A 110,386-nucleotide genomic window follows, 5' to 3' on the forward strand; every position below is an offset into this window, starting at 1 on the left:
TGCGGGCCATGCGCATCCGCGCCTGGTTCAGCTGCCCGGCCGCATAATGGTCGGTCAGGATGGCGACGGCGCGCGGATCATGGTCGATGGTGACGCCGAACGCCTTGGCCATCGAATCCGCCGTGATGTCGTCATGCGTCGGCCCGATGCCGCCGGTCGAGAAGACATGGTCATAGCGGGCGCGGAGCGCGTTCACTGCCGCGACGATCTCCGCTTCGACATCCGGCACGATCCGGACTTCGCGGATGTCGATGCCGATATTGGTGCAGTATTCGGCGATATAGCCGATGTTCTTGTCCTTGGTCCGTCCCGACAGGATCTCGTCGCCAATGACGAGGATCGCGGCGGTGACGACAGGCACGGCTTCCGGGGTAGGCTCAGCCATTCACAAACTCCATCGGTATCCGCCCGGTTTAGCGCTCCGGCGCCGGCCGCTCAAGGGAGCGCGGGCGCGGCGAAAGCATCGCGAGCAGCGAATGTCGCCCTTGGGAGACATCCTCGGCAGACGGCATTGGCAAATCTCAACCATCATCCTGAGGTGCCCGGCGCAGCCGGGCCTCAAAGGAGGGTCCAGGGAACTCGCCTGTCATGAGCGGCGGGGTCCACTGGATCCTCCTTCGAGGCTTCGCTCGCGCGAAGCACCTCAGGATGACGGCGGAGGGTGAACATGCTCTTGCTCTCGGCCGCGCTGGGGGTCCGGCTCACGGTCGTGCCGACCGACAATGAGGCGGCGTAGCGGCGTCGCAGCGTCGCGGCGCGGTCACTCCGGCGCGAAAACTCTTGTAACTCGCGGCCCGATACGCCAGATCGGGGACAAACCTTCATTATCAGACTTGTTCCCGAGGCCGCAGAATGGTGTGCTGACGGGGCACGGAGTTCCCAGATGGTCACCTATGTCGACGCCGACGCCACCCCGCTGAAGAACACGGGGCAGATCCGCCTCTATGGCAAGGAGGCCTTCGCCGCGATGCACCGCGCCGGCCAGCTGGCGGCGGCCTGCCTCGACGGCCTCGCCGAGATCGTCAAGCCGGGCGTGGCGACGGACGAGATCGACCGCTACGTCTACGAGTTCGGCGCCGCCCATGGCGCGCTGCCGGCGACGCTCGGCTATCGCGGCTACACCAAGTCGACCTGCACCTCGATCAACCACGTCGTCTGCCACGGCATTCCCGACGACAAGCCGCTCAAGGACGGCGACATCGTCAATGTCGACGTCACCTATATCCTCGACGGCTGGTATGGCGATTCGAGCCGCATGTACCTGGTCGGCGACGTCAAGCGCGCCGCCGTGCGCCTCGTCGAGGTGACCTATGAATCGCTGATGCGCGGCATCGCGGCGGTGAAGCCCGGCGCCACCACCGGCGACATCGGCTACGCCATCCAGTCCTTTGCCGAGGCCGAGCGCTGCAGCGTCGTGCGCGATTTCTGCGGCCATGGCGTCGGCAAGGTCTTCCACGACACGCCGAACATCCTGCACTACGGCAATCCCGGCGAGGGCGTCGAGCTGCGCCCCGGCATGATCTTCACGATCGAGCCGATGATCAATCTCGGCCGCCCGCATGTGAAGGTTCTGCGCGACGGCTGGACGGCCGTCACCCGCGATCGCTCGCTGTCGGCCCAGTTCGAGCACACGGTCGGCGTCACCGAGACCGGTTGCGAGGTGTTCACCCTGTCGCCGCGCGGCTACGGCTGCCCGCCCTACCCGACAGGGGCATGAGCGGGTTTTCCGAAAACCCCAACGATCCGCCCCATTTCCTGGGGCATCGCGAACGGCTGAAGTCGCGTTTTCGCGATGGCGGCGCGGAGGCGATCGCCGATTACGAGCTCCTGGAACTGATCCTGTTCCAGGCCCTGCCGCGCCGCGACACCAAGCCGATCGCCAAGGCGTTGCTCGCCCGCTTCGGCACGTTTTCCGACGTCCTGGCCGCGCCCGAGGCGCGGCTCACCGAAATTCCCGGCGTCGGGGCCTCGGTCGCGACGCATCTGAAGCTCGTGCACGCCGCCGCCACCCGCTACGCCCGCGGCGCGGTGCGCCAGCGGCCGCTGCTCGGCTCGTGGAGCGCGGTGGTCGATTACTGCCGCGCCGCCATGGCGTATGAGGAAAAGGAGCAGTTCCGCATCCTCTTCCTCGATCGCAAGAACGTGCTGATCGCCGACGAGGTGCAGCAGGTCGGCACCGTCGACCACACGCCCGTCTATCCGCGCGAGGTGGTGAAGCGGGCGCTGGAGCTCTCCGCCACCGCCTTGGTGCTCGCCCACAACCATCCTTCCGGCGACCCGACGCCGTCGCGCGCCGACATCGAGATGACCAAGACGATCGTCGAGATCGCCGGCCCGCTCGGCATCGCCGTGCATGATCACATCATCGTCGGCCGCCAGGGCCATGCGAGCTTTCGCGGGCTCAAGCTGATCTGAGCGCCGCCTTGCCGTCCGAAGCGGCGGGCGTAGCGTCCTGCCCGTGCCGCTGCTCGAGGCTCGCCGCGCCGCCCAGTTCCTCGACCAGCACCGCCGTCACCAGCGCGCCGAGAAGGCTGACGCCCGCCACCAGCAGCAGCACGGCCGAAAGCCCGTATTCCGCCTTGACGATCGGCAGCAGGAAGGCGCCGAGGGCTGCGCCCACCTTGGCCGAGGCCGAGGCAAAGCCGGAGCCGGCGCCGCGCAGCTGGGTCGGAAAGAGCTCCGCCGGCAGCGCGAAGGTGGTCGAATGCGGCCCGACATTCATGGCGAGGTTGAACAGGATGAAGCCGGCGAAGATGACGGCGACGGACGGATGGGCGGGACCACCGGCCCAGAGCGCCGCGACCAGGACCAGCATGCCGGCGGTCATGCCGAGGAAGCCGTAGACCTGCGGGCGGAGGTGGCCATAGCGCGGGATGACCCAGAACGCCGCCAGGAAGCCGACCAGCAGGAAGATGTCGATCAGCGAGGAGCCGCCGATCTCCGAGAAATCGGCAAGCACCGCCCCGCTGCGGGACGAGCCGAAATGCAGGTCCGCCAGCAACATGGGCGTGAAAAGGCCGATGCCGTAGGAGGCGATGTCCATCAGGAACCACGGTACGCAGGCGAGCCAGGTGCGGCGGCGATAGGCGCTGCCGAACAGCGCGGCGATGCCGTCCGACTTCACCGCCTCCGGCGTCTTGGCGACGAGATGCACGGCCTCGGCCGCCGCAGCCCCCATCTCCGCGAGCTTCGCCCGGTCGGCGGCGATCACCGCGCCGATCGACCGCGCCGCCTCGCGGTTGCGCCCCCGGCTCATCAGCCAGCGCGCGCTTTCCGGCGTGAAGAGGCGACCGAGGAGGAACAGCAGCGGCAGCGCCGCCAGCGTCGCCATGAAACCGCGCCATGCGTCGGTCGCGTCGACGACGGCGAGGATCGCGGCCGTCAGCGCCGCGGCCAGCATGAAGCCGACCGCCTGGAAGGTGATCGTCGCGACCATGATCCGGCTGCGCGCCGCCGCCGGCATCCACTCGGCGACATAGGTGCTCGATACCGGATAGTCGATGCCGACGCCGACGCCGAACACGAAGAGGCCGAGCATCAGGATGGTGGCGTCGCCGGCGAAGACAGCGATCAGCGCGCCTGCCATCATCACCAGCGTGTCGATGAGCATCAGCGGCTTGCGCCCGAAGCGGTCGGCGAGCGGGCCGCCGAGTGCGGCGCCCGGAACCGCGCCGGCGAGCAAAGCCGCGCCGAGCAGGCCCTGCATGGTCGCGTCTATGGCGAAGCTCTGGACCAGCAGCGGTAATGCGACGCCGAGGGTGAAGACGGAGACGCCGCCGAGCATGGTGCCGCCGGTCGACAGCAGGAAGAGCCAGTAATGCGCGATGCCCATCGGCGCGCGGTCCAGCATGGCCAGCATGGCCTGTTGCTGTGAGGTCTGCTGCATGTCCCCGGTCCCTGTCGTCTCAGCGGTAAGCCCGACCCACCTTTGTCGTCAGGGCCATGGATTCGCAAGGTCGGTTGTTCTCCTTTCCGCCCGCTCGCCTGACGCGCCCTTGCCTCTCGCTACGTGTCTGGCCCGCAATTTCCCCCGCCCGCTCGCCGTCATCCCGGACGCAGCGAAGCGGAGATCCGGGATCCATCTGTCAGCAGCGGGACAGTCGGCCGCCTGGCGCAGCGGAGCGGGGTCGGAAAGCGACAAACTCGGATTTGACGCCGAGCCACGGGCGTCGGCGCGAGCGGCACCAAGGCATGGATCCCTGCTTTCGCAGGGATGACGGCGGAGGGTGAACCAGCCTTCTGCGCCTCAATCAGGGCCGTCTCGCCTCAAGGATACCTCGCGCATCTCTGGCCAGGAGCCGGCGCCTTGAACCCTCCCCTTGAGGGAGGGTCAAGACCGCCATCAGGCGGTCTTGGGGAGGGGTTCTTCGTCAGGCTTGCCGCAGACTCCGCGAACTCCCCCCTCCCGAAAACGCGAAGGGCGTTTTCGACCTCCCCTCAAGGGGGAGGTTCAAGAAAGAAGGCCGGCTTCCAACCCAGCATTCCGGGCCGGACACTCCGGGAGGGGTGAGGGAAGGAGCATCTCCCTTCTCCGGCATTCCGGACCAGACACTCAGGCAGAGGCCCAGAACGGAGCGCCTCCCTTCGATCCCGCATTCCGGCCAGACACTCAACTCCCCCAACCCTCCTCGCCTCCCGCCATCCCGCCTCCCCCCACGTCATCACTGCGTCATTCTTTTTGCGAATGAGTTGCAATTGCGCCTCTGCCGTGCAAATGTGATTGCGAATAATTCTCAATTGCAATATCAGGAATGGAAACATGCTCGACCGCGCGCGTCGCCGCCTTCTCTTCGCCCTGTCCGGGCTGCTCGTGGCAACCGCCCTCTCCTCGGCGGCGCTGCCGGGCCACGCCTTCGCTGCCGAAGAGACCCGGGCAGCCGAAGGCCAAAAACCCTTCAAGGCGGTGACGACCTTCACCATCATCGCCGACATGGCCCAGAACGTCGCCGGCGACGCCGCGATCGTGGAGTCGATCACCAAGCCGGGCGCCGAGATCCATAACTACCAGCCGACGCCGGGCGACATCGTGAAGGCGCAGGACGCGCAGCTGATCCTCTGGAACGGGCTCGGTCTCGAACTCTGGTTCGAAAAATTCTTCGCCAATCTCGACGGCGTGCCGCAGGCGACGATCTCGGCCGGCGCCGAGCCGATGGGCATTTCGGAAGGGCCCTATTCCGGCAAGCCCAACCCGCACGCCTGGATGTCGCCCACCGCCGCGCGCCTCTATGTCGACAACATCCGCGACGCCTTCGTGAAATACGACCCGGCCAACGCCGAGACCTACAAGGCGAATGCCGAGGCCTATAAGGCGAAGATCGACGCCACCGTGGCGCCGATCCGCGACGCGCTCGCCGCCATTCCGGAAGAGAAGCGCTGGCTCGTTTCGAGCGAAGGCGCCTTCTCCTATCTCGCCCGTGATTTCGGCCTGAAGGAGCTCTATCTCTGGCCGATCAACGCCGACCAGCAAGGCACGCCGAAGCAGGTGCGCAAGGTCATCGACGCGGTGCGCGCCAACAAGATCCCCGTCGTCTTCAGCGAAAGCACGATCTCGGCCAATCCGGCCAAGCAGGTGGCGCGCGAGACGGGAGCTGCCTATGGCGGCGTGCTCTATGTCGACAGCCTCTCCGAGGCGGACGGCCCGGTGCCGACCTATCTCGACCTCTTGCGCGTTACCTCGCAGACGATCGCCAAGGGCATCGGCGAAAACCCGGTGCTCGGCGAATGAATGCGCCCCTTCCCTCCCGCGCGACGCTCGCCGCCGGCATCACGGTCACAGGCGCGACGGTCACCTATCGCAACGGCCACACGGCGCTGCGCGACGCCAGCTTCTCGATCCCGACTGGCACCATCACGGCGCTGGTCGGCGTCAACGGCAGCGGCAAGTCGACCCTGTTCAAGGCGATCATGGGCTTCGTCCGCGTCTCGCGCGGCTCGATCACCATTCTCGGCCAGCCGGTCGAGAAGGCGCTGCGGCAGAACCTCGTCGCCTATGTGCCGCAGAGCGAGGACGTCGACTGGAATTTTCCCGTCCTGGTCGAGGACGTCGTGATGATGGGGCGTTACGGCCATATGGGCATGATGCGCCTCGCCAAGGCGCGCGACCACGAGGCGGTCGCGGATGCACTGGAGCGGGTCGGCATGAGCGCGATGCGCAAGCGCCAGATCGGCGAGCTCTCGGGCGGGCAGCGGAAGCGCGTCTTCCTGGCCCGGGCGCTGGCGCAGGACGGCCGCGTCATCCTGCTCGACGAACCCTTCACCGGCGTCGACGTGCAGACCGAAGCGGCGATCATCGAGCTCCTGCGGGGCCTGCGCGACGAAGGCCGCGTCATGCTGGTCTCGACCCACAATCTCGGCAGCGTGCCGGAATTCTGCGATCGCGCCGTGCTCCTGAACCGCACCGTGCTCGCCCATGGCCCGACGCGCGAGACCTTCACCCGCGCCAATCTGGAAAAGACCTTCGGCGGTGTGCTGCGCCATGTCGTGCTCGACGCCGACCTCGCCGGCGGCTCGATCGACATCCTGACCGATGACGAGAGCCCGCTGCTGCTGCAGCCCGTCAGCGAGCGGCCGGGGGCGCAACCGTGATGGCGACCCTCCTCGAGCCGTTCGCCTATGGCTACATGCTGAACGCCATGTGGGTCAGCGCGCTGGTCGGCGGCGTCTGCGCCTTCCTCTCCGCCTATCTGATGCTGAAGGGCTGGTCGCTGATCGGCGACGCGCTTTCGCATTCGATCGTGCCGGGCGTCGCCGGCGCCTACATGCTGGGCCTGCCGTTCTCGATCGGCGCGTTCTTCTCCGGCGGCCTCGCCGCCGCCGCCATGCTGTTCCTGAACCAGCGCACCAAGCTGAAGGAAGACGCCATCATCGGGCTGATCTTCACCGGCTTTTTCGGCCTCGGCCTGTTCATGGTGTCGCTGTCGCCGACCGCCGTGAACATCCAGACCATCGTGCTCGGCAATATCCTCGCCATCACGCCGGAGGATACGCTGCAGCTCGCCATCATCGGCTTCGTCTCGCTCGCCATCCTGCTGGTGAAGTGGAAGGACCTGATGGTCACCTTCTTCGACGAGAGCCATGCCCGCTCGATCGGCCTCAACCCGACCTTCCTGAAGATCCTGTTCTTCACCCTGCTCTCGGCCTGCACCGTCGCGGCGTTGCAGACGGTCGGCGCCTTCCTCGTCATCGCCATGGTGGTGACGCCGGGAGCGACCGCCTATCTGCTCACCGACCGCTTCCCGCGCCTGCTCATGATCAGCGTCGCCGTCGGCGCCCTGACCAGCTTCGTCGGCGCCTATGCGAGCTATTTCCTCGACGGCGCCACCGGCGGCATCATCGTCGTGCTGCAGACGCTGATCTTCCTTCTGGCCTTCCTCCTCGCCCCCAAGCACGGCCTGCTCGCCGCCCGCCGCCGTGCGGCGGAAGCCCTGGAAACGGCATCATGATCGACACGCTGCTGCAACCCCTCCAGTTCGCGTTCATGCAGAACGCGCTCATCATCTCGGCCCTCGTCGCGGTGCCGACGGCGCTGCTCTCCTGCTATCTCGTGCTCAAGGGCTGGTCGCTGATGGGCGACGCCATCTCGCATGCGGTGCTGCCCGGCGTCGTCGTCGCCTATATCGTCGGGGCGCCGCTCGCCGTCGGCGCCTTCGTCGCCGGCATGGGCTGCGCGCTTGCCAGCGGCTATCTGAAGGCGAACAGCCGCATCAAGCAGGATACCGTGATGGGCATCGTCTTCTCCGGCATGTTCGGCCTCGGCATCGTGCTCTACACCAAGATCGAGACCGACGTTCACCTCGACCACATCCTGTTCGGCGACATGCTCGGCGTCGGCTGGCGCGACATTCTCGAGAGCGGGATCATCGCGCTTCTCATCACCGGCATCCTCGCGGTCAAATGGCGCGACCTGCTGCTGCACGCCTTCGATCCGATCCAGGCGCGCGTCGTCGGCCTCCGGGTCAACTGGCTGCATTACGGGCTGCTGGCGATCCTGTCGCTCGCCATCGTCGGCGCGCTGAAGGCGGTCGGCATCATCCTCGCCATCGCCATGCTGGTCTCGCCCGGCGCCATCGCCTTCCTGCTGACGAAGAAGTTCAGCGCCATGCTGCTCTTGGCAACCGCGATCGCCGTCGTCGCCTCGCTCGGCGGTGTCTATCTGAGCTTCTTCCTCGACAGCGCCCCGGCGCCGACCATCGTGCTGCTGCTGACGGCCGCCTTCGTCGCCGCCTTTATCGTCTCGACCCGCCGCGCCGCGCGCATCGAGATGGAGGCGACCCGCCCCTCCTGACCCCTCTACGTCCCCGCCCCTGCGGCATGCCTCTTGCAACGACAAATTGAAGCGTCTCACAACGGTGATCTTGGGACGCTAAGTTCACGTCGGGGAACGCTGTGCTCTTGGCAGTTTGCGTGTCTCTGATATTGGCAAGGGATGGGCGATCCGCCCGCGCACCGGGGGAACGGACATGCCATCAGCCATTTCGGACAGGCAGGCCTCGGAGCCGCGCCAGATCGACCTCGCCCTGCAGGGTGGCGGCGCGCACGGCGCCTTCACCTGGGGCGTCCTCGACCGGCTGCTCGAGGAGCCCTGGCTGAAGATCGAGGCGGTCTCGGGCACCTCGGCCGGCGCCATGAACGCCGTCGTCATGACCTCCGGCTGGACGCTTGGCGGCGCCGATGGCGCCCGCGCCGCGCTGCACGATTTCTGGGAGCGCGTCGCCAAGGCCGGCACGATGAGCCCGCTGCAGCGCAGCCCGCTCGACAAGATGATGGGCAACTGGTCGCTCGACGGTTCGCCCGCCTTCCTCACCATGGATCTGATGGCGCGGATGTTCTCGCCCTATGACCTGAACCCCATGGGCTACAATCCACTCACCGACATCCTGGCCGAGAGCGTCGATTTCGACCGCCTCGCCAAGGCGCCGATCAAGATCTTCGTCACGGCGACGAATGTCCGCACCGGGCGCGGCCGCATCTTCCGCAACAAGGAGATCACGCCGGACGTCCTGCTCGCCTCCGCCTGCCTGCCGACCATGTTCCAGGCGGTCGAGATCGACGGCGATCCCTATTGGGACGGCGGCTATGTCGGCAACCCGACGATCACGCCGCTGATCCGCGAGAGCGACGCGCTCGACACCATCCTCGTCCAGATCAACCCGCGCGAACGGCCGGGCACGCCGCGTACGGCGTCGGAAATCCTGAACCGGCTCAACGAGATATCCTTCAACGCTGCGCTGATGAAGGAACTGCGCATGATCGCGCTGATGCGCGAGTTGGCGACGCCGGCGACGCCCGAAGGCGCGCGCTGGGCCGGCATGCGCACCCACCGGATCATGACCGATCTGATGACCGATCTCGGCCATTCCTCCAAGCTCAACGCCGAATGGGCCTTCCTCACCATGCTGCGCGACGAAGGCCGGCGCGCGGCGGGAGAGTTCCTCGACGACCATGGCGATGATATCGGCGAGCGCTCCAGCGCCGATCTCGACGTCCTGCTGCAGGAGTGCTGAGCATGGGACTGCTTGGCATCGTCCTCGGCCTCGCCCTCCTCGTCGGCCTCGCCTTTCGCGGCTGGACCGTGCTGCTGCTCGCGCCGCTCGCCGCGCTCGTTGCGGCGCTGTTCTCGGGCGAACCGCTGCTCGCCCACTGGACGCAGACCTTCATGGGAAGCGCCGCGCAGTTCCTGGCGCAGTTCTTCCCGCTCTTCCTGCTCGGCGCGCTGTTCGGCAAGCTGATGGAGGACAGCGGCTCGGTGACGGTCATCGCCGATGCGATGATCAAGAGGCTCGGCGAGGGTCGCGCGGTGCTCGCGGTTGTGCTCGCCGGCGCCATCGTCACCTTCGGCGGCGTCAGCCTGTTCGTCGCCTTCTTCGTGCTGGCGCCGATGGCAGCACAGGTATTCCGCGCCGCCAACGTGCCGCGCCGGCTGATGCCGGCGGCGATCGCGCTCGGCACCTCGACCTTCACCATGTCGGCCTTCCCCGGCACGCCCTCGATCCAGAACGCCATCCCGATGCCGTTCTTCGGCACCACGCCCTTCGCCGCCCCCGGCCTCGGCATCATCGCCTCGATCATCATGCTGGTCTTCGGCATGGCCTGGCTCGGCCGCGTCGAGACGGCGGCGCGCAAGACCGGCGAGGGCTTTGGCGGCACGACGACGGTCGAAACCGCCAGCAAGGAGGACGGCCTGCGCGAGCGGGCGGCGACGGCGCACGAGTTCGACACCGCCGAACTCTCGCGCGGCGAACGGAGCGCCGCGGCGCCGTCGCTCTTCCTCGCGGCGCTGCCGCTCGTCGTCGTCATTCTCGTCAACATGACGATGTCGCTGGTGATCCTGCCCCGCCTCGACCTCGCCTTCCTGGCCGAGCCGCGCTTCGGCGAGACCTCGCTCGCCGGCGTCGGCGGCGTCTGGGCTGTCATCACCGCGCTCGCCAGCGCCATCGTCGTCGCGCTGGCGATCAATTTCCGCCGCCTGCCGGCGGTGCGCGCCACCATCGACGCCGGCGCCAACGCCTCCGTGCTGCCGGTGCTCAGCGTCGCGAGCCTCGTCGGCTTCGGCGCGGTGGTGGCGGCGATGCCGGCGTTCCAGGTCGTCAGCGACTGGGTGCTCGGCATCGGCGGCGGACCGCTCGTCTCGCTCGCCGCCGCGACCAACATCCTCGCCGCCCTGACCGGCTCGGCCTCGGGCGGCCTCACCATCGCGCTCGACGCGCTCGGCCCGACCTATCTGGAGCGCGCCGCCGCCATCGGCATGGACCCGGCCCTGCTCCACCGCGTCGCCGTGATGTCGTCCGGCACTCTCGACAGCCTGCCGCACAACGGCGCCGTGGTGACGCTGCTCGCCGTCTGCGGCGTCAGCCATCGCGAGGGCTATCGCGACATCGTCATGGTCGGCATCGTCGGCGCGATGATCGCGCTGGTCGCGGTCATCCTGCTCGGCGGCCTGTTCGGCTCGTTCTGAAGGGCGGCCGGCGCTAGATCATTTCCTCGTTTCGCGGAAACGAAGAAATGATCTAGCCCTTTTTCCAATCGCGTTTTCTTCACGCGAACCGGCATCCACTTCGCTCGAAAACGCTCTACTTGATGGCGCCGACCGTGATGCCGCGCATCAGGCTGCGCTGGAAGACGAGGAAGAACAGCACCGTCGGCACGATGCCGAGCAATGCCGCGGCGGCGCTGGTCGTCGGGTCGCTGGTGTATTGCCCGCGCAGCGTTCCCATCGCGACCGATACCGTCTGGTTGTCGTTCGAGATCAGAAGGACGAGCGGCAGCAGGAACTCGTTCCAGGTCCAGATGAAGAAGAAGGTGCCGAGCACCATCAGCGTCGGGCGCAGCACCGGCATGACGACATGCCAGAGCACCTGGAACTTGTTGGCGCCGTCCATCTGCGCCGCCTCGATGATCTCGCGCGGAAACGCCGTCATCACCGCCGACAAAAGATAGGTGCCGAAAGCGCTCTGCAGCACGGCGAAGACGATGATCACCGACGTCTTGGTGTCGTAGAGGCCGACCGACTTGAACAAATAGTAGATCGGATAGACGAGCGATTCCTGTGGCACCATCACGCCCATCAGGAACAGGACCAGGATCCAGTTGCGGCCGCGGATCTTGCCGATGCCGATGGCGTAGGCGTTGAGCAGGCTGAGCGCCACGGCGACGATGGCGACGACGCCGCTGATCAGCGCGCTGTTGAACAGCTTGCGGCCGAAATCAACGCCGGCCCAGAAGGTGAACAGCGCCGAGAGATCGAAGCTGCGCGGCAGGCCGAGCGGCCCGTTGGCGCCATAGTCGGTCGGCGATTTGACGGCGTTCATCGCCGCCAGCAGGAACGGGAACAGCGTCAGCGCCACGGCGGTGACGAGCAGCGCCAGGATCCACCAGCGCGTGGCGCCGCCGGCGTGGCGGGGGCCGAGATCGGTCTCTGAATTCTTGGCGCCGGAGCGGGTCGCCGCGATCGAGCTTTCGGCCATCTCAGCGCTCCCCTTCCGTCTGGCGCGCCTGGACGCGCAGGAAGACGAGGCCGAGCACCAGCGTGATCAGCATCTGCACCGACGAAATCGCGGCGCCGTAGCCGACGCGGTTGGTGGTGAAGAAGTGGTAGTAGGCGAAATAGGACGGCACGTTGGTGGCGTTGTCAGGCCCGCCCGAGGTCAGCACATAGACCGGCGCGAACACCTTGAGCGCCGCGATCGTCGTGGTCAGGCCGACGACGAAGATCTCCGGCTTCAGCATCGGAATGGTGATGTGGCGGAAGCGCGAGAGCCAAGGCGCGCCGTCGAGCTCGGCCGCCTCGTAGAGCGAGGGATCGACGCGGGCGAGACCCGACATGAAGACCACCAGCGCGTAGCCGACCTGCAGCCACACCATCACGGCCATGACGGAGAGGAGCGCGGTACTCGGATCGCCGAGCCAGTTATGGGCGAGCGCGCCGAGGCCGACCGCTTTAAGAACCTCGTTCAACACGCCGATCGGACTCAGGATCCAGCCCCAGAGCACGCCGGCGACGGCGATCGGCAGGATCTGCGGCAGGTAGAAGCCAGCGCGCAGCCAGCTCGAGATCTTTCCGCCGAAGCGCGGCGCGACATAGTCGTAGAGCACGGCGGCCAGGAACAGGCCGAGCGCGGTCGGGATCGCCGCCATGGCGATGACGGCGGCGATGCTGTGCTGGAAGGCGGCCCAGAACGTCCCGTCGCGGATCAGCCGGGCGTAGTTGTCGATGCCGATGAAGGTCGGCATGCCGATGCCCTTCCAGCGCGTGAAGCTGATGCCGAGATTCATCAGAAAGGGCAGCAGCACCACCAGCGCGAAGCCGATCAGGCCCGGGATCAGGAAGAGCGCGTAACCGCTCTCGCCGACATGCCGGTCCTTCGCCGCGTGAGACGTCGAGGCCATCCGCGATCATTTCCTATTGCAGGGATCCAATGCGCCACCCGGCGCGAGGCCGGGTGGCAAGGCAGGAAAGCGGCGTCAGTTCGCCTCTTCATAGGCCTCGTTGTACGGGCCGGCGATCGCCTCGATGAAGGCTTCCGGCGTCAGCGAGCCGCCGATGAGGGCCTGCGTCTTCTGCATCAGGAGGTTGTAGTAACCCGGCGCCGGCCAATCCGGATAGAAGCCGAGACCGTCGCGGTCCGACAGCGTCTTGAAGCCGGAGGTCAGCATGTTGCCGACGGGATCGGTGACGTCGGAGGGATCGGCCGCCACCGGCACGCCGCCGGAATTGCCGAGCAGCGCCTGGTTCGCCTTGGTCAGCGTCAGGTCGATGAACTCATAGGCGAGTTCCTTGTTCTTGCCGTTCTTCGGCACGACCCAGATATTGCCGGTGGAGCCGGCCGAGATGTTCTTGCCGGGGAACAGGAAGTGGCCCCACTCGAAGCCGTCGATCTTCGACTTGAACTCGCCCGCGAACCAGGTTCCCGAGATGATCATCGGCGCCTTGCCGGCCATGAATAGATTGGCCATGTCCTGCGCCTTGAGGCCGGTCGCGTCCTTCGAGACGTAGCCCTTCTGCACCCATTCCTGCAGCTTCTGCGCGCCGTAGAGATAGGGCGCGGTGTCGAGCGGCGCCTTCAGGCCCTGGTAGTTGGCGACCCATTCCGGATCGGCCTTGATCAGCGCCAGCTCGTAGAGCAGGTGCTGCGCCGGATAATCATTGGCGGCTTCCGCGATCGGCGTGATGCCCTTGGCGACGAAGGCGTCGAGCACCGTCTCGAATTCCTCGAACGTCGTCGGGACCTCGAGGTTGTTCGCCTTGAACAGGTCCTTGTTGTAGTAAACCGTGACGAACTCGCCGTAATCGGGCACGCCGATCAGCGGCCCGCCGCCGAAGATGCCGCGATCGTCATAGCGGCCGAGCGCCTGCTGGCCCTCGGTCAGGATCTTGTCCCAGCCGCGCTCCTTGGCGACGTCGGTCAGGTCGGTCAGGAGCCCCTGCGACGCGGCGAGGCCGGCGATCGCATTGCCCTTGTTGTATTCCATGAGGTCCGGCGCCTCGTTGGAATTCAGCATCAGACTGCCGGCCTTCTCGATCTGGTCCCAGCTCTTCTGCTCGAAGGCGATGGTCAGGTCCGGATGCTTGGCCTTGAACTCCTCGATGGCCTGGTTCCAGGCGATCGCCATCGCGCTTTCCGGCGCCTCGTACCACCAGATCTTGAAGACCTTGGAGTCCTGGGCGCTGGCCGCGCCCATTCCCATGCCCATGCCAAAGCCGGCCAGCGCCAGGCTGACGCCAAGCGCGGCCGAAAGCTTCTTCAATCCGTTCACGTGCGGTCTCCTCCCGTCACACCCGGTTGCCCCGGGTCATTCGCATCGAAGCGGCCGCCGTCGCCCGGTTTTCCTCCCACGGGCAACGACGGTCGTGATCTCCAGCGATCAGCTTAGGAAGGGCCCCGAACCCTGTCCATCGCGGAACTACGGTTCGTACGGGTTCCGAATTAGGCCATGCACAGTTATGCGCGCAGGGGCCCTCGCCGCTTCGTCAACGCCAGCGGTTTCGGGGGACTTGCCGGTGGCCCTCACCGGTCGGCGGCGGGATCACCGGCGCAGGCGGGCTGCCATCACCAGGCGAGCGCCTTGCCGTCGAGTGCTGCCAGCAGCTTGGCGTCCTGGTTGTAGATGTCCTTGCGGAAATTGACGCCGTCCTCGTCGACCCAGGCGGTCAGATAGGTGAGATGGATCGGCAGCGGCTGGTTCAGCTTGACGACGGTGTTCTTCTCCGTCGCCACCACGCTGTTGATCCGGTCCATGTTCCAGCCGGAGACACCGCCGGCGATAAGCACCTGCTGGGCCAGCTCCAGCGGCTTGCTGACGCGGATGCAGCCATGGCTGAAGGCCCGCTCGCTGCGCGCGAACAGGCTGCGCGACGGCGTATCGTGCAGATAGACGTTGTGCTCGTTCGGGAACATGAACTTGACGCGGCCGAGCGCGTTCTTCGGCCCCGGCTGCTGGCGCAGCTGGAACGGGAAGTTGCCGGGCCCGTAATTCGACCAGTTGATCGAGCGGAGGTCGAAGACGTCCTTGCCGCGCACGGCCTCGAAGCCCTGCGCCGACAGGCCGCCCGGATTGCTGCGCAGCTTGCCCAGCTCCTCCTTGACGGCGATGCCGGACGGCACGGTCCAATAGGGGTTCAGCTCGATATAGCGGACCTGGTCGCTGAACACCGGCGTTCGGCTGTAGGGCTTGCCGACGACGACCGACATGCGCTGCTCGGTTTCGCCGGCCTTGACCCGGCGCAGCTCGAAGCCGGCGATATTGACCATCAGATATTGCTCGCCGAGATCGCGCGGCATCCAGCGCCAGCGCTCCATCGCCAGCTCGATTTCCTGAATGCGATCCTCGATCGGCACGTTCATCGCGACCAGCGCCGCCGGCCCGACGACGCCGTCGACATCGAGCCCGTGGCGGGCCTGGAAGCGCTCGACCGCCGCCACCAGCTCGGTGTCGTAGGTCTCCGCCGCGCCGGCCGCCGGCGACGGATCGGCGCCATCGGTCGCCGACAGACGCTCACGGATCGCCACGACGCGCGGATCGGTCATGCCGGGCTTCAGCGTGGCCCCGAGGGGAACGAGATCCCAGCCCCCTTCCGCCTCCAGCTCGCGATATTGCGCGAGCGCGCCCCGAAGCGCGGCATAGTAGCTGCTGGCCGGCTGCCAGGCGTCGAAGAAATCGACGAGGTCGTCGGCCTTGGCGACGGCCTGCAGCGCCGCCGCCTGGTCGAAGGTTCGCGCCTTCAGGAAGAAGTTGGGATCGACCTTGCTCGGCAGGAAGCGCCCGACCGACAGGTCGGCCGAATATTCGAGGAAGGCGGCGGAGAAGAACAGCTCGGCCAGCGCCAGGCCGCGCACGTCCTCGGCGTCGGTGTTCTGCATCAGCGACATGAGCTGCCGCGTCGGATAGTCGTCCGGCCGCAGGCCGTCGGCGGCGGCGTCGTTCAGGATCGCCACCAGCGCCTCGGCGCGATCATCGCGGAGCCAGAGCAGCTCGCCGGCCTGTTCCTCGTAATAGGCGCGCAGGATGTCGCGGCGCTGCTGGATCGGCAGCGGCAGCCGCTTTTCGCGGGCCAGGAGGTCGATTGCGTTGATGCGGATGACGGCGAGGTTGCGCTGCGCCTCCTTGACGGTGGCGGCCTCCGCGCCGGGGCCAGAAGGCAACGCGGCGGCAAGCGCGAGGAAGAGACCGGCGCAGAGCCGGAGACCGAGCTGGCGCAGGAACGGGCTACTGCATGGGCGGCGCATAGAGAATTCCGCCTTGTGTCCAGAGGGCGTTGATACCGCGCGAAAGCTGCATCGGCGTCTCCTCGCCGAGATTGCGCTCGAAGATCTCGCCGGAATTGCCGACGCCGCCGATCACCTTGGCGAGCCAGTCGTCGGAAAGGCCGAGCGTCGGTCCGGTGAGCGCGCCGAGCCGGGCCGCTTCCTGCGCCTTGTCGCCGGCGACCGAGGCAGAGGTGAGCCCGGTCTCCTCGCCGTCGATCAGGCCGAACAGCACCCAGCGCACGAGATTGACCCATTTCGGATCGTCGTCGCGCACCACGGGACCGAGCGGCTCCTTCGAGATAACGTCCTTGAGGATGGTGTGGTCTTCCGGCTTCGGCAGGTCGGCGCGCTCGGCCGCCAGCGCCGAGCGATCGGCGGTGTAAGCGTCGCACTGGCCGTCGGCATAGGCCTTTCGCGCGTCCTGCCGCTCGGCGAAGGGAAGGAACGAGACCTTGAGCCCTGCCCGCGCGAAATAGGCGGCCGCGTTGTCCTGCGTCGTCGTTTCGTCCAGGACGCAGATCGTCGCCCCGTTCAGCTGCAGCGGGCTGGTGGCGCCATAGATCGACGGCACCATGAAACCCTGCCCGTCGAAATAGCTGACGCCGACGAATTCGAGATTCTGGCCGGCGTCGCGCGAAAACGTCCAGGTGCTGTTGCGCGACAGGAGGTCGATCTTGCCGTCGGCGAGCGCCTTGAAGCGATCGGTCGCCGAGAGCGGCACATAGTCGACCTTCGTCGCGTCGCCTGTGATCGCCAGCGCCACGGCCTTGCAGAAATCGACGTCGAAGCCGCGCCAGGCGCCGGTCTCGTCCTTCTCGGAGAACCCGCCGAGCCCCTCGCTGACGCCGCAGACGAGCTTGCCCCGCGCCTTGACGTCCTCGAGCGTGCCGGCCCGAGCGCCGGCCGTGGCGGCGAGGAGCATCAGCGAGCAGGCCGTGGCGCGCGCCAGCCGGCGCGCAGCGGAATTGGATGTCATGATGGCCCCGTCCGGGTCGTTTCGTATCGTCAGTCGCGCCATGATTGCATCGACGGCGGCCGCCAACAAGTCCGGCCGGGCCGGGGGCGAGCCGGCAAAGGAAAAGGCGCCGCCGCGACTGTGCCGTCGCGACGACGCCCTTCAACCGGCAGGGATCCCGCTCAGCCTCGCGTGATCACCATCTCCAGATATTCGGAGGGCACCACCAGCGTGCCGTCCTCCGCCTTGTTGAAGCGCCCGATCAGCGCGGCGATGTCATCGGCCAGCGCCTTCTGGCCCATGTCGTCGAGCGCGCCGAACGCCTTCAGCGTCGGGCCGTAGTAGCGGCGGAAGATATCGAGGAAATGCGCCGCCGAGCGGTAGCGGAAGGTGAACATCCGCGTCTCCATGGCGATGGCGCGCGCGCCTTCGCCGAACATCTCGTCGATCCGCGCCCGCATGCCCCAGAGCGCCGGGGACTTCGCGCCCGGCGGCGGCGCCACATGCGTGCCGATCACCTTGAACATCTGGCCGATGAAGCCATCCGGCGTCCAGTTGGCCATGCCGATCTTGCCGCCCGGGCGGCAGACGCGGAGCATCTCGGCAGCGGCGCGGTCGTGATCGGCGGTAAACATCACGCCGAAGGTCGACATCACCGCGTCGAACGCGCCGTCCTGGAACGGCAGGTCCTCGGCGTCGGCATGGCGGAAGGTCACGGCGAGGCCCTCCGCGTCCGCCCGCTTGCGGCCGAGCACCAGCAGCGCGTCGACATAATCGGTGGAAGTGACCTCGCACCAGCGCCGCGCCGCGGCGAGCGTCGCATTGCCGTTGCCGGCGGCGACGTCGAGCACGCTCTGGCCCGAGCGCAGGTCCATCGCCTCCGCCAGCCTTTCGCCGACGATCTGCAGCGTGGTGCCGACGACGGCATAGTCGCCGGCCGACCAGGTCGCCTGCTGGCGCGCCTTCAGGACGGCGAGATCGGGGGCGGCCGCCATGGCGGCGGTCATGGTGCTCATCTGGGTCGGATCGCTTCCGAGAGTGGTCATGGTCATGCTGGTCTCCTGGACAGTTGCGCGCCGCGAACGACGCAGGGGTCGAGAGCTCGCGCGGCCCCCATCGGCGGCCGCGGCATGCATTTCCGAAGCGTGGCAGTTCCCTTGGGGCTTTTCCCTCGGGGTCGCGTGAGCGCGACCGCGTCTGGCGCGTGTCGCGGGCATCGGGCGCCGGGCTCCACCTGGCGAAGGGTTCACGCGTTGCCGGTCGGGGATGATTGCGGCACGGCGCCTTCGATGCGGGCCATGACGTAACGGAATTCGACGCCTGGCAGAATGATCGAGCCGCCGGATTTATTGCCCGAGCGTCCAGACCTGCTATCTTTCAAGGGAAACGTCCGGAGCGCCGCCGCGCTCGCATGCGCCCTCGCCGCCCCGACGTTCCCATGCCCGCGACGGACAAGGCCCACCGGCGAAAACGGGTGCGGCCGAAGGAACGGCAACCATGGGTACGGATGTCTTGTCGGACGTATTGTCGGCCGTGCACCTGACCGGCGCGGTCTTCTTCGACGTCAGCGCCCGCTCGCCCTGGGTGGCCGAAGCGCCGCCGATGCAGAAGATCGCGCGGGACGTCGCGCCGGGATCGCAGCACACGATCGAATATCACGTGGTGACGCGCGGTTCGTGCTGGATCTCGATCGTCGATCGCGGCGATTTCGAGCCGGTCGAGCTCTGCGAGGGCGACATCGCCGTGATGCCGCATGGCGACCCGCATGCGCTGTCGAGCGGGCCCGGCATGCGCGCGGAGCCGGAATGGAGCGTCTTCAACCGGCCGCGGGACGACAATCTCCTGCCCTTCCGCCTGAATTCCGGCAGCGACGGGCCGGCCGACACGCGTTTGGTCTGCGGCTTCTTCAGCTGCGACGCGCGGCCGTTCAACCCGCTGCTCGCCTCGCTGCCACGCTTCATGCGGCTCGGCCGCGCCACCAACACGCCGGAAGGCCTGCTCGACCAGTTCATCCGCCTCGCCACCGCCGAGGCCGGCAACAAGCGCGCCGGCAGCCAGAGCATTTTGAACCGCCTGTCGGAGCTGATGTTCGTCGAGGTCATCCGCCAGCACATGGACCAGCTCGCCACCGACAATACCGGCTGGCTGGCGGGCTTGCGCGATCCGCTGGTCGGGCGGGCGCTGGCGCGTCTGCACGCGGAACCGGCGCGCGGCTGGACGCTGGAGGATCTCGCCGCCGAGGCCGGCGCCTCGCGCTCGGCGCTGGCCGAACGCTTCACCCAGCTCGTCGGCTATCCGCCGATCCAGTATCTGACGCAATGGCGCATGCAGATCGCTGCCCGCCGCCTCGCCGAGCGCGGCAGCAAGGTCGCCGCCGTCGCCCGCGAAGTCGGCTACGATTCCGAAGCCGCCTTCAGCCGCGCCTTCAAGAAATTCGTCGGCCAGTCGCCGAGTGAGTGGAGGTCGGCGGCGGGGTGAGGATCGGCGACGCGGCGCGAGACGTCGATCGATGGCCCTGGCGGGCGCGAACGAACAGAATCGAATATTCCTGGGTAGAGAAGAATGGAGCGCTGTATTGCACTCGACGGCCAGCCGCCGAGCCAGCAGATAGGCGCTGTCAATCAAATGGGGCGAGCCGTCAGCGATTTCCCCTGGGCAAGGAAGAGTGCAAGCGTTGAGGCCTCTAATACTGATTTCACCTTGGTTCGGGCCATGGCCGGCCTGGATCAACTTCTTCATTGAATCCTGCAAACTGAATCCCGAAATCGATTGGCTGATTCCAACGGATCAGCCAGCACCAGAAAACACGGCCGAAAACGTAAAATTCAAGACGTCGTCATTCGATGCGTTCAAGAAGAAGGCCGGGGCCGCGCTGGGACTCGATCTGAGCCAGATGAGCCCCTACAAGCTCTGCGACCTGAAGCCCTGCCTAGGGTTCATCCATCAAGATGAGCTGAAGGGGTACAGATCCTTCGGCTTCTGCGACATGGACGTCATTTTCGGCGACATTCGAGCCGTCTACAACGACCAGCTCCTGGCCAAGTTCGACGCGATTTCGGCTCTCGACGATCGAGTGGCCGGACATCTTTCCGTGTTTTGGAACACCCGCCGAATGCGGGAATACTTTACCCGGATAGAGTCCTGGCAAGACCACCTTCGCAACCGCGATTACGTCGGCATCGACGAGGACCACTTCGCCAGGGTCCTGCGAATGCCCAGGAAGTTCCGTTTCCTTCGACGACTGCTGGGTCCCAGATCCTTGTTCGTGAACCGCTATGCCACACCGGGCGGAAGCGAGTTTTGGCCCGATGGGCAATTGGGCCCCTCCAACTGGAGCTGGCAGCGAGGCAAGCTCTGCCATGAACGGGGCGGGGAAGACTCCGTGTACCTGCACGTCATGTTCTGGCACTCGAACCGCTGGCGACCGCCGGAGAGCGGCCCCGCTCCCTGGCCGACGCTGGACCACATTGTCCAATGCGACTGGCGCGAAGCCGCATCGAAGGGGTTCACAATATCGCCGCGAGGCATCCAGATTCTGCCAGCGCCGGACGATCGCGACGAACCGCGACCTCAATAACGGGCCTGCTGCAAGGAACAACGCAGGCCCTATCCTCCTTGGCCCAGGGCGATCCATCGCCCTGCCCTTATTCACAGCCTCAACGCTGGGCAAGTTTTCACGGACGTTGTGGCTCGCGCCCAGGATGAGTAGAACGCCCGTCTGAGGCGCGGTTGAAGTCCGCGTGTTGGGGAATTGAAAGTTGCATCTGCCGGTTATCAACGCGCTCTGGATCGGCCCCAGCCTGGGCCCAATGCATGCGGCCTGCCTTCACTCTTTCCAGCGCGCCGGGCACCGCGTTCGCCTGCACGTCTACGAAGACGTGGCCGGCGTTCCGAAGGGCATCGAACTGTCGGACGGCAACGATATCCTGCCCCGGTCGAGCCTTGTACGGCATACCGCGACGGGAAGTTACGCGATCGCGTCCGATCTGTTTCGATATGAATTGCTCGCAGCGGATCTTGGCGTTTACGCGGACTGCGACTGCTACTGCATCAGGCCGATCGAGGACGCCGAATACATTATGGGCTGGGAGGATGGCGCGCATATCTGCAGCGCGCTGCTCCGCATGCCGGCCGATTCCGAGTTGCTGCGCGAGCTTCGATCGATCGGCAAGGCAAAGGCATTCATTCCGCCTTGGTTCGACAAGCGCCGAAAGCGCCGGCTCAGGATGCGCGCGCTTCTCGGTGCGCCGGTGCAGATTGCCGACATGCCTTGGGGGACGGTCGGACCCGTGGCCCTCACCTACTATGCGCGGAAACACTCCGTCGACGTGCATGTTCTCGCGGCGGACATCCTCTATGGCCTGGCGCCGAGCCGCGCCAATCTGCTGCTCGACCCGGGACTGAAAATGGAAGACTTCCTGACCCCTCGGACGAAGGTCGTTCATCTCTGGAACGAACATCTGCGGCATCTCTGCAAGACGCCGCCGGCCGGCTCGCCCCTGGAGGCGTTGGTCAATGAAGGAAAGCAGCTGCAGGCTGATCAAGCGAGCTGAGCACACGGCCCGATATCCTCTGCAGAGACTTTCCATTGAAAGCACTGATGATCAATCTCGCGGAGTCGCGAGAGCGTCTCGACTGGATGAGCGGCCAATTCGCGCGCATCGGGGTACGCTTTGAACGGGTGGACGCCATCAACGGGCGAGCCCTTTCACGCAAAGAATTGCTTCAGCACACCCGAACGAGAACGGACGGCATTGAATGGGCCGCGTCGGAAGTGGGCTGCCTGCTCAGCCACCGACAATGCTGGAAGATGATCGCGGAAGGCGAAGACGCCTTTGGTGCCATCTTCGAAGATGACCTGCACCTGGACATGGAAGTCGGGCAATTGCTGTCGAGCTCCGAGTGGATCCCTCGGGGCGTGCATCTCGTCAAACTGGAAGCCCCTCACCTCCCCCGCTACCAGGGCAGCGCGGAGAATGCCGGCGTTCGCCACCGCCTCTTCAAGGTCGATGCCCCATGGAACGCCACCGGCGCGTACGTGATTTCCAGGGAACTCGCGGGGAGGATCGCGAACACTCCCGGCTTCGCCTCCCCGGTCGACCAGTTCCTGTTCGACAACGCCTTGGCCGGACGCCCCTCCGTTGCATATGAAGTTCGCCCCGGTATCTGCATCCAGGCGTCGGAGTTGCTGGAAGATGCAGGCGCCCTTCGGAGTATCATCGAGAGCGACCGGCTGCCGTTGAGGCCGGCGGCAGTCTCCGGCACCAAGCGCCGACGAAGCCAGCCTGTCAGGGTGGCGCTTGAGCTGCTCCGTCCCTTCAAGCGCCTGGCACGGCGGATCGAGAAGCAAAGGCGCCTGAGAAAAGCGCCGATCATCAAGATCCCAAAGCTTCCAACGAAGATCTAGTGGCCCGAACGAAGGCCGTCGCTTTGTGTTCCCGTCGCCCAGTCGGCGCGCAAGCGCGGGGCGGTACGGCACAGCGGGCGGCTCCGGCAGCCAATGGCCTCATGCCTCGCCTTTGACCGGGATCCAAATCTCGACCTCTCCCGAGCCGCTGACGGGGTCGAAACGCTCGTCGTAGAGCTCGAAATCCGGCGCGCATGCGGCCTCGTGCCCGGATTCCGGCAGGGCCTTGTTCCAGATCGTGTAGACCGTGCGCCCGATCGTGGAGATATGGCCCCGGTGGACGAACACCAGATAGCGCCGGGCCGGGATGCGGATAGAGGTCAATTCGGCCGGGATATCGGAGGACTCGGGCACCTCGACACCGCAGGTATAGTCGAAGTTGCCCGCGCCATCGCCGTTGCTGCAGACGCCGTAGCTGGTCCAGCCCACCTGGCCGGGAATACTGCCGATATAGGGTATGAAGCGCTGCCAGAGCGCGGGTATGCCCTGGTTCGTCTCGAAGCTGAAGCGATCGGAAAGTCCCGCGATCCGCAAATCGCCACGGTCCTCGACACGCGGAGGCTCGAGTTCAACGAACAGGGATTGGTCCATTCGGATGGGCTCCAGAAGTTCGAGGTTGCCGAGATGGCGTTGGGCGCGCACCTGCTCGGGCGTGAGGCCGAACTGATCGCGAAACGCCCGGGAGAACGCTTCGTGCGAGCCATAGGCCGCGTCGAGCGCCACCGTCAGGATATCGGGCGCCCCATCGGATAGCGCCCGCGCCGCCTCGGAGAGGCGACGCCGACGCAGATATCCCATGACGGTGTGTCCGGTTGCGGTTCCGAAGGCGCGCGACAGGTTGAAGCGGGAAACGCCGCTCGCTTCGGCGATCTCGCCCAGCGTGATCGTCTTCTCGAAGTGGCACTCCATGTACCAAAGAGCTTTCCCGACCGGATCCATGCGCCCTCCCTAACCCCGCCAATCCTATGGTCGATTCGGCGCGGCTCCACTTGATCGCCGTTGCGACTGCCGGGCCAGCCGGTCGGTTGGCGCGACCTTGCCGGTCGCGCCTTTCCGCTCGCGCCTGGAAGCCAGCCCTAGGCCGGGGTCTTGAGCGTCAGGACGGCTTTGCCTGCCAGCGCCCCCTGCTGAATCGCCTTGAGGATCTCGGCGGTCTGGCTCCAGTCCTCGATCCGGGAGACATGCGGGGTCAGCACCCCTGTCGCCACGAGTTCGAGGAGTTCATGAAGGTCGGCGGAGAGGTCGCCTTCGACCTCGTTGTAGACAAAGTGCTTGAGGGTGAAGCTCGACCGATCCGGGAAGAAGCTGAAGAAGTCGATCTGCGCCGGTTGACCGCTGGCGGCGCCGAACCACAGCACCAGCCCCTTGCGAACCAGTTTCGAGAGCGCCTGCGTCAGCACCGGTCCGCCGATCGATTCCAGGATGATGTCGAACGGCTCCAGCTCGCCGTCGAGCGTATGGATGACCTTGGCGCCACGCTGCTCGAGCAACTCGGTCTTTTCGCCCGAGCGGGCGAGCGCCGTGACGGAGGCGCCCGCGTTCAGAGCGAGTTCGACGGCGAAGTGACCGACGCCCCCGGTCGCGCCGGTGATCAGCACGCGTTGCCCCGCATTGATCCTGGCCTCGCGAACGAGGCGCAGCGCCACCAATCCGGCGAGAGGCAGCGCCGCCGCGACAGCGGAACCGACACCGGGCGGGACGACGACCGAGAGCTCGGGCTTGGCGATCGCAAACTCCGCGCCGCCGCCGCCCTGCGGGGCATGAACCATCACGCGGTCTCCGACGGCCGGGCCGGCCCCATCGCGAGCCGCTTCAACGACCTTGCCGACGAAATCGATGCCGACGCGCCACTGAGAATTGGGCGCGGCCAGCCACAAGAAGTCGGGCCGATTGAGAGAAAACGCCTCGACCTCGACAAGCATTTCGTCGAGCCTTGGAGAATGAACTGCAACCTCAGCCAATTCCACTAAGCTATCGGCATTTCCAGTTGCCACTAAAGCACGCATAACAACTTCCTTTGATTGCACAATTCGCCAGAGGATCGGATTTTTCCTGCGGCTCTATTGGCAAACATAGGAGAGCTGGTTTCTTCTGGAAAGAAGGCACCTCAAAGTGCTACTGTTTCCTCATGGAAACCAAGAGCAAAACCAACGAAACGGCGTCTTCGATCGACAGCAAGGACCGCGCTTTGGCGCGGGAAATGATCGACCGGATCGGGGACAAATGGACCCTGCTCATCATCGCCACGCTGGGCGAGCGGGAGCAGATGCGGTTCACGGAACTGCTGGATGGGATCGAGGGCATCAGCCAGAAGATGCTGACCAAGACCCTGCGGCAGCTGGAGCGCGATGGCCTGCTGAGCCGCAAGGTCTACCCTGTCATTCCCCCCAAGGTGGAGTACCGGCTGACGCCGCTCGGCCGCAGCCTGCTGGCGCTGGTTACCGGCATCTGCACCTGGGTAAGCAACCACCTGCCTGAAATCGAAAACGCCAGACGCGAGTTCGCCCTGAGCGAGTGAGCCGGCGAGCGGGATGGGTGCGTTTCACGCCGACGGCGGCCAGCGGCGGCGTGTCTCGCCAGCAGGAATGAACGCGGCGGCGCCGGGCTCTTGGAACGATTCGGTCGTCAGAAACAGGATCGCGAACCGAGGCCAGACGCCTGCCGGATGCTCTTCGTCGCGAGATTTGGGGGATCCTTCCCCGCCAGCCCATTCAGGACCCGCAACGGCTTCCTGCGCGATGAGCCTGCGCAGCGACCAGCAACAGACGCGACATCAGCCTCAGGAGAGGCCGTCCGACGCTGTCAAACCAATTGTGTTTTGTTCGGAGATGAGTGGCTGGGGAACCTGGATTCGAACCAAGACTAACGGAGTCAGAGTCCGTCGTTCTACCGTTAAACTATTCCCCAACTAAGCCGTTGAGATAACTCACACAAAAGGCCGGACTTCACTGTCCGGCGGGAGAGTTTCTTCAACTGGCCGCGCCGTGGGTGTGGAGATAGGCTGTTTCGGCATGGGGGTCAAGCGCCTCTTTCGGCAATTCACAGGCCTCGGCGCACTGCCGTTTGACACGCGGGAATTGCCCTTGCCGGGCGCCGCCCCGCGCAGGATGCCGGAACCGCGGCGCCCCGAGGCGGGACGCCGATCCCCGTCGGCGCGCGGGCATCCTTCGCCGCCGGTGTCGCCGATCCGGATCTCGGGCGGCGGGACGGCGGGTGCGCCGGCTCATCAACATCCCGTGAAAAGCGGTGTCGGGCGCGCAAAATCGGCCTTCGCCGACGGCGCTGGACCGACGGTCGAAAACGCAAAATCCTTCCCGCGCCGTGGCAACCGATCGCTGTAATCATTTCAAAATTCATTACAATTTACGGATATCAGCTCACCGACCTAAACGTCGGCCACCGTAGCAACCGCGCAAACCTTCGCAAAACCCTGACATATCCGTCCATTGACCCGATGCAACCATAACGACACCTTCCTGATCATCTTGGGGATTCTTCAGGTAAGGCGCACGAAAATGACCCTCAAATACATAGTTTTTGCGGCAGCCGCGGGTTTTGTTAGCGCCAATTACGTAGCCGATCCTGGTATGATTTCGGCGGCGAGCGCACAACCCCGCCTCGGATGCTCTCAGCCGATCCTTTTCGAGATGCTGAAGACATCGGCCTGCGCGTCATATTCATCGAGCGGCAGCGGCGGCGGATCCAGCCTGCCGTTCGGCCTGGCGCGAACCATCTCCGGCGGCACCAATCAGGGCCCCGGCACCAATGGCGGCGGCAATAATGGCGGCGGCAACAACGGCGGTGGCGGCAACACCGGCGGTGGTGGCAACAACGGCGGTGGCGGCAGCACCGGCGGTGGTGGCGACACCGGCCATCACTCGGGCGGCGGCGGCGACACCGGCAGTCACCCCGGCGGTGGTGGTGACACGGGCAGTCATCCCGGCAGCGGCGATGGGGGCAGCGGCTCCGGCGGCAGCGAAGGCGGCGGCAGCTCCGGCGGTGGTACCGAGGGCAGCAATAGCGGCGGCAGCAGCGGCGGTGACAGCGGCAGCCACACGGGCAGTGAAGGCGGCGGCAGCAGTGGCAGCAGCGGCGGCGAAGGTGGCGGCGGCCGGGGCGGCTGAGGCGCCCTCATCCGGCAAGGCCGGGCCGACGGCAAGAGCAGGAATGAGCCAAGGCGACCGAGATCGCCGGCAGAGTTCGCCTGCGCCCGGCGCAAGGGAACGGCGGCCTGAGAGCAGGCCGCCGTTTCCGCATGCCGCTGCCCCGCTTCTACCCAGCCCATCAAAGGCGCCCGTGGCGGTCGCGCAGCCCTCAGTTTTGACAGTCTTGAGGTATCCGACCCCATAGTGTTTGGGTACCGCCGATCCACACGTGCCCTCACCTGCGCAGAACTGGAAGGCTTGGAGAGATTGCAGCGGCATCCGCGGCGCCGTCTCGGCTTTTGCATGTCGACCCAAATGCACGATGCAGGCGGAGGCGATCGACGGGTCGCCGGGTCATACGAATTCTCCTTCGACGCATTGCGTTTCGTAGACAAAGTCTGGCGCAATCCGCCTCGGGGCGTTCCCTGGACCCTCCTTCGAGGCCCGGCTTCGCCGGGCACCTCAGGATGATGGTCGAGTTCTGGAATGCAGTCCGGGATCTGGCTGTTGCGTGTAGATCGCGCCATTCAGCCATTGCGGGCCAGACACTCAGGATGATGGCGGAGGTCGGCCGATCGGCCTGAAAGACACGGCCCAGCACGACCGCTTTGCGTGCTTCGAGACGGCCCTGCGGGCCTCCTCAGCATGTTGAAGGTGGTGTTGTGCTAGGGCCTCCTGGAGCGTCGGCGCTTCGGACGAACCGGATCCCCCCCTGCTCGCGAATATCACTTCCAGCCTCCCAACCGCATCTCCAGACCGGATCATCGCACCGCTCTTCTCTCCCCGGCGCGGTGCCTCTTGCCTTTCCGGACCCAGCGCCCTATTCATTTCAATACCTCTTGAATCATTGAGATGAAGATGAACGAAACCCAGGCCCTCGACGCCTTCGCCGCGCTGTCGCAAGCGACGCGCCTGCAGATGGTACGGATCCTCGTCCAGGCCGGCCCGGCCGGATTGCCGGCAGGCAGTGTCGGCGAGACGGTCGGCGTCTCCTCCTCCGGCGCCTCCTTCCACCTCGCCCATCTCGAGCGCGCGGGGCTGATCCAGTCCCGCCGCGAACACCGCTCGATCATCTACAGCGCCCGCTTCCAGACGCTCGCCGGACTGGTCGAGTTCCTGATGCGGGACTGCTGCCAGGGCCATCCGGAAGTCTGCGCGCCGGCGATCGGCGCCCTCTCCGCCTGCTGCGCCGAGGCGGATGCCGGCGTCCCCGCCGCTCCCGTCGAGGGCTGACCGATGTCCCGCTTCGAACGATACCTGACCCTATGGGTCGGGCTCTGCATTCTTGCCGGCATCGGGCTCGGGCATCTGGCGCCCGGGCTGTTCGCGACGCTCGGCGCGATGGAGGTGGCGAACGTCAACCTGCCCGTCGCCGTGCTGATCTGGCTGATGATCGTGCCGATGCTGCTCCGCATCGACTTCGCCGCGCTCGGCCAGGTCGGGCGGCACTGGCGCGGCATCGGCGTGACGCTCTTCGTCAACTGGGCGGTGAAACCGTTCTCGATGGCGCTGCTCGGCTGGCTGTTCGTCGGCCAGCTGTTCCGCCCCTATCTGCCGGCGGACCAGATCGACAGCTACATCGCCGGCCTGATCATCCTCGCCGCGGCGCCCTGCACGGCCATGGTCTTCGTCTGGTCGAACCTGATCCGGGGCGAGCCGCATTTCACGCTGAGCCAGGTGGCGTTGAACGACGTCATCATGGTGGTGGCCTTCGCGCCGGTCGTCGGGCTGCTGCTCGGCCTCTCGGCGATCACCGTGCCGTGGAACACGCTGCTGCTCTCGGTCGGGCTCTACATCGTCCTGCCGGTCATCGCGGCGCAATGGCTGCGCCGGCGCCTCCTCGCCTCCGGCGGCGAGCCGGCGCTCGCCCGCCTGCTGCGTATTCTCAGCCCGATCTCGCTGGTGGCGCTGCTTGCCACGCTGGTGCTGCTCTTCGGTTTCCAGGGCGAGCAGATCCTCGCCCAGCCGCTGGTGATCCTGCTGCTCGCGGTGCCGATCCTGATCCAGGTCTATTTCAACGCGGGGCTCGCCTATTGGCTGAACCGCGTCGCGGGCGAGGCGCATTGCGTCGCCGGCCCGTCGGCCCTGATCGGCGCCAGCAACTTCTTCGAGCTCGCGGTCGCCGCCGCCATCAGCCTGTTCGGCTTTCACTCCGGCGCGGCGCTCGCCACCGTCGTCGGCGTGCTGATCGAGGTGCCGGTGATGCTGTCGGTGGTCTGGATCGTCAATCGCAGCAAGGGCTGGTACGAGCGCGGAACCGCCGTGCCCTCCGCCCGAACCCAGGAAGAGCCGGCGCCATGACCGTCACCATCTATCACAACCCCGCCTGCGGCACCTCGCGCAACACGCTGGCGATGATCCGCCAGAGCGGCGAGGAGCCCGTCGTCATCGAATATCTGGTGACGCCGCCGAGCCGCGAGCGGCTCGTGGAGCTGATCCGCGCCATGGACATCCCGGTCAGGGCACTGCTGCGCGAGAAGGGCACGCCCTATGCCGAGCTCGGCCTCGCCGATCCCGCCTGGAGCGACGACGACCTCCTTGGCTTCATGCTCGCCCACCCGATCCTGATCAACCGCCCGATCGTCGAGACCCCGAAGGGCACGAGACTCTGCCGTCCGTCGGAACTCGTGCTCGACATCCTGCCGAACCCGCATTTCGGCCGCTTCGTCAAGGAAGACGGCGAAATCATCGAGACGGACGAGACCCCGTGAGATCCATGAATACCCCCGCCAAGAATACCTCCACCAAGAATACCGACAAGCACACCGCCATGAATACCCAGAGCCTGCCCAACCTCGTCGCGCCGCTATTCCACGCCCCGGACCCGAGCGCCCTGCAACCGCAAGCCAGCGCGCATGCGCCGCGCATTCTGCTGCTCTACGGCTCGGTGCGCGAGCGCTCCTACAGCCGCTTCGCGACGCTCGAGGCGGCGCGGATCCTCGAGGCGCTCGGCGCCGAGACGAGGATCTTCGATCCGAGCGGCCTGCCGCTGCCGGACGGCGCGCCGTCGAGCCACCCGAAGGTGCAGGAGCTCCGGGAGCTCTCGGCCTGGTCGGAGGGGCAGGTCTGGTGCAGCCCCGAGCGCCATGGCGCCATGACCGCGATCCTGAAGGCCCAGATCGATTGGCTGCCGCTTTCGATCGGCGCGGTGCGGCCGACCCAGGGCAAGACGCTGGCCGTCATGCAGGTCAGCGGCGGCTCGCAATCCTTCAACGCCGTCAACCAACTTCGCGTGCTCGGCCGCTGGATGCGGATGATCACCATCCCCAACCAGTCCTCCGTCGCCAAGGCGTTCGAGCAGTTCGACGAGGCGGGGCGGATGAAGCCCTCCTCCTATTATGACCGCATCGTCGACGTCATGGAGGAGCTGATGAAGTTCACGCTGCTGACCCGCGACGCGGCGCCCTACCTGACGGACCGCTACAGCGAGCGCAAGGAAGCCTCAGCCGCGCTGGAGCAGCGCGTCCAGTTGCAGGCGATCTAGCCAACGCCCTCGCCGGGCCGGTCGCCGCGCCAGCGCGGCCGCCCGGCATCTCCCCCGCACCTCCTCCTGCCCCCCGAATCAAAAGGCGGCTTACCGACCGTCCAAGCCTGGGGTAAGCTCGGCCGACCGGGCGCCTCGACGCGTCCGGCGCAAAGAGGGACGAACAACGATCGCCCGGACCCGGCCGGAACAACTGTGGATGGCAACATCCGCCGCGCCGCGCCTCGATCACGGGCGACATCGAAGCTTCAAACTTGCATGATAGCGTTTGAAATAGACGGCTTATCATCTGGCCGGCCAGGGGGCCGCGCCGGGGCAAATGGGCGGTGATACGCCGAGGGGAGAACAAGCATGACGACGAACTGGATGCGGATGTCGGTTTCCGCACTCGCGATCTGCGCAACGACGGGCGTTGCCTTCGGCCAGAACCTCGACGAGCTGGTCGCGGCGGCGAAGAAGGAAGGCCAGCTGACGACGATCGCGCTGCCGCATGACTGGTGCGGCTATGGCGAGATCATCGAAGGCTTCAAGGCCAAGTACGGCATCGCCGTCAACGAACTGAACCCCGACGCCGGCTCGGGCGACGAGATCGAGGCGATCAAGGCGAACAAGGGCAACACCGGCCCGCAGGCGCCCGACGTCATCGACGTCGGCCTCTCCTTCGGCCCGTCCGCGAAGGCCGAAGGCCTGCTGCAGCCCTACAAGGTCTCGACCTGGGACACGATCCCGGACAGCGCCAAGGACGCCGACGGCTACTGGTACGGCGACTATTACGGCGTGCTGTCGTTCCTGGTGAACACCGACATCGTCAAGAACGTGCCGCGCGACTGGTCCGACCTGCTCGCCGACGACCTCGCCAATTCGGTGGCGCTCGCCGGTGATCCGCGCGTCGCCAACCAGGCGATCCAGGGCGTGTTCGCCGCCGGCCTCTCCGGCGACAAGGGCGATATCGCCAAGGCGGGCGAGGAAGGCCTGAAGTTCTTCGCCGAGCTGAACAAGAAGGGCAATTTCGTCCCCGTCATCGGCAAGTCGGCCTCGCTGGCGCAGGGCTCCACCCCGGTGATCATCGCCTGGGACTACAACGCCCTTTCCTGGCGCGACATTCTCAAGGGCAACCCGGCCGCCGAGGTCGTGGTGCCGAAGACCGGCGTCGTCGCCGGCGTCTACGTCCAGGCGATCAGCGCCTTCGCGCCGCATCCGAACGCCGCCAAGCTGTGGATGGAATACCTCTACTCCGACGAAGGCCAGATCGGCTGGCTCAAGGGCTATTGCCATCCGATCCGCTTCGACGACCTCGCCAAGAACGGCAAGATCCCGGCCGACCTGCTGGCCAAGCTGCCGCCGGCCGAGGCCTATGCCAAGGCCGTGTTCCCGACCGTCGAACAGCAGAACGCTTCCAAGGAAGTGATCTCGAAGCAGTGGGACTCGGTCGTCGGCGCCGAAGTCGCCAAGTAAGCGCGAGGTTCGCGCAAGCGAACGGTTCGAGCCGGCGGCCACAGGCGGCCGGCTCGATACCCGCAGACCCACAGGGCGTCCGGCTCCGGCCGGGCTCCCCTTTCCTGCTGTGCCGGCTTCGGGCGTCTCGCCCTCGCCGCGCTTGCGGGACCCGACTAATTCGGCCATGCCCTTGCCTCCGGCCGGGCGGGCCCGCATCCTGCATTCCGCAACGTTCGGTCACCGAAGGTAGCCAATGGCGCAAACGACAGCCGACATCCCTCATGTGAAGCCGCGCGCCATGCCGCTGACCTGGCTCGGGGTCGTGCCGTTCCTGATCTTTGCGCTGATGTTCCTGATTCTGCCGGCGGGCTATCTGGTCATCGGCGCCTTCCAGACGCCGGACGGCAGCTTCACGCTGCAGAACATCGCCAATCTGAACCAGCCCACCATCATCAAGGCCTATCGGCTCAGTATCTCGATCAGCGCGACCTCGGCCTTCCTTGGCTCCCTGCTCGGTTTCGGGCTTGCGCTGGCCATCGTGCTCGGCAAGCTGCCGCGCTGGGTGCGGCCGATGCTGATGACCTTTTCCGGCGTCGCCTCGCAATTCGCCGGCGTGCCGCTCGCCTTCGCCTTCCTGGCCACGCTCGGCCGCACCGGCCTGGTCACGGCGCTGCTGTTCAACGTCTTCGGCATCAACATCTACCGCTACGGCTTCAACCTGCTGAGCTTCACCGGGCTGACGATCACCTATCTCTACTTCCAGATCCCGCTGATGGTCCTGATCCTGACGCCGGCGCTGGACGGGCTGAAGCGCGAATGGCGCGAGGCCTCGGCGATCCTCGGCGCCTCGACCTGGCAATACTGGCGCATGATCGCGCTGCCGGTGCTGTGGCCGAGCCTGCTCGGCGCCTTCATGCTGCTGTTCGCCAATTCGTTCGGCGCGATCGCGACGGCCTATGCGCTGACCGGTTCGTCGCTCAACATCATCACCATCCTGCTTTACGCACAGATCCGCGGCGACGTGCTGCATGACCCCAATCTCGGCTATGCGCTGGCGCTGGGCATGATCCTGATCACCGGCATCTCCAACGGCATCTATATCTGGCTGAGCTCGCGCACCGGGCGGTGGATCCGATGAAAGAGTCCCGTTTCTTCCCCTGGCTCGGCGTCATCTTCGGCGCGGTCTATTTTCTCGTTCCGCTGGTCGCGACGTTCGAGTTCTCGCTGCGCATGGAGCGCGGGCGCTATTCGTTCGAGGCCTATCGCATCGTTCTGGCGGATCCGTATTTCCAGCAGAGCTTCGGCTATTCGGCTGTCATCGCGGTCTGCACCATCTTTGTCGGCATCGCGCTCTGCGTGCCGACCGCCTATGTCGTGCAGTTGAAGCTGCCGCGCATCCGGCCGTTGATCGAGTTCCTGACCCTGCTGCCGCTGGTGATCCCGGCGATCGTCATCGTGTTCGGCTATCTTCGGATGTACAATTCCTCGTCCTGGCTGCCCCTAACCTCCAGTGCGCGCGGAACGGATCTCCTGTTGACCTTCAGCTATGTCACGCTCTCTTTGCCCTACATGTATCGCTCGGTCGATACCGGGCTTCGCGCGATCGACGTGCGCACGCTGACGGAAGCGGCCCAGAGCCTGGGAAGTTCGTGGCCGCGCATCCTGCTGACGGTGATCCTGCCCAATGTGCGCGTCGCGGTGCTGTCCGGCGCGTTCCTGACCTTTGCCATCGTCATCGGCGAATTCACCATGGCAAGCCTGCTGAACCGCCCGGCCTTTGGTCCGTATCTGCAGCGGATCGGCGCCAATCGCGCCTATGAGCCGGCGGCGCTCGCCATCATCGCCTTCGCCATCACCTGGGCCTGCATGGGCCTGATCAATCTATTCGCGGCCATGGGTCAGCAGACCACACGCCGTTGAACGAGTTTCCAAGGAAGCGACCATGGCATTCCTGACGATCGATAAACTGGTCAAGACATTCGGCGCCCAGACCACGGTCAAGGGCGTCGACCTGGCCGTTGAGCGGGGCGAGTTCCTGACCCTGCTGGGCCCGAGCGGCTGCGGCAAGACCACGATCCTGCGCATGATCGCGGGCTTCGAGAGCGTCACGAGCGGCTCGATCCGGATCGACGGCAAGGACGTCACCCATCTGCGTCCCAACCAGCGCCATATCGGCATGGTGTTCCAGGCCTATGCCCTGTTCCCAAACATGAGCGTCGCCGACAACATCGCCTTCGGCCTCAAGGTGGCGAAGAAGTCCTCGGCCGAGATCGCGGCGCGGGTGAAGGAGATGCTGGAGCTGATCAAGCTGCCGCAGCTTGGCGACCGCTACCCCTATCAGCTCTCCGGCGGCCAGCAGCAGCGCGTCGCGCTCGCCCGCGCCCTCGCCGTCAAGCCGCAGATCCTGCTGCTCGACGAGCCGCTCTCCGCGCTCGACGCCAAGATCCGCATTTCGCTGCGCGAGGAAATCCGCGCCGTGCAGCGCGCGCTCGGCATCACGACCATCTTCGTGACGCATGACCAGGAAGAAGCGCTTTCCATGTCGGATCGCATCTGCGTCATCAACGAGGGCAATATCGAGCAGCTCGGCACGCCCTTCGAGATCTACAACTATCCGAAGACGCGCTTCGTCGCCTCGTTCGTCGGCACGCTCAACATCCTCGCCGGCAAGGTGCTGGATTCGACCAGCGGCCGCGTCGCCATCGACGAGCAGGAGATCGTCACCTCGACCGGACTCGGCGGCGCCAGCGCCGGCGACGCGCTCGCCGTGGCGCTGCGCCCCGAGGCGCTCTCGATCGGCTACGCCAATGGCGGCAGCAACAACCTGACCGGCACCATCGACGAGGTGCATTTCCTCGGCTCGGTCGTCCGCATCCGCGTCCGCTTCGGCGACAATGTCGTCTCGCTCGACACCTTCAACCGCCCGCACAGCGCCCCGCCCGAGCGCGGCCAGCCGGTGACGGTGAATTTCACCCGCGAGGACATCCTGGTCCTCGACCGGCCGGCGATCTGATCGGGAGGTGGCGCGGTCGATCTGCATTGAGGCATGACGCCCTCTTCACCTCTCCCCGAGGGGTGAAACCCGCCCGCCGACCCACGCTCCCCGTCATCCCTGCGAAAGCAGGGATCCATCCATCCGCCGCACAAAGCCAGCTGGACGGAGCGCTTGACCGCGAGCCTTCTGGAAGGACGCATCGCCTCTCTCAGGAGTCCTCCGCAAAAACACCATCCTCATCATGCTGAGGAGGCCCGCAGGGCCGTCTCGAAGCACGCACAAAGGCCGTGCAATCGACAGATTGCCCCTCGTCCGTGCGTCCTTCGAGGCCCGAGCTGCGCTCGGGCACCTCAGGATGATGGAAATCGAGCGCCGCATGTCCGCTGGACCGAATGAGCAAAGGCCGCTCGTCCGCCCCCTACCCCGCCGGCATGCGATCGAACCGCCGCAACGCCGGGTCGAGCGTGTCCCAGGCGTAGCCGCGGATGCTGTAGGTGACGAATTGCGGGCGGAAGCGGGCCGGGTCGTCGAGGCTGGTGGCGTGGACGGCGATCAGCTCCGGCATCGCGGCGAAGGTCAGGTAGACCGGCGCGCCGCAGTTCGGGCAGAAGGCATGCGACTTCATGTTGCCGCTCTCGCCCGCGACCTGCCACTCCTTCACTTCGCCGGTGATGGTCATCTCGGACCGCAGCGCGAAGGTCAGATAGGAGCTGTGCCCCGTGCCGCTCCGTCTCTGGCATTCGCGACACTGGCAGTGGAGCTCGACGATGGGCTTGCTCGTCGTCTCGTAGCGGATGGCGCCGCAGGCGCACCCGCCGCTATAGGACTCGGTCATGCTGGTCCTCCCGGAGCAGGGTTGCCGGATCAGGCCGCTTTCGGCTTGGCGAAGACGTCGATGCCCCGGCCGGTCTCCAGCAACGATTTCAGGCTGGAGAGCACGATCGGCCAGCCATGCGTGATGCCCTTCTCCATGCCGCTGCCGGCCTCGAGATCGTCATGGGTGACGGTCAGCCGGACCATGTCGTCATAGGGGTCGATGGCGAAGGTCACCCGGCTGTAGCTCGCGGGATTCTCCGCCTCCGACGGGTCCGCCCAGGAGATCACCAGCCGGCTCGGCGGCGAGATCTCGAGCACCTTGCCGACGAGGTCGACCCGCCGCTCGTCATTGGTGCGGACATGCTGCCAGTCCGAACCGGGTTTCCAGTCGGAAACATTCTCGTGGCCCCAGTAGCGCCGCGCGACTTCCGGCTTGGTGATCGCCTCGAACACCTTCTCCGGCGTCGAGAGGACGTAGGTCACATAGACGAAGCTCGTCTTATCCTTGGCCATGGCTATTCTCCTTCGAGTTCCTGCTTCAGATCATGCAGCAGGCTGAGCCGCTGCCGTTCGAACTTGCGCACCCAGCGTTCGTAGACCTCGTGCAGCGGCACGGGATTGATGAAATGCAGCTTCTCCCGGCCGCGCCGGACCGTGCTCACCAGATTGGCGGTCTCGAGGATGCCGAGATGCTGGGTCGCGGACTGCCGGGTCATGTCCAGATGCTCGCAGAGCTGGCCGAGCGTCTGCCCGTTCTGCTCGTAGAGAAGATCGAGCAGCTTCCTGCGGGTCGGGTCGCCCAGCGCCTTGAAAACGTCGTCCGCGTGCATCGGTCTCTCTCGCTTCGGAGACAAATATGCAGGTAAATACCTGCATGTCAAATCACGGTTCCGCGCGCCCTGCTCCGCTCCGGGGAGCCGAAACGAAAACGGGCGCCCGAAGGCGCCCGTTCCGAACTCGATGACGACAGCCGATCAGGGTTGCGTGTAGGCCGTCTTGACGGTGGTGAAGAACTCGACCGCGTACTTGCCCTGCTCGCGCGGGCCGTAGCTCGAACCCTTCCGGCCGCCGAACGGCACGTGGTAGTCGACGCCTGCCGTCGGCAGGTTGACCATGACCATGCCGGCCTCGGCATGACGCTTGAAGTGCGAAGCGTGCTTGAGGCTGGTGGTGACGATGCCCGAGGCGAGGCCGAACGGCGTGTCGTTGGCGACCGCGAGAGCCTCTTCGTAGTCCTTGACCTTGATCACGCTGGCGACCGGGCCGAAGACCTCTTCCTTGTTGATGCGCATGTCCGCCGTGGTGTTGGTGAACAGCGCCGGCTGCAGGAAGAAGCCCGGGTTCTCGCGCTCGATCCGTTCGCCGCCATAGGCGAGCGTGCCGCCTTCGTCCTTGGCGATCTGGATGTAGCGCAGGTCCTGGTCGAGCTGCGACTGGTCGACGACCGGGCCGACATGCGTGCCCTGCTTGACGGCGTCGTCGACGACCAGGTCCTTCATGCGGGCGGCGAGCGCCTCGACATACTGGTCGTGGATCTTTTCGGTGACGATCAGGCGCGACGAGGCGGTGCAACGCTGGCCGGTCGAGAAGAAAGCGCTGTTGGCGGTCGTCTCGACGGCGACCTTGAGGTCGGCGTCATCGAGCACGATGGTCGGGTTCTTGCCGCCCATCTCGAGCTGGAACTTGCGCATCACGGCGATCGACGCCTCGGCGACCTTCTTGCCGGTGCCGACGGAGCCGGTGAACGAGACGGCGTTGACCTTCGACGATTCGAGGATCGCCTGGCCGACGACCGAACCACGGCCCATGACCAGGTTGATGACGCCCTTGGGCAGGCCGTTGCGGACGAGGATGTCGACGATCGTCCAGGCGCAGCCCGGAACGAGATCAGCCGGCTTCAGCACGACGGTGTTGCCGTAGGCGATGGCCGGGGCGATCTTCCAGGCCGGAATGGCGATCGGGAAGTTCCACGGCGTGATCAGGCCGACGACGCCGACCGGCTCGCGGGTGATCGAGACGTCGATGCCCGGGCGCACGCTTGGCACCAGCTCGCCCGAGAGACGCAGCGTCTCGCCGGCGAAGAAGTGGAAGATCTGCGCGGCGCGGATGGTCTCGCCGATACCCTCGGGAAGGGTCTTGCCTTCCTCGCGCGACAGCAGGCGGCCGATCTCTTCCTTGCGGGCGAGGATCTCGTCGCCGGTCGCCTTCAGGATGTCGTGGCGCTGCTGGATGCCCGAGACCGACCAGGTCTTGAACGCATCGGCGGCGGCGTCGATCGCGGCCTTGGCGTCTTCCGCCGTCGCCTGCGCGAATTCACCGACCACTTCGTTCGTGTTGGACGGATTGATGTTGGGACGCGCGGTGCCGCCGACCCATTCGCCGCCAATATAGTTCTTGTGCAGTGTGCTCATCAGATGATCCTTGAACGTCGTGGGACGGATATGGGCCGGCCGGAGCCGAGCCGAAAGGGGGCGGGAACCGAGGTTCGGAGAGTCCCGTCCTTTTATCCCGCCAGCCTCCTCTGGCCAACCCTCAAAGCTGGATGACAGAGACCTTCTCTTCCTCGGCAAAAGCGAGCGGGTTGGTGAGCGGCAGGCCGAAGGTGTCGGACTGGATGTCGAACACGTCGCCGGGCTCGGTCTTGACGCCGAACGCCACGGAGAGCGTCGCCGTGCCGTAGGTATGCACATGCACCTGGCCCGGGCGGCGGAAGAAGTCGTACTTGAAGTGGTGGTATTCCAGATTGGCGAGCGTGTGGGACATGTTCGCCTCGCCCGACAGGAACGGCTCGTCGAAGATCACCTTGCCGTCGCGATGGATCTTCGAGCGGCCTCGGACGTCGTCCGGCAGCGCGCCGACGAGGAGCTCCGGCCCGATCGAGCACGGCCGCAGCTTGGAATGGGCGAGATAGAGATAGTTCACGCGCTCCATGATGTGGTCGGAGAACTCGTTCGCCATGGTGAAGCCGATCCGGTAGGGCTGGCCGTCATCGCCGACGATGTAGATGCCGGCGACCTCCGGCTCCTCGCCGCCGTCCTGCGCGAAAGAGGGCGCCGTCAGCGGCTGGCCAGGGCCGACGAGCAGCGCGCCATCGCCCTTGTAGAACCACTCCGGCTGCACGCCCTTCTCTCCCTCGGCCGGCTTGCCGTTCTCGAGGCCCATGCGGAACATCTTCATCGAATCGGTGAGGACCTCGTCCTCGTCCGGCGTCTTGTGCATGGCGTCGCGCGCCGAAGCGGAACCGAGATGCGTCAGGCCCGTGCCGGTGATCAGGAGATGCGCCGGATCCTCATGATCGATCGGCGCGAGCACGCGGCCGGATGCCAGCAGGGCCGCGCGGTCGACTTCCTCGGTCTCGCCGACGGAAGCCGCCTCGACGATCGCCTCGATGCCAGACCTGGCGGCGATCGCGGCCTTGGCGATCTCGTAGACGGTGGCGTAGCCCGGCACGATATAGGACCGCTCGCCGGCGCCGTTCGGCACCGTGGCGATGACGGCGCGCGCGCCGGCTTCGGTCTGGATCTGCATCAGTCTCATCGTTTCTCTCCTGTCGTGCCGAAGGGCCGTCTGCGCTTTCGCCGCGGCCGATTTTTGAAGTCTGAATTGTTTTGAACTAGCGCAGGCTCGTCTCGCCCTCGGCGTCGGCGTTGCGGCCGACCCAGATAGAATCGAAGACATTGCCCTTGGCGTTGCGCAGCAGGCGGCGCATGGCGAGGAAGGCCTCGTCGGGGTTGCGGTCGCGGATCGCCTCGTAGACGTCGCGATGCTGCACCACCGCGTCGTCGCCCATCACCGTGCGCCAGCCCAGCGAGAAGCTGATGATCAGCCCGGATTCGATCAGGCCGCCGACCGAGCGGATCATCGGGTTGTGCGAGGCCTCGAGCACCGTCATGTGAAAGGCGAGATCGGCGCGGATCTGGTCGGCGCTGCCGCGGTCGCGGTTCTTGATGCCGTCGAGCGCCTTGGCGAGCTTCTCGATCTCTTCCGGCGTCGCCCGCTCGGCCGCGCGCGAGGCGGCGGCCGGCTCGATGATCTCGCGCATCTCGAACAGGGAATGGATGAATTCGTCGCTCGGCCGCTGGTCGATCTGCCAGCTGAGCACGTCGGGATCGAGCATGTTCCAGTCGACGCGCGGCCGCACCTTGGTGCCGATCTTCGGGCGCGAGACGGTCAGCCCCTTGGCCGACAGCAGGCGGACGGCCTCGCGGACGGCCGTGCGGGAAACGCCGAACTCCTCCTGCACCATCGGCTCCGTCGGCAGGGTATCGCCGGGATTGTAGACGCCGGAGACGATGCGCCGGCCGAGTTCGGCCGCCACATGGTCCGACAGGCTGCCGGTCCGGTCTCTTCCGGGTCCGCGCAGCGGCCGCGTCTTGTCCTGGGTACCTCGCATCGGGCCCCTTTCCGAATTCACAGGCATCAACGAAATGCGGCATGCCACGGCATGCCGGCGGATTTCGCTTATCATAGTATGTTTGAGCGTCCGGCGCTACCTGCCGGTTGCGGAAGCGGGCGGGAGAACGTCGCCCGGCATCGTCATCGCCCGCATCGGATCAAAACGAATGCGGCCCGCCAAGGGCGGGCCGCGACGCTTCAAAGCCGGAGAAACCGAGGGAACCCGCCGGTCAGCGGGCCCGCTGGTTGAACAGGATCTTCTGCGCTTCCTTGTCGTCGGCGAGGCTGACCGGGGCGACCGGCGCCTTGACCGCCATGCCGCGCTGGACGGCCGGACGGGCATTCATCCGATCGATCCATTTCTTGACGTTGGGGAATTCCGAGGTGTCGAAGCGCTGCGATTCCCAGCCGGCCGCCCAGCCGAAGATCGCGATGTCGGCGATCGAATACTCGCCGGCGACATAGTCGCGCCCGGCCAGGCGACGGTCGAGCACGCCATAGAGGCGATGCGTCTCGTCCTGGTAGCGCTTGGTGGCGTAGGGAATGCGCTCCGGCGCATATTCGGAGAAGTGGTTGCGCTGGCCGAGCATCGGGCCAAAGCCGGCCATCTGCCACATCAGCCATTCCTCGACCTCGACCCGGGCGCGCTCGTCGGCGGTCGGGTAGAGCTGGCCGAACTTGCGGCCGAGATAGAGCAGGATGGCGCCCGATTCGAACACCGAGATCGGCTTGCCGTCGGGACCCTCCGGATCGACGATCGCCGGCATCTTGTTGTTCGGGGAGATCTTCAGGAACTCCGGCTCGAACTGGTCGCCCTTGCCGATGTTGACGAACTTCAGCGTGTAGGGGAGGCCCAGCTCCTCCAGGAAGATCGTGATCTTCTTGCCGTTCGGGGTCGGCCAGTAGTGCAGCTCGATCGGCTGTGTCTGCTTCACGGACATGAGAAACCTTTGACTTTGGCTGGGGCTGAATCGATCACCGATCGGCGAGCGACAGGACGCGCCCCCATAATTGGGTTCAGCGCGCCGCCAAGGCAAGGCTTCCATACAAGACTTGCAAGCGACGTTGTAGCCGCCCAGCAGGAGCCCGGTCGATCAGCGCTCCCGATCGCGAACCTCGAGATGCTCGACCGTCAGACGTCCGACGGCCAGCCGGTCGATGCGGGCTTCCAGGATCCGCAGGCGGCCGATCGCCATGGCCCCGAAGGCGATCGCGCCGATCGCTGCCGCGCCGATCGCGAGCGCCCCCAGCGCGGTTGCCCCGGTAGCGCTCGCAGGTATCTTCCGAACCATCCTCGTCATGATCGCCCTCTCGAATTTCCCGGAAGGGCGACCATACCGCGGAATTCAATCGGTCAGCAGGCTATCCGGCCTACTCGATCCCGAGCTTCTTCTTGAGGATCTCGTTGACGACCTGCGGGTTGGCCTTGCCGCCCGAGGCCTTCATGATCTGGCCGACGAACCAGCCGGCGAGCGTCGGCTTGGCCTTCGCCTGCTCGACCTTCTCCGGGTTGGCGGCGATGATGTCGTCGACGACCTTCTCGATCGCGCCGGTGTCGGTGACCTGCTTCAGGCCGCGCGCCTCGACGACCTCGCGCGGATCGCCGCCCTCGTTCCAGACGATCTCGAACAGGTCCTTGGCGATCTTGCCGGAGATCGTGCCGTCGCCGATCAGATCGACGATCGCGCCGAGCTGCGCGGCCGAGACCGGGCTGGACGCGATGTCCTTGCCGTCCTTGTTCAGCCGGGCGGCGAGTTCCTGCGTTACCCAGTTGGCAGCCGTCTTGGCGTCGCGGCCCTTGGCGACGACTTCGAAATAGTCGGCCGTGTCGCGCTCGAGCACCAGCACGCCGGCGTCATAGGCCGAGAGGCCGAGCGCCTCGACGAAGCGCGCCTTCTTGGCGTCGGGAAGTTCCGGCAGCTCCGCCTTCAGCCCGTCGACCCAGGCCTGCTCCAGCTCCAGCGGCAGCAGGTCGGGATCGGGGAAATAGCGATAGTCATGCGCCTCTTCCTTCGAGCGCATCGACCGCGTCTCGCCCTTGTTGGCATCGAACAGGCGGGTTTCCTGGTGGATCGAGCCGCCGTCCTCGAGGATGCCGACCTGGCGGCGCGCTTCGTAGTCGACCGCCTGGCCGACGAAGCGGATCGAGTTGACGTTCTTGATCTCGCAGCGCGTGCCGAGCGGCTCGCCGGGACGGCGGACCGAGACGTTGACGTCGGCGCGCATCGAGCCTTCGTCCATGTTGCCGTCGCAGGTGCCGAGATAGCGCACGATGGTGCGGAGCTTGGTCAGATACGCCTTCGCCTCGTCGGCGGAGCGCAGGTCCGGCTTCGAGACGATCTCCATCAGCGCCACGCCCGAACGGTTCAGGTCGACGAAGCTCATGGTCGGGTGCTGGTCGTGCAGCGACTTGCCGGCGTCCTGCTCCAGATGCAGGCGCTCGATGCCGACCGTCACGCTCTCGCCGCCCTCCAGGTCGATAACGATCTCGCCCTCGCCCACGATCGGCTGCTTGAACTGCGAGATCTGGTAGCCCTGCGGCAGGTCCGGATAGAAATAGTTCTTCCGGTCGAACACGCTGTAATTGTTGATCTGCGCGTTGAGCCCGAGGCCGGTGCGCACCGCCTGCGCCACGCATTCCTCGTTGATCACGGGCAGCATGCCCGGCATGGCCGCGTCGACCAGGCTGACATGGGAGTTGGGCGCGCCGCCGAATTCGGTCGAAGCGCCGGAGAACAGCTTCGAATTCGACAGGACCTGGGCATGCACCTCCATGCCGATCACGATTTCCCAGTCCCCGGTCGCGCCTTTGATCAGCTTCTTGGGATCGGGCTGGCGGACGATGGCGTTCATGCGAAAAAGCTCCGAGTAGAATACTGAACACCCGGTTAGAGCCTCGCGCGGCTTCCGGCAAGGCTTGTCGGGCAGAACGACGCCGGAAACCGCCGGAAGCGGCTATAGCCTAGCGGAGGTAGTCACCGCATTTGACCGCCGGCTGGTCGCCCCAGGGCATGATCGGGACGCTGGAGATTGAGTTTTTCGGGCTGCCGTCGACCAGCTTGTCCGAATAGACGAGATAGACGAGGACGTTGCGCTTGGGATCGCAGCCGCGCGAGATGCGCATCTTCTTGAACCAGATCGAGCGGCGCTGGTTGAACATCTCGTCGCCCTGCTTGATCTTGTTCTTGAACTGGATCGGCCCGACCTGGCGACAGGCGAGCGAGACGTCCGACGTCTCCTCCGCCACGCCGAACATGCCGGCGACGCCGCCCCGTTCGGCCGCCGCGAAATAGCAGGCGACGCCATCGACCTCCGGATCATCGATGGCGTAGGTCGCGATCTTGTCGTTCGGCGTCACCCATTTGAAGGTCGTCGATTCCTTGAAGATCAGCTCGGGATCGTCGGCCATCGCCGGCGCCACTCCGGCAAGGGCGAAGACGACCGTCAGGGCGGCGAGTGCGAAGCGCATGGCATTCTCCGTTGGAAAGCTCTGCGCTCCATATAGGAACGCTCGGCCCCGCCGCGAGACCCGCGCCCTCCCCGCCCGATCAATGCACCGGGCTCGGCGCCACGATCGACGCCGCGCCGCCCCGCATCAGACCGAGCCGCTCGCGCCGCAACCACCGCGCCAGCAGCATGACCGATACGGCGGCCAGGCCCGTCGCGAGGCCGATCCAGATGCCGATGCCGCCCATCTTGGCCCAGAAGCCGAGCAGGACGGAAAGGCTGAGGCCGACGCCCCAGAAGCCGATCGCCGCGTAGATCATCGGCACACGCGTATCGTGCAGGCCGCGCAGCATGCCGCCGGCGATCGCCTGCGCGCCGTCGAAGACCTGGAACAGCGCCGCGATGCCGAGGAAGGAAACCGCGAGCGCGATCACCTCGGCGTTGCGTGGATCGGTGGCATCGAGGAAGACGCCGATCAGCGTCGTCGGCATCGCGAACATCATCAGCGCCGTACAGCCCATGAAGCCGACGCCGAGGATGAACGGCGTCCAGCCGGCGCGGCGGATCGCGGCGGCGTCGCCGGCGCCATAGGCGATGCCGACCCGGACGGTGACAGCCTGCGCAAAGCCGAGCGGCACCATGAAGCAGAGCGAGGCGATCTGGATGGCGATGGCGTGCGCCGCCACGGCGGAGGCGCTGATCAAGCCCATCAGGAACACGGCGGCGTTGAAGACGGTGACCTCCAGCGCGATCGCCACCGCCATCGGCAGGCCGAGCCGCCAAAGGGCGCGGAAGCGCGCCCAGTCGGCGCGCCAGAAGCGGCCGAAGACGTGATAGCGCCGGAATTGCCGGTCAAGCGTGCAGACCAGTGCCATGCCGAGGAACATCATGCTGGCCGACAGGGTGCTGCCGATTCCCGCGCCGAACATGTCGAGCGCCGGCAGGCCGAAATGGCCGAAAACCAGCGCCCAGACGATCAGCGCGTTGAAGACGACGCCGAACAGGCCGACGACCAGCGACAGGAACGGCCGCTCCAGCGCGGCGATGAACGAGCGCAGCACGTTGTACCAGAGGAACGGCAGCATCGCCCATTGCAGGCCGCGCATGTTGGCGGCGGCGAGCCTGGCGAGCTCCGGCTCCTGGCCGAGCCAAAGCAGTAGCTCCTCGGTGTGCCAGAGCACGATCCAGAACGGGATCGAAATGGCGACGGCCGCCCAGAGCCCCTGCCGCACGGTGCGGCGAACCTCGCGCACGGAATGGCGGTTGCGCCCGCGCTCGCGCGCCACGATCGGCGCCACCGCCGACACCAGGCCGATGCCGAAGATCAGGAAGGCGAAATAGAGATTGGTCGCGAGCGCCACCGCCGCGAGATGATCGGCGCCGACCCAGCCCAGGATGACGACATCGGTCGCGGTGATCACCGTCTGCGCCAGATTGGTCAGAATCAGCGGGACCGACAGGAGGATCGTGGCCCGGATCTCGGTCAGCCAGGGCCGATGCGTTTCCCCGGTCTGGTCCAATTCGCGCGCGGTCATGATGCAGGCTCTTTTCGTGCGACTCGACGGGCATTGCCCATATTTTCAGCGGGCCACCTAGTCACAAGATGCCGGCCATTGCCATTCAAACATCTTGATATCAGCCATCGTCCCGGCGGCGCGGGGGCCATTCCGGTTGCGATTCCGGCCCTTACAACAACCTGCGTGGATGACCCTGCCTGCCATTCGTGCTATCTCGGTCTGCCGTTTGGGCAGCGGACCAAATGGATTGATGGCAGCGCGGTAAGGGCCGCTTCAATGGGTATCGACACAGTGCTTTCGCGTATCGTGATGACGGCGATGATCCTCGCCGCTGGGGTTGGAATCGCGGAAGCCGCGTCGAGCGTCTGCACGCGGCTCGAAAGCCAGCTGGCGTCGCTCCAGCGCAGCCAGAACGCCGGCGCCAACCGCGCCGCCAGCCAGCAGGCGAATCTCGGCCGCGCCCGCGCCGAGCTGAACGCCGCCAACAGCGAAGCGCGCCGGGCCGGCTGCAAGGGCGGCTTCCTGCAGTTCAAGTCCGCCAATCCCGCCCCGCAATGCGCGTCTCTGCTGAAGCGCATCGATTCGATCCAGGCCCGCATCGACAGGGCCGAACAGGCGAGCCGTGGCGCCGATCCGGCCGCGTCCGGCCGCCAGCGCGCCGACATCCTGCGGCTGCTCGGCCAGAACGATTGCGGCCCGCAATACGCCAGTTACGTCAATGCCGGCCAGCGCCCGCGCAACTTCTTCGAACGGCTGTTCAATCCCGACAACCGCGTCTACGTGCAGCCGCAGCAGGGCGACATCGCGCGTGTCCCGGCGCGCGATCCCGGCCGCGGCACCGAGAGCGCGGGGAACGAGCGCGGCTTCGGCGGCGGCAACTATCGCACCCTCTGCGTGCGCACCTGCGACGGCTATTACTTCCCGATCAGCTTCGCGACGCGCCGCTCGAATTTCGCCACCGACGAGGCGACCTGCCGCCAGATGTGCCCGGGCACCGACGTCGCCCTCTATGCGCATCGCAACCCCGGCCAGAACAGCACCGACGCCCGCTCCGTCACCGACGAGACGCCCTATAGCGCGCTGTCGACGGCGTTCAGCTACCGGACCAGCTTCAACCCGAGCTGCACCTGCGGCAGCCCGACCTCGCTGCAGGCGCTGAACGGCGGCTACAGCCCGGCGAGCCTCGCCACCACCCCGGCCGAAGAGGCCATGCCGCCCGTCCCCGGCGCCGCGCCCTTCCTCGGGGAGGATCCGGAAACGCTCGCCAACCGCGCCGGCCAGCTCGCGCCGGACGACCTCGGCACGGCCAGCGTGGAGACGCCGGTCGCAGGGCTTTCGAGCCCGCCCCGCAGCGCCGGCGTGACCCGCCGCGTCGGCCCTTCCTACTTCTACGCACAGTAGCTTTCGCCGGGCCGTCGCACATGGTGGACGGCCCGATCGACTCAGTGTTCAACTAGCCGCCGCCGGTCCGACGCGATCGGCCGGGCCGCCGCCGATCGAGGATCGAAGGCGGCGGCAAGGCGCAATGAACACGTCCATCCGACCCGGCCGCCGGCATGGCGGGGATCGGCCTGGACCTACGGGAGCAGGAACACCATGACATCGACCGCCACACCGCCCTGGCTCGGGCTGCCGTCCCACTGCGACTGGCTGGACGATCAGTTCAACCGCCTGATCCGCTTCCTGAACGGCGCGAAGCTCGAGGCCGGCGGCTTCGGCTATCTGCTCGAGGACGGCACCAGCGACCTGACGCGCCCGCGCGAGCTCTATCTCACCTGCCGCAAGACCCATGTCGCGGCGCTGGCGCATCTGCGCGGCATCCCCGGCACCGGCCCGCTGGTCGACCACGGCATCGAGGCGCTGCTCGGCATCTTCCACGACAAGGTGAACGACGGCTGGTTCTCGGCGCTGAGCCCGGCCGGCGGTCCGCTTCCCGGCCGCAAGGAGGCCTATGGCCATGCCTTCGTGCTGCTCGCCGGCTCGTCGGCGACCGAGGCGGGACGCCCGCGCGGGCGCGAGCTGTTCGACAAGGCCGAGGCGGTGTTCCTGAAGTACTTCTGGGACGAGGAAGCCGGCATGTCGCGCGAATCCTTCGCGGACGACTTCTCCGATTCCGAGGATTATCGCGGCGCCAATTCCAACATGCACCTGGTCGAGGCCTGCCTCGCCGCCGGCGACACGTCGGGCGATCCGGCCTGGTACCAGCGGGCGCTGTCGATGGCCGACCGGCTGATCAACGGCGCGGCGCGCGAGCACAACTGGTTCCTGCCGGAGCATTTCGACACCAGCTGGAAGCCGGTGCCGGAGTACAACACCGACGACCGCGCCCATCCGTTCCGCCCCTATGGCTCGACGGTCGGCCATTGGCTGGAATGGTCGCGCCTGCTGCTGCATGTCGAGGCGTCGCTGGAAAATCCGCCGGCATGGCTGCGCGAGGCGTCGATCGCCCTCTTCAACCACGCGATCCAGTATGGCTGGGCCGTCGATGGCCATGACGGCTTCGTCTACACCACCGATTTCGACGGCAACGTCGTCACCGAAGTGCGCATGCACTGGGCGCTCTGCGAGGGCATCGCGGCGGCGGCGCTGCTCGGCACCGTCACCGAGGAGCCGCTCTACGAGTACTGGTACCGCAAGCTCTGGGACCATGCGGCCGAGCATTTCGTCGAGGCCGAACGCGGCACCTGGAAGCACCAGCTCGCCGCCGACCTGACCGAAGCCGGCACGGTCTGGCCGGGCCGTCCCGACGTGTACCACGTCGTCAACGCCCTGCTGCTGCCGCAGCTCCCGGCAAGCCCGAGCGCCGCTCCGGCCCTGGCGCGCGGCTTCCTGTAAGCTCAATCGCTCAGGCAGGTCCGGCCTCTTACCTCAAGAGAGAGGCCGGACCGACAGCTCTGGACCATGGGCAGGGCACCGTCGCCCCGGCGAAGACCGGGGCCCATGAACACCGCCCTAGAAAGCTTGGCCCAGCCTATATCGGCCACGGGCCGGTGTGTCTGGATCCCGGCCTTCGCCGGGATGACGGCGGAGGGTGGCAAATCCGATCAGCACGATGAAGGCGGTGCTGCGCGAAGGTCTCCCTCAGGGAGAGGTCAAAGGCAGCATCAGCCGGCGGGCGTCGCCACGGCTTCGAGGCGCGCCACCGCCTCGTCGCGGCCGATCAGCGGCAGCAGCGCCGCCAGCTCCGGGCCGTGATCGAGACCGGTCAGCACCTGGCGGAGCGGCATGAACAGCGCCCGGCCCTTGCGCCCGGTCGCCGCCTTGACCGCGTCGGTCCAGACCTTCCAGCTCTGGCCGTCGAAAATCCCGTCCGGCAGAACCTTGCGCGCCTCGGCGAAGAACGCCGCCTCGTCGGCATCGACGGCCACGTGCGGCGCGACCGGACCGGTGACCACCTGCCACCATTCGACCGCGTCCTTGAGGCGGACGAGATTGCCGCGCACCGCGTTCCAGAAATCCTCGCCGCCGGAAACACCCAGCGCCTGCAGCCGCTCCGCGACTTCGGCATAAGGCTTGGCGTGCAGCAGCTTGGCGTTGAGGCCGTCGAGATCGGCGGGGTCGAACTTCGCCGGCGCCTTCGACACCATGGAGAGATCGACCATGCCGGCGAGCGTCGGCAGGTCGACGACCGGCTCGACGGCGGCCGAGGTGCCGATCAGAACCGCCAGCGAATTCACCGCCATCGGCTCGTAGCCCTCCTCGCGCAGCGAGCCGAGCGACAGCGCGCCGGTCCGCTTCGAGAGCCCCTCGCCCGTCGAGGTCGTCAGCGTGTTGTGATGGCCGAACACCGGCGCCGGGGCGCCGAGCGCCTCGAACAGCTGCAGCTGCACGCCGGTATTGGTGACGTGGTCGTCGCCGCGGATGATGTGGGTCACGCCCATGTCGGCGTCGTCGACGACCGAGGGCAGCGTGTAGAGATAGGTGCCGTCCTCGCGCACCAGCACGGGATCGGAGAGCGAGCCGATGTCGACGGTCTGCGGTCCGCGCACCAGATCGTCCCAGGTGACGTGACCGACGCTCTCGTCGAGCTTGAAGCGCCAATGCGGCTTGCGGCCTTCCGCTTCCAGCTTGGCCCTGTCGGCGTCGGTCAGCCTCAGACCGGTCCGGTCATAGACCGGCGGCAGGCCGCGCGCCTGCTGGCGCTTGCGCTTGCGATCGAGCTCTTCCGCCGTCTCGTAGCAGGCATAGAGCCGGCCGGCTTGCTTCAGCCGCGCCACCGCCGCGTCATAGGAATCGGTCCGGAGCGACTGGCGCTCGAAGCGGTGCGGCGTGATGCCGAGCCAGGCGAGATCCCGCCGGATCGCCTCGGCATATTCCTCTTTCGAGCGCTCCCGATCGGTATCGTCCAGCCGCAGGATGAACTGCCCGCCGGCCTTCAGCGCGAACAGCCAGTTGAGCAAGGCGGGGCGCGCATTGCCGATATGGAGATAGCCGGTCGGCGACGGCGCGAAGCGGACGGTGACGGGTGCGTGGGTCATGCGCACGCTTTAGCGTGCACCGCCGGACCGCGCAATCGGCCCGGCGGTGCGGCGTCCGGGCTTTTCAGACCGATCGACTGGCCCCGTCATCATCCTGAGGTGCTTCGCGTCAGCGAAGCCTCGAAGGAGGGTCCAGGGAGCGCTCCCTGGACCCTCCTTCGAGGCCCGGCTTCGCCGGGCACCTCAGGATGATGATCGAGCTTTGCAACACAGCTCGAAAGAAGGTTGACTAGAACCGCTGCGGGGCGGCGGGCTTGTTGCCGAGGATGGCGTCGATCTTTTCCAGCACGTCGGCGGTCAGCCTGTCGCGGCTTTCGAGCGCCGAGAGGTTGTCTTCCAGCTGCGCCTTCCTCGACGCGCCGAGGATGACGGTCGAGACGTTCGGATTGGCGAGGCACCAGAGCAGCGCCATGTGGTGGATCGGCAGGCCGATCTCTTCCGCGACCTCGGCGAGCTTTTCCACCTGTGCGATGCGCTGGCGGCCCCTCTCGCTCTGCCAGAGCTCCTTCAGCCATTCATAGCCCGGCAGGTCGAGGCGGCTGCCGGCGGGAATGCCCTTGTTGTACTTGCCGGTGAGGATGCCGGAGGCGAGCGGCGACCAGATCGTCGTGCCGAGCCCCATCAGATCGTAGAGCGGGCGGTAGTCGCCCTCGACCTTGTCGCGCTCGAACAGATTGTACTGCGGCTGCTCCATGGTCGGCGGCGTGATGCGAAGATCCTTGGCGACCGCCCAGGCCTCGGTCAGCTGCTGCGCCGACCATTCCGACGTGCCCCAGTAGAGCACCTTGCCCTGCTGCACGAGGTCGTGCATCGCCCGCACCGTCTCCTCGATCGGCGTGTCGATGTCGGGGCGGTGGCAGAAATAGAGATCGAGATAATCGACCTTCAGCCGCTTCAGCGCCGCATGGCAGGCCTCGGTGACGTGCTTGCGCGAGAGCCCGCGCTGGGTCGGCTTGTCGCCACCCCAGAACACCTTGCTGGAGACGATGTAGCTGTCGCGGCTCCAGGCGAGCTTGGCCAGCGCCTCGCCCATCAGCGCCTCGGAGACGCCGGCCTCGTAGCCCTCGGCATTGTCGAAGAAATTGATGCCTCGCTCATAGGCGAGCGCCATGATGTCGAGCGCGTCGCGCTCGTCGACCTGCTTGCCGAACGTCACCCACGAACCGAGGGACAGCTCGCTGACCTTGAGCCCGGATTTCCCCAAACGACGATACTGCATCATCTCTTCCGATCATTCCTGAACCGTGCCACGGCGCTGCCGCCGGGGCGGCAAGCTAAGGCAGATCCGGTCCCGGCGCCACAGCGGAGAGGCCATTGCGGAAGCGGCTCAGGCGAGCTCGCCTTCATAAGCCTGCCTGAGCGCCTGGATGTCGATCTTCGTCATGTCGAGAAGCGTTTCCATGACCCGCTGCGATTTCTTCGCGTCCGGGTCGGTCAGCATGGGGACCAGGATGCTGGGCACCACCTGCCAGGAGACGCCGAACTTGTCCTTGAGCCAGCCGCAGCGGCTGGTGGCGCCGCCGCTCTCCGACAGCCGCTCCCAGAGCTCGTCGATCTCGGCCTGGCTCTCGCAGGTCACCACGAAGGAGATCGCCTCGTTGAACTTGAAATGGGGGCCGCCATTGAGCGCCGTGAACTCGAGCCCCTCCAGCGAGAAGGACGCGGTCATGACGCTGCCCTTGGGACCGGGGCCGGCTTCGCCATAGCGCGCCACCTTGCCGACCTTGGCGTTCTTGAAGATGGAAACGTAGAAAATGATGGCTTCTTCGACCTGATTGTCGAACCAGAGAAAGGGGGTGATCTTCTGCATGGCACTTTCCTTTGAACGTCCTCGAACCTCCCGCGCCTGAGACTCCGGCTCGCCTGACCGCGCGGCCGCCTCTGATCTGGCGGCGGGCCGAACGCAAGCATGCCCCGCCCGAGGCGTCGCGCGGGCAAAGGCGGTCGCAATTCGGCATCCCTCAAATGGGCGACTGCGTGATCGAGAGAGATCGGAGACCCGATGGCTTCGCTTCGACACGAGATGCTGGAAAACGCGCGGAGGCGGCCAGCGTTCCCGAGCCGGGATGCCTGCGCCCTCACCGGCCGCGTGCCGGGAAAGACAGCGGCCGGACTGTCCGTTTTTCAGGCAATTGCCGACTTTCGCGCCGAAACGCGCCGTTCGTCCGAATTCGGCCGATTGCCACTAGCCAAGAATGCCCGGCTCATATGCAATGGTTCCCGCACTCCAACGCTGCGGGTGTACCGGCAACCGGGCCTGATCTCCGGTTGGCACGGAGCTTGCGGTTCGGAAGGAGCAAACAGAGGAGGATGGCGCGCAGATGGTCGTTGCCTTCGACGAGATGAGCGCGAGCAGCGAAAGCTGCCGGCCAGGCTACGAGATCCTCAAACGCTGGCTGGACTCGACCCCGCCGGACCTCCTATCCACCCGGCGCGCCGAAGCCGAGCTGCTCTTCCGCCGCATCGGCATCACCTTTGCCGTCTATGGCGACAATGACGGCGAGGAACGGATCATCCCGTTCGACATCATTCCGCGCATCATCACCGCGCCGGAATGGACCAAGCTCTCGAAGGGGCTGGAGCAGCGGGTCAAGGCGCTGAACGCCTTCCTCGCCGATATCTACTCCAAGGGCGAGATCCTGAAGGCCGGCGTCGTGCCGGAGGATCTCATCTACCAGAACCCCTACTACCGGCCCGAGATGGCGGGGCTGAAGCTCGCCCACGACATCTACGTCATGATCGCCGGCATCGACATCGTCCGCGTCGATCCCGACACCTTCTACGTGCTGGAGGACAATGCCCGCACGCCGTCCGGGGTCTCCTACATGCTGGAGAACCGGGAAGTGATGATGAAGCTGTTCCCGGATCTGTTCGCGGAACACCGCATCGCCCCGGTCGAGAACTACCCGGACGCGCTGCTGGCGACGTTGAAGTCCGTCGCGCCGCGCTCGGCATCGGGCGATCCGACGGTGGCGCTGCTGACGCCGGGCCCGTTCAACTCGGCCTTCTACGAGCACTCGTTCCTCGCCGACAAGCTCGGCATCGAGCTGGTCGAGGGCCGTGACCTGCTGGTGCGCGACAATGTCGTCTACATGCGCACCACCGAGGGCCCGAAGCGCGTCGACGTGCTCTATCGCCGCCTCGACGACGATTTCCTCGATCCCCTGACCTTCCGGCCGGATTCGATCCTCGGCGTGCCGGGGCTGATGAACGCCTATCGCGCCGGCAACATCACGCTGTCGAACGCCGTCGGCACCGGCGTCGCCGACGACAAGGCGGTCTATTCCTACATGCCGGAGATCGTGCGCTTCTATCTCGGCGAGGAGCCGATTTTGAAGAACGTGCCGACCTGGCGCTGCCGCGAGGCGGACTCGCTCAAATACGTGCTCGACAATCTCGACAGCCTGGTGGTGAAGGAAGTCGCAGGCTCCGGCGGCTACGGCATGCTGATCGGCCCGGCCTCGGACCGCAAGACGCGAGAAGAGTTCGGCGCCAAGCTCCGCGCCAATCCGGACGATTTCATCGCCCAGCCGACGCTGGCGCTCTCGACCTCGCCGACCTTCGTCGATTCCGGCATCGCGCCGCGCCATGTCGACCTGCGCCCCTTCGTGCTTTCGGGCCGCGACAAGGTCCGCATCGTGCCCGGCGGGCTCACCCGCGTCGCCCTCAAGGAGGGATCGCTGGTGGTGAATTCGAGCCAGGGCGGCGGCACCAAGGATACCTGGGTGCTCGATGCCTGACCGTCCCGATTCCCGGAGTTTTCTTCCGTGCTGAGCCGTACCGCCGACAATCTGTTCTGGCTCGCCCGCTATGTCGAGCGCGCCGAGAACACCGCCCGCATCATCGACGCCGCCAACCGTCTCGCCGCCATGCCGATCGCCTATGCCGGCGGCTCCAATGAATGGGAATCGGCCGTCGCCGCCACCGGCGCGCTTGGCCTGTTCCAATCGCTGAACCGCGAGCCGACGGCCGAGAACATCATCGATTTCCTGGCCTTCTCGCCGGAGAACCCCTCCTCCATCCGCTCCTGCCTGGAGCGGGCCCGCGTCAACGCCCGCACCGTCCGCACGGCGCTGACCTCGGAAATGTGGGAGGCGATCAACGGCGCCTGGCTGGGCCTGCGCGATTTCGACGGCGCCGCCCGCGACCGCATGAAGCTCAACGCCTTCCTGATCTATGTGAAGGAAGCCTCGCTGCGCTTCGACGGCTCGGCCTACCGGACGATGATCCGCAACGACGTCTATTTCTTCTCGAGCCTCGGCTCGTTCATCGAGCGGGCCGACAACACCGCGCGCATCCTCGACGTGAAATACCACCTGCTGCTCCCGGCGCAGGAGAGCGTCGGCGGCGGCCTCGATTATTTCCAGTGGTCGTCGATCCTGCGCTCGGTCTCGGCCAACACCGCCTATCACTGGGTCTATCGCGAGAGCCTGAAGCCGTGGCTGGTGGCCGATCTCCTGGTGCTGAACGACCAGCTGCCGCGCTCGCTCGCCTCCTGCTACGACAATATCTGCGCCTTCCTGGACGAACTGTCGCTCGCCTATGGCCGGCAGGGACTGGCGCAGCGCGTCGCCCGCTCGACCCGCAACCGGCTGCAGAACGCCACCATCGACGATGTCTTCCGCGATGGCCTGCACGAGTTCCTGACCGAGTTCATCGGTGAGAACGCACGCCTCGGCCAGGCGATCACTGATCAGTACCTCGCCTGACGGGACCGCCTCATGCGCCTCCGCATCGTCCACGAAACCGCCTACCGCTTCGATCCGCCGGCGACCGGCGCGATCCAGACCCTGCGGCTGACGCCGCGCGGCCATGACGGCCAGTTCGTCGTCAACTGGCGCATCGAGGTCGACCATGACTGCCGGCTCGACCCGGCGACCGACCCGTTCGGCAACCGCGTCCACTCCTTCACCACGGAGGGGCGGCTCGACGGGCTCACCATCACCGCGCTCGGCGATGTCGAGACGCATGACATGGCCGGCATGGTGCGCGGCCAGAAGGAACGCTTTCCCGTCGGCGTCTTCCTGCGCGTCACCCCGCTGACGACGCCCGACGCCGCCATCCGCGCCTTCGCCGAGGACGTCACGGCGGCGGCCCCGGCCGATCCGCTGGCCCGCCTGCACGCGCTGATGGCGGGCGTGCACGAAAAGATCCTGCCGGGCGGCGACGGCACGGATGCGAGCGCCAAGGCGACCTTCGCCGCCGGCCGCGGCGACGCCCGCGCCACGGCGCATGTGATGATCGCCGCGGCGCGCCATCTCGGCATCCCCGCCCGCTATGCCAGCGGCTATCTGTTCCGGCCCGACACGGAGGCGCCGGCCACCGCCGAGCATGGCTGGGCCGAGGTGCATGTCGACGGCGTCGGCTGGATCGGCTTCGACGCGTCGTTGAATCTCTGCCCGGTCGATACCCATGTGCGGCTCGCCATCGGCCTCGACGGCATCGGCGCCGCGCCGGTGCGCGGCATGGCCTATGGCGCCGGCGCCGAAGCGCCCGCGATCTCGATCCGCGTCACCGAGGCTCGTGCGCAAAGAGAGAGGGGCGCCGTATTTTCACTTGCGCCTCAAACTCAGTCTTCTAAAACTCCGCCCGGGGCGGGGTAGGACGAAGAGTTTATGACCTATTGCGTTGGAATCCTGGTGCGTGACGGCTTGGTCATGCTGGCCGACACCCGCACCAATGCCGGGCTCGACAATATCGCGACGTTCCGGAAGCTGCACCTCTTCCAGACGGAGGGCGAGCGCGTCATCACGATTGCCACGGCGGGCAACCTCGCCGTCAGCCAGTCCGTGCTGAACGTGCTGACGGACGGACTCGAGAACCCCGAGACCGGCAAGATCGAGACGATCTACACGATCCCCTCCATGTTCAAGGTGGCGCAGTTCGTCGGCCGCGCCATCCGCGAGGTCTACCGCATCCACGGCAAGTCGATGGAGCAGCAGGCCGCGAGCTTCGACGTCACCATGCTGCTCGGCGGCCAGGTCAAGGGCGGGCGGCTGCGCCTGTTCATGATCTACTCGGCCGGCAATTTCATCGAGGCGACGACCGACACCCCCTATCTGCAGATCGGCGAGCACAAATACGGCAAGCCGATCCTCGACCGCGCGGTGACGGGCGACACCGACACATCCGAAGCGCTGAAGCTCGGGCTCATCTCGATGGATTCGACGCTGCGCTCCAATCTCGGCGTCGGCATGCCGATCGACATCGCCGTCATCCGCCGGGGCGAGCTGAAGCTCGCGGTCTCGCACCGCATCGACGACAGCGACGCCTATTTCGCCGACCTGCGCTCGCACTGGTCCGCGGCGCTGCGCGCCGCCCACCAGGCCATCCCCGCCCCGCCCTACGGCCACGACGGGTAGGATCGAGTCCGCTCCGCCGTCATCCCGGCCTACGCCGGGGCGACGGTGCCTGCCCCTCCCGCAAGCCGCCGGCCCTCAGTTCAGACTGAACTCGGCGGCGGCGATGCGGCATTCGGCCGGGCCGATCAGGCCCTTGTGCGCGACCCGCACCGAATGCAGCGGGCCATCGATTTCGCGCTTCCAGAAGTCGAGAAACCGGGTGAGTTCGGGAAAATCGGGAGCGAGGTCGTATTCCTGCCAGATGAAGCTCTGCAGGAAGACCGGATGATCCGGAAGACGGTACAGGATATGCGCCGTCGTCAGGCTATATCCGGAAAGCTGACGCAGCAGGGGTGACGGCATAAGCACCTCCTCTGGTATTCGACAGGCCCTCCACGGGACCGTCCCCATGGTCTCAAAGACCGCCCCGGATTTCAACGATTAGCTTTTAATATCAGTATTTTAGCAGCATTGCCGCATAAGTGCTGCCAGCCTGGGTTGCGGGGCGTCTCGCGCGGGCGCGCGCCGGTGCTTTTCCCAATGATCCGCGACCGGGTTGACATCGCCTGTCCGCAGGGCATACACTTAACCACATGGTTAAGTTTAGCGAACCTGATCTCGACCGGACCTTCGCGGCGCTTGCCGATCCGACAAGGCGCGCCCTGCTCGCCCGGCTGGTCTCGCAGGACGGAGCCTCGGTCAGCGAGCTCGCCGAACCCTTTCCGGTCTCGCTTCCGGCGATCCTGAAGCATCTCAACGTCCTGTCGGACGCGGGGCTGATCACACGCCAGAAGACGGGACGCACCGTGACCTGCCGCCTGAACGCCGCGCCGATGGCCGACGCGATGGCCTGGCTCGATCACTATCAGCAATTCTGGTCGGCCCAGCTCGACCGCCTCGCCCACTTCGTGGAGGACGACGATCTATCATGAAAGACTTGCCGAGCCTGACCCTGAAACGCCAGATCAAGGCGTCGCCCGCCCGGATCTTCAAGGCCTGGACCGACCCTGCCAAGCTCGTCCACTGGTTCGGACCGCGCGAGACCGAGGAAGGCAGCGTCGTCGCCGAGACAGACCTGCGCGTCGGCGGCGCCTACAACATCCGCTTCCGGTCCAGCGACGGCCGCGAGCACGGCGCCAGCGGCGTCTACCAGGAAGTCGTGCCGGACGAGAAGCTGGTCTTCACTTGGACCTGGCTCGAAATGCCGGAAATGCCGACGCTCATGACCATCACGTTGCGGGGCGAGGAAGGCGGCACTATGCTGACCCTCACCCACGCCCTCCTCGCTGACGAAGCCACCGTCGCGAGCCACCGGGATGGCTGGGAAGGCGCCATCGACAAGCTGGAACGCTTCGTCACGCGCGGCGCGAAGAGATAGGTTTTTGGGGCGGCCCGGCCCATCCGGCCGGCGCCCCCGCACAGCAACCAACCTGTCGGGCAGGCTCGTCCTGCCGATGACGGCCGGATGCCTCCGGCCGAACGAACCGGCGCGCCTGTGGCCGCCGCGATGCAAGCATCCTCTTTCGAAGGAGTTTTGCCATGAACATGCTCGACAGTTCGACATCCAACCCGAAGATCGTATCGCGCGACGAGTGGATCGCCGCGCGCAAGGCGCATCTCGCGCATGAGCGGGAGCTGACGCACCGCCTGGACGAGCTCCGCGCCGAAAGGCGGCAGCTGCCCTGGGTCGAGGTCGACAAGACCTATGTGTTCGAGGGCCCGAACGGACCGGAAACGCTCGCCGACCTCTTCGACGGTCGCAGCCAGCTGATCGTCTATCACTTCATGTTCGGGCCGGACTGGCAGGAGGGCTGCCCCGGCTGCTCCTTCGTCTCCGACCATATCGACGGCGTCAATCTGCACCTGCCCCATCACGACGTGACGCTGCTCGCCGTCTCCCGCGCGCCCTATGCCGCTTTCCAGGACTACAAGAAGCGGATGGGCTGGCAGTTCAAATGGGTGTCGTCGGCGGGAAGCGACTTCAACGCCGACTATCACGTCTACCCCTCCGAGGCGGAAATTGCCGCCGGCCGCTACGAGTACAATTACGAGCTGCATGACGGCGAGCCCGGGGAGCAGCCCGGCATCAGCGTCTTCTACAAAGACCCCGACGGCCGGATCTTCCACACCTACTCATCCTATGCGCGCGGCGGCGACATGCTGATCGGCACGCATCATTTCCTCGACATGACGCCGAAGGGCCGGAACGAGCGATCGACGATGGACTGGGTCCGCCGGCACGACCGCTACGAGGATCGCCCGGCTGTGGCGGCGCACGACTGCTGCTCGTAGCCAGCGGATCGCCCTCACCCCAACCCTCTCCCGCAGGCGGGAGAGGGAGCTCCCCCGCGCTCGTCGTTGCGCTGCCAATCGATGAAGGTGCCGGGCCAAGGCCCTCGCCCGCTTGCGGGAGAGGGTTGGGTGAGGGTCTTTAGCCTGTCACGATCGCTCAGGCCGGAAGCGTCCCGCCCGCCGCGAAGAGCGCTTCCGGCGTATCGAGATCGAGCGCGACCTCGGGCCCGATCTCGACCTCGATGACGGCGTCGGCATGCGCGCCGATCAGATGCCGCGCGCCGGTATCGCCCTGGATCGCCCGCAGCTCGCCGAAGAAGGCACGCGACCAGAGCACCGGATTGCCGCGCTTGCCGGCATGGGTCGGCACGACCACCAGCCGGTCCGCGCCGGGATCGAAGGCCTCGATCAGCCGGTCGAGGATTTCCCCCGTCAGCAGCGGCATGTCGGCGAGCATGACCAGCACGCCGTCGATATCGGCATCGAGGCTGGCGACGCCCTGCCGGAGCGAGGTCGAGAGCCCCTCGGCATAGTCGGAATTGTCGACGAAGCGGACCGGCTGGCCTGCCAACGCGCTCTCGACCGCCTCGCGGCGGTGGCCGGTGACGACCGTCACCGACGCGGCCTTGCTGGCGAGCGCCGCCTCGACGACGCCGCGAACCAGGCTGCGGCCGCCGAGTTCGGCGAGCAGCTTGTTCGGGCCGCCCATGCGCCGCCCCTCTCCCGCCGCCAGTACCAGCGCCGCCACCTTCGGCGGTTTGGCCTCGGCCGTCTCGCGCGGCTGCGGCCGCGAGGCGATCTCCGTCAGCAGGCCGCCGACGCCGAGGCCGGTGATCTCGTCCGGCCCGATCGGCAGGCCCGCGAGCAGCCGGCCGAGCACCCAGTCGAAGCCGTTCTCGCGCGGGCTCCGGGCACAGCCGGGCGCACCGATGACGGGCCTGCCCTGCAGGTCCCCAACGACCAGAAGATTGCCGGGATCGACCGGCATGCCGAGATGGATGATCCGGCCGCCGGCCCTCTGGATCCCGGCCGGCACCACGTCCTCGGCGTCGACCATGGCCGACGCGCCGAAGACGATCAGCAGCTCCGCCCCCTCGCCCGCCAGCTCCGCCAGCGCCGCGCCGATGGCGGCGGCATCGTGGGCGACGCGCCGCTCGCCGATCAGGAATGCCCCCGCCGGCTTCAGCCGCGCCTCGGTCATCCGCCGCGTCTTGTCGAGGATGGAGGGCTTCAGGGTCGGCAGGACAGTGGCGACGAGGCCGACGGCGAGCGGCCGATACGGCGCGACGCGAACCAGCGCCGACGCCGCCGCGGCCCGCTCCGCCGCCTCCAGCGGCGCATGGGCGACGGCGAAGGGGATGATCTTCACGGTCGCCACCATCTGGCCCTTCGTCACCGGCGCATGCGCCGGCAGCGTCGCCAACGTAATTGCGGGATCAACGCGGTTGAAGCGGTCGATGGCCTCACGGTCGACCACCAGCAATCCATCCGCCTCGGCGTGCAGGTTGGCGCGGCCGGTGAAGGGAGGATGGACCTCGACCCCCGGCCCCGCCACCGCCTCGGCAAGCCGCGCCGCCGCCGCGTCCTCGTGCACGTCGCCCTCGCCGAGCCGCGCCACGACGACCGTCTCGACGCCCGCCGCCCGCAGCAGCCACAGCTGATCGGCGGTCAGCCGGTTGCCCTTGCGCAGCATCTGTCCGTCCAGCGCCAGCGAATGCGCGAGCAGCGCGCCTTCGGCCTCGACCACGGGACAGGGTCCGAATTTCACCGCGATGCCTCCGACGCGACCCCGCGGCTGCGGAGCGTCTCGATGAGTTCGGCGAGGATCGCGACGGCGATCTCCGCCGGCGATTGCGCGCCGATGGCGAGGCCGATCGGCGAGCGGATCCGGGCGATCTCCGCCGGATCGAGGCCGGCCGCGATCAGGCGCTCGACCCGCTGCGCATGCGTCTTGCGGCTGCCGAGCGCGCCGACATAGAAGCAGTTCACCGCGAGCGCCGCCTGGAGCGGCCCGTCGTCGATCTTCGGATCATGCGTCAGCGCCGCGACCGCCGTGAAGGCGTCGAGCGGCGCGCGCTTGAGCGCGTCCTCCGGCCATTCGGCGACCAGATCGATGCCGGCGAAGCGCTCCGGCGTCGCGAAGGCGGTGCGCGGGTCGATGATCACGACGTCGAAGCCGGCGATCCCGGCCATCGGCGCCAGCGCCTGCGAGATATGCACGGCGCCGATGACGACGAGGCGCGGCGGCGGCACATGCACGGTGAGGAGAAACGCGCCGCCATCCGCAGTCTCGACCCGTCCCGACCGCGCCGAACGGAAGCGCTCCGGCAGCAGTTCGGCCAGCGCGGGCTCGATCGTCGCGTCGACGTCGTCCTCGCGCACCAGGCGCACGACGCCGGAGCCGAGATCGGTGACGAGGATGGCCGCCTGTCGCCGCCGGCGCGCCTGGTTCAGGGCGTTGAGCGTGGCACGGTCCACCTCAGATCACCTTCTCGACATAGACCCGGATTCGGCCGCCGCAGGAGAGCCCGACACGCCAGGCGGTCTCGTCGGCGATACCGAATTCGAGCAGGCGCGGCTCCCCCTTTCGGATGACCTCGATCGCCTCCTCGATCACCGCGCCCTCGACGCAGCCGCCCGAGACCGACCCTTCGAAGCGGCCGTCGGCGTCGATCACCAGATGGCTGCCGACGGGGCGCGGCGCCGATCCCCAGGTCTCGACCACGGTGGCGAGCGCCACGGACCGACCGGCCTCGAGCCAGTCCTCGGCAAGGACGAGGACATCGGCGTCCTGCAGTTGAAGCGGTCGTTCAGCCGTCACGATCAACCTCTTGAAGTGATGGCGAGATGGCGGCGCCGCTCGACGGCCGCTCCCGGCGAGCGAACGAGGCTGATTTCGTCGACATGGCGAGCGGGAAAGCGGGAGCCGAATCGCGCAGCCGCCCGGAAGCGCCGGCGCCGGCGGAGAAGCGTGCCAGGGTGGTCTCGACGGGGATGGGATGCGGCAGCCGGATATTCATCCCATAAGCCTATAGATAGTAAGATTTGAAGGCAACAGGGGACCGCATTCCCGCCGCGTAAACCGATCTTTTGGCCGGACCTTTTCCATTATATAGGTGGAGGCCTCCACCCGCCGGCGCGTATCGCCATCATGCCGGCCGACCGATCCCGCTGGCAAGTTGTACGGGGTTTCTCATGCCACTGATCGCTATGGACGATCGCATCCGACTGAATGTCGAAGCCGATCCGGACAATGGCAATCCAGCACTTCTCCTGACGAATGCGCTCGGAGCGGATCTCAGCATGTGGGAGCCGCAGCTCCCGGCCTTCCGCGAGCATTTCCGCGTCATCCGCTTCGACGATCGCGGCCATGGCGGCTCCGACGTCCCCGATACGCCCTATACGATCGACCGGCTCGGCCGAGATGCGCGCGCCGTGCTGGACGCCGTCGGCGTCGAGAGCGCGCATGTGGTGGGGATGTCCAAGGGCGGCATGGTCGGCGCCTGGCTCGCGGCCAACAAGCCGGACTATGTCGAGAAGCTCGCCATCTGCGTCTCGGCCCCGCATCTGCCGCCGCGCGACATGTGGGAAGGCCGCGCCAAGACGGCGCGCAACGAGGGGCTGGCGGCGCTGGTCGATTCGGTGATCGGCCGCTGGTTTCGCGAGGGCTTTCGCGTCGCGGCGCCGGAGACGGTGGCCCGCATCCGCGCGATGATCCTCGACACGCCGGCCGAGGGCTATGCCGCCTGCTGCGAGGCGCTGGGGGAAATGGACCTGCGCGACGACATCACGCTGATCCAGGCGCCGACGCTCGTCGTCTGCGCCGATCAGGATCCGACCGTTCAGCCGGGCAAGGCCCGCGAATGGGTCGCCTCGATCGACGGCGCGCGGATGGAGATCATCCGCAACGCCGCCCATCTCTGCAATGTCGAGCAGCCGGAAGCCTTCAACGGCGCGCTGCTCGAATTCCTGCGGGCGTGATCAGACGCGCTCGCGGCCGAGCGCGCCATCGACGCTCCAGCGGCCCGGGCCGGCGAAGACGATGAACAGGAAGATGAAGCAGTAGAGGATGGCGGCGTCGCCGCCATTCAGCGCCGGGTAGAAGCCGCGCGGCGCATGGGCCAGCCAGTAGGCGACGGCCATCTGGCCGGACAGCAGGAACGCCACCGGACGCGAGAACAGGCCGATCAGCAGCAGAAAGCCGCCGACCAGCTCCAGCACGCCGGCCGTCCAGCCCAGGCTGAGAAACGCCGGCATACTATCGGATGCCGGGAAGCCGAGAAGCTTCTGCGTGCCGTGCTCGAAGAAGATCAAAGCAGAAACGATGCGCAGCAGTCCGAGCGCGGACGGCTGAAACTTGGAAAGCTTCTCAACTAACACAGGCAGAATCTCCATTACGACGAAGATGGTCTGCTAACACGGCAAGGAGACCAGTCCTAGGCAGTGGAGATCACGTATTGGTGAGCCCAATACATTCCCTAACGTCATCACATATTTGGATAATTGGGTCCGCCCGCGCCTTCCGGCGTGGTCCAGTTGATGTTCTGGTTCGGATCCTTGATGTCGCAGGTCTTGCAGTGGACGCAGTTCTGCGCGTTGATCACGAAGCGCGGGCCATCCGCCTCCTCGACCCATTCATAGACGCCGGCCGGGCAATAGCGCGCCGACGGGCCGGCATAGACGTCGTGCTCGGACGTCTTCTGCAGCGCCGCGTCCAGCACCTTCAGATGCACGGGCTGGTCTTCCTCGTGGTTGGTGTTCGACAGGAACACCGAGGAGAGACGGTCGAAGGTCAGGACGCCGTCCGGCTTCGGGTATTCGATCTTCTTGCACGCTGCCGCCGGCTTGGTCGCGGCGAAATCCGGCTTGCCGTGCTTCAGCGTACCAAACAGCGTGAAGCCGAGCGTATTCGCCCACATGTCGGCGCCGCCCAGCGCGATGCCGAGATAGGTGCCGAGCTTCGACCAGAGCGGTTTGACGTTGCGGACGCGCTTGAGGTCCTTGCCGATCGGGCCCGAGCGCCAGTTCGCCTCGTAGCCCAGCAGTTCGTCATGCGCGCGGCCGGCGGCGAGCGCGTCGGCGACGTTCTCCGCCGCCTCCATACCCGACAGCATGGCGTTGTGGCTGCCCTTGATGCGCGGCACGTTGACGAAGCCGGCCGAGCAGCCGATCAGCGCGCCGCCCGGGAAGACCAGCTTCGGCACCGACTGATAGCCGCCCTCGGTGATGGCGCGGGCGCCATAGGAAATGCGCTTGCCGCCGGCGAAGACGGGAGCGATCGCCGGATGCGTCTTGAAGCGCTGGAATTCCTCGAAGGGAGAGAGATACGGGTTCTCGTAGTTCAGGTGCACCACGAAGCCGACGACGACCTGGTTGTCCTCGAGGTGATAGAGGAACGAGCCGCCGCCGGTCGAGCCGTCGAGCGGCCAACCGAAGGAGTGCTGCACCAGGCCGGGCTTGTGCAGCTTCGGATCGACCTGCCAGAGCTCCTTGATGCCGATGCCGTATTTTTGCGGCTCGCGCCCTTCCGCGAGACCAAAGGCGCCGATCAGCTGCTTGGCGAGCGAGCCGCGCGCGCCCTCGCCGATCAGCGTGTATTTGCCCCGAAGCTCCATGCCGCGCTGAAAATTCGGGCCCGGCTCGCCGTCGCGGCCGACGCCCATGTCGCCGGTGGCGACGCCGGCGACGGCGCCGTTCTCGTCATGCAGCAGTTCCGCCGCCGCGAAGCCCGGATAGATCTCGACGCCGAGCGCCTCGGCCTTCTCCGCCAGCCAGCGGCAGACATTGCCGAGCGAGACGATGTAGTTGCCGTGGTTCGACATCAGCGGCGGCATCAGGAAATTGGGCAGGCGGACCGATCCGGCCGGACCGAGGAACAGAAACTGGTCCTCCGTCACCGGCGTCTTCAGCGGAGTATCCGCCTCCTGCCGCCATTCCGGCAGCAGCTTGTCGAGGGCGATCGGATCGAGGACCGCGCCGGAGAGGATATGCGCGCCGACTTCCGAGCCCTTCTCCACCACCACGACGGAGATGTCCGGATCGCGCTGTTTGAGACGGATCGCCGCTGCCAGACCGGCGGGGCCTGCCCCCACGATCACAACGTCGAATTCCATCGCCTCGCGTTCGGGAAGCTCTGCCGAGAGTGTCATACTGCCTGTCCGGTTCCGAATGTCGGCCCTGTTTAGAAGAGCAACAAAGGACAGGCAATGCCGAAAATATAGATCTGCGAAGGACTTGATGAGCCCTTCGCATAACATGATGCATCGGGGCGGCGATGGTCGGTATTACAGAATTAATTCGCCTTCCGAACCCGCCAAATCGTTCCGTTGGCGTCTTCGGAGACGTAGAGCGCGCCGTCCTTGCCGGTGGTGACGCCGACCGGGCGCCCCCACAACGTCTTGTCGGAGAGAACGAAGCCGGTCATGAAGTCTTCATAGGCTCCCGTCGGCTTGCCGTCCTTCATGAGCAGGCGCACTACCTTGTATCCCGTAGGCTTGCCGCGGTTCCAGGAGCCATGCAGCGCCACGAAGCCGTCGCCTCGATAGTCGGCCGGAAAGGCTTCGCCTTCGTAGAAGGTCATGCCGAGTGGCGCCGAATGGGGCTGGATCAGCACATCCGGAACGGTGACCCGATCCTTCAGCTCGGCACGGGCGCCGTCATGGCGCGGATCCGGATTGGCGCCGATATAGAACCAGGGCCAACCATAGAAAGCGCCCTCCCGCACACTCGTCGCATAGTCGGGCGGCAGATTGTCGCCGAGGCCGTCCCGCTCGTTGGTGGCGCACCAGAGCGCCCCGCTCGACGGCTCGATCGCCAGGCCGGAGCAATTGCGAATCCCGGCCGCGAAGGTTCGCAGTCCGCCGCCGTGGGGATCGGCCGTGAGCACGGCGGCCCGCCCCGCCTCCGGGCCCCAGGCCGCGCCGAGCCCATGCTGGCCCTCCCAGTCGGCGATCGCCGCCTGGCTTTTCTCCCCCATCCCATCGCCGGCGTTCGACGCCGAGCCGACCGAGATGAACAGCTTCTTGCCATCGGCAGAGAAGGCGATGTCGCGCGTCCAGTGCGGACCGCCATTCGGCAGGCCGTCGACGATGATTTCGGCCTTGCCGCCCGCCTTCTGGTCGCCGGACGAATAGGGGAAGCGGACGACGCGGTTCGTCTCCGCGACATAGACGAATTGCGGATCCGAACCGGGTGGATAGAAAGCGATGCCATAGGGGCGGCTCAGGCCTTTGGCGAAGATGGCGGGATCCCCGCCACCGGCCGGCAGCACCCGAATCTGCCCGGCGCCGCTTTCGGCGAGGAAGATGTCGCCATTCGGCGCGGTTCGCAGGACGCGCGGGATCTTCAGCCCCTCCGCCACCAGTTCCGCCACGAAGCCGGCCGGAACGCGCGGCAACCGGTTCTTCGGCCGGGCGACAACATCGGGCTGGGTGGCGACCGAATCCGTCGCGTAGGGCGCCGGCAGGTCGCCGGGACGGATCAGCCGCTGCACGCCGGGCCGGTCGGCGCGCCAATCCCCGAACGCCGCCGTCCCCATGCGCGGCTGAGCCGCGAGCGTCATCGAAGGAGCCAGGATGAGGACAGCGGCCAACAGACGTCCGGTCACGGCGGCATCTCCCTGAATTATGCTATTGTGAGCTGGCCCCACAGGGTCGACATAGGTGCCGGTTGCGCCTACTCAAGAACGGCATGATGGCCCGAGAGTTTCATCCTCCCTCCCCCGAAGCGCTCGCCGCGCTGCTGGATTGGTACGTCGCCAACGAGGTCGACGTGGCGATCGAGGAGGAGCCTGTCAACCGGCTGGTGCCGCGCGCCGCCGAGGAGCCGCCGCAGCCGGTCGGCCGCGACCTGCCGCTGCCGGTCGCCGAGCCGGCGCCCCGGCCACAGCCGATGATCGCCACCGCCGCCTCGCCGGAGGCGGACGCGTTTGCCGCCCGCGAAGCGGCGATGAGCGCGAACACGCTCGCCGAGCTCGACGACATCCTCGGCCGCTTCGAGGGTTGCGCCCTGAAGATGACGGCGAAGTCGCTGGTCACCGCCGAGGGCAATCCGAACGCGCGCGTCATGCTGATCGGCGATCCGCCGGGCCGCGACGAGGACCTGCAGGGCGAGGTATTTGCCGGCCCCGCCGGCACCCTGCTCGACCGCATGCTCGCCGCCATCGGCCTCGCCCGCGGCGACGTCTATGTGGCGCCGATCGTGCCCTGGCGGCCGCCGGGCAACCGTGCCCTGACCCCGCAGGAGGCCGCCGTCTGCCGCCCCTTCATCGAGCGGCGGATCGCGCTCGTCGATCCCGATTTCCTGGTTTTCCTCGGTGCTACGGCGGCGAAGGAATTGCTGCAGACTTCGGAAGGAATTCTGCGGCTGCGCGGCCAGTGGCGCACCTACGACACCGGCAACCGGCAGATCCAGGCGATGGCGACGCTGCACCCGTCACACCTTCTGTTACAGCCGATACAAAAACGTCTGGTCTGGCGCGATCTTCTGTCGCTCAAGGTCGCTCTTGGCGGCGGCATTTGACGAAGACCTGATAATCACGTCGTATTTCATGCTGTAAACTTAATATTCACCCTAAAGTGCCATGATTTGGACATGTCGGCGGTCGACAAGGTCGAACCACCACAATCGATTCAAATTCTGCCGCATCTTCGGCGTCTCCGGTCAAAATGGCATCGCAGCTCATCCCCGTCGCCGCACTCCTCATCGGGTCGGCACTCCTGCTCGTCGCAGGCGGCATTCACGGCCTGCTTCTTCCCATCCGCGGAGCGATCGAGGGATTCACGACGACGGAACTGGGCCTGATCGGCACCGGCTGGGCCGTCGGCTTCGTGCTCGGCTGCCTGGTCGTGCCGCGCATCGTGCGCCGGGTCGGCCATGTCCGCGCCTATGGCGTCATGGCGTCGATCGCCGGCGTCGTCATCCTGCTCAACCTGCTAATCATCTCGCCCTGGGCGTGGATCGGGCTGCGCGCCTTCTCCGGCTTCTGCTTCGCCGGCGCCCAGATGATCGTCGAGAGCTGGCTGAACGAGCGCTGCACGCGGGAAAATCGCGGCACGATCTTCTCGGTCTACCAGATGGTGAATTTCGCCGCGTCGACGGCGGGCCAGCTGCTCCTGGCGACGGCGCCGGCCGAGGGCTTCTTCTTCTTCGTGCTCGGCGCGATCTTCTACTGCCTGGCGATCCTGCCGTCGGCCTTGTCGACGGCGCAGACGCCGCGCCCGCTGAAGACGACCAAGATCGACCTGCGCAGCCTGTTCCGCAATTCGCCGGTCTCGGCCGTCGGCTGCTTCCTGATCGGCCTCGTCAACGGCGCCTTCGGCACGCTCGGCGCCGTCTACGGCCAGAAGATCGGCCTGCCGACCGCCGTCATCGCCTTCTTCATGAGCGCGGCCGTGCTCGGCGGCGCCGTCACCCAGGTGCCGCTCGGCAAGCTCTCCGACAAGGTCGACCGGCGCTACGTGCTGATCGGCGTCGCCGCCGCCGCCATCGTCATGAGCCTCGCCATCGCCTTCGTCAGGCCGACCGAGCCCGGTGTGATCATCGCCATGATCGCGCTGTTCGGCGGCATGATCTATCCGATGTACGGCCTCACCGTCGCCCACGCCAACGACTACACCGCCCCGGACGACTTCGTGAAGGTGGCGAGCGGCCTGCTCTTGATGTCGGGCTTCGGCACGATGATCGGGCCGATCATCGGCGCGCTCGGCATGGAATATCTCGGCCCGGCCGGCCTCTTCACCTTCTTCTCGGTAGTCCACGTCGTGCTGATCGCCTACACGGCCTATCGCATGTCGCGGCGGCCGGCGCCCCGCGACGTGCCGCGCGACGCCTTCCAGCCGGTGCCGCCGCTGAAGAACGCCACGCCGGAGACGATCGCGCTCGATCCGCGCGCCGACGAAACGAAACCCGCCCCGGCGCCGGCGCTGCTCGCGCCCGCGCCGGCCAACGCGCCGACGCCCTGAGGGTCTGGCCCATAATGCATGATTGAAGGGAGGCGATGGGCCTCCTTCCTGCCCCATCGAGCGGGGTTTGAAACACCCTTCCTTCACCTCTCCCTGAGGGAGAGGTCGACGCACGAAGTGCGGCGGGTGAGAGTTTACGGCCTCACCGGATAGTTCCCTAAACCCTCACCCGGAGCTTCGCTCCGACCTCTCCCTCAGGGAGAGGTAAGGGGCAACGCGGATCGAGCGGGGAAATCGAACTCGCCTGTTGGATTACGGGCCAGACACTGAGCGCCCGCCTCAGACCCGGCGGTACGCCCGGTCGAGATAAACCAGCGCCTGGTCGTGCGAGCCGACCCGGACCGCCTCGACGAGGCCGAACAGCACCGAGTGCGAGCCCTGCTCGACCACTTCGGTCAGGCGGCAGTCGAAGCTGGCGCGGGCCGACTCCAGCACCGGCGCGCCGGTTGAGAGCGTTACCCAGGCGCCGAGCGCGAAACGCTGCGGCATGGTGAGTCCGGTCCGGCCGGCGAAGGCCTGGGCCAGATCCTGCTGGTTTCCCTCCAGCGTGTTGACGCAGAAGATGCCGTTTCGCTTGAAGGCGGCGTTGGTCAGGCTCTTGCGGTTGACGCAGACGAGCACGATCGGCGGGCTGTCGGAAACCGAGGTGACCGCCGAGGCGGTCAGGCCGCACGCGCCGCCCTCGCCTGACGTCGTGACCACGTGAACGGGAGCGACGAGGCGGCTCATCGCTTCGCGGTACATAGCCGGATCGACCAGATCCGTGAGCGTATCCATGCTTCCTCTTATCCCACACTTCCCCGCGGCGTCTCGTGTGGTCGTATCGGGTCGCATCGGCGTCGACAAGCCACCCTCTTGGGCAGGCCGCTAAAAATATGCCTACAATTAAATCAGGTAGACTTATTATATTACCTTACGGAATCGCCTGTTTTTCGTGCAGCTTTTGTTTTGTTCGTTTCCAGTTGCCAAGCGAAAAATTCGGTGACAGGCTCCTTGCGGGAACAGTGCATTCAAGAAGCAACAAAAATGAGCTTCATGCGGGGATCCAACAGATGGAAGTATTCCTACAACAGCTGATCAACGGGATCACGCTAGGGTCGATCTATGGTCTGATTGCAATCGGATACACGATGGTGTTCGGCATCATCGGCATGGTCAACTTCTCGCACGGCGATGTCTTCATGACGTCCGCCTTCATAGCCCTGATATTTCTCCTGGTTCTGACGACAGTATTCGGCATGACGTCGATGATACTCGCGCTCGTCATCGTTCTGGTGATCGCGATGGTGCTGACGAGCCTGCTGAGCTGGGCCATCGAGCGGGTCGCCTATCGGCCGCTGCGCGGCTCGTTCCGCCTGGCGCCGCTGATTTCGGCCATCGGCATGTCGATCGTGCTTTCGAATTTCGTGCAGGTCGCGCAGGGCCCGCGCAACAAGCCGATCCCGCCGATCTTCAGCGGCGGCATCGAGGTGATGAACTCGAACAATTTCGCCGTCACCCTCTCCTACAAGCAGATCATGATCTGGGTCGTCACGGCCGTGCTGCTGGCTGCGTTCTGGTACATCGTGCAGAAGACGCCGCTCGGCCGCGCCCAGCGCGCCTGCGAGCAGGACCGCAAGATGGCGGCGCTGCTCGGCGTCAACGTCGACCGCACCATCTCGCTGACCTTCGTCATGGGCGCCGCACTCGCCGCCGTGGCCGGCACGCTCTACCTCTCCTATTACGGCGTGGTGAACTTCTCCGACGGGTTCGTGCCCGGCGTGAAGGCGTTCACGGCGGCGGTTCTCGGCGGCATCGGCTCGCTGCCGGGCGCCGTGATCGGCGGCCTCCTGATCGGCCTGATCGAGACGTTCTGGTCGGGCTATTTCTCGATCGACTACAAGGACGTGGCCGCGTTCTCGATCCTCGCGATCGTGCTCATCTTCATGCCGCAGGGACTCCTCGGACGACCTGAAGTCGAGAAGGTGTGACCATGGCACCCGAAGCGACGGTAAACAAACATGGCCCGGATATCGCCGCGGCCGTGAAGGACGCCCTGTTGAGCGGCCTCGTGGCGCTCGCCCTGTTCGGGCCGCTGGTCGGCCTCCGGACCGAGCAGAACATTCGCAACGAGCTGGCGATCCAGCAACGGTGGGGGCTGGTCGCCGCCATCGTCGCGACGATCGTCATCGGCCGCTTCCTGCTCCTGACCCTGGTCTGGCCGGCGATGTCGGCCCGCAAGCAGCGCGTCTCGGCCCAGCCGGACACGGGGCCCTCGACGCTTCGGCAGGCCTTCTCGCGCTGGTTCGCGCCGGCGTCGATCGTCTTCCTGTTCCTCTATCCGGCCCTGATCGTGAGCGCGCTCGGCTTCCAGGGCTCGCTGAAATGGGTCGACAATTTCGGCATCCAGATCCTGATCTACGTGATGCTGGGCTGGGGGCTGAACATCGTCGTCGGCCTCGCCGGCCTGCTCGATCTCGGCTACGTCGCCTTCTATGCCGTCGGCGCCTATTCCTACGCGCTGCTCTCCAGCCATTTCGGCCTGTCGTTCTGGATCCTGCTGCCGATGGCCGGCATCTTCGCCGCCCTCTGGGGCATCATGCTCGGCTTCCCGGTGCTGCGGCTCCGGGGCGACTATCTCGCGATCGTCACGCTCGCCTTCGGCGAGATCATTAGGCTGGTGCTGATCAATTTCCGCGAGCTCACCAACGGCTCGGCCGGCATCAGCTCGATCCCGAAGGTGACGCTGTTCGGCATCAAGTTCGACGCCTCGCCCGACGGCTTCGCCAAGCTGTTCGACCTGCCGATCTCGTCGGCCTATTACAAGATCTTCCTCTACTACCTGATCCTGCTGCTGGCGCTCCTGACCGCCTTCGTGACGATCCGGCTGCGCAAGCTGCCGGTCGGCCGCGCCTGGGAGGCGCTGCGCGAGGACGAGATCGCCTGCCGCTCGCTCGGCATCAACACCACCAACACCAAGCTCACCGCCTTCGCGCTGGGCGCCATGTTCGCCGGCTTCGCCGGATCCTTCTTCGCCGCGCGCCAGGGCTTCGTCAGCCCCGAATCCTTCACCTTCATGGAATCGGCGATCATCGTGGCGATCGTCGTGCTCGGCGGCATGGGTTCGATGGTCGGCGTGGCGTTGGCGGCCGTCGCCATGATCGGTGGCACCGAACTGCTGCGCGAGCTCGACTTTCTCAAGGTCATCTTCGGCGACAATTTCGATCCCAACCAGTTCCGCATGCTGCTGTTCGGGCTCGCCATGGTCGGGGTCATGATCTGGAAGCCGCGCGGCTTCGTCTCGGCGCGCGAGCCGACGATCTTCCTGACCGAGAAGAAGGTCATTTCCGGCACGCTGGTGAAGGAGGGTCACGGCTGATGGCGGCTCCCCTTCAGACAGTGCCCACGGACGCCCCGCCCTGGGAGGCGAACCCCGTCCTCACCGTCGAGCATGTGTTCATGCGCTTCGGCGGGCTGGTCGCGGTCAACGACCTCTCCTTCAGCGTCGGCCGCGGCGACATCACCGCCCTGATCGGCCCGAACGGCGCCGGCAAGACGACGGTGTTCAACTGCATCACCGGCTTCTACAAGCCGACGCAGGGCATGCTCCGGCTGGAACACGCGGATGGCGCCACCTTCCTGCTCGAGCGGATGCCGGACTTCCGGATCTCCGCCAAGGCGCGGGTGGCGCGGACGTTCCAGAACATCCGCCTGTTCTCCGGCATGACGCTCCTGGAAAACCTGCTGGTCGCCCAGCACAACACGCTGATGATGGCCTCCGGCATGACCATCCTCGGCGTGCTCGGATTGCCGGGCTACCGCCGGGCCGAGAAACGGGCGATCGAGCGGGCGAAATACTGGCTCGACAAGACCGGGCTTACTTCCCGCGCCGACGACCCGGCCGGCGACCTGCCCTATGGCGCGCAGCGCCGGCTCGAGATTGCCCGCGCCATGTGCATCGAGCCGGAGCTGCTCTGCCTCGACGAGCCTGCCGCCGGCCTCAACCCGCGCGAATCCGCCGAGCTCAACGCCCTGCTCCTCGGCATCCGCGAAACCGAGAAGACCTCGCTCCTCCTGATCGAGCACGACATGTCGGTGGTGATGGAGATCTCCGATCACGTCATCGTCCTCGAATACGGCACCAAGATCGCCGACGGCACGCCGTCGGAGGTGCGCAACGATCCGCGCGTCATCGCAGCCTATCTCGGCGTCGACGATCGCGAGATCGAGGTCGTCGAGGAGAAGCTGGACCAGATCATCGAAGGAGCGGCGACATGAGCGACGCCAATGGCGCGCCGCTGCTCTCCGTGCAGGGCGCCAAGACCTATTACGGCAAGATCATCGCTCTGAAGGGGGTCGACGTCGACGTCCACCAGGGCGAGATCGTCACCCTGATCGGCGCCAATGGCGCCGGCAAGTCGACGCTGATGATGACCATCTGCGGCAATCCCCGCGCCCGTGAGGGCAAGGTCCTGTTCGAGGGCCGCGACATCACCAACATGCCGACGCACGAGATCGCCCGGCTGCGCATCGCGCAATCACCGGAAGGCCGGCGCATCTTCCCGCGCATGACGGTGCTCGAAAATCTGCAGATGGGCGCGGCGCTCGACAACCTCGCCCATTTCGACGAGGACGTGGAGCGGATGTTCACGCTGTTCCCGCGCCTGAAGGAACGCATCGCCCAGCGCGGCGGCACGCTTTCCGGCGGCGAGCAGCAGATGCTGGCGATCGCCCGCGCGCTGATGGCGCGGCCGAAGCTCCTGATGCTCGACGAGCCCTCGCTCGGCCTCGCGCCGCTGATCGTCAAGCAGATCTTCGACGTCATCGGCGAATTGAACCGCACCGAGGGCCTCACCGTCTTCCTGGTCGAGCAGAACGCCTATCACGCGCTGAAGCTGGCGCATCGCGGCTATGTGCTGGTGAACGGCCTCGTCACCATGACGGGAACCGGCCGGGAACTGCTGCAGAAGCCGGAGATCCGCGCCGCCTATCTGGAAGGAGGCGCGCATTGACCTCCGCTCCTCCCTTACTCCCGAAAGCGAGGCCTTGCTGATGTCCGGCATCCTCTATGAAGAAGCCTCGTTCGGCACCTTCCTGCTGGTGACCGTGATCATGGGCGGCGCGGGCGCCTGGATGACGGGGCGGGCCTGCGCGCTGACCTGGCGCCCCTATCCGATGCTCCTCTTCTACCTGCTGGTGCTGTCCTTCGGGGTGCGCTTCATCCACTTCTCGCTGTTCGAGGCGACGCTGCTTTCGCTGCACTACTGGATCGTCGACGCGATCTTCGTGCTCGCCGTCGGCTCGATCGCCTATCGCTACACCCGGACCAACCAGATGGTGTCGCAATACTACTGGCTTTACGCAAAGTCAGGACCGTTTGCATGGCGACCCTTATGAAGGAGACGCACGCCCGGAGCGATGTTTCGTAACTGTTCGAGTATTGAAATCAGAATCCGGATGACAGCCTCTAGGAAATCGGCAAGATAAGCGATCAGAACGGGGCTCAAATCCGCATAAATGGGCCAAAGGCCCACCTTCCAGTACGAACGGGAGACTTACGAATGAAGAAGTCGATTATTTCCGGTCTTGCGCTCGCCGCCGGCCTGACGCTTGCCGGCATGGCCCACGCGGACGACATCAAGATCGCCGCCGCGGGCCCGCTGACCGGTCCCAACGCCGCCTTCGGCGCCCAGATCCAGAAGGGCACGGAGCAGGCGATCGCCGACATCAACGCCGCCGGCGGCGTCAACGGCAACAAGTTCGTCCTCTCCCTCGGCGACGACGTCTCCGATCCGAAGCAGGGCGTCTCGGTCGCCAACAAGTTCGTCGGCGACGGCGTGACCTATGTCGTCGGCCACTTCAACTCCGGCGTCTCGATCCCGGCCTCGGAAGTCTATGCCGAGAACGGCATCTTCCAGATCTCGCCGGCCTCGACCAACCCGAAATATACCGAGCGCGATCTCTGGAACACCTTCCGTACCTGCGGTCGTGACGACCAGCAGGGCGCGGTCGCCGGCAAGTACATCGTCGACCACCTGAAGGACAAGAAGATCGCCATCATCCACGACAAGACCCCCTATGGTCAGGGCCTTGCCGACGAAACCAAGAAGGCCGCCAACGCCGGCGGCGTCACCGAAGTCATCTATGAAGGCATCAATGTCGGCGACAAGGACTTCTCGGCCTTGATCTCCAAGATGAAGTCGGCCGGCGTCGAGGTCATCTACTATGGCGGCCTGCACCAGGAAGCCGGTTTGATCGTCCGCCAGGCGGCCGAGCAGGGCCTCAAGGCCGTGCTGTTCTCCGGCGACGGCATCACCGACCGCGAATTCGCGGCGATCGCCGGCCCGGCCGCCGACGGCACGCTGATGACCTTCGGTCCCGATCCGCGCCTGAACCCCGACGCCAAGGAAGTGGTGGAACGCTTCCGCGCCTCGGGCTTCGAGCCGGAAGCCTACACGCTCTACTCCTATGCCAGCGTCCAGGTCATCGCCCAGGCAATCGAGAAGGCCGGCACGACCGACCCGCAGAAGGTCGCGGAAGTCGTCCGGACGGGCGGCCCGTGGAAGACGGTTCTCGGCCCGCTCTCCTTCGACAAGAAGGGTGACCGCACCACCGCCGACTATGTCGTCTACTCCTGGGTCAAGGACGCCGACGGCAAGCTCGACTACAAGCAGCTCTGATCCATCGGCTGCCTGAGACAGACGCCCGCGCCTCTCCGAGACGCGGGCGTTTTCTTTTTGCCCCCCGCCGGGCATGATCGCGCCAATGCCTCCTGAAGGACGATCCATGCCGCTCAGCGCTTCCTTGACCCGCCTCTCCCTGTCGCTCGCCCGCTTGCTGGCTTTTTCCGCGCTTGGCCTCACCGCCCTCGCCGGCCCGGCCCGCGCCGATATCCGCGTCATGGCGGTCGGCCCGATGAGCGGCCCCTATCAGGCGCTCGGCAAGCAGATCCGCTCCGGCGTCGAGATGGCGGTCGACGCCCTCAACGCCACCGGCGGCATCCAGGGCGAGCGCATCGTCGTCGATATCGAGGACGATGCCTGCAAGGCGGACAACGCGCTCGCCGCCGCCAATCGCGCCGTCGGCCGCGGCGACGCGCTGGTCGTCGGCCATGTCTGCGCCGAGGCGGCGCTGGCGGCAGCTCCCGTCTATGTCGACAACGCGCTGGTGGCGATCACGCCGGCCGTCACCGCCGACCGCTTCACCGACCATCGCCCCGGCCCGACGCTCTTCCGCCTGGCGGCTCGCGACGACGCGCAGGGCGCGGCGGCCGGCGCCTTCCTCGCCGAGCGCTTCGGCAACGCGCGCATCGCCGTGCTCAATGACGGCTCGCCCTATGGCAAGCCGCTCGCCGAGGCGACCAAGCGGGCGATGAACGAGGCCGGCAAGCGCGAGGCCCGCGCCGACAGCTTCGATCCCGGCGCCAAGGAATATTCCGCCCTCGCCGACCGGCTGATCGCCGATGCCATCGACGTCGTCTTCGTCGGCGGCGATCAGGGCGACACCGCCCTGATCCTGAAGGCGCTCCGGGCCAAGGGATCGGACGCCGTCATCGTCGGCGGCGACGCGCTGGCATCCGGCGAGTTCAAGACCTCGGCCGGCGATCTCGCCAACGGCACGCTTTTGACCTTCTTCACCGACTGGCGGCGCGGTGGCGCGGCCGACGCCGTCGACGACGCGCTGCGCACCGCCGGCGTCGAGCCGCAGGGCTTCGTGCTGCCGGCCTATGCCGCCGTCCAGCTCTGGGCCGCCGCCCGCCGCGCCAGCGGCTCCGGCAAGGGCGCCGACGTCGCCACGACGATCTCCGCCACCACGACGCCGACCGTCCTCGGCCCCGTCGGCTTCGACGCCAAGGGCGACGCCGACATCCAGGGCTTTTCCATCTTCCGCTGGCAGGACGGGGTGCTCACCCCGGACGCGAGGGATTAAAGGCCTCCAGACCGTCAGTCAGGAGCAGGACCCGGCAGGACGAGGCTGCCCTTCACCTCTCCCTGAGGGAGAGGTCGACGCACGCAGTGCGGCGGGTGAGGGTTTACGGCGGATCAGATCTGTCTCGACCAACCGGGCGCTTCATCTGGAAGGTTCCCTAAACCCTCACCCGGAGCTTCGCTCCGACCTCTCCCTCAGGGAGAGGTGAAGGAGAAGCCTTTGCCGCGGGTTCGTGGCACCAACAATTTCCTCCGTCATCCCGGGCGGAGACCCGGGATCCATTCAGCCGGGTTGCCACCCACGCGAAACTCCCTTCAGCGCGGCTGGATGGATCCCTGCCTCCGCAGGGATGACGAGCGCGCGGAGAAGTAAAAGTCCGCGCCTACCGGAACCGCAGCGGGCTGAACGGGGCCGGGTCGACGAAGGGCATCTCGCGGGTGATCAGTTCGGCCACCAGCCGCCCCGTCGCCGGGCCGAGGGTGAAGCCGAGATGGCCGTGGCCGAAATTGAGCCAGAGGCCGGGATGGCGCGGCGCCGGGCCGATGATCGGCAGCGAATCCGGCAGGCAGGGGCGCGCGCCCATCCAGGGCTCCGCTTCGATCTGGTCGCCGAGCGGGAACAGCGCCTTCACCTGCGGCAGGATGCGGCCGATCTGCACCGGCGTCGGCGGCGCGTCGCGCGCGTCGAACTCGATGCCGGAGGTGATGCGGTAGCCCTGCCGCATCGGCGTCAGCACATAGCCATGCGCGACGTCGACCACCGGCCGCTCCAGCACGGCGTCGCCGCGCGGCTTGAAATGGACGTGGTAGCCGCGCTTGACGGCGAGCGGATAGCGATAGCCGAGCGGCTTCAGGAGATCCATCGCCCAGGGGCCGAGCGCCGCGACGACGTCGGGCGCGGTGGCCTGCCGGCCGTCGATATCGACCACCCAGAGGTCGTTCTCGCGCCGGAGCGTTAGCGCGTCGCCCTGCGAGATCGTGCCGCCCATCGCCTCGAACAGCCGCGCATAGGCCTTGGTGACGCCGCCGGGGCTCGAGACGGACACCGTGTCCGGCCAGAACACGCCGCGCGCGAAGACGGGCGCGAGGTCCGGCTCCAGATCGGTGATCTCGTGGCCGTCGAGGATCTCGTAGCGGACGCCGAAGCGCTCGGCGAGCGCCATATGCGCCTTGGTGTCCGCCTCGAAGCCGGCGATGCTGCGATAGCCCTTGATCCAGCCGGTGCCGCGGAAGAACTCGACCGCCCGGCCCTTGCCGGCGATCACCCCGTGCTCGCTGGCGGCATGCGAGAGCAGCGGGTTCATCGCCTCGGCGTGATACTCGATCGCGCGCGGCGACGTGCCGGCGCGGAGCCGCATCAGCCAGGGCGCGATCTTCGGCAGGAAGCGCGGATTGTAATGCAGCTCCGTTTCCTGGTTGCGGCCATATTTCCACAAGGCGCTGATCTTGCGCGGGAAAACGATCGGGTAGAAGCCCTCGCGCTCGATGACGCCGGCATTGCCATAGGAGGTCGCCTCGCCGGGATCGCGCTTGTCGATCAGGGCGACGGTGCGATTGCGCTTCTGCAGGTTGAGCGCGGTCGAGACGCCGACGATGCCGGCCCCCAGCACGATCGTGTCGAACCGCTCCATCTCGCCATTGCCGGGAATCGCTCTGTTCCTTCCTCTCGTTGGGGGGAGTTTGCCCGTCTCGCGCCGGGCGGGCAATTGCCCCGTTCCCCCTACCGTGATACGGCCGGATTATCCGTGACCCGGACCCGAACCAGGGTCCCCGTAGCTGAAAGCAATATCATGGCCGCGCCCCTGCTGATCTCGCCCTCCATCCTCGCATCGGACTTTTCCCGTCTTGGCGAAGAGGTGGCTGCGGTCGAGGCCGCCGGCGCCGACTGGATCCATCTCGACATCATGGACGGCCACTTCGTGCCGAACATCACCTTCGGCCCGCCGGTCGTGCGCGCGCTCCGGCCGCTGACCAAGGCGGTGTTCGACGTGCACCTGATGATCACGCCGGCCGATCCCTATCTGGCCGAGTTCGCGGAGGCCGGCGCCGACCTGATAACCGTCCATGCCGAGGCCGGCCCGCATCTGCACCGCTCGCTGCAGACGATCCGCAATCTCGGCAAGAAGGCCGGCGTGGCGCTGAACCCGTCGACGCCCGAAAGCGCCATCGCCTATGTGCTCGACATGGTCGATCTCGTACTGGTCATGAGCGTCAATCCGGGCTTCGGCGGCCAGAGCTTCATCCCGGAAGCCGTCGACAAGGTCGCGCGCGTCCGCGCGATGCTCGGCGACCGTCCGGTCCATATCGAGGTCGACGGAGGCGTGACGCCCGCGACCGCCCCGGCGCTGGTGCGCGCCGGCGCCGACGTGCTGGTCGCCGGCTCCTCCGTGTTCAAGGGCGGCCCCGCCGCCTATGCCGCGAACATCGCCGCCATCCGCTCTTCGACGCGCGCCTGATCCGCCAGAAACCAAGGGAAGACCCGTCCATGCGCAGCCTTGCCCTCGCCCTCCTGATTTCCGCCGCGCCGTTCCTGTCGGCGCCCGCCCAGGCCGGCGATTTCGCGGAGCGGACCCTGCTCGGCTTCTCCGCTGATGGCGACCGCTTCGCCTTCGAGGAGTTCGGCGTCCAGGACGGGTCGGGCTTCCCCTATGCCAACATCTTCGTCATCGACACGTCCCGGGATAGCTGGGTCGATGGCACGCCGATCCGCGTCCGCCTCGACGACGAGGAGAAGGGCATCGCCGCCGCGCGGCAGCAGGCCGCCGAGAAGGCCGCGCCGCATCTGAAGACGATCGTTGACCCCGGCCGGCTCCTCGCCTCCAACCCGATCACCGAAATTGGCCCCGATCCCTACAAGGTCGTGTTCAAGCGCCATCCGGTACAGCAACTGCCCGGCCCGGATCTGACGCTCGAGCTGGAGACAATCCCGCTCGCCGCCCCGGGCAACGACGATCCCGCCTACAAGACCCAAGGCTTCCGCCTGGTGCTGAAGACCGAGGACGGAACGACGGTCCTGCATGAGGACAAGGCGCTGCCGCCGAGCCGCGGCACGGTGCTGGATTATCGCATCCACGATGTCGTGATCCACCAGCCCTTCGGCCAGCCGGCGACGCTCGTCGTGCTGCTGCAGGTGCTGACGCGCGGCTTCGAGGGCCCGGACGGTGGCTATCTCGCCGTGACGGCGAAGCTCCCCGCCTGAACCGGGGCGGGAACGCTCGCGCGGATCGGCCGTTGGGGTGGCGGGGCTCTGTGAGGAGGACCGCTTCATGTCGCAGTCCCGACACCTGAAAGACGAACCGCGCCGCCACCCCCGGATGGTGGCGCTCGGTACGATCCTCGGCGCTTCCGCGCTCTTTCTCCTCTTTGCGACGCCGGCCATCGCCGAAGATCTCGTCCTGACCCAGGACGCCGAGGTTCCGCCGCCCGTCGTCGAGGCGCCGCCCCCGCCGGCGCCTCCGCCGCCGGGATGCGCGAAGACCACGCTGCGCACCGAGAACGACGCCGGCACGACGGTCCAGACGCGGACCGACTGCCCGCCCGTGCTGCCGCCCGACGAGCCGCTGCCGCCTCCGCCTCCGCCGCCGCTTCAATAGGCAGGCGATCGGGTTGTTCGGGCCCTCTCGCTCTGTTAGACCCCGGGGCGAAAACTGAGAGGGCCCGCCAATGATCCCGCGCTACTCGCGCCCCGAAATGACGGCGATCTGGTCGCCGGAGACCAAGTTCCGCATCTGGTTCGAAATCGAGGCGCATGCGCTCGACGCGCTCGCCGAAATCGGCACCGTGCCGAAGTCGGCGGCCGAGACCGTCTGGGCCAAGGGCGGCGCCGCCACCTTCGACATCGACCGCATCGACGAGATCGAGCGGGTCACCAAGCACGACGTCATCGCCTTCCTGACGCATCTCGCCGAGATCGTCGGCGAGGATGCGCGCTTCGTGCACCAGGGCATGACCTCGTCCGACGTGCTCGACACCTGCTTCAACATCCAGCTGGTGCGCGCCGCCGACCTGCTGATCGCCGATGTCGACAAGCTGCTCGCCGCGCTCAAGCGCCGCGCCTTCGAGCACAAGGACACCGTCACCATCGGCCGTAGCCACGGCATTCACGCCGAGCCGATCACCTTCGGCATGAAGATGGCCCAGGCCTATGCCGAGTTCGACCGCTGCCGCGCCCGCCTGGTCGCCGCCCGCGCCGAAGTCGCCACCTGCGCCATCTCCGGCGCCGTCGGCTCCTTCGCCAACATCGATCCCCGCGTCGAGGAGCATGTCGCGGAGAAGCTCGGCCTGGTGCCGGAGCCGGTCTCGACGCAGGTCATCCCGCGCGATCGCCATGCGATGTATTTCGCGACGCTCGGCGTCGTCGCCTCGTCGATCGAGCGTCTCGCCACCGAAATCCGCCATCTGCAGCGCACCGAAGTGCTCGAGGCGGAGGAGTATTTCTCCCCCGGCCAGAAGGGCTCGTCGGCGATGCCGCACAAGCGCAATCCCGTCCTGACCGAGAACCTGACCGGCCTCGCCCGGCTGGTGCGCGGCATGGCGCTGCCGGCGATGGAGAACGTCGCCCTCTGGCACGAGCGCGATATCTCTCACTCCTCCGTGGAGCGCATGATCGGCCCGGACGCGACGGTCACCCTCGACTTCGCGCTCGCCCGTCTGACCGGCGTCATCGACAAGCTGCTGGTCTATCCGGAGAACATGCAGAAGAACCTCGACCGTCTCGGCGGCCTGGTCCATTCGCAGCGCGTGCTTCTCGCCCTGACCCAGAAGGGCGCCTCGCGCGAGGACGCCTACAGCCTCGTCCAGCGCAACGCCATGAAGGTCTGGGAACAGGGCGCCGACTTCCTGACCGAGCTGAAGGCCGACGCGGACGTCAAGGCGCTGCTCTCGGACGCAGAGATCGAAGAGAAGTTCGACCTCGGCTACCACACCAAGCAGATCGACACGATCTTCCGCCGCGTCTTCGGCGAGGCGTAAAGCTTCGGCAAGACGAAGCTTGAGCTTATGGCAGGCGCCCTTATCTCTAGGGCGCCTGTTTTGTTTCATGCCCCGACAACCGAGGTCCGAACATGCCCTCCCCGCTCTATGACATCCCCGTCGACCGCATCGACGGTAGCCAGGCTTCGCTCGGCGACTATGCCGGGCGTGTCCTGCTCGTCGTCAATGTCGCCTCGAAATGCGGGCTGACGCCGCAATATGACGGGCTCGAGGCCCTCTACCGGACCTACAAGGACAAGGGCCTGACCGTCGTCGGCTTCCCCGCCAACAACTTTGCTGGCCAGGAGCCAGGCTCGAACGCCGAGATCCAGGATTTCTGCCGCCTGACCTATGGCGTCGATTTCCCGATGTTCGCCAAGATCTCGGTCAAGGGCGACGACCGTCATCCGCTCTACGACGCACTGGCCGGCGACCAGGACATCAGCTGGAATTTCGAGAAATTCCTGATCGGACGCGACGGCGCCGTCGCCGCCCGCTTCGCCCCGAAGACGGAACCGCAGGATCCGGCAATCGTGGAAGCGATCGAGACGGAACTGTCGAAGAACTGAAGACTTCGGGTTTGCTCCAAGGCGGATCCCGTTTGCCCTGGAGCTCCCCCCGATTCTTCACCTCTCCCTGAGGCAGCATTGCTGTCCGGCAGCCATGCTGCGCTCGATCTCCATCATCCGGAGGTGCCCGGGCGCAGCTCGGGCCTCGAAGGACGCACGGTGTCGGGGCCAATTCATCGATGGCACGACCTCTGTGCGTGCTTCGAGACGGCCCTGCGGGCCTCCTCAGCATGTTGAGGTGGTGTTCTGCAAAGGCCCCCTGAGGAAGGCTCCGCCCTCTCCCCACCCTGCCCGTCATCCTCGCGAAGGCGAGGATCCATGCAGCCGCGGTCTGAGGCGTTTCACGCGTCAACCAACCCGGATGAATGGATCCCGGCTCGCAGGCCGGGATGACGGCGAGCGTGGGTCTCGCGGCCGTGCCCTGAAGACAAGGGCTCCTCTCTTCACCTCTGAATTTCTAAGGTGAAACTGGCTCCGCCGACTCCGCACCCTGCCCGTCATCCCTGCGAAAGCAGGGATCCATGCCGCCGCGGCCTGAGGCGTTTCACGCGTCGACCAACCCAGCCGAATGGATCCCGGGTCAAGCCCGGGATGACGGCGAGCGTGGGGCTCGCCGCCGTGCCCTGAAAGACAAGGTCGTGGAGCCTTTCATCATTTCCCGGAAACGATGAAAGGCTCGAGGGTCAGGAACGGGCCCGGGCGGGGGTCCCGTTTTCCTGATCGGCGCCGCCATAGAGGATGCCGGCGCGATAGACGAGGCCGGCGAGCGCCGCGCCGAGGAACGGCGCCAGGATGAACAGCCAGAGCTGCGACAGCGCCGTGCCGCCGGCGAACAGCGCCGGGCCGAGGCTGCGGGCCGGGTTGACCGAGACGCCGGTGACGTTGATGCCGACGATGTGGATCATCACCAGCGTCAGGCCGATGGCGAGGCCGGCGAAGTGATGCGGCACAAGCCGGTGCGTCACGCCGAGGATGACGACCAGGAAGATGAAGGTCGCGACCACCTCGAAGATGAACGCCGATGTGAGGTTGTATTCGCCGAGATAGCCGGGGCCCCAGCCATTGGTGCCCATGCCGCCCTCCCAGCCGGATGCCTTGCCCTTCATGATGATGAAGAGAACCAGCGCGCCGACGATGGCGCCGGCGACCTGCGCGATCACGTAGGTGATGAAATCGCCGACATTGATGCGGCCGGCAATGAGCGCGCCGAGGCTGACGGCCGGATTGACGTGACAGCCGGAGATCGGCCCGATCGCATAGGCCATGGCGACGATCGCCAGACCGAACGAGAACGCGATGCCGAGAACGCCGACCGTGCCGGCGCCGGCGATCGAGGGACCGGCGATGACGGCCGCGCCGCAACCGAACAGGACGAGCGTGAAGGTTCCGATAAACTCTGCAATTGCCTTTTGCATGTGTAAGTTCCCCGAGACAGCCGAATCACTGCCGGGAAAAGGTACGCCGGAACTTCAACTTGTAAAATGGCCCGGAACTACTCGGCTCTCGCTTCGTCAAGCATCGTGGCGGCACCCAGACGGAAATACATGCCATCTGTGCCGAGCGCGATGAAATCATAGCCAAGCTCACGGTACTGCTTGGCCTGTCCTCCGGTGATGGCGAAGATGCCGACGAGCTTGCCCGCCTCGCGGGCGCGGCGCAGCACGTCGGCCGCCGCCGCCTGATTGTCGGGGCGCATCGGATCGACGTTCTGGCCGTCGGAAAGCGCGATCGAGAGGTCGGACGGTCCGATGAAGACGGCGTCGATGCCCGGCACCTCGAGGATCTCGTCGAGGGCCGCCAGCGCGGCGCGGGTCTCGATCATGGCAAAGGTGACCGTCTCGGCGTTGGTATCACGCAGGAAGGCGGATCCGTCCGAGGCGCCGGCGAGCTGCATGGCGCGCACCGGGCCCCAGCTGCGCTCGCCGAGCGGCTGGTACTTGGCGGCGGCGGCGAAGGCGCGCGCGTCGTCGGCGGAATTGATCATCGGCGCGATGATGGCGCTGGCGCCCATGTCGAGCGCGCGGCTGGCCATGGCGAAATCGCCGACCGGGATGCGCACGATGGCGGGGACGCCGGCGAGCGCGATGGCGCCGATGCCGTGCATGACGCTGACGGGATCGTGCAGGCCGTGCTGCATGTCCAGCGTCACGCAGTCGAAGCCGGCGCGCGCCGAATATTCGGCGATCAGCGGCTCCGGGGTCGCGATCCACGCGGTGAGGCACGTGCCGCGCGAACGGAGCACCGAAACAAGGGAGGGTAACGCCATTTTCCGGAGCTCCGAAGGGCAGGAAGAAACCCTCATCGCTTCACGGAACGATGAGGGCTCCAAGTAATAGTCTCGTCGCGTCTTCTGGACGCGAACCGGTACTCGCTCGAAGGGCTTTAGCCTTCGGCCTTGATCTGGGCGACGGCCGCCGACAGCAGCTCGGCCATCGTGCGCTCGATCTCGTGGTCCGACTGCTTGACGCCGGCCTCGTCGAAATCCTTGCGGATCTTGCGGAACACGTCCCGGTCGCCGGCTTCCTCGAAATCGGCTGCCACAACGTCCGACGAATAGGCCTCGGCGTCCGCGCCGGTCTTGCCGAGCAGCTCCGCCGCCCAGAGGCCCAGCATCTTGTTGCGCCGGGCGACGGCCTTGAACTGCAGCGCCTGATCCAGGGCGAAGCGATTCTCAAAGGCGTCCTTGCGCTGATCGAACGTCGTCATAGGGAAGTATCTCCACTCATCAACTTGTTGGCGGTACCATGATATGGGCCTTGCATATCGCCGTCACCACCCCAAATCACCAGAGCACCGAAAGGGAAGCGCGTGGCTTGGATTGTGCCTTGGTTTGCCCAAAGCGTCGCATTTATCCGTCATTGTGAATTGGCGAGTGATCGAGTAGGTTCACGCCGCGCAAACGACCTCGCAGAGTCGGTTGGCAAAGCTTCGCCGCGGCGAATCCCTGACATTGGAACCCCGGCTGTATGGATTTCCTCAAACCACGGTATGTGCCCATGAACCGTCGTCGGCGCATCTATGAAGGCAAGGGCAAGATCCTTTTCGAAGGACCGGAGCCCGGGACGCTGATCCAGTTCTTCAAAGACGATGCGACTGCCTTCAACAACAAGAAGCATGAAATCGTTGACGGGAAAGGCGTGTTGAACAACCGCATTTCCGAGCACATTTTCACGCATCTGAACCGGATGGGCATTCCGACGCATTTCATCCGTCGGTTGAATATGCGCGAGCAGCTGATCCGCGAAGTCGAGATCATCCCGCTCGAGGTCGTCGTCCGCAACGTCGCCGCCGGCTCGCTGGCCAAGCGCCTCGGCCTCGAGGAAGGCACGGTTCTGCCGCGCTCGATCATCGAGTTCTACTACAAGGCCGACGCGCTCGACGACCCGATGGTCTCGGAAGAGCACATCACGGCCTTCGGCTGGGCGACGCCGCAGGAAATCGACGACATCATGGCGCTCGCCATCCGCGTCAACGACTTCCTTTCCGGTCTCTTCCTCGGCGCCGGCATCCAGCTCGTCGACTTCAAGATCGAGTGCGGCCGCCTCTGGGAAGCCGACATGATGCGGATCGTCGTCGCCGATGAGATCTCGCCCGATTCGTGCCGGCTCTGGGACGTGCAGACCCAGAACAAGCTGGACAAGGACCGCTTCCGCCGCGACATGGGCGGCCTCGTCGAGGCCTACCAGGAAGTCGCGCGCCGGCTCGGCATCCTGACCGAAGAGCAGGAGCGACCGCAGGGCGGCGGGCCTGTTCTCGTGCAGTGAAATATCGTTTATGGCAACGGCCGCCGCGAGGCGGCCGTTTGCATTTCTGGATCCATCCCGACTGGAGTTATCGATGAAGGCCCGTGTCACCGTCACCCTGAAGAACGGCGTTCTGGATCCCCAGGGCAAGGCCATCGAAGGCGCGCTCGGCGCGTTGGGCTTCGCCGGCATCGGCAGCGTGCGCCAGGGCAAGGTCTTCGACATCGAGGTCGAAGGCACCGACGCCGCCAAGGCGAAGACGGAGCTCGAGGCCATGGCCGCCAAGCTGCTGGCCAATACGGTCATCGAGAATTATCGGGTCGAGATCGTCGACTGAGCTACGAGGGACACCACCGATGAAATCCGCCGTCGTCGTCTTCCCCGGCTCCAATCGCGAACGCGACATGGTCGCGGCCATCGAAAAGATCACCGGTCACCGGCCCGCCACCGTCTGGCATGGCGATCACGACCTACCCAAGGTCGACCTGATCGTCGTCCCCGGCGGCTTCTCCTATGGCGATTACCTGCGCTCCGGCGCCATCGCCGCGCGCGAGCCGATCATGGCCGCCATCGCCCGCGAGGCGGAACGCGGCGTCGCCGTGCTCGGCGTCTGCAACGGCTTCCAGATCCTGTGCGAGGCCGGGCTGCTGCCGGGCGTGCTGATGCGCAATGCCGGCCTGAAGTTCATCTGCAAGGAAGTCGAGCTCCGCGTCGAGACGACCGACAGCCGCTTCACCCGCGGCTACGCCAAGGACCAGGTCATCCGCTCGCCGGTAGCCCATGGCGACGGCAACTACCGCACCGACGACGAGACGCTGAAGCGGCTCCAGGGCGAGGACCGCATCGCGTTCCGCTATGTCGGCAATCCGAACGGTTCGGTCGACGACATCGCCGGCATCCTGTCGGAGAAGCGCAACATCCTCGGCATGATGCCGCATCCGGAAAACCTGATCGAACCGCTGAACGGCGGCACCGACGGCCGGCCGCTGTTCGAGAGCCTGCTCGCAGCCTGAGCCGCCTCGGCGCTCAGACCGTGACGGGGTAATCGGCCAGCTCGGGGCGCATCGCTTCGATGACGAAATCGATCAAAGCTTCGGGGACATCGAGATAAAACTCCCGGTCCGAATAAGCTCCGACATTCGCCTCGAGGCCACGCTGGTGCAACCATGCGGCCAGGTCCTCGAGCGCCTGTCGCGGCGTTTCGCTCAGGAAGGACACCTGGGAGCGGCGCTTGTCCTCGTCGCGACGGGTCTCGACGCTCTGGCAGAACTGCAGGTCGATGTTCGCGCCGGGCTGCCGCATCCAGATCACGCGCTCGGTTCGCCGGAGCTCGACGAAGCCGAGCTGCTGGATGAACAGATCGACGATCGTCTCGAAATGCTTGGTATCGAGACGGTTGGCGACGTGATTGAACCGCATTGGATTCCCCCGATTTCCCCGCCACGAGCCTCGGCGGAAATCGGCTTCAAGTCACGCGCCAAATCACGCGCGAACCTCGGCGCGGCCCCGTACCGCGCCCTGCCCGCTTCCGCCGCCTCCGCAAATTCGCCCCCGCCATTTACACACGCGACGCCGCGCTCTATCGCATCGTCGAAACATCCGCCCGAGGTTTTCCGTGCTCCAGAATGATACGCCGATCACGCCCGAACTCGTCGCCAGCCATGGCCTCAAGCCCGACGAGTATCAGCGCATCCTTGACCTGATCGGCCGCGTGCCGACGTTGACCGAGCTCGGCATCTTCTCGGCGATGTGGAACGAGCACTGCTCGTACAAGTCCTCGAAGAAGTGGCTGCGCACGCTCCCGACGACCGGCCCGCGCGTCATCTGCGGCCCCGGCGAGAATGCCGGCGTGGTCGACATCGACGACGGCCAGGCGATCATCTTCAAGATGGAGAGCCACAACCACCCGTCCTTCATCGAGCCCTACCAGGGCGCGGCGACGGGCGTCGGCGGCATCCTGCGCGACGTCTTCACCATGGGCGCCCGCCCCGTCGCGGCGATGAACGCGCTGCGCTTCGGCTCGCCCGACCATGCGAAGACCCGCCACCTCGTTTCCGGCGTTGTTTCCGGCGTCGGCGGCTACGGCAATTCCTTCGGCGTGCCGACGGTCGGCGGCGAGGTGAACTTCCACGAGCGCTACAACGGCAACATCCTCGTCAACGCCTTCGCTGCCGGCCTCGCCGATGCGGACAAGATCTTCTATTCGAAGGCGGAAGGCGTCGGCTTGCCCGTCGTCTATCTCGGCTCCAAGACCGGCCGCGACGGTGTCGGCGGCGCCACCATGGCGTCGGCCGAATTCGACGAATCGATCGAGGAGAAGCGCCCGACCGTGCAGGTCGGCGACCCCTTCGGCGAGAAGCTGCTGCTGGAGGCCTGCCTCGAGCTGATGAAGACGGGCGCCGTAATCGCGATCCAGGACATGGGCGCCGCCGGCCTCACCTGCTCGGCCGTCGAGATGGGCGCCAAGGGCGACCTCGGCATCGAGCTGGACCTCGACAAGGTCCCCTGCCGCGAAGCCAACATGACGGCCTACGAGATGATGCTCTCGGAGAGCCAGGAGCGCATGCTGATGGTGCTGCGCCCCGAGCAGGAGGAAGAGGCCGAGGCGATCTTCCGCAAATGGGGTCTCGACTTCGCCATCGTCGGCTGGACCACGGACGATCTGCGCTTCCGCATCCTGCACCAGGGCGAAGTCGTCGCCGACCTGCCGATCAAGGATCTGGGCGACCAGGCGCCGGAATATGACCGTCCCTTCGTCCGCCGCCCGGTTCCCGCCGTGCTCAAGGCCGAGGACGTCGCCGAGCCGAACGACTATGCCGAGGCGCTGCTGAAGCTGGTTTCCTCGCCCGACATGGCCTCGCGCCGCTGGGTCTGGGAGCAGTATGACCATCTGATCCAGGGCAACACGGCCCAGAAGCCGGGCGGCGACGCCGCCGTCATCCGCGTCGAGGGCCATGACAAGAAGGGCCTCGCCTTCTCGCTCGACGTCAGCCCACGCTATTGCGAGGCGGATCCGTTCGAGGGCGGCAAGCAGGCGATCGCCGAATGCTGGCGCAACTTGACCGCCGTCGGCGCCGAGCCGCTGGCCGCGACCGACAATCTGAACTTCGGCAATCCGGAAAAGCCGGAGATCATGGGCCAGTTCGTCGGCGCCATCGAGGGCATCGGCGCCGCCTGCCGCGCGCTCGACTTCCCGATCGTCTCCGGCAACGTCTCGCTCTACAACGAGACCAACGGCGTCGGCATCCTGCCGACCCCCGCCATCGGCGGCGTCGGCCTGCTGCCTGACATTGACGCGATGGCGACGGTCGCCTTCAAGCATGCCGGCGACGTCATCGTCCAGATCGGCCGCGACGGCCACCATCTCGGCCAGTCGATCTATCTGCGCGAGATCCTCGGCCGCGAGGAAGGCACCCCGCCGCCGGTCGATCTGGCGGAAGAGCGTCGCGTCGGCGATTTCGTCCGCGGCGTCATCCGTAGTCGCCTGGTGACGGCCTGCCACGACATTTCCGATGGCGGCCTGCTCGTCGCCCTGGCCGAAATGGCGATGGCGCGCGGGCTCGGCGCCTCGGTCACCATCCCCGAAAGCGCCGCCACGCCGCACGGCTTCCTGTTCGGCGAGGACCAGGCGCGCTATGTCCTCACCGTCTCCCCTTCCGTCCTCGATGCCGTCACGGCAGCGGCGGCGGAAGCCGGCGTCGAGGCCAAGGTTCTGGGCACAGTCGGCGGCGAGGTGTTGGATGTTGCGGCGCTCGCCACCATATCTGTTGCAAAGCTGAAGCAGGGCCACGAGAATTGGTTCCCTGAATTCATGGCCGTCACGGATTGATTGGCCGGCTGCCCGGGTTTCTGGCTGAGGGGTAATTACATGGCGATGGACGCACGCGACATCGAGGCTCTCATCAAGGAGGCGCTTCCGGATGCGACGGTCACCATCCGCGATCTCGCGGGCGACGGCGACCATTATGCTGCCGAAGTTGTGTCAGAGTCTTTTCGCGGCAAGAACCGCGTACAGCAGCACCAGATGATCTACGCTGCGCTCAAGGGAAACATGGGCGGCGTCCTCCACGCCCTGGCACTCCAGACGAGCGCGCCCGACTGAATTCGACCGACGGTCGAGAAAAGGATGTTTTGAGATGAGCGATATCAAGGCCTTTATTCAGAACGAGGTCGATTCCAACGACGTGGTGCTCTTCATGAAGGGCACGCCGGCTTTCCCGCAGTGCGGCTTCTCCGGCCAGGTCGTGCAGATCCTCGATTTCCTCGGCGTCGACTACAAGGGCGTCAACGTCCTTGCCGACGCGGAAATCCGCCAGGGCATCAAGGACTTCTCCAACTGGCCGACGATCCCGCAGCTCTACGTCAAGGGCGAGTTCGTCGGCGGCTGCGACATCGTCCGCGAGATGTTCCAGGCGAACGAGCTGCAGCCGTTCCTGGTCGAAAAGGGCATCACGGTCGCCCAGTCGGCCTGATCCCGCTTCGCATCCGCTTCAAAAGGCGAGCGCACCCGCGCTCGCCTTTTTTGTGCCTGCAGAGGGGTCGGCGGCAGCGTCTCGCTGGACCCTCCTTCGAGGCTTCGCTGCGCGAAGCACCTCAGGATGATGGCCGGGGTGGCTTCGAAAGCGCACCGCCATCAGGTAGCCGTTCAGCAACACCGTTTCCGCGCTTCTCTCCACCTACAAAACCATCATCCTGAGGTGCCCGGCAAAGCCGGGCCTCGAACGAGGGTTCAGGGAACGCCGCATCCAGATCTTCTCACGCTGCGGAACCAAAACGCACTGGCATCGTTAGTATCCATCAGAGCGAAATTGTCGATCGATCTACCCTTTGGCGCAGCCGAAGGCCGGTAGATCGTCGCAGATCGCGGAAGGAGAAGCGCGATGTTGGATCGGATGAAGACTGTTCTGAAATCCGGCCTTGCCGTTGCTATCGTCACGACGTCTTTCGCTGCATTCGGCGCGCCTGCGCAGGCCGCGGAGAGCGGCGATGGCTCATTCCAGGTCGCCCAGAACTGGAACGGCGGAAACGGCAACTGGAACGGCAACTGGCGTCACGGCTGGCGCGGCGGCGGGCATGGTTGGAACCGCGGCGGCTGGAACGGTGGTGGTTGGAATGGCGGCGGCTGGAACGGCGGCGGCTACTACTATCACGACAACAACAACTGGGCCGGCGCCGCGGCTGCCGCGGGTATCATCGGCCTTGCGACCGGCGCCATCATCGCCAATTCGGCGAACCAACAGCGCTATTATTCCGGCGGGTATGGCGGCGACTACATCTCCTATTGCTCGAGCCGCTACCGCTCGTTCAATCCCAACACCGGCACCTTTACGGGCTATGACGGCTACCAGCATCGCTGCGTGATGCCCTGAACGCCATCCGGCAAAGAGCCGGAGCCGAAACATTCATCGACAGCCCAAAGGGCGGCGCAGGGGCGCCGCCCTTCTCTTGCGCGCTGCCATGCGCGCGCCATCGTTAAGTATTGTTAAGAATTCAGAAACTTGGTTTTTCGCCGTCAATACCTACGCTTTAGGAGGTGACGGGGAGTTCATTGCGCGATCGAAGGTGACCCATCAAAAGGAGATTCCATGATGGCCAGCTTCAGAACTTTCCTTCACCTCGGCATCCTGGCCGCAGTCCTCGGTGCCGGCTCCATCGCCACCGCCAGCGTCTCCGAAGCCCGCCACAGTATCGATGGCGGCGGCGGCATGGGTGGCAGCAGCATGGGCGGCAGTAGCATGGGCCACGGCGGCATGGGCGGCATGAGCGGCGGTATGACCAGCACGAGCATGGGCGGCAGCGGCCACACCCACGGCAGCTCCGGCATGGGCAGCTCAGGGATGGGTGGCTCCGGGATGGGCAGCTTCGGCGGCGCTCCCGGACGGGTCAGCCAGGGCAACATGCACGGCACGATGCATGGCCACACGGGGCACGGCACGGTCTTGGTCAATCCGGTCCAGGTCAACCCGCTTGACCCGAGATCGCTCCTCTTGAGGGGCGCCCTGGGCGGTGGCGGCTATAGCTCCGGCTATTCCGGAAGCTATTCGAGCTATAGCGACAATTATGGTTGCGCCTTCCCGTACCAGCTCGCCTATTCGAGCCGGACCGGCATGCCGGTCTGCACGTCGCAATAGCTGGACGGCAGCGGTTGAAGGCTGACAACCAGGCCCGGCGGCTGGTCCGCCGGGTCTTTTATCGTTTGCCGACCAGGCTTTCGAAATCGAACAGGTTCCGGTCGAGCAGGTGCGACGGGTTGGTCTTGCCCAGCGCCTTCAGCATGGTTTCCTTGCGGCCGGGCGTCTTTATCTCCCAATCCGCCAGCATCTGCTTGATGACGTTGCGCTGCAGCCCTTCCTGCGAGCCGCAGAGGTCGCAGGGGATGATCGGAAACTGCATCGCCGTGGCGAAGCGGGCAATATCGTCCTCCGCCGCATAGGCGAGCGGCCGCAGCACCAGCGTCTCGCCATCCTCGTTCAGAAGCTTCGGCGGCATGGTGGCGAGCTTGCCGCCATGGAAGAGGTTCAGGAAGAACGTCTCGAGGATGTCCTCGCGGTGATGCCCGAGCACGACCGCCTGGCAGCCCTCCTCCCGCGCCACCCGGTAGAGGTGGCCGCGCCGGAGCCGCGAGCAGAGCGCGCAATAGGTCTTGCCGGCCGGAATCTTCGAGGTGACGATCGAATAGGTGTCCTGCCGCTCGATCCGGTGCGGGACGCCGAGCTCGGTCAGATAGTTGGGCAGCACGTCGGCCGGGAAGCCCGGCTGGGCCTGATCGAGATTGCAGGCGAGCAGGTCGACCGGCAGCATGCCGCGCCACTTCAAGTCCAGCAGCAGCGCCAGCAGCGTGTAGGAATCCTTGCCTCCGGAGAGGCAGACGAGCCAGCGGTCGCCCGGCCGGACCATGGCGAAATCGTCGAGCGCCTGTCGCACCTGCCGGATCAGCCGCTTGCGCAGCTTGCCGAACTCGACCGTGTCCGGCCCCTTGCGGAACATCGGATGGCAGGCGTCGTCGGCGGGATCTGCGTCGGTCAGATCGACATCGCGCTCGATCACCTGGGACGCGATCACATGGGACATGGACAGGAACTCCTCGGAAATCGGCTCCCTTGTGCCCGGATGCGGGCGCCGGCGCAACGAGGAAACTGCCCGCCCCTCTGTCCGCTCCTTGCGACTACCGCCGGCGGGTCAGGTTGACGATCAGCACGCCGCCGATCGACATGGCGCCGCCGAGGAGCCCGACGACGGAAGGCACCTCGCCGAGCCACAGAAAGCCGATCAGCGTCGCCGTCGGCGGGATGCAGTAGAGGAAGTTGGAGGCCTGCGCCGCCGGGAAGCGCTTCAGCGCGATCGCCCAGGTCAGATAACTGATGACGGTCGGCAGCACGACGAGATAGGCGATCGACCCGACCACGAGCGGCGGTGCCACTTTAAGCGCGGCGATGGTTTCCGGGATCGCCAGGGTTAACGGAAGGCTACCAAGCAGCAGCACCCAGGCGGTTACCGCCAAGGCCGGCATGCGGCCGAGCAGAGGCTTCTGCAGGATGGTCGAGATCGACGTGCAGACCGCCGCGCCGAGGATCAGCAACGCCCCGACATTGAGCCCCAGCCCGTCGCCGCTGCCATAGGCGATGAAGCCGACGCCGAGGAACGATACCAGCGTGCCGATCCAGCCGCCGGGTCCGAAGCGTTCGCCGAGCAGCGGCATGGCGATCAGCGCCACCAGGATCGGATTGATCTGGATGATGAAGGCGGCCGGCCCCGCCGCGATCGTCTGCTCGCCGGTGTTGAGCAGCACCGCATAGGCCGAGATGAACAGGACGCCGATGACGACCAGCCGGACGAAATCGCGCCGCGACGGCAGCGGCGGCCGGGCGATCAAGAGATAGAGGCCGGCAGGAACGGCGGCGGAAAGATAGCGCGCGGCGGCGAGCTCGACCGGCGTCAGCGCCGTCAGGCCGACGCGGATCGCGGCGAAGGCGGACGCCCAGCCGACGATCGTCGTCGCGATGGCGGCGAGCCCGACCCAATCGGCGCCGCCCCGGCTTTCACTCACGGCTTCAGTCATGATTTCCCCGACGTAATTAGCCACTCTTGATACGCCCGGGCCCAGCCGTTTCGAAGAGCAGAAATGCCGCCGATGGGGGCAAATAAAGAAAAGGCCGCCCGAAGGCGGCCTTTTCCAGAATTCGATGACGCTGACGGATCAGCGCGAATAGAATTCGACGACCAGGTTCGGTTCCATGTGAACCGGATACGGCACGTCGGCGAGAGCCGGCACGCGCGCGAACTTGGCGGTCATCTTGTGATGATCGGCTTCGATGTAGTCGGGAACGTCACGCTCGGCGAGCTGGGTCGCCTCGAGGACGATCGTCAGCTGACGCGAAGCTTCCTTGACCTCGATCACATCGCCGACCTTCGCCTGGAAGGACGGAATGTTGACGCGGCGGCCGTTGACCTTGACGTGACCGTGCGAGATGAACTGGCGCGCGGCGAACACGGTCGGGACGAACTTGGCGCGATAGACGATCGCGTCCAGACGGCTCTCGAGGAGGCCGATCAGGTTCTCCGACGAATCGCCCTTGCGACGGGTCGCATCGGCATAGATCTTCCGGAACTGCTTCTCGGAGATGTTGCCGTAGTAGCCCTTGAGCTTCTGCTTGGCGCGGAGCTGGGTTCCGTAGTCGGAAACCTTGCCCTTACGACGCTGGCCGTGCTGGCCGGGGCCGTATTCGCGCTTGTTGACCGGAGACTTGGGACGACCCCAGAGGTTTTCGCCAAGACGGCGGTCAATCTTGTGTTTGGACGAAGCACGCTTCGACATCGCATATCCCTTGGATACGAGTTACAGGGACACGTGCCCTCCTCTGCCGGCTTTTGGGGCCGGCCGACAGGAAACGCAGAACGTTTCCGCGGGTGCGTGAAATACCGCGCCGGCCCGAACGAGCCAACGCGATGGGCCGGGGTGTAGAGGAGAAGGCGGAGCGAGTCAAACTCGAATGCCCGGTTCGCCGGCTCAGGCGAAGCTCAGCCCGGGACGCGGCGGATATCCGCCTCCCACGCCGTCAGCATTTCCATGATCTCGATCGAATCGGCCGGGCGCGGCGAAGGCCGTTCGGCCTGCCTGCGGCCGGCCGCCAGGCTGCGCTCGACCATGCGGACCTGGTGCAGGAAGGCGTCTGCGTCGCTCTCGACGACGATCTCCTCACTCGTGCCGTCGAAGCCGGTGAAGAGCAGCCGGCTGGCGCCCGCCTGCGGCAGCCACGGATTGTCGAGGAAGCGCAGGCTGCCCTTGTCTCCGACGACGATGAACTCCGGATACATGCCATAGGTCTCGGCCGTCTGGACGGTCGCCAGAATGCCGTTTCCGAAGCGAACCGCGAGCGCCGCCTCGCTGACATTGCCGTCATGCGCCGAGATCGTGCCGGTTCCGGTCTGGCTCCGGTCCCGGAACGCACCCTCGCCGCCTACGGTTTGCACCGCGAGCTGCAGCAGCGACACGGGATAGCAGCCGAGATTATAGAGCGTGCCGCGTCCCTGCGGGTTGACCACCTGCCAGATGTCGGCGGCGTAGTTCGCATGGATCGACTTCACCGTACCGAGGCGCCCGTCGCGCAGGATCTCGACGAAACGGGCGATCAGCGGATGGGCGAGATACATCAGCCCTTCGACGAAGAAGACGTCGTTCGTCGCGACGGCCTCGACCAGCGCGTGGCTCTTCTCCATGTCGACGGAAAGCGACTTCTCGCTCAGCACCGCCTTGCCGGCCCGCGCCGCCGCGGCCACCGCCTCGTGGTGCACATGGTTCGGCAGGCCGACATAGACGATGTCGACGGCCGGATCCGCCAGCATTTCGGCCGGGTCGCCATAGCCCTTTTCGCCGCCGAAACGGGCGCTGAACGCCTCGGCGCGTGCGAGATCGCGCCCCGCGACGGCGGCAAGGCGCGAGCCCGGGCTCTGCCGGATCGCTGCCGCGACCGTATCGGAGATGAACCCCGTTCCGAGAATGCCCCAACCGACCATCGTCTCCCCCCATGCTGCCTGCGCGTGCTTCTAGCCCCGCGCCGGTCTGCGGAACAGGGGGAGCCGCTTAATGTATCGCTCCGCACAAAAAAGAGCGCACCGACCTTCCAGAGTGCGCTCCGGCCTCCCACATAGGCCGGATACCCGCCAAGACACGCTGTCAAGACACTCTCCCGCCGGACGGTTCCATGCCAACGCACCTCGACATTCCGCTCTCCGTTCTCGATCTCGCCCCGGTTCGCCAGGACGGAACCGTCGCCGACGCGCTCGCCCGCTCGCTCGACCTTGCCCGCCATGTCGAGAGGCTCGGCTTCAACCGCTTCTGGGTCGCCGAGCATCACAACATGCCGGGGATCGCGAGCTCCGCGACCTCGGTGTTGATCGGCTACATCGCCGGCGGCACCTCGACCATCCGCGTCGGTTCCGGCGGCATCATGCTGCCGAACCATGCGCCGCTCGTCATTGCCGAGCAGTTCGGCACGCTGGAGGCGCTCTATCCCGGCCGCATCGACCTCGGCCTCGGCCGCGCCCCGGGCACCGACCCGCTGACGATGCGCGCGCTGCGCCGCGACCTCGCCGACGACGACAACGCCTTTCCGAAGAACGTGCAGGAATTGCTGGCCTATCTGGCGCCGGCCGTGGATGGCCAGAAGGTCCGCGCCGTTCCCGGCGCCGGCTCCAACGTTCCGGTCTGGCTGCTCGGTTCCTCGACCTTCAGCGCGCAGCTCGCCGGCCTGCTCGGCCTGCCCTTCGCCTTCGCCAGCCATTTCGCGCCGATGCGGCTGATGGAGGCGCTCGACACCTACCGGCACTTCTTCCGCGCCTCTGAATATCTGGAGAAGCCGCATGCGATGATCGGCGTCCCCGTCATCGCCGCGCCGACCGACGAGGAGGCGCACCATCTCGCCACCACCCAGTACCAGCGCCTGATCAATCTGGTGCGCGGCCGCCCGACGACCCTGATGCCGCCGGTCGACAGCATGGACGGCCTCTGGGACCCGCGCGAGGAAGCCTATGTCCGCTCCCATCTCGGCGTCGCGGTCATCGGCGGGCCCGACCGGGTGCGCGACGGCCTCAAGGCTCTCGTTGAACGCACCGGCGCCGACGAGCTGATGATCAGCTCGGATTTCTACGAACATGCGCACCGGCTGCGCTCGTTCGAAATCGTTAAAAAAGCGACAACGGCGCCCTGATGCTGTATGGATCTCGGCAATTCGCATCGGGAATGGACCCCAAGGCTCCGTCGTGCCGCAACCGCAAGTGACCATCGTCGTCCCGGTCTTCAATGAAGCCGCCGGACTGCCCCAGTTCTTTGAAGAGGTCCGTGCCGTCATAGACGGGATTCGCGACATCGCCTGGACCGTACTGTTCGTCGACGACGGCTCCAGCGACGGGACGCGCGCGGCGATCCGGGCGCTCAACGCCGCCGATGGGCGGTTCCAGGGCCTGGCGCTCTCCCGCAATTTCGGCAAGGAGACGGCGATCGCCGCCGGTCTGCGCCATGCGCGCGGGGATGCCGTCATTCTCATGGACGGGGATCTGGAGCACCCACCGACGACCATCCCGTCCTTCGTCGAGAACTGGCTCGCCGGCTACAAGATCGTCTTCGGCAAGCGGATCGACAAGGAAACGCAGTCGCCCCTGCGGCGCTTCTATTCGAAGGCCTTCCACGGCGTCTTCAGCGCCATCGCCCAGCCGCGCATCCCGGCCGGCGCGGTCGACTTCCTGCTGATGGACCGGCAGGCGGTCGACGCGATGAACCAGCTCGGCGAGCGCACGCGCTTCAGCAAGGGGCTCTATGCCTGGATCGGCTTCCGGTCGACCACCGTGCCCTTCCTGGTCGGCGACCGCAGCGCCGGGCGCTCGAGCTGGCGCTTCCGTTCGCTCGCCCGCTTCGCGCTCGACGGCATCGTCTCGTTCTCGTCCGTGCCGCTCAAGGTCTGGTCCTATCTCGGCCTGGTGATCTCGGCCTTCGCGATCGTCTATGCCGGCATCTTCATGATCCGCACGCTGATCTTCGGCGCGGATGTGCCCGGCTTCCCCACCCTCGTCGTCTCGATCATGGTGTTCTCCGGCGTCCAGCTGATCTCGCTCGGCGTGCTCGGCGAATATGTCGCCCGCATCTATGACGAGGTGAAGGGACGGCCGCTGTTCCTCGTCGAGGAGACCATCGGCGACGACGCCACCGGCCAGCAGAGCGAACCCCGCGTGCGGCGCATCGCCTGATGACGGCCGGCCGCGTCATCCTCTGCGCGGACGATTATGCGCTGTCGCCCGGCGTCTCGCGCGGGATCGCGGAGCTGATCGAGGCGGGCCGCCTTTCGGCGACCGGCGCGATGACCACCGAACCCGGCTGGCTGGATCTGGCCGAAGCCGTCGCCACGCTTCGCCGCCGCGCCGCCATCGGCCTGCATTTGAACCTGACGACTGGTGCGCCGCTCGGCGCCATGCCGCGCACCCTGCCCTCGGGCAAATTCGACGGCATCGGTGCGATGATGCGACGGACCCGGAACGGCTCGGCCGATGCTCAAGAGGTCGCGGCCGAGATCGAGCGCCAGCTTGACCGTTTCGAGGATGTCGCCGGCGCGCCGCCCGATTTCGTCGATGGCCATCACCATGCGCACATACTGCCGGTGATCCGCCCCGCCCTTCTCGCCGCGCTGGCGCGCCGCTATCCGGACGCGCCGCCCCTGGTCCGCGATCCCGGCGACAACCCGATCCGCATCCTGGCGCGGCGGCGCTCGCTGGTGAAGGCGCTCGGCGTCGCCTTTCTGGCGCGCGGCCTTGCCGCCGATGCCCGCCGCCTCGGCCTGCCGACGAATGACGGCTTTTCCGGCTTCTCCCGCTTCGACCGCGCCGTACCGTTCGCACGGGAAATGGCCGATTTCCTGCGCGCGCCGGGCCGGCGCCAGATGGTGATGTGCCACCCGGGCTATCCCGACGAGATCCTTCGTCCGCTGGATCCGTTGTTCGAGCGCCGCGGCGAGGAGCTGGAGACGCTCAAGGCCTTCCCGGCCGACCGGATCCTGCACCTCGAGCGCGACGGCGGCGGCCGCATCCGGTGGCCGGCATGACAGGAACGTCGCTCGCCGCCAAGCTCCGCCACATTGCCGCCTTCGGCATCGCGGGCCTCAGCGCCTTCGCCGTCGACGCCACGATCCTGACCGTCCTGGTGCGGCTCGGCGCCGATCCCTATCTCGCGCGGGTGGTGGCGATCGCCTTCGCCATGGTGGTCGGCTGGCTCGCCAACCGGACCTGGACCTTCCGCGCCCCCGGGCCGCCAAGGCTGCGCGAATTCCTGCGCTACGCCTCCGTGGCCTCGTTCTCGGTCGCGGTGAACTATGCCGTCTACGCGCTGCTGCTGATGTCGTGGTCGGAGGCCACGCCGATGCGAGCGCTCGTCGCCGGCACGGCGGTGGCGACGCTGATCTCCTATTTCGGCTATCGCCTCTTTGCCTTCAAAGGCGTCAGGCCGGCAACGCCCGCTCGATCGGCGGCGTCAGACAGCGCCACACCAGGAACGGAATGAAGGCGAGACAGAGCAGCGGCCGGAGCCAGAGCGAGCCGATCGGATAGATCGCGATCGCGACGACGAAGGCGACGGCCAGCCCAACCATCAGCCAGCTCGCGAAAGCGCGCCGCTCGCGATGCCAGAGCAGGCCGGCATAGATCGCGAAGACGCAGCCGAACATCACATAGGTGTTCGATTCCGTCCTCGGATTGAACAGCATCAGATAGACGACCGCGATGGCGAGAATGTTGAAGGGCGCGTCGCGACCCGTGCGGCGCTGCGCCAGAAAGGCGAGCCCGAGCGCCAGAAGCGCGAAGACGACGCGGATGCCGGTCAGGACACGATCGGAAAGCGAGATGCCGAGCGCGTTGAGCAGGCCGGTCAGGTCGGCCCAGAGCCCGTCGCCGGGATCGCCGGCGGCCAGCACCTTGGCGATCCCGAGCCGATAGAGCTCGACGACGCCGGCGGGATCGGGATTGACGAAGGGCAGCAGCAGGAAGCCGATCGTCACCACAATCAGGCGCCAGCCGAGCTTCGGATAGAGCACGCCGACGAGCAACATCAGCACCAAGGCGAGCGGCTTGATCGCGAAGGCGAGGCCGAGCAGCAACGCGGCGGTCCACCAGCGCGCCTCGATGATCGCGATGGAGCCGAGCAGCATCAACGCCATCAGCAGAACCGTCGCCTGGCCGTTGCGGAAGGCGCTGAAGCCGCTCGGCGCCAGCAGAAGCAGCGACGCTCCGAAGACGAGCCACTTCCGGCGCCCCGTCACCGCGGGCAGCAGAACGCCGAAGCTGCGCCATACGGCATAGGCGAGCAGCCCCGCCGACACGACCCGCCAAAGCGCGTCGCCGAGCGAGGCGCCGAGAAGCGCGAAGGGCGTATAGAGGACGGCGAAGCTCGGAAGGTAGAGGAAGCCGGCGATGCCGCCGCCGAAGATATCGTCGCCGCGCCACCAGCCGAGCGAACCGAGGCGATAGACCGGCACGACGCTGCGGCGGTCGGGATCGGCGAGCACCAGCGCCACGACGACCAGATTGAACAGCAGGAAGATCGCGAGACCTGCCCAGCCGGCATAGGGAAGCATCCGGTCGAACGGCTCCTCCGACAGGGAGGGCTCGGCGCGCCGGGCGGTGGGATCGAGGGTCATGACGGCTCGCCTTCCAGGCCCATTTCCGCGAGGACGGGCGTCAATTGCCGGGGCCAGGGCTTCCCGGAGGTCAGATAGGCCCGGCCGGGCCGCGCGGCGACGCCATCGGCGTCGCGAGCCAGCTCCAGGACGGAGAGCACGCGCCGGGCGATCGCCTCGGAGGGGTCGATCCAGGTGACGGGCCAGGGCGCGACGGCTTTCAGCCGGTCGATCAGGAACGGATAATGGGTGCAGGCGAGCACGATCGTGTCGGTCCGCTTGCCGTCGACCTCGATGAAGGCCGGTTCGATCTCGGTCCGGATCGCCGCGTCGGCGACGCTCTCGCCGCGCATCACGGCTTCCGCCAGCGGCGCCAGCTCGGACGAACCGACGAGGCGGACATGGCAATCCCGGGCGAAATCCCGGATCAGCTCACGCGTATAGTCGCGCTTCATCGTCCCCGGCGTCGCCAGCACGCCGACGACATGGCTGCCGGAACGCTCCGCCGCCGGCTTGATCGCCGGCACCGTGCCGATAAATGGAAGCGCATGCGCGGCGCGCAGCGGCGGCAGCACCAGGGTCGAGGCCGTGTTGCAGGCGATCACGACGGCGTCGGGACGGTGATGCTCGATCAGCCGCCCCATCAGCGCGACGATATGATCGGAAAGCGGCTCCGCCTCCCAGTCGCCATAGGGAAAGCCGGCGTCATCGGCGACATAGGCGATGTCAGCCGACGGCAGCTGCCGCCGGATCTCGCGCAGCACCGACAGCCCCCCGATACCCGAATCAAAGACCAGAAGCCTGGCGCTCAATCGTCGGCCTCGCGGCTCGTGGTCTCGGTGCCGTCGGCGCGCTTGCGGGGGCGGGTCGGCCGGTTCTCCAGCGCCGCGATCACGCCGCGCAGCGTGCGGATGTCGGCCTCCGTGAACTGCGCCCGCTGCAGCATGGCGCGCAGCGTCTGCACCACCACCGGCCGCTTCTCGACCGGCCGGAAGAAGGTGACGTTGTCGAGCGCGCCCTCAAGATGCTCGAACAGGCCGAGCAGTTCCTGCTTGGTCGCCGGGCGGCTGTCATTCGGCGTCGTGAAGCGGAGGCCCGACTCCTCGGTCTCCAATCCGCTCCGCCGCCACTCATAAGCAACGATCAGCACGGCCTGCGCGATGTTGAGCGAGGCGAACTGCGGATCGATCGGCAGCGTCACGATCTCGTCGGCGAGCGAGATCTCCTCGTTGGTGAGGCCGATCCGCTCGCGCCCGAACAGCACGCCGGTCTTCACCCCGGCCGTCATGTGGCCGCGCATGATGCCGGCCGCCGAGGCGGGACCGCGCACGGGCTTCGCCAATTCACGCGAGCGCGCCGTGGTCGCCACCAGGTAGCCGAGATCGGCAACGGCCTCCTCGACAGTATCGAACAGGCGGATCCGGTCGAAGACATGATCCGCGCGGCTGGCGGCGCGGCGGGCGCTCTCGTTCGGCCAGCCGTCCCGCGGATTGACGATCCGCAGATCGCCGAGGCCGAAATTCGCCATGGCGCGGGCAGCCGTGCCGATGTTCTCGCCGAGCTGGGGTTCGACGAGAATGACGGCCGGGCCATCGACGAGAAGAATAGAAGCGGGCATGTCGTCCGTGCAGCAATGTGAGAAAGGCATGTCCTAGCTGATTGCTCGCGCTCACGCTATATTCGCGCAGAAGGTTGCCGGTCCGCGAGTCGCAACCCCGGCAACAGGATGGTCCAAGGGGAGGACGAGCAAATGCCCGCAGATTTGGCAGCCAACAAGAGCTTTTCCGCGGCCGTGCGGGAGAAATGGGGTTGGTTCCTGTTTCTCGGCATCGTCTTTCTGGTCGGCGGCGTCTTCGCCATTGCGATGCCGCTGATTTCGAGCGTCACGGTCACCGTGTTCCTCGCCATCGTGCTGGTCATCGCCGGCGTCTTCCAGATCTTCCAGGCGTTCAGCGTCCAGGGCTGGGGCGGCTTCCTGTGGCAGCTGGTCGTCGGCGTCGTCGTGCTGCTCGGCGGCATCGCGATCTACGCGTCGCCCGTCTTCGGCAGCTTCGCGCTGACGCTGGTCATCGCTTCGGTGTTCCTGGCCAAGGGCATCTTCCAGATCGCCCTCTCCTTCCGCATCCGTCCGCTCGACGGCTGGGGCTGGATTCTGGCCGCCGGCATCATCGCATTCCTGGCCGGCTTCTTCATCCTCGCCCAGTATCCGGTCTCGGGTCTCTGGGTGCCGGGCACGCTCGCGGGCATCTCGCTGCTCTTCACCGGCTGGAGCTATATCGCCCTCGCCCTGGCGGCGCGGCGCTCGGTCGCATGAACGAGACCGAGTGGCGTGCGTTCTATGGGGTGAATGGCAGCGAAGAGCTCCCGCTCGTCTCGATCCTCGTGATCAACTGGAACTACGCCACTTATCTGACCCACGCCCTCGAATCGGCGGCCGCGCAGGACTATCCGGCGCTGGAGATCCTGATCCTCGACAATGGCTCGGACGACGGCAGCGTCGAACGGATCCGGGCCTTCGTCGAGCGGCATCCCGAGGTCCGCTTCATCGAGCTGTCCGAGAACCTCGGGCAGCTCGGCGCGGCGCACCACATCTTCACCGAGCACGAAGTCGCGGGGCAGTTCGTCAATTTCCTCGACACGGACGACCTGCTGCTGCCGCATTTCATCAGCCATCACGTCCGCGCCCATCTGCTCGTCAACAATGGCGCGGCAATCTCGACCAGCGATGCCCTCCAGCTCGATCAGAACGGCATCATCCTTGCCGGCAGCCTGCCGGACTGGTGGAAGCTGCCCTCGGAAGACCGCGCCGATTTCGAGGATCGTTCGATCCAGACCCACGGCGACCCGCCGCAACGGATCGAGCTCAGCCTGATCTCGCGACGCCTCGAGCGGTGGTGCTTCTATCCGGGTACGTCCAACGTGTTCAGCCGGCGGAAACTGGCGGAACTCTTCTCGGCGATCCGCCCGCCGATCGACCGGCGGTTCGCGCTCGACGCGACCGCGGCGCCCTTCTGCCACGCGGAAGCCGGAACCATCATGCTGAACGAGCCCTTGTCGGGCTATCGGGTGCATGGCAGAAATGCGAGCCTGGTTGCCCCGCCGCTCCAGCATTTCGTCCCCGGGCGGATATCCTATGGCGACATGGGAAAACAACAACGGGCATGGCACCACGAGATCCTCGAGGGCGCGAGGAAGGAGAAAAGGAGCGGTTGAATGCAGACTGCGACGTTTTCTCAACCGGGCCGATATCGGTCCCGTCGCCGCGCCTCGCATGAACACGTCTAGCTTTTCGATCCGCGGCATCCAGTCCGAGCAACTGACGAATTCGGCCGCCATCCGCCTTCCCCTCGTTTCCTTCATCATCCTGCGGCGCGGCGAAACGGGCTTCGGTCCGGTGATCGAGGCGATCCGGGCACAGGATTATCCCGATATCGAAGCCGTCCTCGTCGACGATGGCGCAACGGAAGCGAGCGGCAGGGAAATCCTGGGCCTCATCGCAGGCGATCCGCGCTTCAAGCTCGCATCCGCCGAACAGCGGCTCGGTCCCATGGCCGCGGCGCGGCAAGGGTTCGACAGGACCGAGGGCGCATTCGTCGTGTTTCTGGATGCCGGCGTGCTGCCGCTTCCCCAATTCGCCTCGAGCCATGTTCAGGCGCATCTGGCGAGCCGCCACGTCATAGCCTTCACCGCTTCCAGGATCCTTGCCGGAGCCACTCCCGAGCCTGCCGCGCCCAAGGCGCCGGCGATTGGACTCGGCCTGCTCCGCGAGGACACGGCAATCCGCCTGAGCTGCCTCGGCGAGGCCGACTTCAAAGCGCTGTCCGCCAATACCGTGCTGCTGGACCCGGTCACGGCGGGATGGACCACATCCCCCGGAACGCTCGCCGTCTATCGCCGCCATATCGTGGAGCAGCTTCATCCCGTCGATGACCCGGCCGCCCCCGACGGTCTCTCCGTCAACACCCACTACGCCGGACTGGCGCATTTGCTCGGCGGATCGGCGGCGATCGACGTCCCGCTGGCGCGGGCAATCGGACCGGCCGACCCGAGCCACGCTTCGAATCCGCGGGCAAACGCCTCGCAAACCCAACAGATGCTCGGTGTCTGGGCCCGCAATGGAAGTGACCTCGAGCGACGGATCGGTCTGCGCCGCTATTGGGATGCCCTATGCGTCCTGATGGCGCCCGCATCGGAGCGCGCCGACGCGGCGAGCGAGACCGCGTTCAAGGGAATCCTGCCCCTGCTGACGGCGACCTTCGGCGAAAAGCAGACCATCCACCGGCTGAACCAGCGCCTGCCGAAAGGCCAGTTTCGCGCCATGCTCCATGCGCATCATGGTCCCAACCTGCCGTTCCGAACCCATATGGCGGTCCGCCTGAGCACGCTCCGCTCCTGGCACAATCGCCTCCGTCTCGCTCTGCGCAAGCACAGGCGACGGCTCAGAGGGCACGCATCCTAGGCTCAGGCCACCTGCTCGCCCTTGGCATCCCCCATATGACACGTATATGATCCGTATATGAATCATATACGGAGATCCCTATGGGCATCGTGAACATTGAGGACGACCTGCACGAGCAACTGCGCCGGGCGAGCAAGGTATCGTTCCGCTCGATCAACGCGCAGGCTGCCTACTGGATCAAAATCGGCATGCTGTGCGAGACCCATCCGACGCTCACCTTCGCGGAGATCATCGCGCGCGAGCTCAGCTCCGCCGGCGTCTCGGCTCCCTCGCTCGCGGCCAGCGAAGCATGACGAAAACGCCTCAGGAACTGGCGCTGCTGGCCGAATCCGGCCGCTTGCTCGCCTCCGTCTTCGCGCTGCTGGATCGAACCCCGCTCGCCGGCCTGTCGACGCTCGAGATCAACGACAGGGTCGAGCGCTTCATCGTCGACGATCTCAAGGCCCGCCCCGCTAGCAAGGGTCAATACGGCTATGGCTTCGTGCTGAATTCCTCGGTGAACGAGGTTGTCTGCCACGGCGTCCCGTCGCCCTCGGCCGTGCTTCGCGACGGCGACATCGTCAATCTCGACATCACGCTCGAGAAGAACGGCTATATCGCCGATTCCAGCAAGACCTACCTAGTCGGCAACGTGAACCCTGCCGCCAAGAAGCTGGTCCAGACCACCTATGAAGCGATGTGGATGGGCATCCGGGCGGTCCGCCCCGGCGCGCGCCTCGGCGACATTGGCTGGGCGATCGAACGGCATGCGAAGCGAAACGGCTATTCCGTGGTGCGCGAATATTGCGGCCATGGCATCGGCCAGGAGATGCATGAGGAACCGCAGATCCTGCATTTCGGCAAGCCGGGAACGGGCCGCGCCATCCGCGAGGGCATGGTGTTCACGATCGAGCCGATGCTCAATCGCGGCCGGGCGAGCGTGGAGACCCAGGATGACGGCTGGACGGTCGTGACGCGGGACGGGTCGCTCTCCGCCCAGTTCGAGCACACCGTCGCCGTCACGGCGTCCGGCGTGTCGGTATTGACGCTGCGTCCCGACGAGCTCTCGCGGTTCGGCAGTCACGCCTTCCGAAGCGAGCCCACGGTCAGCGGGACGCGCAAGTCCGCGGCGGCGAGGGCGTGACGGAGGGTCGCCCGTCATTCGGCTCCCTTCCCGTCATTCCCTGCCTTTGCGCCTTCTGAGTGCGATGCTATAGGGGAGCCCGCACCATCCTCGGCGCCGCCTTGGCCAGCGATCTCCTTCCGCCGGCGGGCCAGCCGTTCAACCCAGAAGCGAGGCAATCCTCCCATGGCGAAGATCAAGGTAGCCAATCCCGTCGTTGAGCTCGACGGCGACGAGATGACCCGGATCATCTGGCAGAACATCAAGGACAAGCTGATCCACCCCTACCTTGATCTCGACCTGCAGTATTTCGACCTCGGCATCGAGCACCGCGACGCCACCAACGACCAGGTCACGATCGAGGCCGCCGAGGCGATCAAGAAGGTCGGCGTCGGCGTCAAGTGCGCCACCATCACGCCGGACGAAGCCCGCGTGAAGGAGTTCAACCTCAAGGAAATGTGGAAGTCGCCGAACGGCACCATCCGCAACATCCTCGGCGGCGTGATCTTCCGCGAGCCGATCATCTGCCAGAACGTGCCGCGCCTGGTTCCCGGCTGGACCCAGCCGATCATCGTCGGCCGTCACGCCTTCGGCGACCAGTACAAGGCGACCGACTTCCTCGTTCCCGGCAAGGGCCGGATGACGATCAAATTCGAGGGCGAGGACGGCACCGTCATCGAGAAGGAAGTGTTCAAGTTCCCGGGCGCCGGCGTCGCGCTCGCGATGTACAACCTCGACGAGTCGATCCGCGAATTCGCCCGCGCCTCGCTGAACTACGGCCTGATGCGCAAGTATCCGGTCTACCTCTCGACCAAGAACACCATCCTCAAGGCCTATGACGGCCGCTTCAAGGACCTGTTCCAGGAAGTGTTCGACGCCGAGTTCGCCGCCGCCTTCAAGGCAGCCGGCATCACCTATGAGCACCGCCTGATCGACGACATGGTCGCCTCGGCGCTGAAGTGGTCCGGCGGCTATGTCTGGGCCTGCAAGAACTATGACGGCGACGTCCAGTCCGACACCGTCGCGCAGGGCTTCGGTTCGCTCGGCCTGATGACCTCCGTGCTGCTGACGCCCGATGGCAAGACCGTCGAGGCCGAAGCCGCCCACGGCACCGTGACGCGCCACTATCGCCAGCACCAGCAGGGCAAGGAGACGTCGACCAACTCGATCGCCTCGATCTTCGCCTGGACGCGTGGCCTCGCCCACCGCGCCAAGCTCGACGACAACGCCGAGCTCGCCAAGTTCGCGCTGACGCTCGAGAAGGTCTGCGTCGACACGGTCGAAGCCGGGGACATGACCAAGGACCTGGCGCTGCTCGTCGGCCCGGACCAGAAGTGGCTGTCGACCACGGGCTTCCTCGACAAGGTCAGCGAGAACCTGACCAAGGCGATGGCATAAGCCAGGCCGTCCGGGGAGCCTGACTTCCCGCAGCACTCGGACAAGGGCGGCCTCCGCCCTTGTCTCCCCGCCTTCACCGCCCCGTCCGGGGCCGGCCAGAGCAGGACGTCCCGCATGAACGTCGTCATCCGTCCGCTCGCGCCCGCCGACCATTCGGCGTGGCTCGTCCTGTGGCAGGGCTATCTCGATTTCTACGAGAGAACGCTTTCGCCCGAAATCACCGAGCTCACCTGGACGCGGCTCCACGACCCCGCCGAGCCGATGTTCTCGCTCGGCGCCGAGCAGGATGGGCGGCTTGTCGGCTTCGCCCATGCGATCCTGCACCGGTCGACCTGGCTCGCCGGCCATTCCTGCTATCTGGAAGACCTGTTCGTCAGCCCCGACAGCCGCAGCGGCGGCGTGGGCCGGACGCTGATCGAGGCGTTGGCGCAGAACGCCAGGGAGCGTGGCTGCGACCGGCTGCACTGGCTGACCCATACCGACAACGCCACGGCCCGGCGCCTATACGACCAGGTCGCGGCGCATCTCGGCTTCGTCAGCTACCGCCGCAGCCTTCTCGACACCTGACGTTCGGCCGGCAGGAAGGCAGCCGGAAGGCAGCCTACATCCGCGCCAGCACGACGATCGGCCGGCCGCGGCCGTCGAGCAGGATCAACTTGCCTCGGGCGCCGTCGACCCGCCAGCGGCGAACCTCCGCGAGGGCTGCGAAGAACTTCTGCTCCTGATTCATCGCGGCCGGCGTACAGGCCATCCGGGTGCTGGCGATGGCGCCGAAACGGATCGTGTCGCCCGCGATCTTCGCCTGGCCCGATATCCGGTTGCAGCCGCCGGAGCCGCTGACCCGGCCGTTCGGTCCCAGCTCCAACACGGTCTGCAGATAGTCCATCACGCCGCCGCCGCGAATATCCTCGGCGAGCCAGCGCCCGGCCGGCCCGGCGACGACGGCGCGCGACGCAGCCTGTGCGCCGACCCGCTGCACGGGGATGTCGATCCTGTCCGCGCCGCCGATCTCGACGGAATGATGGCTGGTCGACGTGAACCAGAGCTGGCCCTTGACCGAGATCGTGGCGCGCAGCGAATAGCTGTGGCGCGGCTGGAGCTTCGCCGGATCGAAGCGGAGGCTGTAGGGGATCGGCACCTGGCCGCGCGGCCGGAACGACGTCTGCGCGAGGGTCACGGACGGCGCGTCGGCCCGGGAGACATCGAGCAGCTTCACTTCGACAACGGCGTCCGGCGGCAAGGCCATCCGCTCGCGATAAAGGATCGAACCGTGCAGCGTTCGCGTCGCGGCGAGCGCCGATGAAGCGCCGAGGCCGACGAACAGCACCGCCAGAGCGGCGACGGCAAACGCAAGGCTGGAGGCCCAGGGTCTCCAGATCCTCCTACCGATGAGGCGCATCGCTTTTCCTCCCCATGCATCCAGATGGAGCCATCCGACACGAGAACGGATGTCGGCCGCAAGCCCTGGCTCGCGAAAAGGCTCAGACCGGCTGGGACAAGCGCTGCGGATCGAAGCTGGAGAGTTCGCGCAGCCTGGCCGCGTCGCGCGAGGGCGGCGCGCCGAACAGGCGGCTATATTCGCGGCTGAACTGCGAGGGGCTCTCATAGCCGACCGCGAAGCCGATGCTGCCGGCGTCGGCGCGCTGGGCGAGCAGGAGCCGGCGCGCCTCCTGCAGCCGGATCTGCTTCTGGAACTGCAGCGGGCTCATCGAGGTCACGGCCTTGAAGTGGCGGTGGAAGGACGAGCCGCTCATGCCGGCGATTTCCGCCAGCGCCTCGATCCGGATCGCCTCGGCATAGTTGTTCTTGATCCAGTCGATGACGCGGCTGATGCAGGAGAGCCGGCTGTCGGCGAGCGCGATCTGGCGCAACATCTTTCCCTGCGCGCCGTGGAGCAGCCGGAACAGGATTTCGCGCTCGGCCAGGGGTCCCAAAATTGGAATCTCGCGCGGGCGCTCCAGGAGGCGCAAAAGTCGGACGACAGGATCGAGCAATTCAGCATCGACCGAGCTGATCGCCAGACCGGCCGCCGGGCTGCCGTCGTCGCCGACCTCGGCCAGTTCCAGCAGCATCGAGGCCAGCGCCGCGCGGTCCAGCCGCATGCTGAAGGCGAGATAGGGCTCGTCGACGCTCGCATGGATGATGGAGCCGCTCGCCGGCAGGTCGACCGAGACGACGAGATACTTCGACGCCTCATAGATCAGCACCTTGTCGCCGACGATCAGCTGCTTTCGTCCCTGCGCGATCACGCAGAAGAGCGGCTCGTAGATGACGCGGGCGGGCTCGGTCTGCGTGCAGGAGCGCATCAGCGTCACCCGCGGGATCGGCGTCTCGAAGCGCGTCCCGACGCAGTGTCGCGCGATCAGCGCGCGCAGTTCGTTCATTGGTTCCATCATGGTTCCGATCCAACAGCCGGTTCCCGCGCCGCGCAAGCGCGGGCAGCCCCAAGATCGGCACTCTGAGAGGATCGTGCAAGAAGCTGGTAGCATTCTGGTAACGCTTCGTCAGCCCGCGCGCCATCTTCAGCAGGCCAAGCGAAGGAGTTCGACATGAGCAAGATCTGGTTCGTCACCGGCGCGACGCGCGGCATCGGCGCCGAGATCGTCAAGGCGGCGCTCGCCGCCGGCGACAGCGTCGTCGCAACCGGCCGCAACCCCGCCGGCATCGTCGCGGCGCATGCCGGCGCCGGAGACCGCCTGCTGGCCCTCCCCCTCGACGTCACCGACAAGGCCGGCATCGCCACCGCCGTCGACGCGGCCGTGACCCGGTTCGGTCGCATCGACGTCCTCGTCAACAATGCCGGCTACGGCCATCTCGGCCTGTTCGAGGAGACAGAACCCGGCGACGCCGAGCGCCAGTTCGCCACCAACGTCTTCGGCCTGTTCGACGTGACGCGCGCCATCCTGCCCGTCCTGCGCAAGCAGCGCGCCGGGCACATCTTCAACCTTTCCTCGATCGCCGGCCTCCGCGGCGGTCTCGGCGGTTCGCTCTATTGCGCCAGCAAGTTCGCCATCGAGGGCTTCTCGGAATCGCTGGCGCACGAGGTCGAGCCGTTCGGCATCCACGTGACGGTCGTCGAGCCCGGCTTCTTCCGCACCGATTTTCTCGATGAGAGCTCGGTGCGCTTCGCGAGCCACCCGATCGCCGACTATGCGGAGACCTCGGCGCAGATCCGCGAGGGCTACCGCGACCGCAACCACCAGCAGGCGGGCGACCCGGTCAAGCTCGCGGGCGTGATCGTCGACCTCGCCGCCCGCGAGAAGCCGCTGTTCCGCTACGCCGCCGGCAGCGACGCGGCCGGCGTCTTCGCCGCCAGGATCGAGCGGCTGCAGGGAGAGCTGGAGGCGACGCGGCCGCTTTCCCACACCACCGACCTGTAGCCCGACCCTTCGCCTGCCCCGGGCGCTCCGGCATGGAGCGCCCGCGCCTCTGCCCTATCTCCGTTCCCGACGGCGCTCCCCGCGCCACCTCCCCAGAAGGATGATCCCATGCGCACCAAGACACTCGGCGGCACCGGCCTCCTCGTTTCCGAAATCTGCCTCGGCACCATGACCTTCGGCGGCCGCGGCTTCTGGACCGCGATCGGCCAGCTCGACCAGTCCGTCGCCGACGGCATCGTCGCGCGCGCCCTCGACGCCGGCGTCAACTTCATCGACACGGCGGACGTC

113 protein-coding genes, 1 tRNA gene and 1 pseudogene (2 of these 115 running past the window's edge) are annotated in these 110,386 nt (G+C 66.4%); 67 read left to right on the forward strand and 48 right to left on the reverse strand.

What is annotated here, in order from left to right; all coding sequences use genetic code 11:
- Positions 1-385 carry the 5' portion of a competence/damage-inducible protein A gene (locus tag AC6HZP_RS16125; RefSeq protein ID WP_497523665.1) on the reverse strand. The gene continues 374 nt to the left of window position 1, outside the view, so 385 of the gene's 759 nt are visible here — the first part of the coding sequence; it begins with the start codon at positions 383-385; its stop codon lies beyond the left edge, outside the window.
- 498 nt (positions 386-883) lie between these two features.
- On the opposite strand from AC6HZP_RS16125, the gene map (AC6HZP_RS16130) reads away from it, so the two are divergent.
- Together map (AC6HZP_RS16130) and radC are read left to right on the forward strand one after the other, a co-directional pair.
- Positions 884-1,717, forward strand: a complete 834-nt coding sequence (map, locus tag AC6HZP_RS16130; RefSeq protein WP_497523666.1) for a type I methionyl aminopeptidase — start codon at positions 884-886, stop codon at positions 1,715-1,717.
- Positions 1,714-2,415 carry a RadC family protein gene (radC, locus tag AC6HZP_RS16135; protein WP_497523667.1) on the forward strand — a complete coding sequence of 234 codons (702 nt, stop codon included), beginning with the start codon at positions 1,714-1,716 and terminating at the stop codon, positions 2,413-2,415. Before map (AC6HZP_RS16130) ends, radC begins: the two co-directional genes overlap by 4 nt.
- Here the strand turns inward: radC and AC6HZP_RS16140 are convergent.
- Entirely contained in the window at positions 2,402-3,886 is a 1,485-nt protein-coding gene (locus AC6HZP_RS16140) for an MFS transporter (RefSeq protein WP_497523668.1), read from the reverse strand. The genes radC and AC6HZP_RS16140 overlap by 14 nt on opposite strands.
- An 873-nt stretch (positions 3,887-4,759) precedes the next feature.
- Between AC6HZP_RS16140 and AC6HZP_RS16145 the strand changes: the two genes are divergently transcribed.
- The 6 genes from AC6HZP_RS16145 to AC6HZP_RS16170 all read left to right on the forward strand — a co-directional run bounded on the left by AC6HZP_RS16145 (position 4,760) and on the right by AC6HZP_RS16170 (position 10,954).
- A complete protein-coding gene (locus AC6HZP_RS16145; RefSeq protein ID WP_497523669.1) occupies positions 4,760-5,725 on the forward strand; it encodes a metal ABC transporter substrate-binding protein in 966 nt (321 codons plus the stop codon).
- Positions 5,722-6,585 (forward strand): manganese/iron ABC transporter ATP-binding protein, encoded by an 864-nt coding sequence (locus AC6HZP_RS16150; RefSeq protein ID WP_497523670.1) that lies wholly within the window; start codon positions 5,722-5,724, stop codon positions 6,583-6,585. Before AC6HZP_RS16145 ends, AC6HZP_RS16150 begins: the two co-directional genes overlap by 4 nt.
- The gene (locus AC6HZP_RS16155) at positions 6,582-7,442 is read left to right on the forward strand and encodes a metal ABC transporter permease (RefSeq protein WP_497523671.1); all 861 of its coding nucleotides are present in this window, start codon (positions 6,582-6,584) and stop codon (positions 7,440-7,442) included. The genes AC6HZP_RS16150 and AC6HZP_RS16155 overlap by 4 nt, the downstream gene beginning before the upstream one ends.
- Positions 7,439-8,284 (forward strand): metal ABC transporter permease, encoded by an 846-nt coding sequence (locus AC6HZP_RS16160; protein ID WP_497523672.1) that lies wholly within the window; start codon positions 7,439-7,441, stop codon positions 8,282-8,284. Before AC6HZP_RS16155 ends, AC6HZP_RS16160 begins: the two co-directional genes overlap by 4 nt.
- Positions 8,285-8,459: 175 nt before the next feature.
- Positions 8,460-9,503 carry a patatin-like phospholipase family protein gene (locus tag AC6HZP_RS16165; RefSeq protein WP_497523673.1) on the forward strand — a complete coding sequence of 348 codons (1,044 nt, stop codon included), beginning with the start codon at positions 8,460-8,462 and terminating at the stop codon, positions 9,501-9,503.
- Positions 9,504-9,505: 2 nt separating this feature from the next.
- On the forward strand, positions 9,506-10,954 hold the full coding sequence (locus tag AC6HZP_RS16170; protein WP_497523674.1) for a GntP family permease: 1,449 nt from the start codon (positions 9,506-9,508) through the stop codon (positions 10,952-10,954).
- 115 nt (positions 10,955-11,069) lie between these two features.
- Here AC6HZP_RS16170 and AC6HZP_RS16175 read toward each other — a convergent pair whose 3' ends face one another.
- The 6 genes from AC6HZP_RS16175 to AC6HZP_RS16200 all read right to left on the reverse strand — a co-directional run bounded on the left by AC6HZP_RS16175 (position 11,070) and on the right by AC6HZP_RS16200 (position 18,215).
- A complete protein-coding gene (locus AC6HZP_RS16175) occupies positions 11,070-11,963 on the reverse strand; it encodes a carbohydrate ABC transporter permease (RefSeq protein WP_497523675.1) in 894 nt (297 codons plus the stop codon).
- Between the two features lies 1 nt (position 11,964).
- Positions 11,965-12,885, reverse strand: a complete 921-nt coding sequence (locus AC6HZP_RS16180) for a carbohydrate ABC transporter permease (RefSeq protein ID WP_497523676.1) — start codon at positions 12,883-12,885, stop codon at positions 11,965-11,967.
- 75 nt (positions 12,886-12,960) lie between these two features.
- Positions 12,961-14,253, reverse strand: a complete 1,293-nt coding sequence (locus tag AC6HZP_RS16185) for an ABC transporter substrate-binding protein (RefSeq protein ID WP_244669507.1) — start codon at positions 14,251-14,253, stop codon at positions 12,961-12,963.
- A gap of 293 nt (positions 14,254-14,546) precedes the next feature.
- Positions 14,547-16,223: a L,D-transpeptidase family protein gene (locus AC6HZP_RS16190; RefSeq protein WP_497523677.1), complete on the reverse strand. Its 1,677-nt coding sequence runs from the start codon at positions 16,221-16,223 to the stop codon at positions 14,547-14,549.
- Positions 16,204-17,220, reverse strand: a complete 1,017-nt coding sequence (locus AC6HZP_RS16195; RefSeq protein ID WP_497523678.1) for an amino acid ABC transporter substrate-binding protein — start codon at positions 17,218-17,220, stop codon at positions 16,204-16,206. Before AC6HZP_RS16195 ends, AC6HZP_RS16190 begins: the two co-directional genes overlap by 20 nt.
- A gap of 161 nt (positions 17,221-17,381) precedes the next feature.
- A complete protein-coding gene (locus AC6HZP_RS16200) occupies positions 17,382-18,215 on the reverse strand; it encodes a class I SAM-dependent methyltransferase (protein ID WP_201404499.1) in 834 nt (277 codons plus the stop codon).
- A 481-nt stretch (positions 18,216-18,696) separates the two neighbouring features.
- Between AC6HZP_RS16200 and AC6HZP_RS16205 the strand changes: the two genes are divergently transcribed.
- From AC6HZP_RS16205 to AC6HZP_RS16220, 4 genes are all read left to right on the forward strand, one after another.
- Positions 18,697-19,677 (forward strand): AraC family transcriptional regulator, encoded by a 981-nt coding sequence (locus AC6HZP_RS16205; RefSeq protein WP_497523679.1) that lies wholly within the window; start codon positions 18,697-18,699, stop codon positions 19,675-19,677.
- A gap of 187 nt (positions 19,678-19,864) precedes the next feature.
- Positions 19,865-20,776, forward strand: coding sequence for a DUF6625 family protein (locus AC6HZP_RS16210; RefSeq protein ID WP_497523680.1), 912 nt, complete (start codon positions 19,865-19,867; stop codon positions 20,774-20,776).
- Positions 20,777-20,957: 181 nt separating this feature from the next.
- Positions 20,958-21,752, forward strand: coding sequence for a glycosyltransferase family 32 protein (locus tag AC6HZP_RS16215; protein ID WP_497523681.1), 795 nt, complete (start codon positions 20,958-20,960; stop codon positions 21,750-21,752).
- A gap of 47 nt (positions 21,753-21,799) precedes the next feature.
- Positions 21,800-22,606 (forward strand): glycosyltransferase family 25 protein, encoded by an 807-nt coding sequence (locus tag AC6HZP_RS16220; RefSeq protein WP_497523682.1) that lies wholly within the window; start codon positions 21,800-21,802, stop codon positions 22,604-22,606.
- Between the two features lie 99 nt (positions 22,607-22,705).
- On the opposite strand, the gene AC6HZP_RS16225 is transcribed toward AC6HZP_RS16220, so the two are convergent.
- Both AC6HZP_RS16225 and AC6HZP_RS16230 read right to left on the reverse strand, forming a co-directional pair.
- On the reverse strand, positions 22,706-23,545 hold the full coding sequence (locus tag AC6HZP_RS16225) for an AraC family transcriptional regulator (protein WP_497523683.1): 840 nt from the start codon (positions 23,543-23,545) through the stop codon (positions 22,706-22,708).
- Between the two features lie 137 nt (positions 23,546-23,682).
- Entirely contained in the window at positions 23,683-24,528 is an 846-nt protein-coding gene (locus AC6HZP_RS16230; protein WP_497523684.1) for a zinc-binding dehydrogenase, read from the reverse strand.
- Positions 24,529-24,734: 206 nt separating this feature from the next.
- Between AC6HZP_RS16230 and AC6HZP_RS16235 the strand changes: the two genes are divergently transcribed.
- The gene (locus AC6HZP_RS16235) at positions 24,735-25,124 is read left to right on the forward strand and encodes a winged helix-turn-helix transcriptional regulator (RefSeq protein ID WP_497523685.1); all 390 of its coding nucleotides are present in this window, start codon (positions 24,735-24,737) and stop codon (positions 25,122-25,124) included.
- A gap of 315 nt (positions 25,125-25,439) precedes the next feature.
- Here AC6HZP_RS16235 and AC6HZP_RS16240 read toward each other — a convergent pair.
- Positions 25,440-25,513, reverse strand: a tRNA-Gln gene (locus AC6HZP_RS16240).
- 608 nt (positions 25,514-26,121) lie between these two features.
- On the opposite strand from AC6HZP_RS16240, the gene AC6HZP_RS16245 reads away from it, so the two are divergent.
- From AC6HZP_RS16245 to AC6HZP_RS16285, 9 genes are all read left to right on the forward strand, one after another.
- The gene (locus AC6HZP_RS16245; protein WP_497523686.1) at positions 26,122-26,730 is read left to right on the forward strand and encodes a PE family protein; all 609 of its coding nucleotides are present in this window, start codon (positions 26,122-26,124) and stop codon (positions 26,728-26,730) included.
- Positions 26,731-27,609: 879 nt separating this feature from the next.
- Positions 27,610-27,984, forward strand: a complete 375-nt coding sequence (locus tag AC6HZP_RS16250) for an ArsR/SmtB family transcription factor (RefSeq protein WP_497523687.1) — start codon at positions 27,610-27,612, stop codon at positions 27,982-27,984.
- 3 nt (positions 27,985-27,987) lie between these two features.
- Positions 27,988-29,052: an ACR3 family arsenite efflux transporter gene (gene arsB, locus AC6HZP_RS16255; protein WP_497523688.1), complete on the forward strand. Its 1,065-nt coding sequence runs from the start codon at positions 27,988-27,990 to the stop codon at positions 29,050-29,052.
- Positions 29,049-29,462 (forward strand): arsenate reductase (glutaredoxin), encoded by a 414-nt coding sequence (gene arsC, locus AC6HZP_RS16260; protein WP_497523689.1) that lies wholly within the window; start codon positions 29,049-29,051, stop codon positions 29,460-29,462. The genes arsB and arsC overlap by 4 nt, the downstream gene beginning before the upstream one ends.
- Positions 29,463-29,521: 59 nt before the next feature.
- Positions 29,522-30,235 carry an arsenical resistance protein ArsH gene (gene arsH / locus AC6HZP_RS16265; RefSeq protein WP_497526813.1) on the forward strand — a complete coding sequence of 238 codons (714 nt, stop codon included), beginning with the start codon at positions 29,522-29,524 and terminating at the stop codon, positions 30,233-30,235.
- A 351-nt stretch (positions 30,236-30,586) separates the two neighbouring features.
- A complete protein-coding gene (locus AC6HZP_RS16270) occupies positions 30,587-31,690 on the forward strand; it encodes an ABC transporter substrate-binding protein (protein ID WP_497523690.1) in 1,104 nt (367 codons plus the stop codon).
- Between the two features lie 235 nt (positions 31,691-31,925).
- Entirely contained in the window at positions 31,926-32,810 is an 885-nt protein-coding gene (locus AC6HZP_RS16275) for an ABC transporter permease (protein ID WP_201400154.1), read from the forward strand.
- Positions 32,807-33,592, forward strand: coding sequence for an ABC transporter permease (locus AC6HZP_RS16280; RefSeq protein ID WP_497523691.1), 786 nt, complete (start codon positions 32,807-32,809; stop codon positions 33,590-33,592). The genes AC6HZP_RS16275 and AC6HZP_RS16280 overlap by 4 nt, the downstream gene beginning before the upstream one ends.
- A gap of 22 nt (positions 33,593-33,614) precedes the next feature.
- Positions 33,615-34,685 carry an ABC transporter ATP-binding protein gene (locus AC6HZP_RS16285; protein WP_497523692.1) on the forward strand — a complete coding sequence of 357 codons (1,071 nt, stop codon included), beginning with the start codon at positions 33,615-33,617 and terminating at the stop codon, positions 34,683-34,685.
- 400 nt (positions 34,686-35,085) lie between these two features.
- On the opposite strand, the gene AC6HZP_RS16290 is transcribed toward AC6HZP_RS16285, so the two are convergent.
- From AC6HZP_RS16290 to AC6HZP_RS16340, 11 genes are all read right to left on the reverse strand, one after another.
- On the reverse strand, positions 35,086-35,502 hold the full coding sequence (locus AC6HZP_RS16290) for a GFA family protein (RefSeq protein ID WP_497523693.1): 417 nt from the start codon (positions 35,500-35,502) through the stop codon (positions 35,086-35,088).
- 29 nt (positions 35,503-35,531) lie between these two features.
- Positions 35,532-35,996 (reverse strand): SRPBCC family protein, encoded by a 465-nt coding sequence (locus AC6HZP_RS16295; RefSeq protein WP_497523694.1) that lies wholly within the window; start codon positions 35,994-35,996, stop codon positions 35,532-35,534.
- Between the two features lie 2 nt (positions 35,997-35,998).
- Positions 35,999-36,313 carry an ArsR/SmtB family transcription factor gene (locus AC6HZP_RS16300; RefSeq protein ID WP_201400159.1) on the reverse strand — a complete coding sequence of 105 codons (315 nt, stop codon included), beginning with the start codon at positions 36,311-36,313 and terminating at the stop codon, positions 35,999-36,001.
- Positions 36,314-36,457: 144 nt separating this feature from the next.
- Positions 36,458-37,894 (reverse strand): aldehyde dehydrogenase family protein, encoded by a 1,437-nt coding sequence (locus tag AC6HZP_RS16305; protein ID WP_497523695.1) that lies wholly within the window; start codon positions 37,892-37,894, stop codon positions 36,458-36,460.
- 121 nt (positions 37,895-38,015) lie between these two features.
- Positions 38,016-39,020, reverse strand: coding sequence for an AraD1 family protein (araD1, locus tag AC6HZP_RS16310; RefSeq protein WP_497523696.1), 1,005 nt, complete (start codon positions 39,018-39,020; stop codon positions 38,016-38,018).
- Between the two features lie 76 nt (positions 39,021-39,096).
- Positions 39,097-39,876, reverse strand: a complete 780-nt coding sequence (locus AC6HZP_RS16315; RefSeq protein ID WP_497523697.1) for a FadR/GntR family transcriptional regulator — start codon at positions 39,874-39,876, stop codon at positions 39,097-39,099.
- A 232-nt stretch (positions 39,877-40,108) separates the two neighbouring features.
- A complete protein-coding gene (locus tag AC6HZP_RS16320) occupies positions 40,109-40,819 on the reverse strand; it encodes a glutathione S-transferase N-terminal domain-containing protein (RefSeq protein ID WP_497523698.1) in 711 nt (236 codons plus the stop codon).
- Positions 40,820-40,972: 153 nt separating this feature from the next.
- Entirely contained in the window at positions 40,973-41,179 is a 207-nt protein-coding gene (locus AC6HZP_RS16325) for a hypothetical protein (protein ID WP_497523699.1), read from the reverse strand.
- Between the two features lie 70 nt (positions 41,180-41,249).
- Positions 41,250-42,731: an Asp-tRNA(Asn)/Glu-tRNA(Gln) amidotransferase subunit GatB gene (gene gatB / locus AC6HZP_RS16330; protein ID WP_497523700.1), complete on the reverse strand. Its 1,482-nt coding sequence runs from the start codon at positions 42,729-42,731 to the stop codon at positions 41,250-41,252.
- 109 nt (positions 42,732-42,840) lie between these two features.
- Positions 42,841-43,287, reverse strand: a complete 447-nt coding sequence (locus tag AC6HZP_RS16335) for a CreA family protein (RefSeq protein ID WP_371813038.1) — start codon at positions 43,285-43,287, stop codon at positions 42,841-42,843.
- Between the two features lie 139 nt (positions 43,288-43,426).
- Positions 43,427-44,860 (reverse strand): MATE family efflux transporter, encoded by a 1,434-nt coding sequence (locus tag AC6HZP_RS16340; RefSeq protein ID WP_497523701.1) that lies wholly within the window; start codon positions 44,858-44,860, stop codon positions 43,427-43,429.
- Between the two features lie 258 nt (positions 44,861-45,118).
- On the opposite strand from AC6HZP_RS16340, the gene AC6HZP_RS16345 reads away from it, so the two are divergent.
- Entirely contained in the window at positions 45,119-46,243 is a 1,125-nt protein-coding gene (locus AC6HZP_RS16345; RefSeq protein WP_497523702.1) for a DUF2865 domain-containing protein, read from the forward strand.
- A 195-nt stretch (positions 46,244-46,438) separates the two neighbouring features.
- Positions 46,439-47,677, forward strand: coding sequence for an AGE family epimerase/isomerase (locus AC6HZP_RS16350; RefSeq protein WP_497523703.1), 1,239 nt, complete (start codon positions 46,439-46,441; stop codon positions 47,675-47,677).
- 269 nt (positions 47,678-47,946) lie between these two features.
- Here the strand turns inward: AC6HZP_RS16350 and gltX are convergent, their stop codons facing one another.
- From gltX to AC6HZP_RS16365, 3 genes are all read right to left on the reverse strand, one after another.
- Positions 47,947-49,320, reverse strand: coding sequence for a glutamate--tRNA ligase (gene gltX, locus AC6HZP_RS16355; protein WP_497523704.1), 1,374 nt, complete (start codon positions 49,318-49,320; stop codon positions 47,947-47,949).
- Between the two features lie 229 nt (positions 49,321-49,549).
- Positions 49,550-50,539 carry a potassium channel beta subunit family protein gene (locus tag AC6HZP_RS16360; RefSeq protein ID WP_497526814.1) on the reverse strand — a complete coding sequence of 330 codons (990 nt, stop codon included), beginning with the start codon at positions 50,537-50,539 and terminating at the stop codon, positions 49,550-49,552.
- Between the two features lie 108 nt (positions 50,540-50,647).
- On the reverse strand, positions 50,648-51,130 hold the full coding sequence (locus AC6HZP_RS16365; protein WP_201400172.1) for a VOC family protein: 483 nt from the start codon (positions 51,128-51,130) through the stop codon (positions 50,648-50,650).
- Positions 51,131-51,641: 511 nt separating this feature from the next.
- Here AC6HZP_RS16365 and AC6HZP_RS16370 point away from each other — a divergent pair.
- The 4 genes from AC6HZP_RS16370 to AC6HZP_RS16385 are packed head-to-tail and all read left to right on the forward strand — an operon-like array spanning position 51,642 to position 55,682.
- Entirely contained in the window at positions 51,642-53,060 is a 1,419-nt protein-coding gene (locus tag AC6HZP_RS16370) for a circularly permuted type 2 ATP-grasp protein (RefSeq protein WP_201400173.1), read from the forward strand.
- 27 nt (positions 53,061-53,087) lie between these two features.
- Positions 53,088-54,029, forward strand: coding sequence for an alpha-E domain-containing protein (locus AC6HZP_RS16375; RefSeq protein WP_201400174.1), 942 nt, complete (start codon positions 53,088-53,090; stop codon positions 54,027-54,029).
- 12 nt (positions 54,030-54,041) lie between these two features.
- A complete protein-coding gene (locus AC6HZP_RS16380; RefSeq protein WP_497523705.1) occupies positions 54,042-54,923 on the forward strand; it encodes a transglutaminase family protein in 882 nt (293 codons plus the stop codon).
- 12 nt (positions 54,924-54,935) lie between these two features.
- On the forward strand, positions 54,936-55,682 hold the full coding sequence (locus tag AC6HZP_RS16385) for a proteasome-type protease (protein ID WP_497523706.1): 747 nt from the start codon (positions 54,936-54,938) through the stop codon (positions 55,680-55,682).
- Positions 55,683-55,757: 75 nt separating this feature from the next.
- Here the strand turns inward: AC6HZP_RS16385 and AC6HZP_RS16390 are convergent, their stop codons facing one another.
- The gene (locus AC6HZP_RS16390) at positions 55,758-56,030 is read right to left on the reverse strand and encodes an usg protein (protein WP_201404502.1); all 273 of its coding nucleotides are present in this window, start codon (positions 56,028-56,030) and stop codon (positions 55,758-55,760) included.
- A gap of 224 nt (positions 56,031-56,254) precedes the next feature.
- On the opposite strand from AC6HZP_RS16390, the gene AC6HZP_RS16395 reads away from it, so the two are divergent.
- The 3 genes from AC6HZP_RS16395 to AC6HZP_RS16405 all read left to right on the forward strand — a co-directional run bounded on the left by AC6HZP_RS16395 (position 56,255) and on the right by AC6HZP_RS16405 (position 57,953).
- The gene (locus tag AC6HZP_RS16395; RefSeq protein ID WP_201400177.1) at positions 56,255-56,593 is read left to right on the forward strand and encodes an ArsR/SmtB family transcription factor; all 339 of its coding nucleotides are present in this window, start codon (positions 56,255-56,257) and stop codon (positions 56,591-56,593) included.
- Positions 56,590-57,039 carry an SRPBCC family protein gene (locus AC6HZP_RS16400; protein WP_497523707.1) on the forward strand — a complete coding sequence of 150 codons (450 nt, stop codon included), beginning with the start codon at positions 56,590-56,592 and terminating at the stop codon, positions 57,037-57,039. The genes AC6HZP_RS16395 and AC6HZP_RS16400 overlap by 4 nt, the downstream gene beginning before the upstream one ends.
- Positions 57,040-57,200: 161 nt before the next feature.
- Positions 57,201-57,953, forward strand: coding sequence for a DUF899 domain-containing protein (locus tag AC6HZP_RS16405; protein ID WP_497523708.1), 753 nt, complete (start codon positions 57,201-57,203; stop codon positions 57,951-57,953).
- A gap of 157 nt (positions 57,954-58,110) precedes the next feature.
- On the opposite strand, the gene AC6HZP_RS16410 is transcribed toward AC6HZP_RS16405, so the two are convergent.
- Genes AC6HZP_RS16410 through AC6HZP_RS16425 form a run of 4 tightly spaced genes read right to left on the reverse strand, consistent with a single transcriptional unit; the run spans position 58,111 to position 60,973 of the window.
- A complete protein-coding gene (locus tag AC6HZP_RS16410; protein WP_497523709.1) occupies positions 58,111-59,721 on the reverse strand; it encodes an NTP transferase domain-containing protein in 1,611 nt (536 codons plus the stop codon).
- Positions 59,718-60,431 carry an XdhC family protein gene (locus AC6HZP_RS16415; protein WP_497523710.1) on the reverse strand — a complete coding sequence of 238 codons (714 nt, stop codon included), beginning with the start codon at positions 60,429-60,431 and terminating at the stop codon, positions 59,718-59,720. The genes AC6HZP_RS16410 and AC6HZP_RS16415 overlap by 4 nt, the downstream gene beginning before the upstream one ends.
- Position 60,432: 1 nt before the next feature.
- Positions 60,433-60,780 (reverse strand): XdhC family protein, encoded by a 348-nt coding sequence (locus tag AC6HZP_RS16420; RefSeq protein ID WP_497523711.1) that lies wholly within the window; start codon positions 60,778-60,780, stop codon positions 60,433-60,435.
- A complete protein-coding gene (locus AC6HZP_RS16425) occupies positions 60,764-60,973 on the reverse strand; it encodes a hypothetical protein (RefSeq protein WP_497523712.1) in 210 nt (69 codons plus the stop codon). The genes AC6HZP_RS16420 and AC6HZP_RS16425 overlap by 17 nt, the downstream gene beginning before the upstream one ends.
- 175 nt (positions 60,974-61,148) lie before the next feature.
- Between AC6HZP_RS16425 and pcaD the strand changes: the two genes are divergently transcribed.
- Entirely contained in the window at positions 61,149-61,934 is a 786-nt protein-coding gene (pcaD, locus tag AC6HZP_RS16430) for a 3-oxoadipate enol-lactonase (RefSeq protein ID WP_497523713.1), read from the forward strand.
- Here pcaD and AC6HZP_RS16435 read toward each other — a convergent pair whose 3' ends face one another.
- The 3 genes from AC6HZP_RS16435 to AC6HZP_RS16445 form a co-directional block, all read right to left on the reverse strand.
- On the reverse strand, positions 61,935-62,333 hold the full coding sequence (locus tag AC6HZP_RS16435) for a DoxX family protein (RefSeq protein WP_244669517.1): 399 nt from the start codon (positions 62,331-62,333) through the stop codon (positions 61,935-61,937). It abuts the gene before it with no gap.
- A gap of 107 nt (positions 62,334-62,440) precedes the next feature.
- Entirely contained in the window at positions 62,441-64,102 is a 1,662-nt protein-coding gene (locus AC6HZP_RS16440; protein ID WP_497523714.1) for an electron transfer flavoprotein-ubiquinone oxidoreductase, read from the reverse strand.
- A gap of 143 nt (positions 64,103-64,245) precedes the next feature.
- Complete coding sequence (locus AC6HZP_RS16445) at positions 64,246-65,514, reverse strand: PQQ-dependent sugar dehydrogenase (protein WP_497526815.1); 1,269 nt, start codon at positions 65,512-65,514, stop codon at positions 64,246-64,248.
- Positions 65,515-65,642: 128 nt separating this feature from the next.
- On the opposite strand from AC6HZP_RS16445, the gene AC6HZP_RS16450 reads away from it, so the two are divergent.
- Together AC6HZP_RS16450 and AC6HZP_RS16455 are read left to right on the forward strand one after the other, a co-directional pair.
- Positions 65,643-66,473 carry a uracil-DNA glycosylase gene (locus AC6HZP_RS16450; RefSeq protein WP_497523715.1) on the forward strand — a complete coding sequence of 277 codons (831 nt, stop codon included), beginning with the start codon at positions 65,643-65,645 and terminating at the stop codon, positions 66,471-66,473.
- A 146-nt stretch (positions 66,474-66,619) separates the two neighbouring features.
- The gene (locus tag AC6HZP_RS16455) at positions 66,620-67,915 is read left to right on the forward strand and encodes an MFS transporter (RefSeq protein ID WP_497523716.1); all 1,296 of its coding nucleotides are present in this window, start codon (positions 66,620-66,622) and stop codon (positions 67,913-67,915) included.
- Positions 67,916-68,194: 279 nt separating this feature from the next.
- Here the strand turns inward: AC6HZP_RS16455 and AC6HZP_RS16460 are convergent, their stop codons facing one another.
- The gene (locus AC6HZP_RS16460; protein WP_201400187.1) at positions 68,195-68,692 is read right to left on the reverse strand and encodes a flavin reductase family protein; all 498 of its coding nucleotides are present in this window, start codon (positions 68,690-68,692) and stop codon (positions 68,195-68,197) included.
- 275 nt (positions 68,693-68,967) lie between these two features.
- Here AC6HZP_RS16460 and AC6HZP_RS16465 point away from each other — a divergent pair, with 275 nt between their 5' ends.
- From AC6HZP_RS16465 to AC6HZP_RS16495, 7 genes and pseudogenes are all read left to right on the forward strand, one after another.
- Complete coding sequence (locus AC6HZP_RS16465; protein WP_201400188.1) at positions 68,968-69,885, forward strand: branched-chain amino acid ABC transporter permease; 918 nt, start codon at positions 68,968-68,970, stop codon at positions 69,883-69,885.
- A gap of 2 nt (positions 69,886-69,887) precedes the next feature.
- Positions 69,888-71,273, forward strand: coding sequence for a high-affinity branched-chain amino acid ABC transporter permease LivM (gene livM / locus AC6HZP_RS16470; RefSeq protein ID WP_497523717.1), 1,386 nt, complete (start codon positions 69,888-69,890; stop codon positions 71,271-71,273).
- Positions 71,273-72,148: pseudogene (locus AC6HZP_RS16475) on the forward strand (ABC transporter ATP-binding protein); the annotation flags it as partial. The gene livM and the pseudogene AC6HZP_RS16475, both read left to right, overlap by 1 nt.
- A 20-nt stretch (positions 72,149-72,168) precedes the next feature.
- Positions 72,169-72,906 (forward strand): ABC transporter ATP-binding protein, encoded by a 738-nt coding sequence (locus AC6HZP_RS16480; RefSeq protein WP_497523718.1) that lies wholly within the window; start codon positions 72,169-72,171, stop codon positions 72,904-72,906.
- A 40-nt stretch (positions 72,907-72,946) separates the two neighbouring features.
- Entirely contained in the window at positions 72,947-73,291 is a 345-nt protein-coding gene (locus AC6HZP_RS16485; RefSeq protein ID WP_201400192.1) for a DUF6867 family protein, read from the forward strand.
- A gap of 164 nt (positions 73,292-73,455) precedes the next feature.
- Positions 73,456-74,574 carry a branched-chain amino acid ABC transporter substrate-binding protein gene (locus tag AC6HZP_RS16490; RefSeq protein WP_201400193.1) on the forward strand — a complete coding sequence of 373 codons (1,119 nt, stop codon included), beginning with the start codon at positions 73,456-73,458 and terminating at the stop codon, positions 74,572-74,574.
- 106 nt (positions 74,575-74,680) lie between these two features.
- Positions 74,681-75,823 carry a branched-chain amino acid ABC transporter substrate-binding protein gene (locus AC6HZP_RS16495; RefSeq protein WP_497523719.1) on the forward strand — a complete coding sequence of 381 codons (1,143 nt, stop codon included), beginning with the start codon at positions 74,681-74,683 and terminating at the stop codon, positions 75,821-75,823.
- A 382-nt stretch (positions 75,824-76,205) separates the two neighbouring features.
- Here the strand turns inward: AC6HZP_RS16495 and AC6HZP_RS16500 are convergent, their stop codons facing one another.
- Positions 76,206-77,453, reverse strand: a complete 1,248-nt coding sequence (locus AC6HZP_RS16500) for an NAD(P)/FAD-dependent oxidoreductase (RefSeq protein ID WP_497523720.1) — start codon at positions 77,451-77,453, stop codon at positions 76,206-76,208.
- Between the two features lie 159 nt (positions 77,454-77,612).
- On the opposite strand from AC6HZP_RS16500, the gene rpe reads away from it, so the two are divergent.
- The 5 genes from rpe (at position 77,613) to AC6HZP_RS16525 (ending at position 81,362) form a co-directional block, all read left to right on the forward strand.
- The gene (gene rpe, locus AC6HZP_RS16505) at positions 77,613-78,278 is read left to right on the forward strand and encodes a ribulose-phosphate 3-epimerase (RefSeq protein WP_497523721.1); all 666 of its coding nucleotides are present in this window, start codon (positions 77,613-77,615) and stop codon (positions 78,276-78,278) included.
- A 29-nt stretch (positions 78,279-78,307) separates the two neighbouring features.
- A complete protein-coding gene (locus tag AC6HZP_RS16510; RefSeq protein WP_497523722.1) occupies positions 78,308-79,021 on the forward strand; it encodes a DUF2259 domain-containing protein in 714 nt (237 codons plus the stop codon).
- A gap of 67 nt (positions 79,022-79,088) precedes the next feature.
- On the forward strand, positions 79,089-79,415 hold the full coding sequence (locus AC6HZP_RS16515) for a hypothetical protein (RefSeq protein ID WP_201400198.1): 327 nt from the start codon (positions 79,089-79,091) through the stop codon (positions 79,413-79,415).
- Between the two features lie 70 nt (positions 79,416-79,485).
- Positions 79,486-80,793: an adenylosuccinate lyase gene (gene purB, locus AC6HZP_RS16520; RefSeq protein WP_497523723.1), complete on the forward strand. Its 1,308-nt coding sequence runs from the start codon at positions 79,486-79,488 to the stop codon at positions 80,791-80,793.
- Between the two features lie 92 nt (positions 80,794-80,885).
- The gene (locus tag AC6HZP_RS16525; RefSeq protein WP_497523724.1) at positions 80,886-81,362 is read left to right on the forward strand and encodes a glutathione peroxidase; all 477 of its coding nucleotides are present in this window, start codon (positions 80,886-80,888) and stop codon (positions 81,360-81,362) included.
- A 683-nt stretch (positions 81,363-82,045) separates the two neighbouring features.
- Here AC6HZP_RS16525 and AC6HZP_RS16530 read toward each other — a convergent pair.
- The 3 genes from AC6HZP_RS16530 to AC6HZP_RS16540 form a co-directional block, all read right to left on the reverse strand.
- Complete coding sequence (locus AC6HZP_RS16530) at positions 82,046-82,777, reverse strand: MIP family channel protein (RefSeq protein WP_497523725.1); 732 nt, start codon at positions 82,775-82,777, stop codon at positions 82,046-82,048.
- Between the two features lie 77 nt (positions 82,778-82,854).
- Positions 82,855-83,628, reverse strand: a complete 774-nt coding sequence (locus AC6HZP_RS16535; protein ID WP_497523726.1) for an HpcH/HpaI aldolase family protein — start codon at positions 83,626-83,628, stop codon at positions 82,855-82,857.
- 116 nt (positions 83,629-83,744) lie between these two features.
- Positions 83,745-84,068 carry a DUF1476 domain-containing protein gene (locus AC6HZP_RS16540; RefSeq protein WP_201400203.1) on the reverse strand — a complete coding sequence of 108 codons (324 nt, stop codon included), beginning with the start codon at positions 84,066-84,068 and terminating at the stop codon, positions 83,745-83,747.
- Between the two features lie 290 nt (positions 84,069-84,358).
- On the opposite strand from AC6HZP_RS16540, the gene purC reads away from it, so the two are divergent.
- The 3 genes from purC (at position 84,359) to purQ (ending at position 86,118) form a co-directional block, all read left to right on the forward strand.
- On the forward strand, positions 84,359-85,126 hold the full coding sequence (gene purC / locus AC6HZP_RS16545; RefSeq protein ID WP_201400204.1) for a phosphoribosylaminoimidazolesuccinocarboxamide synthase: 768 nt from the start codon (positions 84,359-84,361) through the stop codon (positions 85,124-85,126).
- Between the two features lie 73 nt (positions 85,127-85,199).
- Complete coding sequence (purS, locus tag AC6HZP_RS16550; protein WP_201400205.1) at positions 85,200-85,442, forward strand: phosphoribosylformylglycinamidine synthase subunit PurS; 243 nt, start codon at positions 85,200-85,202, stop codon at positions 85,440-85,442.
- 19 nt (positions 85,443-85,461) lie between these two features.
- Positions 85,462-86,118: a phosphoribosylformylglycinamidine synthase subunit PurQ gene (gene purQ / locus AC6HZP_RS16555; RefSeq protein ID WP_497523727.1), complete on the forward strand. Its 657-nt coding sequence runs from the start codon at positions 85,462-85,464 to the stop codon at positions 86,116-86,118.
- A gap of 13 nt (positions 86,119-86,131) precedes the next feature.
- Here purQ and AC6HZP_RS16560 read toward each other — a convergent pair whose 3' ends face one another.
- Positions 86,132-86,524 carry a VOC family protein gene (locus AC6HZP_RS16560; RefSeq protein WP_497523728.1) on the reverse strand — a complete coding sequence of 131 codons (393 nt, stop codon included), beginning with the start codon at positions 86,522-86,524 and terminating at the stop codon, positions 86,132-86,134.
- A gap of 196 nt (positions 86,525-86,720) precedes the next feature.
- Between AC6HZP_RS16560 and purL the strand changes: the two genes are divergently transcribed.
- The 5 genes from purL to AC6HZP_RS16585 all read left to right on the forward strand — a co-directional run bounded on the left by purL (position 86,721) and on the right by AC6HZP_RS16585 (position 91,236).
- Entirely contained in the window at positions 86,721-88,934 is a 2,214-nt protein-coding gene (gene purL, locus AC6HZP_RS16565) for a phosphoribosylformylglycinamidine synthase subunit PurL (RefSeq protein ID WP_497523729.1), read from the forward strand.
- Between the two features lie 39 nt (positions 88,935-88,973).
- The gene (locus tag AC6HZP_RS16570) at positions 88,974-89,207 is read left to right on the forward strand and encodes a BolA family protein (RefSeq protein ID WP_201400209.1); all 234 of its coding nucleotides are present in this window, start codon (positions 88,974-88,976) and stop codon (positions 89,205-89,207) included.
- A gap of 34 nt (positions 89,208-89,241) precedes the next feature.
- Entirely contained in the window at positions 89,242-89,577 is a 336-nt protein-coding gene (gene grxD, locus AC6HZP_RS16575; RefSeq protein WP_497523730.1) for a Grx4 family monothiol glutaredoxin, read from the forward strand.
- A gap of 408 nt (positions 89,578-89,985) precedes the next feature.
- Positions 89,986-90,474: a BA14K family protein gene (locus tag AC6HZP_RS16580; RefSeq protein ID WP_497523731.1), complete on the forward strand. Its 489-nt coding sequence runs from the start codon at positions 89,986-89,988 to the stop codon at positions 90,472-90,474.
- A 216-nt stretch (positions 90,475-90,690) separates the two neighbouring features.
- Positions 90,691-91,236: a hypothetical protein gene (locus tag AC6HZP_RS16585; RefSeq protein ID WP_497523732.1), complete on the forward strand. Its 546-nt coding sequence runs from the start codon at positions 90,691-90,693 to the stop codon at positions 91,234-91,236.
- Between the two features lie 58 nt (positions 91,237-91,294).
- Here the strand turns inward: AC6HZP_RS16585 and ttcA are convergent, their stop codons facing one another.
- The 4 genes from ttcA to AC6HZP_RS16605 all read right to left on the reverse strand — a co-directional run bounded on the left by ttcA (position 91,295) and on the right by AC6HZP_RS16605 (position 95,119).
- Positions 91,295-92,176 (reverse strand): tRNA 2-thiocytidine(32) synthetase TtcA, encoded by an 882-nt coding sequence (gene ttcA / locus AC6HZP_RS16590; protein WP_497523733.1) that lies wholly within the window; start codon positions 92,174-92,176, stop codon positions 91,295-91,297.
- Between the two features lie 94 nt (positions 92,177-92,270).
- A complete protein-coding gene (locus tag AC6HZP_RS16595; protein ID WP_497523734.1) occupies positions 92,271-93,164 on the reverse strand; it encodes a DMT family transporter in 894 nt (297 codons plus the stop codon).
- A 138-nt stretch (positions 93,165-93,302) separates the two neighbouring features.
- Positions 93,303-93,920 carry a 30S ribosomal protein S4 gene (gene rpsD, locus AC6HZP_RS16600; RefSeq protein ID WP_497523735.1) on the reverse strand — a complete coding sequence of 206 codons (618 nt, stop codon included), beginning with the start codon at positions 93,918-93,920 and terminating at the stop codon, positions 93,303-93,305.
- A gap of 203 nt (positions 93,921-94,123) precedes the next feature.
- Positions 94,124-95,119, reverse strand: a complete 996-nt coding sequence (locus AC6HZP_RS16605; protein WP_497523736.1) for a Gfo/Idh/MocA family protein — start codon at positions 95,117-95,119, stop codon at positions 94,124-94,126.
- A 188-nt stretch (positions 95,120-95,307) separates the two neighbouring features.
- On the opposite strand from AC6HZP_RS16605, the gene AC6HZP_RS16610 reads away from it, so the two are divergent.
- The 4 genes from AC6HZP_RS16610 to AC6HZP_RS16625 all read left to right on the forward strand — a co-directional run bounded on the left by AC6HZP_RS16610 (position 95,308) and on the right by AC6HZP_RS16625 (position 98,648).
- Positions 95,308-96,312, forward strand: coding sequence for an LLM class flavin-dependent oxidoreductase (locus tag AC6HZP_RS16610; protein WP_497523737.1), 1,005 nt, complete (start codon positions 95,308-95,310; stop codon positions 96,310-96,312).
- 67 nt (positions 96,313-96,379) lie between these two features.
- The gene (locus tag AC6HZP_RS16615) at positions 96,380-97,345 is read left to right on the forward strand and encodes a glycosyltransferase family 2 protein (RefSeq protein ID WP_497523738.1); all 966 of its coding nucleotides are present in this window, start codon (positions 96,380-96,382) and stop codon (positions 97,343-97,345) included.
- Positions 97,345-98,193 carry a ChbG/HpnK family deacetylase gene (locus AC6HZP_RS16620; RefSeq protein ID WP_497523739.1) on the forward strand — a complete coding sequence of 283 codons (849 nt, stop codon included), beginning with the start codon at positions 97,345-97,347 and terminating at the stop codon, positions 98,191-98,193. Before AC6HZP_RS16615 ends, AC6HZP_RS16620 begins: the two co-directional genes overlap by 1 nt.
- Entirely contained in the window at positions 98,190-98,648 is a 459-nt protein-coding gene (locus AC6HZP_RS16625; protein ID WP_497523740.1) for a GtrA family protein, read from the forward strand. The genes AC6HZP_RS16620 and AC6HZP_RS16625 overlap by 4 nt, the downstream gene beginning before the upstream one ends.
- Here the strand turns inward: AC6HZP_RS16625 and AC6HZP_RS16630 are convergent.
- From AC6HZP_RS16630 to AC6HZP_RS16640, 3 genes are read right to left on the reverse strand one after another with little or no spacing between them, the layout of a single operon-like run.
- A complete protein-coding gene (locus tag AC6HZP_RS16630; RefSeq protein ID WP_497523741.1) occupies positions 98,587-99,780 on the reverse strand; it encodes a glycosyltransferase family 87 protein in 1,194 nt (397 codons plus the stop codon). The genes AC6HZP_RS16625 and AC6HZP_RS16630 overlap by 62 nt on opposite strands.
- Complete coding sequence (murI, locus tag AC6HZP_RS16635; protein WP_497523742.1) at positions 99,777-100,571, reverse strand: glutamate racemase; 795 nt, start codon at positions 100,569-100,571, stop codon at positions 99,777-99,779. The genes AC6HZP_RS16630 and murI overlap by 4 nt, the downstream gene beginning before the upstream one ends.
- Entirely contained in the window at positions 100,568-101,377 is an 810-nt protein-coding gene (locus AC6HZP_RS16640) for an RNA methyltransferase (protein ID WP_497523743.1), read from the reverse strand. Before AC6HZP_RS16640 ends, murI begins: the two co-directional genes overlap by 4 nt.
- A gap of 132 nt (positions 101,378-101,509) precedes the next feature.
- Here AC6HZP_RS16640 and AC6HZP_RS16645 point away from each other — a divergent pair, with 132 nt between their 5' ends.
- The 7 genes from AC6HZP_RS16645 (at position 101,510) to AC6HZP_RS16675 (ending at position 107,285) form a co-directional block, all read left to right on the forward strand.
- Positions 101,510-102,073: an HdeD family acid-resistance protein gene (locus tag AC6HZP_RS16645; protein ID WP_201400223.1), complete on the forward strand. Its 564-nt coding sequence runs from the start codon at positions 101,510-101,512 to the stop codon at positions 102,071-102,073.
- A complete protein-coding gene (locus AC6HZP_RS16650) occupies positions 102,070-102,972 on the forward strand; it encodes a glycosyltransferase family 2 protein (RefSeq protein WP_497523744.1) in 903 nt (300 codons plus the stop codon). The genes AC6HZP_RS16645 and AC6HZP_RS16650 overlap by 4 nt, the downstream gene beginning before the upstream one ends.
- Positions 102,893-104,218 carry a glycosyltransferase family 2 protein gene (locus tag AC6HZP_RS16655; RefSeq protein WP_497523745.1) on the forward strand — a complete coding sequence of 442 codons (1,326 nt, stop codon included), beginning with the start codon at positions 102,893-102,895 and terminating at the stop codon, positions 104,216-104,218. Before AC6HZP_RS16650 ends, AC6HZP_RS16655 begins: the two co-directional genes overlap by 80 nt.
- Before the next feature lie 80 nt (positions 104,219-104,298).
- Positions 104,299-104,511, forward strand: coding sequence for a ParD-like family protein (locus AC6HZP_RS16660; protein WP_497523746.1), 213 nt, complete (start codon positions 104,299-104,301; stop codon positions 104,509-104,511).
- Positions 104,508-105,341, forward strand: coding sequence for a type I methionyl aminopeptidase (map, locus tag AC6HZP_RS16665; protein ID WP_497523747.1), 834 nt, complete (start codon positions 104,508-104,510; stop codon positions 105,339-105,341). The genes AC6HZP_RS16660 and map (AC6HZP_RS16665) overlap by 4 nt, the downstream gene beginning before the upstream one ends.
- A 165-nt stretch (positions 105,342-105,506) precedes the next feature.
- A complete protein-coding gene (locus tag AC6HZP_RS16670) occupies positions 105,507-106,718 on the forward strand; it encodes an NADP-dependent isocitrate dehydrogenase (RefSeq protein ID WP_497523748.1) in 1,212 nt (403 codons plus the stop codon).
- Positions 106,719-106,832: 114 nt separating this feature from the next.
- Entirely contained in the window at positions 106,833-107,285 is a 453-nt protein-coding gene (locus tag AC6HZP_RS16675) for a GNAT family N-acetyltransferase (protein WP_497523749.1), read from the forward strand.
- 34 nt (positions 107,286-107,319) lie between these two features.
- Here the strand turns inward: AC6HZP_RS16675 and AC6HZP_RS16680 are convergent, their stop codons facing one another.
- Both AC6HZP_RS16680 and AC6HZP_RS16685 read right to left on the reverse strand, forming a co-directional pair.
- A complete protein-coding gene (locus AC6HZP_RS16680) occupies positions 107,320-108,117 on the reverse strand; it encodes a YbaY family lipoprotein (RefSeq protein WP_497523750.1) in 798 nt (265 codons plus the stop codon).
- Positions 108,118-108,199: 82 nt separating this feature from the next.
- Complete coding sequence (locus tag AC6HZP_RS16685) at positions 108,200-109,114, reverse strand: AraC family transcriptional regulator (protein ID WP_497523751.1); 915 nt, start codon at positions 109,112-109,114, stop codon at positions 108,200-108,202.
- 153 nt (positions 109,115-109,267) lie between these two features.
- Here AC6HZP_RS16685 and AC6HZP_RS16690 point away from each other — a divergent pair, with 153 nt between their 5' ends.
- Together AC6HZP_RS16690 and AC6HZP_RS16695 are read left to right on the forward strand one after the other, a co-directional pair.
- The gene (locus AC6HZP_RS16690) at positions 109,268-110,098 is read left to right on the forward strand and encodes an SDR family NAD(P)-dependent oxidoreductase (RefSeq protein WP_497523752.1); all 831 of its coding nucleotides are present in this window, start codon (positions 109,268-109,270) and stop codon (positions 110,096-110,098) included.
- Positions 110,099-110,206: 108 nt separating this feature from the next.
- Positions 110,207-110,386 carry the 5' portion of an aldo/keto reductase gene (locus AC6HZP_RS16695; protein ID WP_497523753.1) on the forward strand. It continues 843 nt past the right edge of the window, so only the first 180 of its 1,023 coding nucleotides appear in the window; the start codon lies at positions 110,207-110,209; its stop codon lies beyond the right edge, outside the window.

The organism is Kaistia sp. SLG-1 (assembly GCF_059699055.1).

Excerpts from the sequence above, each read along its gene's own strand:
- map (WP_497523666.1), top strand. The coding sequence starts at position 884 with ATGGTCACCTATGTCGACGCCGACGCCACCCCGCTGAAGAACACGGGG.
- radC (WP_497523667.1), top strand. The coding sequence starts at position 1,714 with ATGAGCGGGTTTTCCGAAAACCCCAACGATCCGCCCCATTTCCTGGGG.
- AC6HZP_RS16140 (WP_497523668.1), bottom strand. The coding sequence starts at position 3,886 with ATGCAGCAGACCTCACAGCAACAGGCCATGCTGGCCATGCTGGACCGC.
- AC6HZP_RS16145 (WP_497523669.1), top strand. The coding sequence starts at position 4,760 with ATGCTCGACCGCGCGCGTCGCCGCCTTCTCTTCGCCCTGTCCGGGCTG.
- AC6HZP_RS16150 (WP_497523670.1), top strand. The coding sequence starts at position 5,722 with ATGAATGCGCCCCTTCCCTCCCGCGCGACGCTCGCCGCCGGCATCACG.
- AC6HZP_RS16160 (WP_497523672.1), top strand. The coding sequence starts at position 7,439 with ATGATCGACACGCTGCTGCAACCCCTCCAGTTCGCGTTCATGCAGAAC.
- AC6HZP_RS16165 (WP_497523673.1), top strand. The coding sequence starts at position 8,460 with ATGCCATCAGCCATTTCGGACAGGCAGGCCTCGGAGCCGCGCCAGATC.
- AC6HZP_RS16170 (WP_497523674.1), top strand. The coding sequence starts at position 9,506 with ATGGGACTGCTTGGCATCGTCCTCGGCCTCGCCCTCCTCGTCGGCCTC.
- AC6HZP_RS16175 (WP_497523675.1), bottom strand. The coding sequence starts at position 11,963 with ATGGCCGAAAGCTCGATCGCGGCGACCCGCTCCGGCGCCAAGAATTCA.
- AC6HZP_RS16180 (WP_497523676.1), bottom strand. The coding sequence starts at position 12,885 with ATGGCCTCGACGTCTCACGCGGCGAAGGACCGGCATGTCGGCGAGAGC.
- AC6HZP_RS16190 (WP_497523677.1), bottom strand. The coding sequence starts at position 16,223 with ATGCGCCGCCCATGCAGTAGCCCGTTCCTGCGCCAGCTCGGTCTCCGG.
- AC6HZP_RS16195 (WP_497523678.1), bottom strand. The coding sequence starts at position 17,220 with ATGACATCCAATTCCGCTGCGCGCCGGCTGGCGCGCGCCACGGCCTGC.
- AC6HZP_RS16200 (WP_201404499.1), bottom strand. The coding sequence starts at position 18,215 with ATGAGCACCATGACCGCCGCCATGGCGGCCGCCCCCGATCTCGCCGTC.
- AC6HZP_RS16205 (WP_497523679.1), top strand. The coding sequence starts at position 18,697 with ATGGGTACGGATGTCTTGTCGGACGTATTGTCGGCCGTGCACCTGACC.
- AC6HZP_RS16220 (WP_497523682.1), top strand. The coding sequence starts at position 21,800 with ATGATCAATCTCGCGGAGTCGCGAGAGCGTCTCGACTGGATGAGCGGC.
- AC6HZP_RS16225 (WP_497523683.1), bottom strand. The coding sequence starts at position 23,545 with ATGGATCCGGTCGGGAAAGCTCTTTGGTACATGGAGTGCCACTTCGAG.
- AC6HZP_RS16230 (WP_497523684.1), bottom strand. The coding sequence starts at position 24,528 with ATGCTTGTCGAGGTCGAGGCGTTTTCTCTCAATCGGCCCGACTTCTTG.
- AC6HZP_RS16235 (WP_497523685.1), top strand. The coding sequence starts at position 24,735 with ATGGAAACCAAGAGCAAAACCAACGAAACGGCGTCTTCGATCGACAGC.
- AC6HZP_RS16245 (WP_497523686.1), top strand. The coding sequence starts at position 26,122 with ATGACCCTCAAATACATAGTTTTTGCGGCAGCCGCGGGTTTTGTTAGC.
- AC6HZP_RS16250 (WP_497523687.1), top strand. The coding sequence starts at position 27,610 with ATGAACGAAACCCAGGCCCTCGACGCCTTCGCCGCGCTGTCGCAAGCG.
- arsB (WP_497523688.1), top strand. The coding sequence starts at position 27,988 with ATGTCCCGCTTCGAACGATACCTGACCCTATGGGTCGGGCTCTGCATT.
- arsC (WP_497523689.1), top strand. The coding sequence starts at position 29,049 with ATGACCGTCACCATCTATCACAACCCCGCCTGCGGCACCTCGCGCAAC.
- arsH (WP_497526813.1), top strand. The coding sequence starts at position 29,522 with ATGAATACCCAGAGCCTGCCCAACCTCGTCGCGCCGCTATTCCACGCC.
- AC6HZP_RS16270 (WP_497523690.1), top strand. The coding sequence starts at position 30,587 with ATGACGACGAACTGGATGCGGATGTCGGTTTCCGCACTCGCGATCTGC.
- AC6HZP_RS16275 (WP_201400154.1), top strand. The coding sequence starts at position 31,926 with ATGGCGCAAACGACAGCCGACATCCCTCATGTGAAGCCGCGCGCCATG.
- AC6HZP_RS16280 (WP_497523691.1), top strand. The coding sequence starts at position 32,807 with ATGAAAGAGTCCCGTTTCTTCCCCTGGCTCGGCGTCATCTTCGGCGCG.
- AC6HZP_RS16285 (WP_497523692.1), top strand. The coding sequence starts at position 33,615 with ATGGCATTCCTGACGATCGATAAACTGGTCAAGACATTCGGCGCCCAG.
- AC6HZP_RS16290 (WP_497523693.1), bottom strand. The coding sequence starts at position 35,502 with ATGACCGAGTCCTATAGCGGCGGGTGCGCCTGCGGCGCCATCCGCTAC.
- AC6HZP_RS16295 (WP_497523694.1), bottom strand. The coding sequence starts at position 35,996 with ATGGCCAAGGATAAGACGAGCTTCGTCTATGTGACCTACGTCCTCTCG.
- AC6HZP_RS16300 (WP_201400159.1), bottom strand. The coding sequence starts at position 36,313 with ATGCACGCGGACGACGTTTTCAAGGCGCTGGGCGACCCGACCCGCAGG.
- AC6HZP_RS16305 (WP_497523695.1), bottom strand. The coding sequence starts at position 37,894 with ATGAGCACACTGCACAAGAACTATATTGGCGGCGAATGGGTCGGCGGC.
- araD1 (WP_497523696.1), bottom strand. The coding sequence starts at position 39,020 with ATGAGACTGATGCAGATCCAGACCGAAGCCGGCGCGCGCGCCGTCATC.
- AC6HZP_RS16315 (WP_497523697.1), bottom strand. The coding sequence starts at position 39,876 with ATGCGAGGTACCCAGGACAAGACGCGGCCGCTGCGCGGACCCGGAAGA.
- AC6HZP_RS16320 (WP_497523698.1), bottom strand. The coding sequence starts at position 40,819 with ATGTCCGTGAAGCAGACACAGCCGATCGAGCTGCACTACTGGCCGACC.
- AC6HZP_RS16325 (WP_497523699.1), bottom strand. The coding sequence starts at position 41,179 with ATGACGAGGATGGTTCGGAAGATACCTGCGAGCGCTACCGGGGCAACC.
- gatB (WP_497523700.1), bottom strand. The coding sequence starts at position 42,731 with ATGAACGCCATCGTCCGCCAGCCCGATCCCAAGAAGCTGATCAAAGGC.
- AC6HZP_RS16335 (WP_371813038.1), bottom strand. The coding sequence starts at position 43,287 with ATGGCCGACGATCCCGAGCTGATCTTCAAGGAATCGACGACCTTCAAA.
- AC6HZP_RS16340 (WP_497523701.1), bottom strand. The coding sequence starts at position 44,860 with ATGACCGCGCGCGAATTGGACCAGACCGGGGAAACGCATCGGCCCTGG.
- AC6HZP_RS16345 (WP_497523702.1), top strand. The coding sequence starts at position 45,119 with ATGGGTATCGACACAGTGCTTTCGCGTATCGTGATGACGGCGATGATC.
- AC6HZP_RS16350 (WP_497523703.1), top strand. The coding sequence starts at position 46,439 with ATGACATCGACCGCCACACCGCCCTGGCTCGGGCTGCCGTCCCACTGC.
- gltX (WP_497523704.1), bottom strand. The coding sequence starts at position 49,320 with ATGACCCACGCACCCGTCACCGTCCGCTTCGCGCCGTCGCCGACCGGC.
- AC6HZP_RS16360 (WP_497526814.1), bottom strand. The coding sequence starts at position 50,539 with ATGCAGTATCGTCGTTTGGGGAAATCCGGGCTCAAGGTCAGCGAGCTG.
- AC6HZP_RS16365 (WP_201400172.1), bottom strand. The coding sequence starts at position 51,130 with ATGCAGAAGATCACCCCCTTTCTCTGGTTCGACAATCAGGTCGAAGAA.
- AC6HZP_RS16370 (WP_201400173.1), top strand. The coding sequence starts at position 51,642 with ATGGTCGTTGCCTTCGACGAGATGAGCGCGAGCAGCGAAAGCTGCCGG.
- AC6HZP_RS16380 (WP_497523705.1), top strand. The coding sequence starts at position 54,042 with ATGCGCCTCCGCATCGTCCACGAAACCGCCTACCGCTTCGATCCGCCG.
- AC6HZP_RS16385 (WP_497523706.1), top strand. The coding sequence starts at position 54,936 with ATGACCTATTGCGTTGGAATCCTGGTGCGTGACGGCTTGGTCATGCTG.
- AC6HZP_RS16395 (WP_201400177.1), top strand. The coding sequence starts at position 56,255 with ATGGTTAAGTTTAGCGAACCTGATCTCGACCGGACCTTCGCGGCGCTT.
- AC6HZP_RS16400 (WP_497523707.1), top strand. The coding sequence starts at position 56,590 with ATGAAAGACTTGCCGAGCCTGACCCTGAAACGCCAGATCAAGGCGTCG.
- AC6HZP_RS16405 (WP_497523708.1), top strand. The coding sequence starts at position 57,201 with ATGAACATGCTCGACAGTTCGACATCCAACCCGAAGATCGTATCGCGC.
- AC6HZP_RS16425 (WP_497523712.1), bottom strand. The coding sequence starts at position 60,973 with ATGAATATCCGGCTGCCGCATCCCATCCCCGTCGAGACCACCCTGGCA.
- pcaD (WP_497523713.1), top strand. The coding sequence starts at position 61,149 with ATGCCACTGATCGCTATGGACGATCGCATCCGACTGAATGTCGAAGCC.
- AC6HZP_RS16440 (WP_497523714.1), bottom strand. The coding sequence starts at position 64,102 with ATGACACTCTCGGCAGAGCTTCCCGAACGCGAGGCGATGGAATTCGAC.
- AC6HZP_RS16445 (WP_497526815.1), bottom strand. The coding sequence starts at position 65,514 with ATGACGCTCGCGGCTCAGCCGCGCATGGGGACGGCGGCGTTCGGGGAT.
- AC6HZP_RS16450 (WP_497523715.1), top strand. The coding sequence starts at position 65,643 with ATGATGGCCCGAGAGTTTCATCCTCCCTCCCCCGAAGCGCTCGCCGCG.
- AC6HZP_RS16455 (WP_497523716.1), top strand. The coding sequence starts at position 66,620 with ATGGCATCGCAGCTCATCCCCGTCGCCGCACTCCTCATCGGGTCGGCA.
- AC6HZP_RS16460 (WP_201400187.1), bottom strand. The coding sequence starts at position 68,692 with ATGGATACGCTCACGGATCTGGTCGATCCGGCTATGTACCGCGAAGCG.
- AC6HZP_RS16465 (WP_201400188.1), top strand. The coding sequence starts at position 68,968 with ATGGAAGTATTCCTACAACAGCTGATCAACGGGATCACGCTAGGGTCG.
- livM (WP_497523717.1), top strand. The coding sequence starts at position 69,888 with ATGGCACCCGAAGCGACGGTAAACAAACATGGCCCGGATATCGCCGCG.
- AC6HZP_RS16480 (WP_497523718.1), top strand. The coding sequence starts at position 72,169 with ATGAGCGACGCCAATGGCGCGCCGCTGCTCTCCGTGCAGGGCGCCAAG.
- AC6HZP_RS16485 (WP_201400192.1), top strand. The coding sequence starts at position 72,947 with ATGTCCGGCATCCTCTATGAAGAAGCCTCGTTCGGCACCTTCCTGCTG.
- AC6HZP_RS16490 (WP_201400193.1), top strand. The coding sequence starts at position 73,456 with ATGAAGAAGTCGATTATTTCCGGTCTTGCGCTCGCCGCCGGCCTGACG.
- AC6HZP_RS16495 (WP_497523719.1), top strand. The coding sequence starts at position 74,681 with ATGCCGCTCAGCGCTTCCTTGACCCGCCTCTCCCTGTCGCTCGCCCGC.
- AC6HZP_RS16500 (WP_497523720.1), bottom strand. The coding sequence starts at position 77,453 with ATGGAGCGGTTCGACACGATCGTGCTGGGGGCCGGCATCGTCGGCGTC.
- rpe (WP_497523721.1), top strand. The coding sequence starts at position 77,613 with ATGGCCGCGCCCCTGCTGATCTCGCCCTCCATCCTCGCATCGGACTTT.
- AC6HZP_RS16510 (WP_497523722.1), top strand. The coding sequence starts at position 78,308 with ATGCGCAGCCTTGCCCTCGCCCTCCTGATTTCCGCCGCGCCGTTCCTG.
- AC6HZP_RS16515 (WP_201400198.1), top strand. The coding sequence starts at position 79,089 with ATGTCGCAGTCCCGACACCTGAAAGACGAACCGCGCCGCCACCCCCGG.
- purB (WP_497523723.1), top strand. The coding sequence starts at position 79,486 with ATGATCCCGCGCTACTCGCGCCCCGAAATGACGGCGATCTGGTCGCCG.
- AC6HZP_RS16525 (WP_497523724.1), top strand. The coding sequence starts at position 80,886 with ATGCCCTCCCCGCTCTATGACATCCCCGTCGACCGCATCGACGGTAGC.
- AC6HZP_RS16530 (WP_497523725.1), bottom strand. The coding sequence starts at position 82,777 with ATGCAAAAGGCAATTGCAGAGTTTATCGGAACCTTCACGCTCGTCCTG.
- AC6HZP_RS16535 (WP_497523726.1), bottom strand. The coding sequence starts at position 83,628 with ATGGCGTTACCCTCCCTTGTTTCGGTGCTCCGTTCGCGCGGCACGTGC.
- AC6HZP_RS16540 (WP_201400203.1), bottom strand. The coding sequence starts at position 84,068 with ATGACGACGTTCGATCAGCGCAAGGACGCCTTTGAGAATCGCTTCGCC.
- purC (WP_201400204.1), top strand. The coding sequence starts at position 84,359 with ATGAACCGTCGTCGGCGCATCTATGAAGGCAAGGGCAAGATCCTTTTC.
- purS (WP_201400205.1), top strand. The coding sequence starts at position 85,200 with ATGAAGGCCCGTGTCACCGTCACCCTGAAGAACGGCGTTCTGGATCCC.
- purQ (WP_497523727.1), top strand. The coding sequence starts at position 85,462 with ATGAAATCCGCCGTCGTCGTCTTCCCCGGCTCCAATCGCGAACGCGAC.
- AC6HZP_RS16560 (WP_497523728.1), bottom strand. The coding sequence starts at position 86,524 with ATGCGGTTCAATCACGTCGCCAACCGTCTCGATACCAAGCATTTCGAG.
- AC6HZP_RS16570 (WP_201400209.1), top strand. The coding sequence starts at position 88,974 with ATGGCGATGGACGCACGCGACATCGAGGCTCTCATCAAGGAGGCGCTT.
- grxD (WP_497523730.1), top strand. The coding sequence starts at position 89,242 with ATGAGCGATATCAAGGCCTTTATTCAGAACGAGGTCGATTCCAACGAC.
- AC6HZP_RS16580 (WP_497523731.1), top strand. The coding sequence starts at position 89,986 with ATGTTGGATCGGATGAAGACTGTTCTGAAATCCGGCCTTGCCGTTGCT.
- AC6HZP_RS16585 (WP_497523732.1), top strand. The coding sequence starts at position 90,691 with ATGATGGCCAGCTTCAGAACTTTCCTTCACCTCGGCATCCTGGCCGCA.
- ttcA (WP_497523733.1), bottom strand. The coding sequence starts at position 92,176 with ATGTCCCATGTGATCGCGTCCCAGGTGATCGAGCGCGATGTCGATCTG.
- AC6HZP_RS16595 (WP_497523734.1), bottom strand. The coding sequence starts at position 93,164 with ATGACTGAAGCCGTGAGTGAAAGCCGGGGCGGCGCCGATTGGGTCGGG.
- rpsD (WP_497523735.1), bottom strand. The coding sequence starts at position 93,920 with ATGTCGAAGCGTGCTTCGTCCAAACACAAGATTGACCGCCGTCTTGGC.
- AC6HZP_RS16605 (WP_497523736.1), bottom strand. The coding sequence starts at position 95,119 with ATGGTCGGTTGGGGCATTCTCGGAACGGGGTTCATCTCCGATACGGTC.
- AC6HZP_RS16610 (WP_497523737.1), top strand. The coding sequence starts at position 95,308 with ATGCCAACGCACCTCGACATTCCGCTCTCCGTTCTCGATCTCGCCCCG.
- AC6HZP_RS16620 (WP_497523739.1), top strand. The coding sequence starts at position 97,345 with ATGACGGCCGGCCGCGTCATCCTCTGCGCGGACGATTATGCGCTGTCG.
- AC6HZP_RS16625 (WP_497523740.1), top strand. The coding sequence starts at position 98,190 with ATGACAGGAACGTCGCTCGCCGCCAAGCTCCGCCACATTGCCGCCTTC.
- AC6HZP_RS16630 (WP_497523741.1), bottom strand. The coding sequence starts at position 99,780 with ATGACCCTCGATCCCACCGCCCGGCGCGCCGAGCCCTCCCTGTCGGAG.
- AC6HZP_RS16640 (WP_497523743.1), bottom strand. The coding sequence starts at position 101,377 with ATGCCCGCTTCTATTCTTCTCGTCGATGGCCCGGCCGTCATTCTCGTC.
- AC6HZP_RS16645 (WP_201400223.1), top strand. The coding sequence starts at position 101,510 with ATGCCCGCAGATTTGGCAGCCAACAAGAGCTTTTCCGCGGCCGTGCGG.
- AC6HZP_RS16650 (WP_497523744.1), top strand. The coding sequence starts at position 102,070 with ATGAACGAGACCGAGTGGCGTGCGTTCTATGGGGTGAATGGCAGCGAA.
- AC6HZP_RS16655 (WP_497523745.1), top strand. The coding sequence starts at position 102,893 with ATGGCGACATGGGAAAACAACAACGGGCATGGCACCACGAGATCCTCG.
- AC6HZP_RS16660 (WP_497523746.1), top strand. The coding sequence starts at position 104,299 with ATGGGCATCGTGAACATTGAGGACGACCTGCACGAGCAACTGCGCCGG.
- map (WP_497523747.1), top strand. The coding sequence starts at position 104,508 with ATGACGAAAACGCCTCAGGAACTGGCGCTGCTGGCCGAATCCGGCCGC.
- AC6HZP_RS16670 (WP_497523748.1), top strand. The coding sequence starts at position 105,507 with ATGGCGAAGATCAAGGTAGCCAATCCCGTCGTTGAGCTCGACGGCGAC.
- AC6HZP_RS16675 (WP_497523749.1), top strand. The coding sequence starts at position 106,833 with ATGAACGTCGTCATCCGTCCGCTCGCGCCCGCCGACCATTCGGCGTGG.
- AC6HZP_RS16680 (WP_497523750.1), bottom strand. The coding sequence starts at position 108,117 with ATGCGCCTCATCGGTAGGAGGATCTGGAGACCCTGGGCCTCCAGCCTT.
- AC6HZP_RS16685 (WP_497523751.1), bottom strand. The coding sequence starts at position 109,114 with ATGATGGAACCAATGAACGAACTGCGCGCGCTGATCGCGCGACACTGC.
- AC6HZP_RS16690 (WP_497523752.1), top strand. The coding sequence starts at position 109,268 with ATGAGCAAGATCTGGTTCGTCACCGGCGCGACGCGCGGCATCGGCGCC.